This is a genomic window from Nitrosopumilus sp. b3, assembly GCF_014078525.1.
Classification (GTDB): domain Archaea; phylum Thermoproteota; class Nitrososphaeria; order Nitrososphaerales; family Nitrosopumilaceae; genus Nitrosopumilus.
The window spans coordinates 1-115,343 of the sequence record NZ_MU078696.1 but is presented as its reverse complement, the minus strand read 5'-3'; the positions used below and the strand labels follow the sequence as shown (position 1 = coordinate 115,343).

At 30.5% G+C, this 115,343-nt stretch carries 118 protein-coding genes, 4 tRNA genes and 1 other RNA gene (1 of these 123 running past the window's edge); 62 read left to right on the top strand and 61 right to left on the bottom strand.

Annotated elements, in window-relative coordinates:
* The 3 genes in view from C6990_RS06715 to C6990_RS06705 are tightly spaced (at most 59 nt apart) and all read right to left on the bottom strand, a layout consistent with a single transcriptional unit that may run on beyond the window.
* Window positions 1-12 carry the start of a cytochrome c oxidase subunit II gene (locus C6990_RS06715; RefSeq protein WP_182129731.1) on the bottom strand. The gene continues 417 nt to the left of window position 1, outside the view, so the window shows 12 of its 429 coding nt (coding positions 1-12); its start codon is at window positions 10-12; the stop codon falls past the left edge of the window.
* 2 nt (window positions 13-14) lie between these two features.
* A complete protein-coding gene (locus C6990_RS06710; protein ID WP_048118283.1) occupies window positions 15-275 on the bottom strand; it encodes a cytochrome c oxidase subunit II in 261 nt (86 codons plus the stop codon).
* Between the two features lie 59 nt (window positions 276-334).
* A complete protein-coding gene (locus tag C6990_RS06705; RefSeq protein WP_182129729.1) occupies window positions 335-955 on the bottom strand; it encodes a histidine phosphatase family protein in 621 nt (206 codons plus the stop codon).
* Window positions 956-1,007: 52 nt separating this feature from the next.
* Here C6990_RS06705 and npdG point away from each other — a divergent pair, with 52 nt between their 5' ends.
* Genes npdG through C6990_RS06690 form a run of 3 tightly spaced genes read left to right on the top strand, consistent with a single transcriptional unit; the run spans window position 1,008 to window position 2,314 of the window.
* Window positions 1,008-1,679 (top strand): NADPH-dependent F420 reductase, encoded by a 672-nt coding sequence (gene npdG / locus C6990_RS06700; RefSeq protein ID WP_182129726.1) that lies wholly within the window; start codon window positions 1,008-1,010, stop codon window positions 1,677-1,679.
* A 16-nt stretch (window positions 1,680-1,695) separates the two neighbouring features.
* On the top strand, window positions 1,696-1,929 hold the full coding sequence (locus C6990_RS06695) for a hypothetical protein (protein WP_182129724.1): 234 nt from the start codon (window positions 1,696-1,698) through the stop codon (window positions 1,927-1,929).
* Window positions 1,913-2,314: a pyridoxamine 5'-phosphate oxidase family protein gene (locus C6990_RS06690; protein ID WP_182129722.1), complete on the top strand. Its 402-nt coding sequence runs from the start codon at window positions 1,913-1,915 to the stop codon at window positions 2,312-2,314. Before C6990_RS06695 ends, C6990_RS06690 begins: the two co-directional genes overlap by 17 nt.
* On the opposite strand, the gene C6990_RS06685 is transcribed toward C6990_RS06690, so the two are convergent.
* Window positions 2,308-3,483, bottom strand: coding sequence for an aminotransferase class I/II-fold pyridoxal phosphate-dependent enzyme (locus C6990_RS06685; protein ID WP_182129720.1), 1,176 nt, complete (start codon window positions 3,481-3,483; stop codon window positions 2,308-2,310). The two genes, C6990_RS06690 and C6990_RS06685, sit on opposite strands and share 7 nt — an antisense overlap.
* A 44-nt stretch (window positions 3,484-3,527) precedes the next feature.
* Between C6990_RS06685 and C6990_RS06680 the strand changes: the two genes are divergently transcribed.
* Window positions 3,528-3,602, top strand: a tRNA-Arg gene (locus C6990_RS06680).
* A gap of 39 nt (window positions 3,603-3,641) precedes the next feature.
* Window positions 3,642-4,133 (top strand): hypothetical protein, encoded by a 492-nt coding sequence (locus C6990_RS06675; RefSeq protein WP_182129718.1) that lies wholly within the window; start codon window positions 3,642-3,644, stop codon window positions 4,131-4,133.
* Here C6990_RS06675 and C6990_RS06670 read toward each other — a convergent pair.
* The gene (locus tag C6990_RS06670) at window positions 4,097-4,690 is read right to left on the bottom strand and encodes a hypothetical protein (protein WP_182129716.1); all 594 of its coding nucleotides are present in this window, start codon (window positions 4,688-4,690) and stop codon (window positions 4,097-4,099) included. The two genes, C6990_RS06675 and C6990_RS06670, sit on opposite strands and share 37 nt — an antisense overlap.
* A gap of 116 nt (window positions 4,691-4,806) precedes the next feature.
* Here C6990_RS06670 and C6990_RS06665 point away from each other — a divergent pair, with 116 nt between their 5' ends.
* The 3 genes from C6990_RS06665 to C6990_RS06655 all read left to right on the top strand — a co-directional run bounded on the left by C6990_RS06665 (window position 4,807) and on the right by C6990_RS06655 (window position 6,554).
* Window positions 4,807-5,046, top strand: coding sequence for a hypothetical protein (locus C6990_RS06665; protein ID WP_182129714.1), 240 nt, complete (start codon window positions 4,807-4,809; stop codon window positions 5,044-5,046).
* 26 nt (window positions 5,047-5,072) lie between these two features.
* Window positions 5,073-5,720 carry an SDR family NAD(P)-dependent oxidoreductase gene (locus C6990_RS06660; RefSeq protein WP_182129712.1) on the top strand — a complete coding sequence of 216 codons (648 nt, stop codon included), beginning with the start codon at window positions 5,073-5,075 and terminating at the stop codon, window positions 5,718-5,720.
* Between the two features lie 336 nt (window positions 5,721-6,056).
* Window positions 6,057-6,554 carry a hypothetical protein gene (locus C6990_RS06655; protein ID WP_182129710.1) on the top strand — a complete coding sequence of 166 codons (498 nt, stop codon included), beginning with the start codon at window positions 6,057-6,059 and terminating at the stop codon, window positions 6,552-6,554.
* A gap of 215 nt (window positions 6,555-6,769) precedes the next feature.
* Here the strand turns inward: C6990_RS06655 and C6990_RS06650 are convergent, their stop codons facing one another.
* Window positions 6,770-7,408, bottom strand: coding sequence for a PqqD family peptide modification chaperone (locus C6990_RS06650; protein ID WP_182129708.1), 639 nt, complete (start codon window positions 7,406-7,408; stop codon window positions 6,770-6,772).
* A gap of 39 nt (window positions 7,409-7,447) precedes the next feature.
* The gene (gene mtnA / locus C6990_RS06645; RefSeq protein ID WP_182129706.1) at window positions 7,448-8,503 is read right to left on the bottom strand and encodes an S-methyl-5-thioribose-1-phosphate isomerase; all 1,056 of its coding nucleotides are present in this window, start codon (window positions 8,501-8,503) and stop codon (window positions 7,448-7,450) included.
* A gap of 88 nt (window positions 8,504-8,591) precedes the next feature.
* On the opposite strand from mtnA, the gene C6990_RS06640 reads away from it, so the two are divergent.
* From C6990_RS06640 to C6990_RS06630, 3 genes are read left to right on the top strand one after another with little or no spacing between them, the layout of a single operon-like run.
* Entirely contained in the window at window positions 8,592-9,521 is a 930-nt protein-coding gene (locus C6990_RS06640) for an NAD-dependent epimerase/dehydratase family protein (RefSeq protein ID WP_255465295.1), read from the top strand.
* A gap of 49 nt (window positions 9,522-9,570) precedes the next feature.
* Window positions 9,571-10,587, top strand: a complete 1,017-nt coding sequence (locus C6990_RS06635) for an SIS domain-containing protein (RefSeq protein ID WP_255465294.1) — start codon at window positions 9,571-9,573, stop codon at window positions 10,585-10,587.
* Between the two features lie 59 nt (window positions 10,588-10,646).
* Window positions 10,647-11,528 (top strand): glycosyltransferase family 2 protein, encoded by an 882-nt coding sequence (locus tag C6990_RS06630; protein ID WP_182129704.1) that lies wholly within the window; start codon window positions 10,647-10,649, stop codon window positions 11,526-11,528.
* A gap of 45 nt (window positions 11,529-11,573) precedes the next feature.
* Here the strand turns inward: C6990_RS06630 and C6990_RS06625 are convergent, their stop codons facing one another.
* Window positions 11,574-12,518 carry an iron-containing alcohol dehydrogenase gene (locus C6990_RS06625; RefSeq protein WP_182129702.1) on the bottom strand — a complete coding sequence of 315 codons (945 nt, stop codon included), beginning with the start codon at window positions 12,516-12,518 and terminating at the stop codon, window positions 11,574-11,576.
* Window positions 12,519-12,580: 62 nt separating this feature from the next.
* Between C6990_RS06625 and C6990_RS06620 the strand changes: the two genes are divergently transcribed.
* The 4 genes from C6990_RS06620 to C6990_RS06605 are packed head-to-tail and all read left to right on the top strand — an operon-like array spanning window position 12,581 to window position 15,262.
* Window positions 12,581-13,480, top strand: coding sequence for an isocitrate lyase/phosphoenolpyruvate mutase family protein (locus C6990_RS06620; RefSeq protein ID WP_182129700.1), 900 nt, complete (start codon window positions 12,581-12,583; stop codon window positions 13,478-13,480).
* A complete protein-coding gene (locus C6990_RS06615; protein WP_182129698.1) occupies window positions 13,477-13,965 on the top strand; it encodes a thiamine pyrophosphate-binding protein in 489 nt (162 codons plus the stop codon). The genes C6990_RS06620 and C6990_RS06615 overlap by 4 nt, the downstream gene beginning before the upstream one ends.
* Window positions 13,958-14,506, top strand: coding sequence for a thiamine pyrophosphate-dependent enzyme (locus tag C6990_RS06610; protein ID WP_182129696.1), 549 nt, complete (start codon window positions 13,958-13,960; stop codon window positions 14,504-14,506). Before C6990_RS06615 ends, C6990_RS06610 begins: the two co-directional genes overlap by 8 nt.
* Before the next feature lie 6 nt (window positions 14,507-14,512).
* Complete coding sequence (locus C6990_RS06605) at window positions 14,513-15,262, top strand: phosphocholine cytidylyltransferase family protein (RefSeq protein WP_182129694.1); 750 nt, start codon at window positions 14,513-14,515, stop codon at window positions 15,260-15,262.
* Between the two features lies 1 nt (window position 15,263).
* Here the strand turns inward: C6990_RS06605 and C6990_RS06600 are convergent, their stop codons facing one another.
* The 9 genes from C6990_RS06600 to C6990_RS06560 all read right to left on the bottom strand — a co-directional run bounded on the left by C6990_RS06600 (window position 15,264) and on the right by C6990_RS06560 (window position 25,511).
* A complete protein-coding gene (locus tag C6990_RS06600; RefSeq protein ID WP_182129692.1) occupies window positions 15,264-16,379 on the bottom strand; it encodes a sulfatase family protein in 1,116 nt (371 codons plus the stop codon).
* 52 nt (window positions 16,380-16,431) lie between these two features.
* Window positions 16,432-17,796, bottom strand: coding sequence for a sulfatase family protein (locus C6990_RS06595; RefSeq protein ID WP_182129690.1), 1,365 nt, complete (start codon window positions 17,794-17,796; stop codon window positions 16,432-16,434).
* Complete coding sequence (locus C6990_RS06590) at window positions 17,793-20,387, bottom strand: glycosyltransferase family 39 protein (protein WP_182129688.1); 2,595 nt, start codon at window positions 20,385-20,387, stop codon at window positions 17,793-17,795. Before C6990_RS06590 ends, C6990_RS06595 begins: the two co-directional genes overlap by 4 nt.
* A gap of 173 nt (window positions 20,388-20,560) precedes the next feature.
* On the bottom strand, window positions 20,561-21,235 hold the full coding sequence (locus C6990_RS06585) for an SDR family oxidoreductase (protein ID WP_182129686.1): 675 nt from the start codon (window positions 21,233-21,235) through the stop codon (window positions 20,561-20,563).
* A gap of 20 nt (window positions 21,236-21,255) precedes the next feature.
* Window positions 21,256-22,902, bottom strand: coding sequence for a B12-binding domain-containing radical SAM protein (locus C6990_RS06580; RefSeq protein ID WP_182129684.1), 1,647 nt, complete (start codon window positions 22,900-22,902; stop codon window positions 21,256-21,258).
* 41 nt (window positions 22,903-22,943) lie between these two features.
* The gene (locus C6990_RS06575; RefSeq protein WP_182129682.1) at window positions 22,944-24,020 is read right to left on the bottom strand and encodes a 6-hydroxymethylpterin diphosphokinase MptE-like protein; all 1,077 of its coding nucleotides are present in this window, start codon (window positions 24,018-24,020) and stop codon (window positions 22,944-22,946) included.
* Between the two features lie 10 nt (window positions 24,021-24,030).
* Window positions 24,031-24,222, bottom strand: a complete 192-nt coding sequence (locus tag C6990_RS06570) for a hypothetical protein (protein WP_182129680.1) — start codon at window positions 24,220-24,222, stop codon at window positions 24,031-24,033.
* A gap of 47 nt (window positions 24,223-24,269) precedes the next feature.
* Window positions 24,270-24,422, bottom strand: a complete 153-nt coding sequence (locus tag C6990_RS06565; protein ID WP_182129678.1) for a hypothetical protein — start codon at window positions 24,420-24,422, stop codon at window positions 24,270-24,272.
* A gap of 87 nt (window positions 24,423-24,509) precedes the next feature.
* A complete protein-coding gene (locus C6990_RS06560) occupies window positions 24,510-25,511 on the bottom strand; it encodes a Gfo/Idh/MocA family protein (RefSeq protein ID WP_182129676.1) in 1,002 nt (333 codons plus the stop codon).
* Between the two features lie 93 nt (window positions 25,512-25,604).
* On the opposite strand from C6990_RS06560, the gene C6990_RS06555 reads away from it, so the two are divergent.
* The 4 genes from C6990_RS06555 to C6990_RS06540 are packed head-to-tail and all read left to right on the top strand — an operon-like array spanning window position 25,605 to window position 29,197.
* Complete coding sequence (locus C6990_RS06555; RefSeq protein WP_182129674.1) at window positions 25,605-26,654, top strand: N-acetylneuraminate synthase family protein; 1,050 nt, start codon at window positions 25,605-25,607, stop codon at window positions 26,652-26,654.
* On the top strand, window positions 26,651-27,472 hold the full coding sequence (locus tag C6990_RS06550; RefSeq protein ID WP_182129672.1) for a TIM barrel protein: 822 nt from the start codon (window positions 26,651-26,653) through the stop codon (window positions 27,470-27,472). The genes C6990_RS06555 and C6990_RS06550 overlap by 4 nt, the downstream gene beginning before the upstream one ends.
* The gene (locus C6990_RS06545) at window positions 27,469-28,449 is read left to right on the top strand and encodes a GDP-mannose 4,6-dehydratase (protein ID WP_182129670.1); all 981 of its coding nucleotides are present in this window, start codon (window positions 27,469-27,471) and stop codon (window positions 28,447-28,449) included. Before C6990_RS06550 ends, C6990_RS06545 begins: the two co-directional genes overlap by 4 nt.
* A gap of 4 nt (window positions 28,450-28,453) precedes the next feature.
* The gene (locus C6990_RS06540; protein WP_182129668.1) at window positions 28,454-29,197 is read left to right on the top strand and encodes a cytidylyltransferase domain-containing protein; all 744 of its coding nucleotides are present in this window, start codon (window positions 28,454-28,456) and stop codon (window positions 29,195-29,197) included.
* A 1-nt stretch (window position 29,198) separates the two neighbouring features.
* On the opposite strand, the gene C6990_RS06535 is transcribed toward C6990_RS06540, so the two are convergent.
* Both C6990_RS06535 and C6990_RS06530 read right to left on the bottom strand, forming a co-directional pair.
* Window positions 29,199-30,515 (bottom strand): aminotransferase class III-fold pyridoxal phosphate-dependent enzyme, encoded by a 1,317-nt coding sequence (locus C6990_RS06535; RefSeq protein WP_182129666.1) that lies wholly within the window; start codon window positions 30,513-30,515, stop codon window positions 29,199-29,201.
* A 116-nt stretch (window positions 30,516-30,631) separates the two neighbouring features.
* Complete coding sequence (locus tag C6990_RS06530; protein WP_182129664.1) at window positions 30,632-31,933, bottom strand: hypothetical protein; 1,302 nt, start codon at window positions 31,931-31,933, stop codon at window positions 30,632-30,634.
* A 97-nt stretch (window positions 31,934-32,030) separates the two neighbouring features.
* On the opposite strand from C6990_RS06530, the gene C6990_RS06525 reads away from it, so the two are divergent.
* On the top strand, window positions 32,031-33,035 hold the full coding sequence (locus C6990_RS06525) for an SDR family NAD(P)-dependent oxidoreductase (protein ID WP_182129662.1): 1,005 nt from the start codon (window positions 32,031-32,033) through the stop codon (window positions 33,033-33,035).
* Here C6990_RS06525 and C6990_RS06520 read toward each other — a convergent pair.
* Both C6990_RS06520 and C6990_RS06515 read right to left on the bottom strand, forming a co-directional pair.
* Window positions 33,032-34,012 (bottom strand): Gfo/Idh/MocA family protein, encoded by a 981-nt coding sequence (locus C6990_RS06520; protein WP_182129660.1) that lies wholly within the window; start codon window positions 34,010-34,012, stop codon window positions 33,032-33,034. The genes C6990_RS06525 and C6990_RS06520 overlap by 4 nt on opposite strands.
* Window positions 34,013-34,018: 6 nt before the next feature.
* The gene (locus C6990_RS06515; protein WP_220463377.1) at window positions 34,019-34,909 is read right to left on the bottom strand and encodes a hypothetical protein; all 891 of its coding nucleotides are present in this window, start codon (window positions 34,907-34,909) and stop codon (window positions 34,019-34,021) included.
* Window positions 34,910-35,136: 227 nt separating this feature from the next.
* On the opposite strand from C6990_RS06515, the gene C6990_RS06510 reads away from it, so the two are divergent.
* The 3 genes from C6990_RS06510 to C6990_RS06500 are packed head-to-tail and all read left to right on the top strand — an operon-like array spanning window position 35,137 to window position 38,506.
* Window positions 35,137-36,030, top strand: a complete 894-nt coding sequence (locus C6990_RS06510; protein WP_182129656.1) for an SDR family oxidoreductase — start codon at window positions 35,137-35,139, stop codon at window positions 36,028-36,030.
* Complete coding sequence (locus C6990_RS06505) at window positions 36,011-37,060, top strand: N-acetylneuraminate synthase family protein (RefSeq protein ID WP_182129654.1); 1,050 nt, start codon at window positions 36,011-36,013, stop codon at window positions 37,058-37,060. The genes C6990_RS06510 and C6990_RS06505 overlap by 20 nt, the downstream gene beginning before the upstream one ends.
* A gap of 15 nt (window positions 37,061-37,075) precedes the next feature.
* On the top strand, window positions 37,076-38,506 hold the full coding sequence (locus C6990_RS06500; protein WP_182129652.1) for a DUF4910 domain-containing protein: 1,431 nt from the start codon (window positions 37,076-37,078) through the stop codon (window positions 38,504-38,506).
* Between the two features lie 46 nt (window positions 38,507-38,552).
* Here C6990_RS06500 and C6990_RS06495 read toward each other — a convergent pair whose 3' ends face one another.
* Genes C6990_RS06495 through C6990_RS06480 form a run of 4 tightly spaced genes read right to left on the bottom strand, consistent with a single transcriptional unit; the run spans window position 38,553 to window position 42,666 of the window.
* Entirely contained in the window at window positions 38,553-39,317 is a 765-nt protein-coding gene (locus tag C6990_RS06495) for a cytidylyltransferase domain-containing protein (RefSeq protein WP_182129649.1), read from the bottom strand.
* A gap of 48 nt (window positions 39,318-39,365) precedes the next feature.
* On the bottom strand, window positions 39,366-40,241 hold the full coding sequence (locus tag C6990_RS06490) for a class I SAM-dependent methyltransferase (protein WP_182129647.1): 876 nt from the start codon (window positions 40,239-40,241) through the stop codon (window positions 39,366-39,368).
* 56 nt (window positions 40,242-40,297) lie between these two features.
* Window positions 40,298-42,178 (bottom strand): glycosyltransferase family protein, encoded by a 1,881-nt coding sequence (locus C6990_RS06485; RefSeq protein WP_182129645.1) that lies wholly within the window; start codon window positions 42,176-42,178, stop codon window positions 40,298-40,300.
* Window positions 42,179-42,204: 26 nt separating this feature from the next.
* Window positions 42,205-42,666 (bottom strand): WxcM-like domain-containing protein, encoded by a 462-nt coding sequence (locus C6990_RS06480; protein ID WP_182129643.1) that lies wholly within the window; start codon window positions 42,664-42,666, stop codon window positions 42,205-42,207.
* Window positions 42,667-42,762: 96 nt separating this feature from the next.
* On the opposite strand from C6990_RS06480, the gene rfbB reads away from it, so the two are divergent.
* Genes rfbB through C6990_RS06465 form a run of 3 tightly spaced genes read left to right on the top strand, consistent with a single transcriptional unit; the run spans window position 42,763 to window position 45,944 of the window.
* A complete protein-coding gene (gene rfbB, locus C6990_RS06475; RefSeq protein WP_182129641.1) occupies window positions 42,763-43,755 on the top strand; it encodes a dTDP-glucose 4,6-dehydratase in 993 nt (330 codons plus the stop codon).
* A gap of 29 nt (window positions 43,756-43,784) precedes the next feature.
* Window positions 43,785-44,846, top strand: a complete 1,062-nt coding sequence (locus tag C6990_RS06470; protein ID WP_182129639.1) for a glucose-1-phosphate thymidylyltransferase — start codon at window positions 43,785-43,787, stop codon at window positions 44,844-44,846.
* Window positions 44,847-44,897: 51 nt separating this feature from the next.
* Complete coding sequence (locus tag C6990_RS06465; protein ID WP_182129637.1) at window positions 44,898-45,944, top strand: glycosyltransferase family 2 protein; 1,047 nt, start codon at window positions 44,898-44,900, stop codon at window positions 45,942-45,944.
* A gap of 16 nt (window positions 45,945-45,960) precedes the next feature.
* Here C6990_RS06465 and C6990_RS06460 read toward each other — a convergent pair whose 3' ends face one another.
* Entirely contained in the window at window positions 45,961-47,292 is a 1,332-nt protein-coding gene (locus C6990_RS06460; RefSeq protein ID WP_182129635.1) for an MBL fold metallo-hydrolase, read from the bottom strand.
* A gap of 107 nt (window positions 47,293-47,399) precedes the next feature.
* Complete coding sequence (locus C6990_RS06455; RefSeq protein WP_182129633.1) at window positions 47,400-48,335, bottom strand: GDP-mannose 4,6-dehydratase; 936 nt, start codon at window positions 48,333-48,335, stop codon at window positions 47,400-47,402.
* Between the two features lie 108 nt (window positions 48,336-48,443).
* Between C6990_RS06455 and C6990_RS06450 the strand changes: the two genes are divergently transcribed.
* The 5 genes from C6990_RS06450 (at window position 48,444) to C6990_RS06430 (ending at window position 54,153) form a co-directional block, all read left to right on the top strand.
* Window positions 48,444-49,232, top strand: coding sequence for an FkbM family methyltransferase (locus tag C6990_RS06450; protein WP_182129631.1), 789 nt, complete (start codon window positions 48,444-48,446; stop codon window positions 49,230-49,232).
* On the top strand, window positions 49,225-50,115 hold the full coding sequence (locus C6990_RS06445) for an NAD-dependent epimerase/dehydratase family protein (protein ID WP_182129629.1): 891 nt from the start codon (window positions 49,225-49,227) through the stop codon (window positions 50,113-50,115). The genes C6990_RS06450 and C6990_RS06445 overlap by 8 nt, the downstream gene beginning before the upstream one ends.
* A gap of 55 nt (window positions 50,116-50,170) precedes the next feature.
* Window positions 50,171-51,370, top strand: a complete 1,200-nt coding sequence (locus C6990_RS06440) for a glycosyltransferase family 4 protein (protein ID WP_182129626.1) — start codon at window positions 50,171-50,173, stop codon at window positions 51,368-51,370.
* Window positions 51,371-51,381: 11 nt separating this feature from the next.
* A complete protein-coding gene (locus C6990_RS06435; protein ID WP_182129624.1) occupies window positions 51,382-52,542 on the top strand; it encodes a lipopolysaccharide biosynthesis protein in 1,161 nt (386 codons plus the stop codon).
* 723 nt (window positions 52,543-53,265) lie between these two features.
* A complete protein-coding gene (locus C6990_RS06430) occupies window positions 53,266-54,153 on the top strand; it encodes a hypothetical protein (RefSeq protein WP_342752462.1) in 888 nt (295 codons plus the stop codon).
* Between the two features lie 6 nt (window positions 54,154-54,159).
* Here the strand turns inward: C6990_RS06430 and C6990_RS06425 are convergent, their stop codons facing one another.
* The 6 genes from C6990_RS06425 to tes form a co-directional block, all read right to left on the bottom strand.
* A complete protein-coding gene (locus C6990_RS06425; RefSeq protein ID WP_182129620.1) occupies window positions 54,160-55,158 on the bottom strand; it encodes an SDR family NAD(P)-dependent oxidoreductase in 999 nt (332 codons plus the stop codon).
* Window positions 55,159-55,191: 33 nt separating this feature from the next.
* Window positions 55,192-56,349: a DegT/DnrJ/EryC1/StrS family aminotransferase gene (locus tag C6990_RS06420; protein WP_182129618.1), complete on the bottom strand. Its 1,158-nt coding sequence runs from the start codon at window positions 56,347-56,349 to the stop codon at window positions 55,192-55,194.
* Window positions 56,350-56,376: 27 nt separating this feature from the next.
* Window positions 56,377-57,708, bottom strand: coding sequence for a B12-binding domain-containing radical SAM protein (locus C6990_RS06415; RefSeq protein WP_182129616.1), 1,332 nt, complete (start codon window positions 57,706-57,708; stop codon window positions 56,377-56,379).
* A gap of 53 nt (window positions 57,709-57,761) precedes the next feature.
* Window positions 57,762-58,778: a glycosyltransferase family 4 protein gene (locus C6990_RS06410; protein ID WP_182129614.1), complete on the bottom strand. Its 1,017-nt coding sequence runs from the start codon at window positions 58,776-58,778 to the stop codon at window positions 57,762-57,764.
* 60 nt (window positions 58,779-58,838) lie between these two features.
* Window positions 58,839-59,273, bottom strand: a complete 435-nt coding sequence (locus C6990_RS06405; protein WP_182129612.1) for a hypothetical protein — start codon at window positions 59,271-59,273, stop codon at window positions 58,839-58,841.
* Between the two features lie 92 nt (window positions 59,274-59,365).
* A complete protein-coding gene (tes, locus tag C6990_RS06400; protein WP_182129610.1) occupies window positions 59,366-61,030 on the bottom strand; it encodes a tetraether lipid synthase Tes in 1,665 nt (554 codons plus the stop codon).
* 118 nt (window positions 61,031-61,148) lie between these two features.
* Here tes and C6990_RS06395 point away from each other — a divergent pair, with 118 nt between their 5' ends.
* From C6990_RS06395 to C6990_RS06385, 3 genes are read left to right on the top strand one after another with little or no spacing between them, the layout of a single operon-like run.
* On the top strand, window positions 61,149-61,916 hold the full coding sequence (locus C6990_RS06395) for a TrmB family transcriptional regulator (RefSeq protein ID WP_182129607.1): 768 nt from the start codon (window positions 61,149-61,151) through the stop codon (window positions 61,914-61,916).
* A gap of 1 nt (window position 61,917) precedes the next feature.
* Window positions 61,918-62,367 carry a metal-dependent transcriptional regulator gene (locus C6990_RS06390; RefSeq protein ID WP_182129605.1) on the top strand — a complete coding sequence of 150 codons (450 nt, stop codon included), beginning with the start codon at window positions 61,918-61,920 and terminating at the stop codon, window positions 62,365-62,367.
* Between the two features lie 49 nt (window positions 62,368-62,416).
* Window positions 62,417-62,581, top strand: coding sequence for a hypothetical protein (locus tag C6990_RS06385; RefSeq protein ID WP_182129603.1), 165 nt, complete (start codon window positions 62,417-62,419; stop codon window positions 62,579-62,581).
* Here C6990_RS06385 and C6990_RS06380 read toward each other — a convergent pair whose 3' ends face one another.
* Window positions 62,582-63,001 carry a secondary thiamine-phosphate synthase enzyme YjbQ gene (locus C6990_RS06380; protein WP_182129600.1) on the bottom strand — a complete coding sequence of 140 codons (420 nt, stop codon included), beginning with the start codon at window positions 62,999-63,001 and terminating at the stop codon, window positions 62,582-62,584.
* Between the two features lie 170 nt (window positions 63,002-63,171).
* Here C6990_RS06380 and C6990_RS06375 point away from each other — a divergent pair, with 170 nt between their 5' ends.
* Complete coding sequence (locus C6990_RS06375; RefSeq protein WP_182129598.1) at window positions 63,172-63,588, top strand: hypothetical protein; 417 nt, start codon at window positions 63,172-63,174, stop codon at window positions 63,586-63,588.
* A gap of 32 nt (window positions 63,589-63,620) precedes the next feature.
* On the top strand, window positions 63,621-64,664 hold the full coding sequence (locus tag C6990_RS06370; protein ID WP_182129596.1) for a pelota family protein: 1,044 nt from the start codon (window positions 63,621-63,623) through the stop codon (window positions 64,662-64,664).
* Here C6990_RS06370 and cutA read toward each other — a convergent pair.
* Entirely contained in the window at window positions 64,661-64,972 is a 312-nt protein-coding gene (cutA, locus tag C6990_RS06365; RefSeq protein WP_182129594.1) for a divalent-cation tolerance protein CutA, read from the bottom strand. The two genes, C6990_RS06370 and cutA, sit on opposite strands and share 4 nt — an antisense overlap.
* An 88-nt stretch (window positions 64,973-65,060) precedes the next feature.
* Here cutA and C6990_RS06360 point away from each other — a divergent pair, with 88 nt between their 5' ends.
* The 4 genes from C6990_RS06360 (at window position 65,061) to C6990_RS06345 (ending at window position 67,880) form a co-directional block, all read left to right on the top strand.
* Window positions 65,061-66,212 (top strand): site-2 protease family protein, encoded by a 1,152-nt coding sequence (locus tag C6990_RS06360; protein ID WP_182130617.1) that lies wholly within the window; start codon window positions 65,061-65,063, stop codon window positions 66,210-66,212.
* 43 nt (window positions 66,213-66,255) lie between these two features.
* On the top strand, window positions 66,256-67,170 hold the full coding sequence (locus C6990_RS06355; protein WP_182129592.1) for a TIGR00269 family protein: 915 nt from the start codon (window positions 66,256-66,258) through the stop codon (window positions 67,168-67,170).
* A 33-nt stretch (window positions 67,171-67,203) separates the two neighbouring features.
* Window positions 67,204-67,517, top strand: an RNA gene (gene ffs / locus C6990_RS06350) — signal recognition particle sRNA.
* Between the two features lie 30 nt (window positions 67,518-67,547).
* Window positions 67,548-67,880 carry a hypothetical protein gene (locus C6990_RS06345; RefSeq protein WP_182129589.1) on the top strand — a complete coding sequence of 111 codons (333 nt, stop codon included), beginning with the start codon at window positions 67,548-67,550 and terminating at the stop codon, window positions 67,878-67,880.
* On the opposite strand, the gene C6990_RS06340 is transcribed toward C6990_RS06345, so the two are convergent.
* Both C6990_RS06340 and C6990_RS06335 read right to left on the bottom strand, forming a co-directional pair.
* Entirely contained in the window at window positions 67,877-68,155 is a 279-nt protein-coding gene (locus tag C6990_RS06340) for an acylphosphatase (RefSeq protein ID WP_182129587.1), read from the bottom strand. The two genes, C6990_RS06345 and C6990_RS06340, sit on opposite strands and share 4 nt — an antisense overlap.
* 49 nt (window positions 68,156-68,204) lie before the next feature.
* Complete coding sequence (locus C6990_RS06335; RefSeq protein ID WP_182129584.1) at window positions 68,205-68,939, bottom strand: 50S ribosomal protein L2; 735 nt, start codon at window positions 68,937-68,939, stop codon at window positions 68,205-68,207.
* Window positions 68,940-69,042: 103 nt separating this feature from the next.
* Between C6990_RS06335 and C6990_RS06330 the strand changes: the two genes are divergently transcribed.
* From C6990_RS06330 to gatE, 4 genes are read left to right on the top strand one after another with little or no spacing between them, the layout of a single operon-like run.
* The gene (locus tag C6990_RS06330; protein ID WP_182129582.1) at window positions 69,043-71,229 is read left to right on the top strand and encodes a CDC48 family AAA ATPase; all 2,187 of its coding nucleotides are present in this window, start codon (window positions 69,043-69,045) and stop codon (window positions 71,227-71,229) included.
* A 60-nt stretch (window positions 71,230-71,289) separates the two neighbouring features.
* A complete protein-coding gene (locus C6990_RS06325) occupies window positions 71,290-72,672 on the top strand; it encodes an MBL fold metallo-hydrolase (RefSeq protein WP_182129580.1) in 1,383 nt (460 codons plus the stop codon).
* A gap of 55 nt (window positions 72,673-72,727) precedes the next feature.
* Window positions 72,728-74,017: a Glu-tRNA(Gln) amidotransferase subunit GatD gene (gatD, locus tag C6990_RS06320; protein ID WP_182129578.1), complete on the top strand. Its 1,290-nt coding sequence runs from the start codon at window positions 72,728-72,730 to the stop codon at window positions 74,015-74,017.
* A gap of 13 nt (window positions 74,018-74,030) precedes the next feature.
* Entirely contained in the window at window positions 74,031-75,938 is a 1,908-nt protein-coding gene (gene gatE / locus C6990_RS06315) for a Glu-tRNA(Gln) amidotransferase subunit GatE (RefSeq protein WP_182129576.1), read from the top strand.
* 5 nt (window positions 75,939-75,943) lie between these two features.
* On the opposite strand, the gene C6990_RS06310 is transcribed toward gatE, so the two are convergent.
* A tRNA-Leu gene (locus C6990_RS06310) sits at window positions 75,944-76,028 on the bottom strand.
* Window positions 76,029-76,105: 77 nt separating this feature from the next.
* On the opposite strand from C6990_RS06310, the gene C6990_RS06305 reads away from it, so the two are divergent.
* On the top strand, window positions 76,106-76,270 hold the full coding sequence (locus C6990_RS06305) for a hypothetical protein (protein WP_182129574.1): 165 nt from the start codon (window positions 76,106-76,108) through the stop codon (window positions 76,268-76,270).
* Here the strand turns inward: C6990_RS06305 and C6990_RS06300 are convergent.
* The 5 genes from C6990_RS06300 to C6990_RS06280 are packed head-to-tail and all read right to left on the bottom strand — an operon-like array spanning window position 76,267 to window position 81,618.
* Window positions 76,267-76,806 carry a 5' nucleotidase, NT5C type gene (locus C6990_RS06300; protein WP_182129572.1) on the bottom strand — a complete coding sequence of 180 codons (540 nt, stop codon included), beginning with the start codon at window positions 76,804-76,806 and terminating at the stop codon, window positions 76,267-76,269. The two genes, C6990_RS06305 and C6990_RS06300, sit on opposite strands and share 4 nt — an antisense overlap.
* A gap of 4 nt (window positions 76,807-76,810) precedes the next feature.
* Window positions 76,811-77,896, bottom strand: a complete 1,086-nt coding sequence (dnaJ, locus tag C6990_RS06295) for a molecular chaperone DnaJ (RefSeq protein ID WP_182129570.1) — start codon at window positions 77,894-77,896, stop codon at window positions 76,811-76,813.
* Window positions 77,897-77,944: 48 nt separating this feature from the next.
* Window positions 77,945-79,879 carry a molecular chaperone DnaK gene (gene dnaK, locus C6990_RS06290; RefSeq protein WP_182129568.1) on the bottom strand — a complete coding sequence of 645 codons (1,935 nt, stop codon included), beginning with the start codon at window positions 79,877-79,879 and terminating at the stop codon, window positions 77,945-77,947.
* A 6-nt stretch (window positions 79,880-79,885) separates the two neighbouring features.
* Entirely contained in the window at window positions 79,886-80,443 is a 558-nt protein-coding gene (locus tag C6990_RS06285; RefSeq protein ID WP_182129566.1) for a nucleotide exchange factor GrpE, read from the bottom strand.
* A gap of 35 nt (window positions 80,444-80,478) precedes the next feature.
* Window positions 80,479-81,618, bottom strand: a complete 1,140-nt coding sequence (locus tag C6990_RS06280) for a hypothetical protein (RefSeq protein WP_182129564.1) — start codon at window positions 81,616-81,618, stop codon at window positions 80,479-80,481.
* A gap of 62 nt (window positions 81,619-81,680) precedes the next feature.
* Between C6990_RS06280 and C6990_RS06275 the strand changes: the two genes are divergently transcribed.
* From C6990_RS06275 to C6990_RS06265, 3 genes are all read left to right on the top strand, one after another.
* Window positions 81,681-82,709 carry a DUF354 domain-containing protein gene (locus C6990_RS06275; RefSeq protein ID WP_182129562.1) on the top strand — a complete coding sequence of 343 codons (1,029 nt, stop codon included), beginning with the start codon at window positions 81,681-81,683 and terminating at the stop codon, window positions 82,707-82,709.
* Between the two features lie 69 nt (window positions 82,710-82,778).
* Window positions 82,779-82,851 (top strand) — tRNA-Gln (locus C6990_RS06270).
* Between the two features lie 67 nt (window positions 82,852-82,918).
* Entirely contained in the window at window positions 82,919-83,656 is a 738-nt protein-coding gene (locus C6990_RS06265) for a nucleotide sugar dehydrogenase (protein WP_182130615.1), read from the top strand.
* 8 nt (window positions 83,657-83,664) lie between these two features.
* Here C6990_RS06265 and C6990_RS06260 read toward each other — a convergent pair whose 3' ends face one another.
* Window positions 83,665-84,426: an ABC transporter permease gene (locus C6990_RS06260; protein WP_182129560.1), complete on the bottom strand. Its 762-nt coding sequence runs from the start codon at window positions 84,424-84,426 to the stop codon at window positions 83,665-83,667.
* Window positions 84,410-85,348: an ABC transporter ATP-binding protein gene (locus C6990_RS06255; protein WP_182129558.1), complete on the bottom strand. Its 939-nt coding sequence runs from the start codon at window positions 85,346-85,348 to the stop codon at window positions 84,410-84,412. The genes C6990_RS06260 and C6990_RS06255 overlap by 17 nt, the downstream gene beginning before the upstream one ends.
* 222 nt (window positions 85,349-85,570) lie before the next feature.
* Between C6990_RS06255 and C6990_RS06250 the strand changes: the two genes are divergently transcribed.
* Window positions 85,571-86,968, top strand: a complete 1,398-nt coding sequence (locus C6990_RS06250; RefSeq protein WP_182129556.1) for a single-stranded DNA-binding protein — start codon at window positions 85,571-85,573, stop codon at window positions 86,966-86,968.
* Here C6990_RS06250 and C6990_RS06245 read toward each other — a convergent pair.
* Window positions 86,965-89,706 (bottom strand): DEAD/DEAH box helicase, encoded by a 2,742-nt coding sequence (locus C6990_RS06245; RefSeq protein ID WP_182129554.1) that lies wholly within the window; start codon window positions 89,704-89,706, stop codon window positions 86,965-86,967. The two genes, C6990_RS06250 and C6990_RS06245, sit on opposite strands and share 4 nt — an antisense overlap.
* A 99-nt stretch (window positions 89,707-89,805) precedes the next feature.
* On the bottom strand, window positions 89,806-90,465 hold the full coding sequence (locus tag C6990_RS06240; RefSeq protein WP_182129552.1) for an ATPase domain-containing protein: 660 nt from the start codon (window positions 90,463-90,465) through the stop codon (window positions 89,806-89,808).
* A 108-nt stretch (window positions 90,466-90,573) separates the two neighbouring features.
* On the opposite strand from C6990_RS06240, the gene C6990_RS06235 reads away from it, so the two are divergent.
* Window positions 90,574-90,819 carry a U6 snRNA-associated Sm-like protein LSm6 gene (locus C6990_RS06235; RefSeq protein ID WP_182129550.1) on the top strand — a complete coding sequence of 82 codons (246 nt, stop codon included), beginning with the start codon at window positions 90,574-90,576 and terminating at the stop codon, window positions 90,817-90,819.
* A gap of 17 nt (window positions 90,820-90,836) precedes the next feature.
* On the top strand, window positions 90,837-92,003 hold the full coding sequence (metK, locus tag C6990_RS06230; protein ID WP_182129548.1) for a methionine adenosyltransferase: 1,167 nt from the start codon (window positions 90,837-90,839) through the stop codon (window positions 92,001-92,003).
* On the opposite strand, the gene C6990_RS06225 is transcribed toward metK, so the two are convergent.
* Window positions 91,980-92,849 carry an SDR family oxidoreductase gene (locus C6990_RS06225; protein ID WP_182129546.1) on the bottom strand — a complete coding sequence of 290 codons (870 nt, stop codon included), beginning with the start codon at window positions 92,847-92,849 and terminating at the stop codon, window positions 91,980-91,982. The genes metK and C6990_RS06225 overlap by 24 nt on opposite strands.
* Before the next feature lie 79 nt (window positions 92,850-92,928).
* On the opposite strand from C6990_RS06225, the gene C6990_RS06220 reads away from it, so the two are divergent.
* From C6990_RS06220 to C6990_RS06205, 4 genes are read left to right on the top strand one after another with little or no spacing between them, the layout of a single operon-like run.
* Window positions 92,929-94,032, top strand: a complete 1,104-nt coding sequence (locus C6990_RS06220) for a cobalt-precorrin-5B (C(1))-methyltransferase (RefSeq protein ID WP_182129544.1) — start codon at window positions 92,929-92,931, stop codon at window positions 94,030-94,032.
* A 31-nt stretch (window positions 94,033-94,063) separates the two neighbouring features.
* Complete coding sequence (locus tag C6990_RS06215; RefSeq protein WP_182129541.1) at window positions 94,064-95,116, top strand: cobalt-precorrin 5A hydrolase; 1,053 nt, start codon at window positions 94,064-94,066, stop codon at window positions 95,114-95,116.
* Window positions 95,113-95,865 carry a sirohydrochlorin chelatase gene (locus C6990_RS06210; RefSeq protein ID WP_182129539.1) on the top strand — a complete coding sequence of 251 codons (753 nt, stop codon included), beginning with the start codon at window positions 95,113-95,115 and terminating at the stop codon, window positions 95,863-95,865. The genes C6990_RS06215 and C6990_RS06210 overlap by 4 nt, the downstream gene beginning before the upstream one ends.
* A complete protein-coding gene (locus tag C6990_RS06205; protein WP_182129537.1) occupies window positions 95,855-96,496 on the top strand; it encodes a precorrin-8X methylmutase in 642 nt (213 codons plus the stop codon). Before C6990_RS06210 ends, C6990_RS06205 begins: the two co-directional genes overlap by 11 nt.
* Here C6990_RS06205 and C6990_RS06200 read toward each other — a convergent pair.
* Entirely contained in the window at window positions 96,485-97,840 is a 1,356-nt protein-coding gene (locus tag C6990_RS06200; protein WP_182130613.1) for a cobyrinate a,c-diamide synthase, read from the bottom strand. The two genes, C6990_RS06205 and C6990_RS06200, sit on opposite strands and share 12 nt — an antisense overlap.
* A gap of 86 nt (window positions 97,841-97,926) precedes the next feature.
* Here C6990_RS06200 and cobO point away from each other — a divergent pair, with 86 nt between their 5' ends.
* From cobO to C6990_RS06185, 3 genes are read left to right on the top strand one after another with little or no spacing between them, the layout of a single operon-like run.
* On the top strand, window positions 97,927-98,460 hold the full coding sequence (cobO, locus tag C6990_RS06195; RefSeq protein ID WP_182129534.1) for a cob(I)yrinic acid a,c-diamide adenosyltransferase: 534 nt from the start codon (window positions 97,927-97,929) through the stop codon (window positions 98,458-98,460).
* 40 nt (window positions 98,461-98,500) lie between these two features.
* Window positions 98,501-99,298: a translation initiation factor IF-2 subunit alpha gene (locus C6990_RS06190; RefSeq protein WP_182129532.1), complete on the top strand. Its 798-nt coding sequence runs from the start codon at window positions 98,501-98,503 to the stop codon at window positions 99,296-99,298.
* Window position 99,299: 1 nt separating this feature from the next.
* Window positions 99,300-99,455 carry an RNA-protein complex protein Nop10 gene (locus C6990_RS06185; protein WP_182129530.1) on the top strand — a complete coding sequence of 52 codons (156 nt, stop codon included), beginning with the start codon at window positions 99,300-99,302 and terminating at the stop codon, window positions 99,453-99,455.
* A gap of 5 nt (window positions 99,456-99,460) precedes the next feature.
* On the opposite strand, the gene C6990_RS06180 is transcribed toward C6990_RS06185, so the two are convergent.
* The 5 genes from C6990_RS06180 to C6990_RS06160 form a co-directional block, all read right to left on the bottom strand.
* Window positions 99,461-101,596, bottom strand: a complete 2,136-nt coding sequence (locus C6990_RS06180) for an STT3 domain-containing protein (protein ID WP_182129528.1) — start codon at window positions 101,594-101,596, stop codon at window positions 99,461-99,463.
* 71 nt (window positions 101,597-101,667) lie between these two features.
* Entirely contained in the window at window positions 101,668-102,114 is a 447-nt protein-coding gene (locus tag C6990_RS06175) for a YbhB/YbcL family Raf kinase inhibitor-like protein (RefSeq protein WP_182129526.1), read from the bottom strand.
* 41 nt (window positions 102,115-102,155) lie between these two features.
* A complete protein-coding gene (locus C6990_RS06170; protein WP_182129524.1) occupies window positions 102,156-102,524 on the bottom strand; it encodes a PIN domain-containing protein in 369 nt (122 codons plus the stop codon).
* Window positions 102,517-103,779 carry a translation initiation factor IF-2 subunit gamma gene (locus C6990_RS06165; protein WP_182129522.1) on the bottom strand — a complete coding sequence of 421 codons (1,263 nt, stop codon included), beginning with the start codon at window positions 103,777-103,779 and terminating at the stop codon, window positions 102,517-102,519. Before C6990_RS06165 ends, C6990_RS06170 begins: the two co-directional genes overlap by 8 nt.
* Before the next feature lie 31 nt (window positions 103,780-103,810).
* Entirely contained in the window at window positions 103,811-104,212 is a 402-nt protein-coding gene (locus C6990_RS06160) for a 30S ribosomal protein S6e (RefSeq protein ID WP_182129520.1), read from the bottom strand.
* Window positions 104,213-104,286: 74 nt separating this feature from the next.
* On the opposite strand from C6990_RS06160, the gene C6990_RS11035 reads away from it, so the two are divergent.
* Window positions 104,287-104,409, top strand: coding sequence for a hypothetical protein (locus tag C6990_RS11035; protein ID WP_255465279.1), 123 nt, complete (start codon window positions 104,287-104,289; stop codon window positions 104,407-104,409).
* Here C6990_RS11035 and C6990_RS06155 read toward each other — a convergent pair whose 3' ends face one another.
* Complete coding sequence (locus tag C6990_RS06155) at window positions 104,410-104,583, bottom strand: zinc-domain-containing protein (RefSeq protein WP_182129517.1); 174 nt, start codon at window positions 104,581-104,583, stop codon at window positions 104,410-104,412.
* A gap of 52 nt (window positions 104,584-104,635) precedes the next feature.
* Here C6990_RS06155 and C6990_RS06150 point away from each other — a divergent pair.
* Window positions 104,636-104,709 (top strand) — tRNA-Gly (locus C6990_RS06150).
* Here the strand turns inward: C6990_RS06150 and C6990_RS06145 are convergent.
* The 5 genes from C6990_RS06145 to C6990_RS06125 are packed head-to-tail and all read right to left on the bottom strand — an operon-like array spanning window position 104,710 to window position 111,299.
* Window positions 104,710-105,672: a tetratricopeptide repeat protein gene (locus C6990_RS06145; RefSeq protein ID WP_182129515.1), complete on the bottom strand. Its 963-nt coding sequence runs from the start codon at window positions 105,670-105,672 to the stop codon at window positions 104,710-104,712.
* Between the two features lie 34 nt (window positions 105,673-105,706).
* Entirely contained in the window at window positions 105,707-106,249 is a 543-nt protein-coding gene (locus C6990_RS06140; protein WP_182129513.1) for a type 1 glutamine amidotransferase, read from the bottom strand.
* Window positions 106,250-109,105 carry a UPF0182 family protein gene (locus tag C6990_RS06135; protein WP_182129511.1) on the bottom strand — a complete coding sequence of 952 codons (2,856 nt, stop codon included), beginning with the start codon at window positions 109,103-109,105 and terminating at the stop codon, window positions 106,250-106,252.
* Between the two features lie 47 nt (window positions 109,106-109,152).
* A complete protein-coding gene (locus C6990_RS06130; RefSeq protein ID WP_182129508.1) occupies window positions 109,153-110,274 on the bottom strand; it encodes a DNA primase small subunit domain-containing protein in 1,122 nt (373 codons plus the stop codon).
* Complete coding sequence (locus C6990_RS06125; RefSeq protein WP_182129506.1) at window positions 110,274-111,299, bottom strand: DNA primase; 1,026 nt, start codon at window positions 111,297-111,299, stop codon at window positions 110,274-110,276. The genes C6990_RS06130 and C6990_RS06125 overlap by 1 nt, the downstream gene beginning before the upstream one ends.
* 78 nt (window positions 111,300-111,377) lie before the next feature.
* Here C6990_RS06125 and C6990_RS06120 point away from each other — a divergent pair, with 78 nt between their 5' ends.
* Both C6990_RS06120 and glyS read left to right on the top strand, forming a co-directional pair.
* Window positions 111,378-112,217, top strand: a complete 840-nt coding sequence (locus C6990_RS06120) for a deoxyribonuclease IV (protein ID WP_182129504.1) — start codon at window positions 111,378-111,380, stop codon at window positions 112,215-112,217.
* A 31-nt stretch (window positions 112,218-112,248) separates the two neighbouring features.
* Window positions 112,249-113,706, top strand: coding sequence for a glycine--tRNA ligase (gene glyS, locus C6990_RS06115; RefSeq protein ID WP_182129502.1), 1,458 nt, complete (start codon window positions 112,249-112,251; stop codon window positions 113,704-113,706).
* Here glyS and C6990_RS06110 read toward each other — a convergent pair.
* Window positions 113,703-115,343, bottom strand: a 1,641-nt coding sequence (locus C6990_RS06110; protein ID WP_182129494.1) for a fibro-slime domain-containing protein, incomplete at its 5' end; no start/stop codon positions are given. The genes glyS and C6990_RS06110 overlap by 4 nt on opposite strands.

Sequence of the window (115,343 nt, the reverse complement as noted above, 5' to 3'; positions counted from 1 at the left end):
GTGTCCACCCATTTCTACCAGTCAGTCCCCTCATATGGAGTTGGTTTTGCTTTTGGATGAGATTCTCTAAATCTCCAAACTTGCCAGATCATTGTTCCTGCCACTACGGCTCCAACTGTAAATGCAACTGTCATCATTCTAAAGAATAAATTCCAAATAACAACTCTACGATCAAGATATTCTCCAGGTTCATCACCTGCAGCAAATGCTGACTCTATAGCTGGAATAACTACTATAACTGCCAATACTAAGAATAATCCGACCAATTTCTTCATTAGCGATTGAATGACGTGGCCAATAATTTCTATTTAAGGGTTTTCAAGATTATTAGATGCTATCGGAGATCGAATCTTGATGGATGCATTACATTAAGTCCAGAAAGAGAAAACTTTCGATCTTTTTCTCGAAAGAGATTCAGAGATGCATTCTCAATAATTAGCTCAAATAGATTAGTAGGAGATAGATCAACTATAGTAGAAAGCATTGCTTTGATTGGATCCATGTGTGTAACAAGAACAACATTTTCATCTGGATGTTTTTCAATAACATGATCAACTATTCCTAACACCCGTTTTTTGACTTCTGAGAAGGTTTCCACTCCATTGTGTGCAATTTCCAATTCTCCATTGTAAAATTTCATAAAGACATTTCCATGACTGGTAAATATTTCATCATATGGAACTCCAGTAAATTTTCCCATATCAAGCTCAATTAGACGATCATCAATAGTTACATCAAGAGAGTTGTGGTTTCCAACAATTTCTGCAGTATGTTTTGCCCGTTGAATTGGACTTGAATAGATTGCAGAGACATTCATGTGTTTTAGTAGTTCAGCAGTATGTTCTGCTTGCTTTATTCCAACATCAGTTAGCGGAACTCCTTCTGTTCTACCGGCTAAAATTCGCTCAGTGTTATTTTTTGCCTGACCATGTCTTAGAAAAATAATATGCCCCAACTTGATCGGAAATTCAAATAAAGATAATAATAAGATTATCAGATGATTTATCATGAAAGTAGGAATTATTGGCGGAACTGGTGGCATGGGCAAAGGTTTTGCTCTAAGATGGTCACAAAATCATGATGTAATAGTTGGCTCTAGAGATGCTGCAAGAGCATCAGAATCTGCAGTTGAATATACAAATCTTGCAAAAGAAGCATTTGGGGAGATTAAAGGGACAATTTCTGGAAATGACAATGTTTCAGTTGCAAAAGAGAGTGATGTTTTGATTTTATCAATTCCTTATGAAAATATTGATTCAGTATGTTCTGGAATATTACCTGAAGTCAAAGACAGTTGCGTTGTAGTATCTCCTATTGTTCCAATGACAAAAACTGATGTGGGCTTTGAGTGCATATCAATTAAAGAAAATAAACCATTTTCATACAAACTTGTACTAAACCATATGAAAAATAAATCAAAATTGGTTTCAGCATTTCATGTGATTTCTGAGAAAAAACTAGTGAATCCTACATTAGAACTTGATTACGACATATTTGTTTGCGGAGATGACAATGATTCAGTTCAAGTAGTTAATACTTTGATTGATGAAATCAAAGGACTGAGATCAATTTACTTGGGTCCAATAGAACTATCATATTTGGCAGAAATGTCTACGCCATTGCTACTTAATGCGATGATAAAAAACAAGATAAAAAATCCAGGTATCAAAATTATCTAAGTCTATTTCATTTATCATGAGTCACGAATACTATAGACGTGGTAGAAATTGGTTTACCGCAATTGGGGTTTTATTTTGTGTAATGGGTGGAATTGTTCTAATTCAGCAGTTATTGATCTGGGGAATAGAATTTGTAGAGGAATTTTTGGTGAATGCAGAATTTACCAATGAGAAAGTATCTGTTGCAATGTTAGGATTTGGGATTTTTATGATAGTATTGGGATTTAGAAAGCATGAGCAAAAGAGATGAATTTCTAAAATCTCAAAAAATATTGCGTTTATCTACAGTTGGTAAAAATAAAACACCACATATTGTTCCTGTTTGGTATAGATATAGTGGGAAAAAATTCTACATTGGAACAAACACTAAAACTGTAAAGGCAAAAAATGCAAAAAGAAACCCACAAGTTGCATTTTGCATAGATGTAGGTATCAAGTCTCCTGACATTTATGGAGTGATGGGGCAAGGGAAAGCCAATCTAATTTTAGATAAAACCAAAGTCAAAACAATTGCAAAAAAGATTCTCTTGCGATACTTTGATACAATGGAGAATAGATCTGCAAAAGAATTGCTAGATGATACTGACTGTATTATAGAGATTATTCCAAAAAAGATTTCAGTTTGGAGTTACTGACTAACAAAATCTTGAATTTTGTTCATTGCAGAGTCTAGGATTTCAAGACTTGGAAGATAGACCAGCCTGAAATGACCACTACCATATTGCTCTCCAAATCCTGAACCGTGAACAGTAAGGACGCCTTTAGTTTCCAATAATTTGGTTACAAATTCTTTGTCGGTTCCAAATTTATTGTCTTCAATCTTTGGAAATGCATAAAATGCACCTCTTGGAGTGGGGCAAGAAAGACCAGGCATTTCGTTTAGTCGTTTTACAACCAAGTCTCGTCGTTTTTTAATTTCAGAGACAAATTCACTAATGTAGTTTTGAGGACCACGAAGTGACTCCAAAGCTGCATGTTGTACTGGAAGACTAGTAGCAATTCTTACTCTAGCTAATTTTGGAAGATGCTCCCGTAATGATTCTAGTTGAGGAGATTGATTAAATGCAATGTATCCAATTCTCCATCCAGACATTAGGTGGACTTTGGAGAATCCATTAAGAACAATCACAGGAGAATCTCCTGCAACCTTGCCAATTCCAACGAATTTTTCATCAAAAATTATTTGATCATAAATTTCATCACATATGATGTATAGATTATTTTGATTTGCAATGTTTACAAGTTCTTTGAGGGATTTTTCATTGAATACAACACCAGTTGGATTATTAGGACTGATTAAACAAATTGCTACAGTTTTTGGAGTAATTTTGGATTTTATATCTTCAATGTCTGGTGTAGAGTTTTCCAAGTCTACTGCAAATTCTATCGGGATTCCACCATGAAGTCTAACATATGAGGCATAAGGTGGATAATATGGTCCAGGCAATAACACTTCATCGCCTTCTTCTACAATTGAAGAAATCACCATGTCTAATCCTTCAGATACTCCATTTGTAACTAGAATGTCATCAGCACCAATTGAGAGTCCCTTTGCGTTTTCTTTTTTTGCTATTTCTTCTCTTAATTCCAAGAGACCTTCTGATGTAGAGTAATAATTTTCACCCTTGTTAATTGCATCAATCAAAGCTTGTTTTACATTGTCAGGTGGCTGAAATCCAAACTGTACAGGATCACCTATGTTGAGATAATCAACTTGCATTCCTTTCTGCTGTACTTTGCGTGCAGCAACTACAATATCTCTAATTGCATATTCAACACCTATGACTTTTTTTGATACCTTCAAAGTATCTAGACAGATATTTAGGCCTGTTAAATTCTTACTTGTTTGGACTCGTTGCACAGCCTGGATAGTGCGAGCGGCTTCGAACCGCTAGGTCGAGGGATCGAAGCCCTCCGAGCCCTTTAGATTATCTTATTAGGCTAATAATTTGGCAAGAATGTATGAAGGTGTCACCATTCAAACTGGGATTGGGATTAGTGATAATAGGAATGATTTGGATTTCATTTATCTTTGTAGAAACTGAAAAAACTAGTGATTCGTTAATTCTAAAGCAATCAAACTCTTTTGAATTAAAGTCAGAGTTTACGGGAGTAGGAATTGGATTTTACAAATTTTACATGCCAGAATTTTCAGGTGAAGAAATTTTTGTGCAGATATTAGATACTCAAGATAATGTAATTCAAGAAGAAAAAATACAAACAAAACTGTCAGTAGGGTATTTTGACTTTTTTGAAGATGGCATCCATACAATCAAAGTGACAAATATTTCAGAAACTCCAATTGAGTTACAGATAGAGTTAGGAGATACAAGTTCTCATGAAATGATTCCTGCAGGCATTTTAGTTCTTGTAGGAGCTGTTGCAATGATTATTATTTCATATTTTAAAATTAAAAACTACAAAATTGAGCATCCAGAAGAGAATATTTCATAGACTGGAATACATTGAATTGTATGCCCAAAAATTAGTACCAAATTAAAGAATAGCCAAGTTGTAAAAAACAAGAAAGTTACAATTGAGAATGGAAGAAATGCCTTGAGTTTTGTATGCTCCCTATTCTTTAGGATCAATATTCCACCTAATGATGCAAGAACTAGACCCAATTCCAGAGGTTGGTGAGACCAGGATATCAATCCATCAATGCCAAAAATATCATGAGATAAAGAATCACCAAATCCCGAAACAATTTGTAATATAGATCCAACAATTACCAGTTTAATTCCAGTTTTGAGAGAGCCATGAACTGATTTTCTAAATATTAGCATGCAGCCCATTATTGCAGAACATGTAGTCATTGATACTCCAAAGTATACTATCATATGAGAAGGACTCCAAAAAAATTCTGGTTCTTTTTGGAGGTGGGATATTGCATCCCAAAATCCTGCTGAAACTATAACAACAGGACCAATTACTGCAAGAATTGATACTAGAGAAACTAGAGTAGAAGATTTGGCTAGTCTAGAATTAGATAATCTTTGAATTAATCTCATTTTATTCATTCAAAGTATTTGGGTTATTTGTAATATTGTAAGAATATTAGAAAAATTCAACATTATGGCTAATTTTGTGAATTAACTATATTAGATGAAACAATGAAAGGAATTCTATGAGTCCTGGAATTGGGTTAATGAAAAGACGATTAGAGAAAGAAAAGGATGCAATTGCTTTGGCAGTATCTGGTATTGCAAAAAAATATGATGTAAAACCAGAAAATATTGAAACTTTGGAGACAAAATATCATGATGATGCAGGAGATTGGTATGTTGCATTAGGATGGGATGAGAAAAAGGCAGTTATCCAAATGGATTCAGTGTTAGGCACAATTACTGAAATTAAAGAAATTTAATTATCCACAAAGATTTTGAGAGTATTATGGCAAGTGCTATTGTTCTTGGAGGTTCCAGAGGAATAGGAAAAGCAATTGCAGATTCTCTAAAATCAATAGGAATTGATGTATTTGCTGCTTCTAAAAAAGATATAGATACTTCAGATTTAGACAGTGTAAAACAATTTCTTGAAAAACACAATCAAACAGACATTTTAGTACTAAATACAGGAGGTCCGGCTTCAAAACCATTTTCTGAAATATCACAAGAGGATTGGAAACTATACCACAATCAATTATTTTTAGGATTTTGTACAATTTTGCAAAATATCAAAATTAGTGATGGAGGATATATCTTTTTGATTAGTTCAAATGTGATCAAAGAACCAAATATGAAATTGATAATTTCTTCGGCCTATCGTGCAGCGTTTAGTGAGGTTTTCAAAGTATTGAGTAAAGAATATGCTCAAAGAAACATTAGTTGTATCAATATTGCGCCAGGTCCCATCAATACAGATAGAACGAAAGAATTAGTAGAAAATGTTGAAGAGTACAAAAAATCATTACTCATGAAAAGACTAGGTGAGCCTGAAGAGATTGGAAGCTTTGTCAAAGCAATAATTGAAAACAAAATAAAGTATCTGTCAGGTGTTACAATAAACTTTGATGGTGCAAATTCAAACTATATCTTTTAGAAAACTATGCAGAACTATGCAGTTTTTGGATAAATTTATCTAGATTTTTTATCTGTTTGTTACTAAAATGTGACTTTAGTCAAAGTGATGGTTTTATCCATAGATAAATTACTTTCACTTTTGAGCTTATAATTTTGAACTTGTTGGATCAACTCGATCAAATTACTCCATAAGATCGTTGAATGTTCCTAGATTTTGCAGTTTGGAATAAATTAAAATAATTGAATGTGGCATAATGAACGATCTAGACTAGACATTATTGATCATATCTAAAAATGAAAAAAGTGAAATATTTTTGCTCAACGAAATTAAATTACAAGAAATTGTATTATTTGGATGAAAAATGGTGGACCTTATACCAAGAAGCAAAGAGAAGAGAGAAGAAACAAAGTTTTCAAACTCCATATCGAACAAGGCAAATCAGCTGTAGCAATAAGTAAGATCTTAGATGTAAATCGAAATACAATAAATGAAGACATACAATTTTGGAATGATCAGCTTGATGAAAATTATTTAAAATATGATTATACCAGTTGGATTGCAAAGCAATTTCAGCGGTTAGAATCACAAAGAGGCAGATTATTCGATCATCTAAACGAAGATGATGAAAATTATCTAGCAATAGAAGATAGAATTTATCGACTAGATACAAAGATTCTTGAATACGCGGAAAAGAATATGAAGGATAAAACCAAAGTAAATACAATCATAAAAGACATAGATGAGGGTCTAGTCAAACGTGTAATTAGATTTATTTTGTTAAAAAATTTTAGTGAAGGATCAGCCATTTCTGAAGAAGAGATAAAAAAAAGAGACAATAGTACTAAGATGTGATTCAGAGAAATCTACGATGATATTATTTAAGATGCGCAAATTGGGATTGAGTCTTTTTAAGACAAAAAGCCAACTCGGTGAATTGTATAGTGATAAATACAATCTATGGGAGTTTGCATTAACAAAAGGTTACGTAAATGGGACGGAATTTGAAAAAACGCATAAACTACACACATATGAATAACAGATTTAGAAAATTTCAAAATGATTTAAGATTATTTTTTAAATTCAACATTTGGCGTGTCTGGCTGGCCTGCAATTGCAATCAATCCGCCCTCACGTAACTGTTGCAGTAACTGCATGACTTCTTTTTCTACTTGGTTTCTTTGCAGTCCTGTCTGTTGGGCAAACACTTCTACTAGTTCTGTTACTTTGCGTTGCCCGTTACATGATTTCCAAAAGTCAACAATTGCTTGATTAACCATAAATCCTTGATCATGCTCGTTTGCCAATACCATGGAACCATCCTCTTGTTGCACTAGTTTTCCAACTCCTTGGGGCAATGCAGTTTCATAGTTTATTGGTGCAGGAGTGTTCATTGCAGCACCCATACTTTTTAATTTCATTTTTCCTTCTTCAGTCATCTTATCCATTGACCATGCAGGCTCCCATACGATGTCAATTTTGACATTGTTCACTCCTGGAACCTTTTTGGCATATCTTGTTGCATCTTGGACTAGTGTTTCGTGTAGTGGACAGCCTTGAGTGGTCATCGTCATTTTGATATTGACATCATTGTTTTCAGCAACATCAATTCCATAGATTAATCCCATCTCTACAATGTTTAGAGGGACTTCGGGATCCATGCATTGTTTTAAAGAGTCCTCAATTGCTTGTGCAGAGACAGTACTCATATTGTATGGTGCAGCTTGAAAAACAATAAAAACTTTCTATTAATTAGCTTGAAATAATTTTGGGATTGATTTCTCGTATGGAGCTCTTGCCACACCTTTTTCGGTAATTATTCCTGAAATTAGTTCAGGCGGCGTCATATCAAATGCCGGATTTATCACGTTGATATCATCAGGAGCAGTCTTTTTGTATCCAATTCCTGTGACTTCGCTTCCTTTACGCATCTCAATAATTACATCTTCTGCTTTGGTTTCAAGATCAATGGTGGATAGTGGGGCTGCTACGTAAAATGGAATTCCGTGTTGCTTTGCCATGGTTGCCACCTGATAGGTTCCAATTTTGTTAAAGACATGACCTGTCTTTACAATTCTGTCTGCACCAACTACAACTTTGTTTACCAATCCATTAGCCATTGAGTATCCTACAGCGGTATCTGGAATTAGACTGACATCAAATCCGTCATGCTTTAGTTCAAAGACAGTGAGTCTTGAGCCCTGCTGGATCGGTCTTGTCTCAGTAGCTATTACTTTGATGTTCTTTCCAGATTCTCTTGTTGCTCTAATTACACCTAGTGCCGTTCCATATGCTACTGTAGCTAGAGCACCTGCATTACAGTGAGTCATTATAGTGTCATTATCATCAAAAAGAGCAGAGCCGTTCTTTCCCATGGCTTTGTTAATTTCAATGTCTTCCTCTGCCATTTTTTTTGCAGTTTCAATAACTAGTTTTTTAATTTGTTCAACTGTATCTCCTGATTTTGCAACATTCATGATTTTTTCCAATCCCCAACCCAGATTCACTGCAGTTGGTCTAGTTGCAAAAAGGATTTTTCTAGCATTTTCTAAATCAGACAGTAAATCGTCTTTGGTTGTTGCCTTACTTTGTAATGCAGTTAATGCTAACCCAAATGCACCTGATACTCCAATTGCAGGTGCGCCTCTAACCACCAAAGTTTTGATGGCATCTGCAACCTGGGTGAAATCATCATATTCTACAAAAACAAGCTCGTTTGGAAGCTTGGTCTGGTCAATCATTATTACTTTGTTATCTTTCCATTCAACTGTTCTCAAAGATGAATCAATAATAGTATCAACCATACAGAGTATCAAAATTTAACATTTTAAAAATCAACTGATAGTGTAAATTTAGGTACAAAATATAACCCTATTTTGTTTTATTATTTTTATGAAAATTCTAGTCACTGGTGGAGCTGGTTTTATTGGAAAGCATCTAGTAAAATCACTTTTAGAAAAGGACCAACTAGTTACAATTTTTGATAATTTTTCCAACTCTACTAAAGATTCTGTATCACATCTTATAGATATAGGTGCCAAAGTTATAGAAGGAGACATCACAAAACCTCTAGACATACTAAATGCTGTAAAAGATCAAGAAATAGTAATTCATCTTGCTGCTAAGATTTCAGTATCAGAATCAATCAACAATCCTACAGAAACATTCAGAGTTAATGTGGATGGAACAAATAATGTATTAATTGCTTGTGAAAAAAATAATGTAAAGAAACTAATCGTATCTTCATCAGCTGCTGTGTATGGAGATAGTATTCAGGGTGTTAAATTAACTGAAGAATCATCAATGAATCCCATTTCCCCATATGGTGAAAGTAAGGTGAAAATGGAACAAAAGATCAAAGGATTTGTATCAAAACATAGCATACATTGTATTATTCTAAGATTTTTCAACATATATGGTATTGGTCAATCATCAGAATATGCAGGAGTAATTACTAAATTCATTGAAAAAATTAAAGAAAATAAACCATTAGAAATATTCGGAAACGGTTTACAAACAAGGGATTTCGTTGCAATATGTGATGTGGTTAATGCAATTAACAGTACTTTATTGTATAATAAAAGTGGAACATTCAACATTGCCAGTGGAAAAACAATTACTGTTAAAGATCTTGCAGAACAGATGATTTTATGGTCTGGAAAAAAACTAGGAATACAATATTTGCCTGAAAAGAATGAAGATATTAAATATAGTCAAGCTGACATAACGATGGCAAAAAACCACCTTACATATTCTCCAAAATTTGAATTAAAAGAAGGAGTCCAAGAATTAATAAATAATTACCAACATAGTGAGAAATAGTAGATATACCAGTAGATATTTTATTGTGATTGATTTCTGATTTAACATATTGTTAGATCTTTCCATTCTAGAAAAATATGATTCACAACAAATGCACAAAGTGTATGATATGTGGCCAGAAATTGCAAGAAAATCTTATGAGCAAAATTTTGTTAAAGCTGATTTTGATGGTATTGAACATATTATTTTCGCAGGAATGGGAGGTTCAGGTGCACTTGGAGATATTTTTGCATCCATTTTATCTAAAACAAAAATTCACGTTGATGTAGTAAAAGGATATTTACTTCCAGAAACTGTTGATTCTAATACCTTAGTAATCGTAGTAAGTATTTCAGGTAACACAGAAGAGACATTAAATGTTCTAAAGTTAGCTTCAAAATTAAATTGTAAATTGATTGCTTTTTCATCAGGAGGTAAAATGAAAAGATATTGTACTAAATACAATATTGAATTCAGAGAAATTAAACAAATTCATTCACCACGTGTTTCATTTACTAATTTTTTATATTCAATGTTAAAAATCTTAGAGTCAGTAATACCAGTAAAACATGAAGATATTTTAGAATCACTAACAGAATTAGAATCTCTCAGAGATAAAATTTCATCGAATAATTTAACACAAGAAAATCCATCTCTTAATCTTGCCATGTGGATTTCTGGAACTCCTTTAATTTACTATCCACATGGATTACAAGCTGCAGCCATAAGATTTAAAAATTCTCTTCAAGAAAATGGAAAAATCCACACAATATCTGAAGATGTAATTGAAGCTTGTCATAATGGTATTGTACCGTGGGAAAAACACAGTAATGTTCAACCTATTCTTTTAGAAGGTAATAATGACTATGTAAAAACGAAAGAAAGATGGGAAATTTTGAAAAAATATTTCAACATTAATAAAATTGATTATTATGAAATCCATTCTGTAAAAGGCAGTATACTTTCTAAATTAATTAATCTGATTTATCTTTTAGATTATTCCTCTATTTTTTATGCAGTTATATCAAAAACTGATCCGTCTCCAGTAAAATCAATCGATTTTATTAAAAAAAGTATTTCGGAATAAACTGCAAAAAATAGCATTATGCAAAATCTTCTTAAAGTCAAAAATTAATGAAAGTAGTAATGAAAATAGCTATAGGTCTGCCTGCATATAATGAAGAACAAAATATTGGAAAAATTATTACGCAATTAAAACAGTACACAGATACGATCATAGTTTGTAATGATGGTTCAAATGATTCAACTGCATTGATTGCTGAAAAATTAGGAGCAGCTGTCATAAACCATCCCAAAAATTTAGGTTATGGTGCAAGCATTCGTAGCCTGTTCATTAAAGGAAAAGAGATCGAGTGTGATATTTTAGTAACATTTGATGCTGATGGTCAACATAATGTAAAGGACATAGAATCGGTAATACAGCCAATTCTTGATCAAGATGCAGACATAGTCATAGGTTCAAGATTTCTCGATAAAGATAGTTCCATTCCAAAATATAGAAAAATGGGAATCAAAGTCATAACAAAAATTACCAACACATCAATAGGGAAAGACATTACTGACTCACAGAGTGGTTTTCGTGCATATTCAAAAAAAATCCTTAATGCCATAACACCTTCTGATTATGGAATGGGTGTTTCAACAGAGATTTTAATAAAAGCATCAAAAATGAATTTTAAAGTCATTGAAGTTCCAATAATAGTATCGTATGAAGGAAATACTTCTACCCACCATCCTGTATCACATGGTGTCTTAGTAATTGTTAGCACTCTAAAATTTATCTCAATAGAGCACCCTTTGAAATTCTATGGATTGCCAGGAATCTTTTTTTTAACTTTAGGACTATTCTTTATTTTATGGACTATTCAAGGATTTACAGATACACGCCAAGTGATTACAAATTTAGCTTTACTTGGAATAGGCTCTACAATTTTGGGAGCTATGTTAATGATGACATCAATAATGTTATTTTCACTTGTAAGTGTAGTAAGAGAAAAACGTCATTGATTATTTTTTTTTTTTGAATTATTAAAAAACTATAGCATCATATATTTAAAAAGACATTTCGGAATTAATATTATTTAAAAGATTAATTATATCATTTTTTGTTACATTTTTTGGATTATTATCTAAGTGTTTTCTATCTGTTAAAATTAATTCTGCAGCTTCGTCTAAAGACTGATTGAGATTTATTTTTTCAAACTGGAGTTTTTTTACTAATTTCATAAATCTTTCATAAAATGGAGAATTGTTAAATTTATGAGCTGTCATAGTTGTAAAAGCTAAGGCATGACCGTGAGAAACACCCTCATTGGAATATACATAAGAGAGAGCATGTCCTAATGTAGTTGAAGAATTCCCAAATCCAAGACCATCAAATAAAGAACCTATTACAATTTTTTCATAGTTCTTAGTTAAGATACCTTCTTCTAAAAGATCAAATGCTGAATTACAAAGAAATTTTGTATATGGATTTGCAAGTTTACTGTCATAGGCTTCAGTACATTGAGCACAAGCATCAATTACTGAATTTTTAATTATGTTATCATCAGAATATTCAATGAAATGACTATCGATTATGGCAATATCTGCAAAAAGTCCATCATCATGAAAGCTTTTTTTCTTACCATCTACCTTAAGAACTGAAATTCTAGTTACCTCACTGCCACTACCAAAAGTAGTTGGGATCATTATCTTCAATTTATTCATTTTAAATGCACAGTACTTGGCTACATCCATAGAACTTCCACCCCCCATTCCAACAATATAACTAAAATCAGAATTTTGAAATTTAGAAATAATCTTTTCAGTAGTTTCTATTGAGGGATTAGATTCCACATCATCAAAAATTATCGTATTGTTTAGATCAGCATATTCTAACCATCCACGCGATCTTGCTCCCTTGGATGTAATTACTAAGCACTTATCAGGAAATGAAAATTCTTTAACTGAGTTTTTTCCAAAGATAATTTTTGGAGGTTGTTTTATTGTCCACATATAAAGAAACTAAAAGATCTATTATTATATATTAAATTATTTGCTAAACATGTCTGATAAAAATGAGTAATGGAGCCAATCTACTAAAATCAAAATTAAAAGAGAATAAAATTTTGAAAGTTGCAGGTGGGTTTGATGCAATGTCTGCGAAATTAGTAGAATTGAATAATTTTGATGCAGTTTGGGCTGGTAGTTTTGCTATATCTGCAACTCATGCATTACCAGATGCAAGCATTCTCACAATGACTGAATTTCTTTCGGTAACATCTAGAATGGCAGATGCTTGTTCAATTCCCATAATTGCTGATTGTGATACAGGATTTGGAGGACCAAGTAATGTAAGCCACATGGTAAAGAAATATGAGAGCGCAGGAATTGCTGCAGTAAGTATAGAAGACAAGATATTTCCAAAACAAAACAGTCTTCTAGAAAGTGGGAAACAAGAATTATTGCCTGAGAAAGATTTTGTTGCAAAAATACTAGCGGCAAAAAATTCTAAAGTTAATGAAAATTTTATGATTATAGCGAGAATTGAAGCATTAATCGCAGGATTGGGAGTGGATGAAGCAAAAAAAAGAGCAAATGCTTATGAGAATGCAGGTGCTGATGCGATTTTAATTCATTCAAAAAAAAAATTACCAGATGAAATTTTTGAATTTTGTGATACATGGAATGGGAAAATACCCATTATTGCTATTCCTACATCATATCCAAATGTAACGTTGGAGGAACTTCAAAATCATAAGATAAAAATGGTAATTTATGCAAATCAATCACTACGAGCGGCTCATTGGGCAATGACAGAACATCTAAAAGAATTATCTACAGCAAAAAGTCTTGGTGATGTTAAAACAAAAATGACTTCTATGGAAGAGATATTTCATCTGCAAGAAATGTATGACATAAAAAAGCAGGAAATAGACATTGAAGAAAATCTAAAAAAATTAGGATACATAAATTGAATGAAAAGGAACAACGTGAAACATATCATTATCTAAAAAAGAACAAGGTAGAAAATTTTATAGGAGTTCCTGATTCTACATTAAAATATTTTATTGATGAATGCTTAAAAAACAACAACATCATAATTACAACTAGGGAAGAAGAGGCAGTAGGAATTGCCACAGGAATGTCTCTCTCTAAAAGTCCATCATTGGTGTTTATGCAAAATGCAGGATTTGCAAATTCAATAAGCACCATTACATCTCTAGTTCAGCTTTATGAAATTCCAATAATATTTCTTATTGGTTGGAGAGGATTTCTTACAGATGACGCTCCAGAACATCTAAAAATTGGTAAAATTCAACCTGAACTTCTAAAACTGATTGGATTAAAAACGAAAATTATGACTGAAAAAAATTGGAAAGCATGTTGTGATTGGGCACTAAACCAAATAAAAGACAAAAAACCATGTGCGCTTGTAATCAGGAGGATGTTTCATGATTAGAAAAGAGGCAGTAAAAATTGTTGCAAAAAGTGCTGGAAAAAATCCGATTGTTTCAGCTAATGGATTTATGAGCAGAGATTTATTTGAAATGAATGATAAAAAATCAAATTTCTACATGATTGGTTCAATGGGTCTCGCATCATCCATAGGATTGGGAATTGCTTTAAAAAATCCTAAAAAACAAATTTTTGTTTTTGATGGAGATGGCAACATCCTTATGAATTTAGGTTCTCTAGTCACCATAGGAAGTTTAATGCCAAAGAATTTGGTACATGTGGTTTTTGACAACAATAGTCATGAATCAACTGGAGGGCAACCTACTAATTCATCAAAAATAAGTTTGGAAAAAATTGCAAACAGTGTTAATTATAAAATATTTGTAATAAAGTCAAAAACTAGATTGATTTCTGTTTTAGATCAAATAAAAAAACAAGATGGGCCAATATTTCTATTAATCAAAATATCTACTAGTAAAGAAAGGAGTAAAAGGGTTTTATGGAAACCTAAAACTATTAGAGACAGAGTAGTAAATTCACTCTAGAAAAATATGAAAGCTATCATTATTGCTGCAGGATCTGCAAAAAGACTAGGTTCACAAACTAAAGAAATGCCAAAAGGATTATTGGACATCAACGGTAAATCTATTTTAGAACGACAAATAGAAATTTTGAAAAACAACAATATTGAAGAAATTATCATAATTACAGGACCACATAAAGATAAATTCAAATTTAACAAAATTAGATATTTGGAAGACACAGAATATGAAAAACATGATGTTCTTTTGAGCCTAATGGCTGCAAAAAATGAAATTAGAGGAGATGTCATAACAACATATTCAGATATTTTGTTCGATGAGAAAATCCTACAGCAAATCATACAATCAAAGGTAGATATTGGAATTGCTACAGATCTAAATTGGGAATCAAAATATGAAAATAGAACAGAGCATCCAAAATCTCAAGCAGACAACGTAATAATTGAAAATAACAAAATTATAAAAATTAAAAAAAACATTTCACAAATTGCAAAAAATCAAAAAAATGGAGAGTTTATTGGAATAATGAAATTTTCTGAAAAAGGATCAAAAATTTTTGTGGATGAATTTACCAGAGTGGAAAAAAATAATCCAGCTCCATTTCGTGATGCTAAAACCTTTAAAAAATCTTATCTAACAGATATGATTCAAGAGATAATTGAACAAAATATCTTAGTTGAACCAATAATTGTAAATGGTGAATGGTGTGAGATTGATACACCGCAAGACCTAGAAAATGCTAAAAAAAAATATATCTAAATTACAGATAATTTTGAATTTCTTTCCAAAGAATGTTTTCTATTTCTAAATTCTTTCCAATAAGATTGCTTTCTTCAGATGGATCAGACTCTAGATCATAAAGTTCCTTAGAACCATCATATTCGTTAAAAATAAATTTCCATTTTGATGAACGTATAGATTTAGTATTAGGATTTTCTGGAGGCCGATTGTCCTTAAGTGGATTTCCTGTTTCTGAAAATGCTAGTTTTTCTTCTATTGAATTACCATTAATCAAAGAAAGTAGTGATTCACCATCAATCTTCTCAAATTTTTCAGAAAGTGGTATATTTAGATAATCTAAAATTGTAGGCATAAAATCTATGGTTCGTACTTGTTGTTTGATCTCAATAGGTTTTATTTCAGGATATACAAAATAAGTAAATGTTCGTAAAGTGTAATCATAACAAAATGCACCATATGCTCTTTCTCCAATTTTTTCTCCCACACTAATTCCATGATCAGACATTATCAAAATTAATGAATTTTTATCTAATTCAAGAGTTTTAATGTGTTGAAGAATTGTTTCTAAATAAATTTCTGCATCTGCAAATAATTTATCATAACGTTGTTCATTTTTTTCTTTATTAGAAAAATATTCGTCGCTAAAATTATCATATACCTTAAGAACTTCATTCATAATACCAGTGTGAATATTGCTGTATTGTTGATACAAGAAGAAATTTTTTCCTTCGGAATTCATCTTACTCATTTCTTCAAGGTAATTACAATGACGTGAAGTAAGATCATCTTTTAGTTCATCATGAATAAGAAATTTATCAAATCCTTGTTTAGGTATAACTAATTCATTAACCACATCAGCTAAAGTGTAGTATTCTAAATCATGAAGGTATTCAGTTAATGTTTTAAATTTATCTTTTTTAAATTTGAATGTAGACCAATAGCTATCAGTTCCAGTCCTATTTCCATATGTACCACTGAAAACTGCATGCATAGCAGCTATAGTATGAGGTCCATAAGTTACAGATTGAGAGAAAAAGGCAGAATTATTTTTAAGTCTGTTAAAAACAGTTGAGGATAAAGCACGATCTAACCTTCCACCATCAATCATTAAAATTATAACATTTTTTCTATTCATATTTTTAAAAAAACGAATTTAAATAAAAACAGTTCTAAACTAAAAAGTGATTTTAGATGTATCCAAGTTTTTTTAATTCTTCTTCAACTTTTTTTCTTTCTACATCATCTAATTTTTTGGAATCAGGTTTAATTTCTTGTTTAAGATAATTTTGCAAAATATTCTCCATTTTAGTCACAATTTCAGGAAAATCATGTGAAACATCATGTTGTTCTAGAGGATCACGAATTAGATCAAAAAGCTCAAAATTTTCATGATTATTAGCATCTCTAACATATTTGAAGTCACTTGTTCTAATCCCTACATAGTTTTTATGATTTTCAGTGACATATGGCATGCTTTGAATAAAAATAGGTTTTTCATCAAGATGCTGATTTGTAAAAAGAGGAATCAAGCTAGTTCCATCAATATTTGAATTCAAATTTTCTAAGCCTATTAATGCAACAATTGTGGGAAAAACATCTACTAAACCTACTTGTTGTGAAATTATTTTACTAGATTTGATATTAAGCCCTGCAAAAATTAAGGGCACTTTTAATACATCATCATAGACATGACTACCTTGACTCATTCGTGATGTTGTAAGTACTCGTTCTTCATATTTTGACAACGACAAATTTTTGATTTGTTTTTCTCTTCTAGAATTTCTAATTTTGTGCAGATACAATGAAAGTTTTTTTTTTGGTCCATATAATACAGAAGGAATCTTGTTACCAATTTGCCAAAGAGTTTTTTCTCCCATTCCAGACTCAAGATTTATTATTTGATCATTGATTTTTAATGAGCGAATATATTCTCCATGATCTGCTGTAATAACAATCAAAGTATTTTCTAGATTAATTTTTTTCAAAAGTTCACCAATCCATGAATCAATTGCAGAGACCATTCTTTCATATGAGGTTTCACCATATTTTGGATGATCAAAGCTTTCAGGCACTACAATTGGTTGATGTAAGTCGTTAATGTGAATATAAAAAAACCATGGCTCGTTTAAAATAGAACCTATCTTTGCAAGAATTTTTTTTCCCAATCCCTTAAACAAACCATAGTAATTATTATGAGTTGAAGATTCTAGTTTAAGATCAAAATCTTCTGTTATCCCTAAAAATGAATTTACTTCAGACGTTGTTGCAAAAGTAGTATAACCATGCTTTTTGAGATGCTCTACGTATGTAGGTACATCAGCATTCAATTTTTCATATGTATCATTACTCATTCCAGTTTTAAAAGGAAAAAGTCCAGTAAACATACTTCCCATTGAAGGTGAAGTGGAAGCAATGGAGCTTATTGCCTGAGAAAAATAAATTCCTTGTTTGATTAATGAGTCAATATTTGGAGTAATTGACGTTTTAGTTGTATCATAGCATTTATCAGAACGTAACGAATCAATTACTAAAAATAAAACGTTATACTTCATTTACTAATTATTCTAGTTCGTTGTTTATTATTTTTTGGTTCTAACTTCAAACGGTTTTCTATTTCAGTTATTTTATTTTGAATTTCATCAGTTTGTTCAGAAGGGACCACTCTAAGTAAGAAATTATAATCTCGTATCGCTTCAGGTAATTTACCTAATTTTTCTAAGGTTTCTGCTTTTCCATACCAACCTTCTTGACTAAATTTATCAAGTTCAAAAAATTCTTCATATGCATCAAGTAGTTTACGATCACTAGATTCATTTTGCCAGTAATGTATCTCAGAACGAATAGTTTCCAGATATTTTGTTTGGAAAGTTTCAATTGGTGAATCAAAAGGACTTTTTGTATTTATTTTTTCTTGATATAACAAATAAATTTCATCAAAAATTTTGTTTACTTGAGTTTTATCATCAAGATTCTGATAAACACGAATTTTACCTTCTAATGCTTTAAAATCAAACTTGTTAGTTTCTAAAAGTTTATCATATATAGATAATGCATCATAATACTGATTAGATTGTTCATGGATTTTTGCATTTTCTAAAGATTGTTTATTTTTTTCTTGTCTTAATTGTATGATAGGATTAATCTGATCAAATGTGGATTCAATGAATGATATTGATAATTTATTAACATCTTCATCAGTAAAGTTGAGTCTTAATTGGATTTCTCCATCTTCATTTGGTTTTGGATCCCATCCGAAGTCATCATAAAGAAACTTTTTGATTTTCAGGACATCATAATTGTAAACCTCCAAAAATTCTTTAGCAGCAAGTTCAATGTAATTCTCTTGATTTGGATTATATTTTAAAATCATACAGTCTTGATTGCAAGTAACAACAGGAGTAAAAGATGAAAGTTTTGCACGTATTATATCCGTAGGAATAGGATTTAGAAGTAAAATATATTCTACATTATAATGTTCAATGTATCTTTTTGTTTCAAATGAGTTAGAATAAAATTCATTTGGGATTGGAACTGTAGGATTTCCAGTATTAAGATAAGTATTTGCAGGATAAGTAGTCATAATTACAGATTCATTGTTTATATTTTCATTAAACCAATTATAAAAATCTGGAAAATTTTCATTAGTTCTCCAATCAAATTCATGAATTGTGATAATCCAAGAAATACTTTGATCTAAAATAAAAGAAATTGAAATGATAAGAATAATTCCAATAACAACATATGGTAAAAATTTTTTCAGTTTAGTGTCATCAAAAATAAAAAATCCTATAAATTTTTTTAATCCTAGTATTCCTAATGGAAGAGTTAAAAATAAAGCTGGGTAAAATGGTGGAAAATAAACACCTCCTGCTCTAATAGTTACAATATACATTGCAAAAATTGAAAAAATCATAATGAAAGGGATTATTGAATGAAATCTTGTGAGATCTTTATCAAAAAGATTATTTTTCAAAAAGTATTTTCTTAAAAAATATATCAAAGTAATAATAGGAATAAAAATAATTAGAAATTGTATAACTAAAGTTAATCTATTTATTTCTTGATCAGAATCCATTGTTGATTCTTCAGAATAAAATTGATTGTTCAAAGTTTCATAAATTAAAGTAATTCCATTAAGAATTAAAATATCAAAAATACCTAAAAATAATATTAAAATAAGAGAAAGTGTTAATATCAAAAATATTTTTTGTTTTATCTTTGATATGAAAAAGCATTTTTGTAATTTAGTTGACAAAAAGAAAGAAAATCCTACAAATATGAAAAAAAATACTAAAAGATCAGTTTTAGGTAAATTATAAGGTAAATGTGAATTGAAAAAAAGTTGTTGTAGATATGCAGAAGCAGAGATTAATTCATTTTCCAATCCTAAAATCGGAGAGGATTCAATGGATTCAGCAATAAAAAATGATGAAATTGTGTTGGAAAAAGGTATTCCAACTCCTATGCCAAAATCTCCAAATATTTGAAATTGTCTAATCATCCAAGGGAATAAAATAATAAACCAAGTACCTAAAACTATTAAAGATCCTTTGATCTCATATTTAAAAATCAAAAATGTAATGTAACTGAATAATGGTATAACTGCTAATTCATGTGTTAAAATTCCAAGAGAAATAAACAATCCAAATAAAAAATAATGTTTAATTTTTTTTTCTAGGAAAAAAAATGCCAGTACAATGAAAAGATAAGTCAATGTATGTGCCATTCCATGTGTTATTTCCGTTAAAAAGAAAAATGACGTGAAAACAACTAATGTAGAAGATACTGCAATAAAGGGTTCAAAGTATTTTCTGATCAAGAGATAAAATAAAACTATGAAAAATGATGAAATTATTGCAGTAAAAACAGATGTAATGAAAACCCAATTCGATTCGTTTGCATTTGTAATTTCAAAAAATGCCCCTTCCAAAATAAAAAATACAGGTGGCTTACTATATTCAGAATTAATATTAGGATTTGTTTTAATTAGATTTGAAATATCATTACCATGTATACCAGCATAATCATAATTCGATGGGATATAAGATGATGTTAATCCCTTACCATCAAACAGATTATTACTTACACCAATGAAGAAAGTGGAATCAGAAATAAATGAGGGGTTAATACTATCATGAATCACGATAAAAATAAAAAATGTAGAAATTAATAATATAAAAATAAAAACAAGGTCAAAAAAAAGCGAATTTTTTAAAAACAGAATATTAAACTGCACATGTTAACTAACAATCATCATGGTTATATTTTATAATCTTTTTAAAGAATTTCTCACTGTAATAATATATGTATCAATACCTACCATGCAGTATATCCACCATCAGCTATAATTGTAGAACCAGTAACATAACTAGATTTTTTTGAACATAAATAATCCACTAATCCATTTAATTCTGATTTTTTCATCATTCTATTCATCGGAGTTAATTTCGAGTAGTTTTTTATAAAATTTTTATTTTGATTTAATTGTATTCCTCCTGGAACAATTGAATTGACTCTAATTTTGGGGGCCAAATGTGCAGCCAAATATTTTGTTAAATTCAATACTCCTGCTTTTGAAACTCCATATCCAATATCTTTATGAAATCCATCATATAAAGCTGGATTTGGAGAAACTAATCCATATGTAGAAGAAAAATTAACAATCGCTCCAAATTTGTTATTTCGCGCAAATTCTCTACATACAGAAAATAAAGATATCAAATTTGTTTGCAAGTACTTTGAAAAAGATTCTAAAGTAAAATCATACAGAGTGTAATGTTTTCCTTTAGGATTAATATGATCATTTAATGCAAAACAATTTATAAGATAATCAGATTTATTTTTTTTAAACCAAGTTTTTACAAATGACTCATCTAAAAGATCATGTCCAAGTTTAATGTCAAGTTTTTTAACGTGATCAGTATTTTTAAAATATTTGCATATTTCCGAACCTATTAATCCTTCAGAACCAGTTACAGTAATTTTTCTCATTTTTCTTTTTTATTGTCTTCTCAAATTTGCATTGTCATGTATTCTGATAGTGTTTCTTTTGCTTTACATATACCGCAATAATCATTCCATTTGTTATCATGATTCCATTGTTCTAATCCTGTTTGATCATATCGTTGATGCGCCATTTCCAACATTCTTCCTGTTTCATGTTTATACATGAATCTCTTTAATGCGATAAGCTCTGGAATAGTGAAGTATTTACTCACAGTTCCAGTGTATAGAGTTGCATCTCCACATTCTGTCATAAATTTATCAAGTGCATCTAATTCCCATTTTTTGATTACAGATTTATCAATATCTAATTTATCAGCGTGTTTTAGTTTTTCATCATATTGTGCCAATAGGAATCTTTTATTATTATAGTAAATAGGACTGCCAACGTAAGGGGTACATATGAAAGGATCAATTTCAATATTATTTTTAATCCAAAAATCTACTGTTTCCATCAAATCATTAATATTTTCATGTTCATTTCCAATCATGAAAGTAGTTAATGGCCTCATTTGAACTTCTCTAATAGCATCAATAGTGATTTGAAGATGTTTTCGTGTTTGTCCTTTTTGAATATCTTCCTTGAGTACTTTATCAGATGCGGACTCAAATCCAAATGAAATGTAAGTACAACCTGCATCTTTCATTGTTTGTAAAAGATGTGACTGAGTTGCAACACTGGGTGCATCACCTAAAGTTCCCCATTTTACTAATTCATTTAATCCTTCATCGATATACAAATTACAAAATTCCTCTGTCCATTTTTTATTACTTGTCATGTTTTCATCTAAAATTGAAACAAAATCGACATTATATTTTTCATGTAATAATTTGATATTATTCACTGCATATTGAGCAGTAGGCCATCTTGCTGGTAATTGAAACGTATTATTTTCCTTATCAGATATTCTAACTAGTTGTTCTCCTTTTTTTCTATCCCCTTCACCATAAATATTTTGCAAGTCTATACGAGACATTCCATTGTGAGAACAAAATGTACAACCTCTAGGACAACCTCGTTCCCATACTGCGGTGGCTCTTCTTTTTGCATTAAATGCTTCAACGGAATATGGATATGATGAATATCTAAAATACACATCTAATTCATACAAATCATATGCAGGGTACGGCACTGTATCTAAATTAGGAATTAATGCTCGTGGCTCCGTATATGTTGGAATTCCGTTTTTATTAATACATAATCCTTTAATTTTCTCAAAATCATTATTCCCATTATTGATCGTGTCATATATCTCAGAAAATGTTTCTTCACCTTCTCCAATACATATCAAATCAATTTGAGGAATTAATTGCAATATTTCATCAGGATTATAGGTTGCAAATCCTCCACCAGCTATCAAAATTGAATTAGGACATAATTTTTTAATTGTAGGAACTAATTCTTTAATTCTTCGATACATGGTAGTTAATCCACTGATTCCTATGAGATCCCATTTTTCAGATGCAATATCTTTTCTTATCTGTTCTAATGGAACATAGTCTCCACCATAATTCATTCTGATTGCATTTAGATCTAATATAGCAACTTGACCCCGTTTTTGTTCAACGATTGAAGCAAAAATACCTGCCCAGAATGGAAAATCAAATGGTTTATCATCTAATCTAACTTCGGGCTGTATCAAAAGAACTTTCAATTTTCATTATTAGTAATTTGAATTATGTTATAAACTTACATTTAAAATTTTGATAAAAATTCGATGAATTTAATACATGTAATTCTGTCACCAAATAAAGAACCTCCCTCTGTAGAATTGACAGTGGTTACTTCTTCTGGAGACCTAATGATAAATTCTTTGAATGTTGTACTATAGTATTGAAAAATTGGATCTAATATACAATATGTTTGAAAATAGGGATTAAAAATTTTGGGAAACATTCTTTGAAAACTTTCATCATCTAATGAAAGTTGTGAAATGTCTCCTGCAGCACCATGAGATAAAATTAAATCTTGTGGATCATCTTCTTCCCATCCATGATTCATTCCAATTAGACAGATAGTTTTACATTTTAATATTTTCCAAGCGAGAAACCAACCTGATGTTCCAACATTGCCACCTGTTTGAATTGCAGGTAATTTATGATCAGGTTTTTTTGATCTAATCATCAAAGCAGAAATATGATTAAATGATTTTTTACCTTCGTCATAATCAAATAATGAATGTATCCAATGAATTTTGATTCCAGCATTTCTTACTCTTTTCATGACATTGGGAGAAGTAAGTACAGAAAAAATTCCTTTAATTAAAGGACCAAATTTGTTAACAATTTCATCATCATAATAGTTTGTAATTTTTTCATATGCATCAATTGTAATTACAAAAAAAGAAGGAAATCTTTCCGGTGTTACTCCTGCTTTCAATGTAGGTATTAATGAACGATCTGTGCAAATAATTGTTCCACAATAATTGCTTTTTGCTAATTGTTCTAAATGTTTATTTTTTTTTAATGAAGGTCCAGCACCGATAACTATTGCAAAGTCATTTTTGTTATCATCATGAAAAATATTTTTTGCTGAGGATTCATTTTGAATATCATTTAAATTTAATGCAAAATTTTTTATCCATTGTTCAAAGTCATTGTTATAAAAAAAATCATCTATAATTTTATCATTTGATGATTTCTCCCCTTCGTTGGAAAAAACATGTAAAAACCATTCATCCCAAGTTTTTTCCTCAAATCCAGATTCTTTCTTTGTTTTTAATAGTTTAAGTAAAGTATTTTCTGATAAAATAAACTCATTATCCGCAGACATTATTCATTTATTAAATCTCATCAATGCCTAATTCATCTTGTTTTTTCTTAAAATTTCTAAATACCATAAATGATCCTGCAGCACCTGTTTTTTTAATATAATTTTCAAATTCCTCATCATTGATCACTTTGTTCTCAACATGTGACAATTCTTCATTATTATTTTGTTCTTCATCCTTTTTGATCTTAAAGTTTGCTTTCATGTTTTCATCACATTACATTTCTATTTAAAGTACATGTGAAATAGTTTCTATTTAATATTTAATCCAGATTTAGATCTATATGTCCAAACATTCATTCCTTTTTTTATAAATTCCTCATTAGTGATCTCTTTCTCTTTTGATGACAATTCTTCATTATTATTTTGTTCTTCATCCTTTTTGATCTTAAAGTTTGCTTTCATGTTTTCATCACATTACATTTCTATTTAAAGTACATATTATATAATTTAATTACTACAAAGTATTCGGAGTTGATTTTTATATTATTTTTATAGATTTATTTTTCTAGATCTTTTATCACTTAGTTCAATAGCATCCAAAATCTTTAAAATTTTTAATTCATCATTAAAGGTATATCGAGGTTGTTTTTTCTGTTTAATTGCAACCATAAATTGGTTCATTTCATCAACATATAATGATTCTGACGGAGTATTTCCTTTGTATCCCTTTGCAACTTCACCAGATTTGATTTGAATTGTTTTCCATTTAGAAGATTTTCCTATCTTAATTGTTCCTTCATTATGATCACAAAGGATAACTCCTTTTTGACCAATAATTTTTGTTTGGCTAAATGCAGGATCAGAAATTACATCAATTACCATAATACATTGAATGCCATTTGAAAACTCAATTATTATTTGGTAAAGATCATTAATGTTAGTTTTAAGATTAGAAACTTTGTGAATACTTCCATAAACAGATTTGATTTTAGAAAACAAATATGTTAACCAAACTAATTCAAAGGGAATTATTTCTCTTGCTGCGCCTGTTTTTTTCTTAGATGCATAAAATTCTCTATAATCTTCCCATGGATGCCAGTTAGGTAAATAATGTCCAAAATGATGATATACCGTTAAAGTATTTCCAATTTGATTTTGTTTCAAAAGTATTTTTAATTTTTTAATTAGCGGGTGATGTAGAAGTGTATTTGAGGGTAATCCAATAATAGATTTTTTATTTAATTGTACAATAATTTTTTTAACATCATATGATGAAAGATTTACTTCTGTAAAAAAATGAATGTTGTTTTTTATTGCAATTGATGCATACTTGTAATGAGAATCAGGCGGAGTCGAAATAATCATACAATAAAGTTTTTTTTGAATAGCCTCTTTTATTGTTGAAACGGTGGATATTTTATATAATTTTTCTGATTCACTACGCCTGTCAGATCTAGGATCAAATCCAATAATATTTTTAAAACCAAGTTTCATCAAGCTTCTAATTCTTCGTTTACCCATTGAGCCTAAACCAACAACCAAAATTTGCATGAACATTCATCATTTTTGAGGGTATTAAATATCCCTTTTGAAAAATTGAAACTAAAATCACGTTAAAATACTCTAAAATTTTTCTAGTAACAAATGACAGAAATTCATAATGAAATCAATATTGGAGATGAGATTATTGGTTCACAATACCCATCTTACATAATTGCGGAAATCGGAATAAATCATAATGGCAATATTGAAACTGCAAAAAAGCTTATCGATGAAGCATGTGATGCAGGAGTGAACGCAGTAAAATTTCAAAAAAGATCCTTAAAGGATCTTTATAGAGAAGATGTTTTAAAAAATCCTAATATTGAGAGTCAGGGTTTAGAGATTCTAATAGATGTTCTTAAAGAAGTAGAATTCAAAGATGAAGATTATAAGCAATTAGTTCAATATTGTAAGCAAAAAAACATTACATTTCTATGTACTCCATGGGATATACCTAGTGTAGACTTCCTCGAACAATTTAATCTTCCAGCATACAAAATTGCCTCGGCAGATTTGACAAATTTTCCTTTATTACTTTACATAATTAAAACAGGTAAGCCATTAATTGTTTCCACAGGAATGTCAAATATGGAAGAAATAGAAAGAACCGTATATTTTTTAGAAAAAAACAATGCTCAGTTCGTTTTACTTCATTGTAATAGCACATATCCAGCTCCCGTTGAAACACTAAATTTAGAACTCATACCTGTATTAAAAAATAAATTTCAAGTTCCTATAGGATACAGTGGACATGAATCAGGAATTGTTAGTACGCTAGCAGCAACAGTATTAGGAGCAGTGATGATTGAAAGGCACATTACATTAGATAAAACGATGGAGGGTTTAGATCAAGCTGCATCACTAGAACCCAATGAATTTAAAGAATTGGTAAAAAATATCAGAGAAGCAGAAAAAGCAAAAGGAAAACCCATAAAAAAAATGACTAGAGGGGAAATTCTACAAAAAGAAGTTTTAGGAAAAAGCATAGTTGTAAAAATTGATGTAAATAAAGGAGATGTCTTTTCAGAAGATAATCTTGAGGTCAAAGGACCTGCAAAAGGACTTTCACCTCAATTTTTTTATGATATATTGGGCAAAAAATCAAAACGGGGAATAAAAAAAGGCAATTACATTCAAGATGATGATTTATGATTTTAGGAATGAAAGTAAGAAAACAAGACTTAGATGACATGTTGTTATTTAAACCAAAAATTTTAGAATTCCATTTTTCAGATAGTGATTTAAATTTAGAATTAGAGCAAAAATTTGAACAGAGATTAATTGTTCATTGTTATGAATATTTTGAAAGAAAGTTATTAGATATAGTCAGTTTAGGAGAAACAAATCAAATACATTCTCAAGAAAAAACAATAGAATTGATTCAAAAAGCAATAGATAAAACAGTTAAGTTAAGTGAACAATTCCAAGGAAGACCATCAATAATTGTACATCCTGGTGGTTATTCACTAACAGAAATAAGCAGAGAAAATAAAGAGAAGGTTAAAACCAGCATTACAAAGGCTGTTGAAAAATTAGATATCAGCAAAGTAAATTTTTTGATGGAAAATATGCCGCCTTATGCATGGTTTTTTGGTGGTAGATGGAATTCGAATGTTTTTCTTGATGCAAATGACATGAATCAATATTGTAAAGAACTGAATCTCAAAGTATGTTATGATTTGTGTCATGCCCAACTTTATTGTAACACAAAACAGATTTCATTAATTGATCAACTTAATATTATTCAAAATAATGTGGATCATTTTCATATTTCAGATGCAGATGGTATTGATGGAGAAGGATTGCAATATGGAGAAGGCAGTATGGAATTTGAAAAGATTATACCAATTTTAAATAGGCATCAAGATAAAGGATTTGCAATAGAAGTTTGGAAAGGGCATGAAAATGGTGGAAAGGGTTTTAGGGAATTCCTACAGAAAATAACTGAGGCAGGATTGATACTAAATTGAAAAATGCATTAATCTTTGGATTAACCGGTCAAGATGGTACTTATTTAGCAAAATTTTTGTTAGATAAAGGATACAATGTTTCTGGAACTTTTAGGCGTACTAGTCACAAATGTTTTGAGAGATTAGAAGAAATTAGCATTTTTGATAAAGTAACAACAATCAAAGCTGATTTAGCAGATTATGGTTCAATTCAATCTGCCATAAAAAAATCCATGCCTGATGAAATTTACAATTTGGCTGCTCAGTCATTTGTAGGAGCTTCATTTCAACAACCAATTCTAACTTCGGATATTACAGGGTTAGGTGTTTTGAGAATATTAGAAGCTGTAAAAGAAAATACTCCAGACGCAAAATTTTATCAAGCATCATCAAGTGAAATGTATGGGAATTATATTGGAATAAAAAATGAAGAATCACCATTTATTCCAAGAAGTCCTTATGGAGTAGCAAAAGTTTTTGCACATAATATATCAAATCATTATAGAGAAGCATACAATATTTTTGCATGTTGTGGAATTTTATTTAATCACGAATCACCATTGCGAGGTCTTGAATTTGTAACAAGAAAAATTTCTTGGACACTTGCAGAAATTAAATTGGGAAAACAAAAAAAACTTAAACTCGGAAACATTTACGCAAAAAGAGACTGGGGATTTGCAGGTGATTATGTAGAAGCTATGTGGATGATGTTACAGCAAAAAAACCCTGATGATTATGTAATTGCAACAGGAGAATCCCACTCGGTTGAAGAATTTCTGACCCTGGCAACAGATTATGCAGGATTAGGAGACTGGCACGATTTCGTAGAAATTGATCAATCAGTAATGAGACCAACGGACATAGAAGATTTAGTGGGAGATGCCTCAAAAGCAAAAGAAAAGATTGGATGGAAATCTAAAACAAGTTTTAAAGAATTAGTGAAAAAGATGGTTGAACATGATATAGAATACCACAAATCACATTCATTGAGTTTTTGAAGAAATGAGTGATGCTGCCATAGTCACTGTGAGAAATTCATCTACACGTTTGCGTAATAAAGCAATAATGAACGTCAAAGGAGAATTAAAAACAATAGAGGTCGTAATTAAGAGAGCAAAAAAAACAGGATTTACAGTAATTTTAGCAACATCAAAGTCAAAAGACGATGATATATTTGAAGAAATAGCAAAAAAAAATAATGTGAAAATTTTTCGAGGATCATTATTAAATAAAATTAAAAGATGGTTTGATTGTTTTAATAAATTTGATATTGAAAATGCACTTTTAGTTGATGGGGATGATTTATCATATAATTATGAAATAGGTAAAAGAGCCATATCAGAATTAAAAGCGAAATCAGTAGATTTGATTACACACCCCAAAGAAATCATTACAGGGTTTTTTACATATGCAATTAATAAAAAAGGAATTGAAAAACTATATTCTATAGCTAATCTAGAAGAAACCAACACAGATGTAATAACTAGATTTATTGAAAAAGCTAATCTCACCAGTGATTTAGTTATATTAAAAGAATTTGAAAAAAATGAAAATGTAAGATTTACTTTAGATTATGAAGAAGATCTAGAATTTTTTAGAAGATTATATAAAGAAATAGAAATAGAATCCAGTGGAGAAGAAATTTTAGAATATTTAAAACATAACAAAGAGATAATTGAAATAAATTTTTATAGACAAAAAGAGTTTCTTGAAAATCAAGCTAAATTCAATGCAAGTATAAAATGAATTAAAAATTCTTTTTTGTCGGAAATATTTTCATGGACCAAATTGATTTTGGCATTAATCCTTCTAAAAAATCTCCGTAATTTTCATTTTTAACATTTTTAGTTACAAATTCACATGCACTTTCCAAAGCAGTTAGGGTATTTTCAATATCTTTTTCAGAATGAGAAAAACAAATGAAAGTACCTCCTAACACAGACATAAAAATGCCTTTTTTTATCATTTCCTGTAATATGAGAGATTTCATTGAAAGGGATTCCTTCTTAGTTGAATCAAAGCATTGCATGTGCATTCGTATCGGATAGCCATACATCTTTGCATCTAAACCAAATTTTTCGACAGTTTTATTCCATCCGTAAAATAATTTTTTTCCAATATCCCAACAATGAGATATTGTGTTCTTTTCTTCCATTTCTTTAATAACCGCATAAGTTCCTGCAAGAGAAAGATTTTCACTGTTATTTGTGGAAGAAACCCATAATTCATCAAAAGTTTTCATAAATTCAGATGGGCCAGTAATGCAAGAAATTGGAAGGCCGTTTCCCATCCCCTTACCAAAGCAAACCAGATCACCTTTAATGTTGAAATATTTTTGTGCACCCGCAATATCAAATCTGAATCCAGTTACAATTTCATCTAAAACTAAAAGAGAGTCATTCTGAGTTGCTATTTTTCTAACTTTATCAAGGAAATCATTTTGTGGTTGCTCATACATGGTTGGTTCTAAAACTACAGCGGCAATCTCATTTTTATTATCTTCAAAAATTTGTTCTAGACCATCTACATCATTATAATCAAAGATTTTTATCAATTCAGAATTAAATTTTGGAACTCCACCATCTCTACTGACCATTGCAGCTTGCCAGTCATGCCATACACCGCCAGAACCACAATAAGCAATTTTATCTCTTTTAGTAAAAGCTCGAGCCGCACGAACTGCTGCAGTTACTGCATTTGAACCAGATTTTTCAAATTTTGCCATGTCTGCATATGGGATTACTTCACAAATTTTTTCAGATAATTTTACCTCTATAGGATGTGGGAGAGAAAATAGAATCCCCTCTTTTAACTGTGAAATTATAGCTTGGTTAACGGGTTCATAGTTATAACCAAGTGTTATTGGACCCAAAGCCATCAAATAATCAATGTATTCATTTCCATCCACATCAATAAAATGAGAACCTTTTGCAGATTGAGCATATACAGGGAAAACTCCTTCAACATATGATGGGGCAGCTCTACTAAAAGTTCCAGTAAGATGAGGAACTACTTTTTTTGCTCTATTCTTAAGATTGTTAGAATTTGTTAATGATCTGTCCACAGTATTGTTTAATTTTTGAATCTATTAATCCTTTTTAAAATATAGTATTTTAAATAAAGCATTAAAGTGATTCAATGTCTTTTGAATCAGAGTCAAAATGATCATTAAAATTAAATTTATTTTTTTTCTGGTAAATTTTGATTAATTATTTTAATTAATTCTTCACTAACTCGTAATCCTGATTTTCCATCAAATTTATAGAGAAAATTTTTAGTTGAGTTAAACGATTTGTTTGAAATGTTGGCATTATTTGTAAAATCAATAATCATGTCATTTAAATGAGATATATCAGTGCATTTCATAACATTCCCAAATTCTAATCCTTCTTTAACAAAAGGAAATAAAGGAAAATTGAAATTGAAATCTAGTAAAATCATCTTTGCCCCTACCAATGAAAGTTCAGAATGAATTGTTGAAAATCCAAATGTTATAACTAGATCATATTGTCCTAAAATATCCCAAATATTTTCATTTTGATAAATTTTTGAATCATTTCTTAATTTTTGAAATAGATTATGATATTTTGTTTTGTTTTCAGATGCAGGATGTATCTTAAATGAAAATGAAAATTCCGATTTTTTTGACAATTCATTTATTAAGTTGGTGATAAATGATGTAAATTTATTTTTATTCCATATACCATGTTCCAATAATGCGTCAGTGATTATCAAGATTGAAATTTTCTTGGAAACAGTTTGTTTTGGAACATAATTTTTTGAATTTCTATATAACTGATCCCAATAAGGACTGCCAGTAACACATAATTTTTCTTGTGGAATACCGATTTTTTTAAGAGGTTCTATCCATGATGGATCTGGAAGTAAATGCAAAACTGGAAATTTAGTTATAGGAAGTTCTTTACGTAAGAAGTAATTATAAAAAGATGAAAAGTATTTTTGTATAAAATTATGTTTATAACCAGCAGACTTTTTGGTTCTATTAAGAAATCTTATTTTATAGATGATAAAGGTCAGCCTTCTTAAAAAAAATTTTTGGTCATCAGAATCAGTAGGAAGTGAATTTGAAAAAATGTTTCTCAAATAAAAAATAATTTTGGCATATCTAGTCATGGAATCAGATTGTTCATATCCATATCCAAAATAATAAAATGATACTAATGGAATCTTTAATTTTTTACAAGCTAAGCTGAATGCATACTGTATAGGTTCATAATTAGGACCAATCATGACACAGTCAGGTTGTATTTTGTCCAAACAGTCTATTGCGTCAGTAAAATCATGAATATCTAAAATATTAAAATCTGGAAAATTAAAAGAATTGAGTTTATCAGGTTGATATACAAATAAGTAAAAATCTAAATTTGTTAGTTTCTTGAGATCTTTTATTATTTCAGAAACATATGTAATTCTTACACTTTTATTATTTGGAGAAACAGGTGAGGGAACTAAAATTTTCATTAGAAATCTGTAAATTAATTAATGTGATGATCTATAAATAATTAGAATCCAAATTTTTATGAATAAGGTTATTTATGGTACTTTAGAAAAATATTGAGTGTTTGAAGGGAAAAAAATTCTTATCACAGGTGGAACCGGTTCTTTAGGTAATGCACTTACAAAGCGTCTTTTAGAATACGATATTGACACAATTAGAATTTTTAGTCGTAATGAAGATAAACAAGTAAAAATGCGTTCTGAATTCAAAGATGAAGATCGTTTAAGGTTTCTCATAGGAGATATAAGAGATCTTTCTAGGTTAAACAGAGCATTTGAAGATATAGATATTGTTTTTCATGCTGCTGCGTTAAAGCATGTTCCAGTGGTTGCATACAACCCATTTGAAGCTGTGAAAACAAATGTGATTGGGAGTCAAAATATAATAGATGCATCGTTACATGAAAATGTTGAACTAGCAATAGCTATTGGTACAGATAAAGCAGTATCTCCTTTGAATACCTATGGTGCAACAAAGCTTTTGATGGAGAAACTCTTTGTTACTGCAAATAATTACATTAACCCTGCAAAACATAAAACAAAATTTGTTGCATTAAGGTACGGTAACGTATTGGGAAGTAGTGGGTCTGTTGTTCCATTATTTATCAATCAAATAAAAAATAACCAGAAGATAACCATCACTGATCCTGAAATGACAAGATTCAGTATTACAATGAATGATGCACTTGATTTTATTTTAGAGTCGTGTAAAGAGGTAAAAGGTTCCGAAGTTTTCATTCCTAATTTACACGCATATACAATTAAAGATATCAAAAATGCATTGACTGAATTATTAAATGACCCAGGTGAAGAAATAATTGGAATCAGAGAGGGTGAAAAAATGCATGAAATATTGATTAATCATGATGAAATGCGTTATACATGGAAATTCAATAACAAATATGTAATATTGAATGAAAATAGGAAAACAAAAGAGGTTGAAAATAATTATAAAGATATTTCAAGAGTGAAAGCATCATCAGAATACGATTCTAATACTACTAAAAAAATATCTAAAGAAGAATTAAAAAAGATTATTTTAAATTCAGGTCTAATAGAAAATTAAATATTAATACGTTTACCAATTTTACCACTTTTTATAATTAAATCAGAAAATTTGTGTGAATTTATTCCATTATCTAAACCTATAATATTTGAAGGCTTTTTTTGTTTAATACAATGTAAAACATGTTTTATTTCTTGTATATACATGTCATTTGTATTCTCTTTGATTGGATAAATGATCCATTTGTTATTTTTTGAATTAAATACTTTGATTTTATTTTCTTTTAATGACCAAAAAACTATTCCATTTTCACATAATATTTCAACCGAGCGTCTGTATTCTCGACGAATAAAATCGAGGTGGATTGTACCAAGAAGATTATTCTTAAATTTCAAAATAATTTCTGCAATTCCTTCAACATCGGTTTTTATAATATCAGTTGTTACATAACTAGATTGAATTTCTTTTGGGTTTCCAAATAACCAAATCAGATAATCGATTTCATGAGAGCTGTCATGAATAATTCCACCACCTAATCGCTTTACTGCAGAATAATTTTTTTTATAATTTTGTTTTGGTCTCCAGTCAGGAAGATATTGACCAAAATAAGCAGATACAGAAAGAGGTTTTCCTAATTGCTTTTTTTGAAGAATTTTTTTTATATTATTTAAACCAGAATTAAATCTAAAAGTATAACCAACAAAAACTAAAAGATTCTTTTTTTTAGATAATTTTTGTAATGATAATATTCCTTTTGAATTTGAGGATAGGGGTTTTTCAATAAATACATGACATCCATGTTTTAAAGCATTTATGGCCAATGTAATATGAGTGGATGGCGGGGTACAGATAAACAAGCAATCATAACCGTCGTAAATCAATTGATCAGTAGAATTAATTTTAAATTTTTTTGATACAAAATCAAGTTGATTTTTTTCTACATCATATAGATAGATACAATTCCTAGGAATTATTTCAACAAGATTTGCAATGTGACGTTGACCAATAGATCCACCACCCAAAACTAATATCTTCAAAATAGATCAGTTTTTTATAAATTTCAATATGTAATTAATTGTATCATCAAGATCAATAGAGTCACGACCGATTTTAGGAATATTTTGCAGAAATTGGGATGAAATATGTAATTGTTTTATGTCTTCAAAGGAAACTCTGGAATTAATTCCTCTATTGATTAATTCGTTAGATATGGCCATTTGTTCAGGATGGCTATCATCTGCCAGATAAAAAAATGGAGTTCCATTACTTAAACACTCAGAAATTAAACCATATCCACATTTACAAATAACTAAATCTGCAATTGAAACTAAGTTTTGACCTTCAACAGTATCAGAAAGATCATGTGTTGTTATTGAATCTTCAAACTTTGTGTTTAAAGATATGATTTGGACATTATCATCATATGAAAATGAAATTTTATTTTTCGAACCACCTAAAGCGAATAGGACACATGGTAATGATTTTTTAATATGATATAGTTTTCTGATCTCATCTAAATTTTCAGTTAGATTTCTTGCAATCAATTTAATTTTATATTTTTTTTTAAAATGATTCATCTCGGTTCCCAACGGTAGTTGAAGACAAAAATCAGCCAAGTCATAATATTCCTTAAATTTTAATCTAATATTTTCTGGAAGGAATGTTAAAACATCATACCAAGAAAAATTTGAGATGACAACTGATGGAATATTTATTGAGTTTGCTGCAATTAATGGCATTGGCGATACATCAGATATGATGAGATCGGGGTTTTCATACTTTAGAAATTCTACTTCTTGGCTAGAAATGCTATTAATATTATTTATCCAATTAGAAATTTTCTCAATTGATTCGTTATGATTGATAGATATTCCATCAGAATTTAAAACAGGTCCAATGTCAGTAACACCTTTTTTAATCTCAATTCCAGGCAAGGATTTTTGGAGAAAATCTATAACATTAGAATTTCTGATTATTATCTTGATTCCATAGGTTTGTAATTTTCTAATAAGAGCAACTGAACGTGTAGCATGTCCCCTTCCATGATCGGTTATATAATAAATCAATTTTTTCAATTTATAAAATAGTTGTGAATCTGTTTTGATAAATGGGTTTCTAGGTTAAGAATAAAACTAATAGTCACGCCAATTTGATATTGCTTGTGGATAAAACTGTCATTATAGGATGTGGGTTTTTAGGATCTAAAATTTTTACTAATTTAAAAAATAACAACAAAAAAGTTATTGGAACAAATTTTCAAAATACATCAAATGAATTTAAGAAATTAGATATAACAAATTTTGATTTTGTAAATAGTTTTTTAAATAAAGAAAAACCAGATTTAGTAATTAATTGTGCAGCAAATACAGATATTGACTATTTAGAAAAAAATGAAAAATTTGCAAATATGGTAAACGGTATTGGAGTAAAAAACATTGCAAAGACATGTAAACAAATCTCTTCAAAATTAATTCATATTTCCACAGATTCAGTGTTTGACGGAACTCTGGGATTATACACAGAAGAAGACGATGTAAAGCCCATCAATGTTTATGGAAAATCAAAATTATTAGGAGAGGAATTACTTCAAGAAAATTTAGATGATTTTATAATTATTAGAACAAATTTATTTGGATACCATCATCAAGGAAAATTTTTATTCAATTGGATATTAAGAAATTTAAAAGAGAATAAAGAATTCACAGGATTTGAAGATATTATTTTTAATCCTTTAGAAATATCATTTTTGAGTGATTTAATATTAAAATTTGGAAATATGGAATATTCAGGTATTATTCATCTTGGTTCTGATGAAATTATAAATAAATATAATTTTGGATGTGAGATTGCGGATACTTTTGGTTTCAATAAAAAACTTATAAAAAAAGGATCTATTGAACATTCAAGTTTGATTGCAAAAAGACCAAAAAATACATCGTTATCAAATTTAAAGGCAAAAAAAATACTGAAAATGAATTTTCCTTCATTAAAAGAACAAATATTAAAAATTAGAGAGGAGATTAAGATAAACTATAATGACAAACAAAGCCATTAAAATTGGAAAGAGGAAAATAGGTGAAAAGCGTCCTTGTTATATCATAGCAGAAATAGGTTCAAATTTTGATGGAAGTTTTTTAAAGGCAAAAAAAATGATCAAACTTGCAAAAAATGCAGGAGCAGACGCAGCAAAATTTCAAAGTTTTACTACTGAGCAAATTTTATCAAAAAAAGGATTTGAGAAAAAAACAACTTTTCAGTCTAAATGGAAAAAACCAATTTGGGAGGTTTATAAAAATGCAGAATTTCCTTTATCATGGCATAAAAAACTAAATGAATATGCAAAGAAAATTGGAATTGATTTTTTATCAACACCTTATAATTATGATGCAGTGAAATTATTAAAAAAAATCAACATTTCAGCAATAAAGATAGGTTCTGGAGACATAACAGATACAGAATTTTTGAAAGTGGTTGCTAAGACAAAGAAACCAATTTTTCTTGCTACTGGAGCAAGCACGATGAAAGAAGTAAAAGAAGCAGTTAATGCAATCAAATCATCTGGCAATAATAAAATAATTTTAATGCAGTCAATTACTCAATATCCTTCTCCAATAGAGGAAGCAAACTTAGGAGTTTTAAACACCTTTAAAGATAAATTTAAGCTCAATGTTGGATATTCTGATCATTCTCCAGGTTCATTGATAATTTTGGCAAGTGTGGCATTAGGTGCATGTGTAATTGAAAAACATTTTACAGACAATGTAAAATTAAATGGGCCAGACCATCCTCATTCTATGAATCCTAAGGAATTTGCAAAGATGGTAAAAGAGATCAGATTAATTGAAAGTGCAAAAGGAAATGGAATAAAAAAAGTGGAAAAAAGTGAAAAAGAGACAAGAATCATACAGAGAAGATCAGTATTTACAATTAAAAAAATTAGAAAAAATGAAAAATTTACCAGAGACAACATTATGACATTAAGACCATTCGTAGGACTTCCAGCCTCAGAATTTGGTAAAATTTTGAACAAAAAGGCAAAAAGAGATCTTGATGAGTACGTAGCTATATCTTTAAAAGATGTTTGAATTGAATGTGAAAAAATGGAAACAATTAATGAATTTTCAATAGATGAAATAGAAATAACAAAAAATGTTGAGAAATTATTTAAAGAATTATTTCCAATTTGTAGAAGTATTACAGGTAATGGAGTGAGAAAATCATTAAAAATTTTAAATCATGTAACAGAATTTACCGTAAAAGAAATACCATCTAAAACTCAATGCTATGACTGGATAATTCCAGATGAATGGAATATAACAGATGCATATATAGAAGATGAAGAAGGAAAAAGAATAATTGATTTTCAAAAAAATAATTTGCATGTAATGAATTACAGCATTCCAATTGACAAATGGATGTCATATGAAGAATTGAAAAAACATTTACACACTCTACAAAATTTACCAGATGCAATACCATATAGAACTACATATTATAAAAGAGATTGGGGATTTTGTTTAGCATTTAATGATTTTTGTAAATTAGACAAACAAAAAAAATATCATGCAGTAATAAATTCTTCACTTGAATTAGGTTCTCTAACATATGGGGAGTATAATATAATGGGGAATTCAGGAAAAGAATTTATTTTTTCGTCATATTGTTGTCATCCGTCACTTGCAAATGATAATATGTCAGGAATGATACTATGGATAATATTATTAAAAATTCTAAAATCTTTAAAATTAAAACATTCATACAGATTTGCATTAGTCCCAGAAACAATTGGTGCAATAGCATATCTTGCAAAAAATGAAGAAATGATGAGTAAAGTGGATGGAGGATTTGTATTAACTTGTGTAGGAGGACCAAGTAAATTTAGCTATAAAGAGACATTTTTAGAAAATTGTTTCATAGATAAAATTGTAGATGAGTCATTTAAAGAATCAAATGTAGATTACATAAGATATCCATTTGATATCAATGGAAGTGATGAATCACATTTTTCTGCACCATATTTTAGAATTCCAATAGGAACAATTTGTAAAGACAAATATTATGAATTTGATTATTATCACACATCTCTTGATAATCTAAATTTTATAAAATCAAAAAGTATAGTAGATACATTAAAAATTTATCTAAAAATCATTTCAAAATTAGAGAAAATTGAAATTATTAAAAATAAAGATAATTTTAAAATCAAAAAAGCCAAAAATAAAACATTGACTTCTTTAAACCCATTTTGTGAACCAATGTTAAGTAAAAGAAATTTGTATCCGTCTACAGGAGGACAGATTGCTCAAAAGGCAGTTAATTTTTCAAAAAATCATCATTCAAGAGAGTATGAAGTAGATGAAAACAACAGACATTCAGGACTCATGATTGATGCACTAAGTTGGCTAATGTTTTATGCAGATGGAATTAACACTATAGAAGATATTTCTAAAAGATCTGGATTGAAAAAAGAATTGTTATATAAAGCAACTAAAATTTTGGTAGATCATAAATTAGTTTTAATAAATGAATAATTGTAAAAATTAAAAAGTGAAATTTAGTGCGTGAAAAAATTAAATTTTAACGAATTTGTTTATCATATTGTAACGATTTTTTATATCCAGCATCACGCTCAAGATCTCTATTAATTAAAAAAAAATTGGGATCATTTGAAATAATTTTTATAATGTCATTAAGTGAGAAAATAAGTTTTGGTCGAAATTTTTTATAAATTTTACGTATTAATTTTAGATCTAATGGTTCATCAACAGTTAATCGTATATTAGAAAAATTTTTTTTATTTTCATAATTAAAAATTTTAAAGATTTTAGAATTCTTTTTAATATAAGGAGTAACATGTTCAATTTCAGATTTCCATTTTGCAGAGTGAAATGCTTGCTCTAATGCTTGAAATGAAAAAATTTCGACATCAAGACCATCAGGAAATGTAGGTTTTATTGTATTGGATAAATAATCATAGTCATGATTCAAATAAACATGTAACATTTGTTGGATTAATTTTGGATCTATTAATGGACAGTCAGACGTTATTCGAATAATTATATCAGCATTAAATTTTTTGGCACATTGAAAAAATCTATCTAAGACATTATGTGTTTTTCCCTGAAAATATTGTATATCATTATTTTTTGCAATGTTTACAAGTACTAAATCTTCTTTCTTTTTTGTAGTTGCCAACACAATAACATCAATTTTAGGAATTTGTTTTACTCTGTTAATTACATGCCAAATCATAGATTTTTTTTGAATTAATTTTAAAACTTTTTCTGGGAATCGAGTGGAGCCAGTTCTTGCCTGAATTATTAAAACTATTTTTTTAGTCATGTTAATTAAAAATTATTAGTTTTTCTAACTATAGAATCTTTAAAAATCTTAACTGTTTTTTGTGGCTTCAACAACAAATGCAGATGCCATCAAATATCCTCTCCAATCATTAGGCTGCTCTTGTTTTAAACTTAATTTTTCAAATAATTTTGGGTATTTTTTATGGAAAATAGTTGGAAATGAATGATAATGATAAAAATGTAGTTTATTCACAGTAAAATTATTGGGTTCAAAAAGATCTTCTTTAATGGATAATGGATTATGAAATTTAGCATAAATGTCTGTATAAGATAGTTTTTTTGTATTTTTTGTTTTAGATTTTTGTACATCAAATTTATTCATCAAATATGATTTAACTTCTTTTCCGATTGATCCTGATAAAGATTTTTTATTCAAGAGTTGATTTAAGAAAAAATCTAATGAATATTGATTGAATGTAAAAATAGAAAAAAGATCATTTCGAAATTCTATGAAAACTTTACCATTTTTGTTTAGGTATTTTTGAAGTTTCATCAAAACTTTAGATTCATTTACAATATGTGGAAAAACGCCTGAAGCAATGATTGCATCAAATTTTTTTTTAGGAAGAGTGGAAGGATTTTCTAAATCTCCAAAAAAGATTAAATCAGGACTAAATCCAGCTTTGATAAGTTCATTTTTGCCTTCTTTTATCATCTCTTTAGAAAAATCAAATCCTTGTACCATATAACCTTCTTGTAAAAATTTTATCATCGGACCACAGGTACCACATCCTACATCTAAAATCGTTTTAATTTTATTTTTTTTTAATCGATCCAATATGATATTCATTCTAAGATAATTTGATGGATATGAAGAATAATTTTTCTTATACATTTTTGTGTAATCTTTAACCTCTTGATCATAATACTTTTGTACTTTCTTTGAAATGGCACTAGATGTCATACTTATGTAAGCAAATTCATACACATATAGAATTTTCGGAAAAACTAGAAATAGATTTAATCAAAATAATTTTGGTTAATAGTATTAGCAAGAAATTTTGATGCAGTACCCTTATTTACTAAATATTGTTCTACAAATTTTTTTCCTTTAGAAATAATTTCTTCACAATATTCCTTGTTATGTAATATATCATCAAGGGCTTTTTTAAATTCATCTAAGTTTTTTACTAATACCGTTGCACCACTTTGAATAATGTCTTCCTCTTCAAATCCCTTAGGGTCTGAAGGAAAAGTGATGGTTGGAATACCCAAAATCATCGCTTCTAATAATACAGTAGACCAATCTGTTGAAATTAAGACCTCAGAGTCGAGAATGTAATCAAAAATATCTCCCGTTTTATGAATAGGAATTGAAGAATTCACATTAGAAATTATTTCTTCAATATTATCAATTGGTGATTTAGCAGGATGTAATTTTATAATTAATTTTTTTTCAGGTATGTTATTAACAATTTTACAAATTTCTTTTATATTATTTTGATAATTGGTATGAACTAATATATCAAATCCATTATAATCCCAACCAACTATAACATTTGTTGCAAGTAATATTTTATTAGAAGGTTTTTTCTGAAAAAATTGGAAATAACCATCGTGCCTTAAACTACCAGATAAAATGAGATGATTTTCTGGAACATTCATTTCTAACAAATAATTTTTAATTTTTTCTCCCCATACAGATTCTTTTAAGTTAAGATGAGGGATTATGCCTGCAATTGGAATAAATTGTTTGATATATTCATTTTGTGGATAAATTCCATGTTGTAATAAAATTCCAGGAATTTTCAAATTATGAGCCACAGCAAGTATAGCACGTTCTTCAAAACCCATATCATACATTGTAACAAGCAATTTAATTTTCTTGGTTTTAAAAAATTCTTTAGATAATTCAATTCGTTTTAATGCTTCTTGAAATCTTTTTGTACAATTAGAAATAAAGTGACTTTTCATTGATGGCCAAAAAGTTTTTCCATTTAAAGAAAAGATAGTTTCTAATAACTTATCATTCGAAAACATTATTTTTAATTGATTTATGAGTTCTTTGTGTTTTTCTAAAATTTTTTGATGAATATTAGAAGGAATGTTATCTAAATGAAGAATTTTACAATTAAATTTTTTTACAATTTTTAAACTTTGAAAATTCCAAACTGCAGGCTTTCGTTCATTTAATAAAATAATATTTATTCCTAAAGATGAAAGTTCTTGTAAAAAACTCTCATAAAAAATATTATTAAATTCCATCAAAAGAATAGAATTGGATTTATCATCAGATTGATCGTTATATTTCAAATCAAAAATAAAATTTGTAAATGATTCAGCAATTCTTTTTATCTTAAGAGCAGAATCTCTAGATGTATGTAATGTCAGATGTTTATTGCCCACACTGATAGGTATCTCAACACGATCAGAATAGAAATTAGATTCCTCTTTATTTGGATATGAAAATATATCAATTGATTCAGAAGAACATATTGATTTAATCATTAATGAAAGATTTTCAGAGGTGTAAATTTTGGACGGTTTTTCTTTTTCTAAAATTCTCATAACACCAATAAAATATCTTATGATTTGAAACAAATATTGATAAAATTCTTGTTCGATCAACCAACCTAAATTTATATTGTCAATATCAAGAAATTCTAAAATGCCTTTTTGTTTATGCCAACCTAGTGTTTTCTCGAGCGCAGATTTTTCAATTAATCTTTTATCAGAGTCATTGATGTAAGTTTCAACAATTTTATGATCGATGTTTGATTTTGAAAGGAAAAGATGATCTTGTACTTCAAAACAAATTATTTTTGAATCTTCAGATTTTGATTTTTTTATTAATTCATCAATATTTGAGTATTTATCTATCAACAATAAAGTATCAGCCAAATATCATTACCTAATCATTTTTATTTTCAATTGGAACTTGAATTTTTCCATTTTTTCCAGTCATAGTTTTCAAAAACCACATTATCCATTTCATCATCATTTGGTTTCCAGGCAATATCTGCTAATGTAAGTACTCTGGATACATCATCAGAAATATTGACATGGGCAGATGCAACACCATGTGGAACATGGATGATGACGGGTTTTTCAGAGTCGGATTCTATTTCTTTGTATGAACCTGTTTTATCCTGAATTATGAACATAACTTTTCCATGTATGCAAGTAAAGTAGCTATGTCGTTTTTTGTGAAGATGTGGTCCCTTGATCTCGCCAGGATTTACAGAACTTACATAAACCATTCTAGGTGTATTTTTAATAATTTTATCCCAATCGCGCCAGATTACAGTCAGATTACCGTTAATATGGCCATCATGAACATCTTTGGTTGAATGAGTTTCAAGATTTGTATGGAACAACTCATCATCCATGTGTTTGAGACTAAATTCTATCATTAAAAGGATACTTTTTTACGACATCAAACAATAATAGGGAAGATATTTTACTTTATAAAAAAATGCATCTGTATGAAGTTATTAGTAACAGGTGGACTTGGTTTTATAGGAAGTAATTTTATTTTAAGAGCACTTGAAACATCGGAAGATTATGAGATAATCAACATCGATGATGAAATGTACGGTTCAAACCACAAAAATTTATCAGCGTTGGATAATTCAAAAAAGTACAAATTTGTTAAAGGCAATATCAATAATTTGGAATTAATTGATAATATGGTATCAAAATGTGATGCAGTAATAAATTTTGCAGCAGAATCACATGTAGATAGAAGTATTTCAAATGCAAAACCGTTTATTGATTCTAATATTGTTGGGGTTTTTTCAATTTTAGAAGCAATAAAGAAAAATAAAAAAAGACTAATTCATATTTCAACAGATGAAGTTTTTGGAAGTTTAGAGAAAGGAACTGCAGATGAAAAATTTAATTTTAATCCATCAAGCCCGTATGCAGCATCAAAAGCTTCTGCAGAATTATTGGTAAAGTCATATGTGAAAACATATGACTGTGATTGTGTCATTACTCGTTGTACAAACAACTATGGTCCCAGACAGTTTCCAGAAAAATTAATTCCCAAAGTAATAATTTTAGCAAAACAAAATAAGCAGATTCCCATATACGGTTCCGGGAAAAACATCAGAGACTGGATTTATGTTGATGATCATTGTGATGTAATATTAAAAGTATTAAAAGAAGGTAAAAAAGGCGAATCATACAATATTTCAGCCAACAACGAGATTGATAATTTGGCAATCATTAAAAAAATTCTTGCACTAATTGGAAAGTCTACAGATATGATGACTTTTGTTGATGATCGTCCAGGTCATGATTTTAGATACAGTTTGGATTCTACAAAAATTAGAAAAGAATTCGGATGGAAAGAAAAAGTAAATTTCGAAGAGGGGATGAATAAAACGATGAATTGGTATCTGGAAAATAAAGAATGGTGGGAAACAATTCCTGAGAAAGAATGGAAAGAAACCCCCTGGAAAAAATCTAATTAACTTATTAATACACAAAAAAATATTTTCACATGAAAGGAATAATTTTACACGGAGGGCATGGGACCAGATTAAGACCATTAACTCATACAGGTCCAAAACAACTTCTCCCAATTGCAAACAAACCAATGTCTCAATACTGTGTAGAATCAATAAAGAATGCAGGAATCAAGGAAATTGCAATAATCATTGGAGGCGTTGGTGCAGATAAAGTGAAGGAGTATTACGGAACTGGAGAAGATTTTGGTGTAAAGTTTACCTATATTTCTCAAGATTATCCAAAAGGCATTGCTCATGCAATACAACTTTGTGAAGATTTTGTGAATAATGAAAAGTTTCTTGTTTTTCTGGGAGATAATATCATTCAAAAAAGTATTGATGATATAAGGAAAAATTTTGAAAAATCTGATGCTGATGCATCTATATTATTATGTGAAGTTGATAATCCTTCTAGATTTGGCATAGCAGATGTAAAAGATGAACAGATAATAAAAATAATGGAAAAACCCAAAGAACCACCTACTAATCTGGCAGTGACTGGAATTTATTTTTTGACTCCTAAAATTTTTGAGATTATTAAAAGATTGAAACCGTCATGGAGAAATGAATTAGAAATTACTGATGCACTTCAAATGCTTTTAGAAGAAGGAAATAAAATTATTTATGATACCATAACAGACTATTGGAAAGATACTGGAACACCAGAGGACATTATCAATGCAAATAAAGAAATTTTAAAAAATATGAATTCTTACTTTAAAGGCAAAAAAGAGGAAAATGTATCAATAGTTGGAAATGTAATTGTTGGATCCGGGACAATCATAAAAAAAAATTGTCAAGTAATTGGCCCTGTAATAATTGGAGAAAATTGTATTATAGAAGAAAACACATTGATTGGACCTAATACAAGTATTGGAAACAATACAAAAATTTCAAAATCCAATATTGAAGATTCTATTATTATGGAAAACTGTGAAATAATGACTAGTGTAAAAATCAGAAATAGCATAATCTCATCTAATTCAAAAATTTCTCAAGCAGAAAATGACGAGAAAATACTCCTTCTAGGTGAAGGAACAAATATCAAAATTTGAAGGAATTTCAATAGTAATTGTTAATATTAATAAATCAAGGATTTAGAAGAAATGATAGAAAAAGAGCCATTAATCAGCATAATTATTTTAAACTATAATGCAGGCAGCCTACTTTTAGAATGCGTAGAATCAATTTTTAATTCAAATTACAAGAATTTAGAAGTAATTGTTGTAGATAATGTTTCAAAAGATAATAGTCACAAGATTTGCAAAGAAAAATTTGCAAACATAATATTGATTGAAAATAAGGAAAATTTAGGATATTGTGGAGGAAATAACGTTGGAATTGAGCATGCAAACGGAGAATTTTTAGTAATTTTAAATCCAGATGTAATTGTTGATCCAGATTGGCTAAATCAGTTATTATCTGCTTTTAGAAAATATGGTGACGGGTTGTATCAGCCAAAGATTTTAGCAACCACAGATCATTCAACTATCATCAGTGCTGGAAACATGATCCAGTTATTTGGATTTGGCTTTTCAAGAGGAAAGGGAGAAAAAGATATCGGTCAATATGAAAAAGATGAAGAAGTAGGATATGCTTCTGGAACATGTTTATTTTCATCATTAGAAATTTTTAGAAAAATTGGAAATTTTGATTCATACTTGTTTGCATATCATGACGATTTAGATTTATGTTGGAGAGGCAGATTAAAAGGAATAAAGTCTTTTTACGTTCATAATTCAATAATTTATCATCCTCTTGAAGGATATAGTTTCAAATGGAATTCATTTAAATTTTTTTTAATGGAACGTAACAGATTGTATTGTTTACAAAAAAATTTTAGCAGAAAAACAATTTTAAAAATGCTTCCATCCCTGATATTAGTTGATATTGCTGTTACATTGTTTTATTTAAAAAAAGGATTTGTATCGGCAAAAATTAAAGCAAATTTAGATATCCTAAGAAATTTAAGTACAATTTCTAAAAATCATAATTTAATTCAAAAAAATAGAACAGTCAGCGATGATGAATTAATTAAGAAATTTACAAATAAAATGGAAGTTCCTCAATGGGTGATAGAAAAAGAAAACAATAATTTTTTAAATAAAATATTTGAAAAATTAAGTTGGTTTTCCCGTTTATGGTTTAAATAAAATTGTTAATTTTTAATTATTCAAAATCATACTTGCCTAATATCGCTTCTACAAAAAGGGATTTCCACATACTTCTTTCTCGCAGCAAAAATCCAATAATCCCAAGTGGAAACGTTCTACCATTATTATTTAGAGTTCCAATCATAAATTGCCTAAAAAAGTTCATGGTTCTGCCTCCAGATTTACGAAACCTTGCGTTAGCTAATAGAGTATCAGCTCCGTAATCAAATTTAAATGCAAATTCAAGGCTGTTAGAATCCATGATTATATCAGCATCTTTTTTTGAAAAACTTGATTCGTTAACTCCATGAACAAGATCAAAGGTGACTGAAAGTTCTAAGTCTTTAAGATATATTTTTGCAGTTTTTAAAAATGATATAGAATGGGCTAATTTAATAAGTGTCCAGTTATTTCTGCTACGAATGTTTTTTATGTACTCATTTGAAGCAGAACGAAGATCTTCTAATGGGATTTTAGTGGAGTTTCTATGTGGCTCATGTTCTTTTGCAAAATCATTTTCATAAAGTTCAATTGCTTTGCTGTTATCATGTTCTTGACCTAAAATCCAGTGATCGCCTGGATAAAGAATTATTGGAATGGATTTTGTTTCTTTTCTAATAAATTCTTCAACATTTCGGATTTTATTTACTTCGTCATTCATGTAAAAATTATCTTCATGAGAGAACCAAACGAAACTTGCAAAAGGTATAACGTGTTTGGCATTAAACACTTGTGATTGAATTTTAATTCTTGTTAATTTTTCTTTTGAAGTTTGCCTTCTTAACTCTACATCTTCAGGATCTCCTATGTGAGCAGCATAACCAAATTGAGTCAAAAGCAAGTCAACATTACCAGTAATTTTATGAATGTACTCTGCTTGTCGAATACTGTCCACACCACAGTCATTGAGATTTAAAATTTTTTTATCGCCTATTTCCAAATATAACAAGGAATCATAGAGAAGATAAGGCCGGCATTTGACTTGAAATTCATCATCAAGTTTATAGAATTTGTTATGCTTCATCTCAATTACTGAAAATCCTAATTCTTTGCATTTTTTAGTGACCCTGTGATCTAGTGTATCTTGAAAAAGAACTGTAATTTTCTTGCGAATTTCTTCAGGAATTGAGTGTAAAACACGTGGGTAAAAATGATCTGGGTGTTCATGCGAAAACCAGATATGGGAAATATCTTTGAAATCTTCTACGTGCATTTTTGATTCAGAGATTAAATCCCAACTATCATTAAATGCACTACCAAAAAGCCAGGGATCTGTAATCAATTTAATTTTTTTAAATGAAAAAACTACAGAAGCATGATTAACAAATGTAATTTCAGGTAGAGTCAATGAAAAAAAGATATTTAGATTTTATTTAATATTTGTGCATATTTTCATTTCAAAAACTCTGTTCAGTCTATATATACTAAAATTATGAGTAATTTGCTAAGCAAGAATTAATTTTGAGAATTGAAATAATCCAAAGTTTTTTTGATTCCTTGTTCAACAGAAACTTTTGGTGTCCATCCTAATTTTCTTAATTTGGAATTATCAACAATAAAATTTCCCACATCAACTTTTTTAGTATATTTTGGTGAAGAAGCATAATGTACATTTGTTGTTGTAAGTTTTTTGAGTAAAGCCCCAATTTCATAAAACCATGTCTTTCGTCCAGATGAAATCCAATAAAGATTTCCAGATTTTCCTTTTTTCAAAATAGTTTTTATTCCTGAAATAACATCCGAAACATAAATCAGATCTCTAAAAAAGTTGCCTTTGTTGTATATACTAATGTCATCTCCTTTGAATGCCTGAAAAATCAAATAATTTATTGCGTTTTTTGTAGGTATGACTTGTTCTCGTGGCCCAAATGAATTAGTGATTCTAAATACTATTGTTTCAATTCCATACACATCATGATATATTTTACAATAATATTCACTAGTTAATCTATGAACACCATAAAGTGTAGTAGGATTACATTCTGTGGTTTCAGTTACAGGGAGTTTTTTTGGTTTCCCAATTACAATAAATGTACTACCTAAGATAAATTTACAAGATATATTTGATGTTCTAATTATTTCCAAAAAATTTAGTGTGGATTTTGCATTAGAGTCAATATCAAGAAAGGGATTTTCAAACGATTTTGAATGCGAGGTATTACCTGCTAAATGTACTATTACATCAGGTTTGTACTTGAGAATAATTTTTTTCAGAGATTTGAAATTCGTTACATCTACTTTCTCAAGAGTAAGTTTATCCAAAAAATTTGAAATATTGCTTTTTTTTGAAACATTTTTTGTTAAAATTACAATTTTATGTTTTGATTTCAAGAGATCCTCCGCTAAATGGCTACCAATAAATCCCAATCCACCTGAAATCATAATTTTCATAATCAATTTTAAAAATATGTAACTTTTAACTTTAGTTAATTAATCAAAATTGTACAAAATACGAAATTGAAAATATAAGATTAATTGTAGAGAAATTAATAAAAAATGATGAAAAGTGGAAAAAAATCAAAATTTAAAATTTTTGTAAATTTAACAAAAATCATTAAGAACTGGTATATTATTCCATTAATTTACTATGGATTAATCAAGAATGAATTTTCGATACTTGAATTAAAAAATGGGATCAAGATAAAAATTAGAACTAAATCAACAGACTTACAAGCTTTGGTAAATGTATTTGTAATTGAAGAATATCAGTTTCCCGGTTTTGAAATTAAAGAAAATGATATAATTATTGACATTGGTGGACATATCGGACTATTTGCTCTTTATGCAACAAAAAATTGTAAAAAAGGAAAAATTTTCTGTTATGAACCAGTTAAAAAAAATTATCATTTACTAAAAGACAATATAGAAATGAATAACATTTCAAATGTCAATCATTTTAATTTAGCTGTTTCAAATGATCAAAAAGAGATTAAAATTTTCCTGAGTGAAGACGATGCAGGGCACAGTATAATTCAATCAGAAAAAAAATTTGAAATCGTTAATTCCACAACACTAAAAAAAATTATGGATGTAAATAATATTGAAAAATGCAATTTTTTAAAAATGGATTGTGAGGGTGCTGAATTCAAAATTTTAGAGTCATTACCAGATGAATATTTTATTAAAATTAAAAAAATTGTAATGGAGTATCATCTTTTTAATAATAATTATAACTCATATGAAAAAATGAAGGAAAGATTACAAGACTTAAATTTTGATATTTCAGTTAAAGAGTATTCAAAGAATTTAGGATTACTATATGCAATACAAAGAGATGAAAATGAATAAGAAGAATAGAATTTTAATTATTGGTGCGGGAGGCGCGCTAGGAAGAACTTTAATGGATTTGTTAAATAATCGTGGTGAGTGTTACCTTCCTCTAGTTAAGCATAGTCATAAAGATATTAAGAATTCCATAAAATGCGACATTAGAGATTTTAATTCCGTGAATAAGATTATTTACAAATTCAAACCAACTCATGTGATTCATTTAGCAGGAATTACTGGCAATTATGAATGTGAAGAAAATTCCAAGGAGGCATTTCAAACTAATGTGTTTGGAACATTTAATGTATTGAAGAGTTGTTTAGAAATTAAACCGAAGATAATTTTTTCTTCAAGTAGAGAAGTTTATGGGAATTCAAGATCAAAAGTTAATGAAAAATCTAAATTAAATCCAATTAATGTCAATGGAATAACTAAAATGATGAGTGAAGATTTAATTTTAAACTATAATAAATTATATAAAATCCCATATTGTATTATACGGTTCACAAATTTTTACGGAGAGAATTTTTCAAAAAGAGGGATATCAAAAATGATTAAAATTGCGTTACAAAACAAAAAAATCACAGTTTTTGGCGGAAAACAAGAGATTGATCTAATTCATTTTAATGATGCAGCAAAAGGATTGTTAAATGTTATCGATTCAAAAAAGGCAGGAATTTATAATATAGGCAGTGGTGAATCTAAAACAATATTAGAATTAATTCACGAAATTGAAAAATTTTCTAAAAAGAAAATAAAATTCAACAGGAAAAAAAACAGAACATTTGAAGTAAGAAATTTTAAAATGGATATTTCTAAGGCAAAAAAAGATTTAGGATTCAAGCCATCAATTAAGTTCCAAGATGTTTTAAATCAGATACCAGATAAATCGATGTCAAAATGAATAGATTTTACCAATGTTGTTATTAACTAAAATAAGTAGAAAACAAGCATAATTAATGAAAATTGCGATTGTATGTCCAGCATTTTTACCTGCCACACAATTTGGAGGCATACTCTTTCTTGCATTAGATATAGCCAAGGAAGTATCAAAAAAGCAGTTCCAAGTTACTGTATATACTACAGATCTAGATTTTTCAAATAATTCCAAAGTATTTAACAAAAGATTACCTAGAATTGAGTCAATAGATGATTTTAAAGTCAGAAGATCTCATGTGTATTTCAATATAGAATTATTTTTTATAAATTTTGGAATGTATAAACAAATTATCAATGACCAACCAGAAATTATTCATACTATAGGTATTCGTAGTTTTCAGAGTTTTTTAGCAGCAATTATATCAAAAATTAAGAAAATCCCATTGATAACAAGTGATCAAGGAGGTCTGTTCACCCATCCAGACTTTCAAAATAGAGGGAAAAAAAGAATTCTGTATAAAATTCAGGAGCCCATGATAAAATTCATCATCAAACAATCAAAAAAAATCATAGTTGCAAACGAATATGAACAAGAAATTTTTTCAAAATACTGTGATTCAAAAAAATTAGTAATTATTAGGAATGGGGTTGACTTGAATTCATTTCAAAAAATTCCATTTGATTTTAAAAAAAAACATAACATGAAAGAAAGAATGATTTTATTTTTAGGTAGATTTGCAGAAGTTAAAGGGATAGATGTCTTATTAGAAGCGTTCTCAGAATTGATTCAAGAAAAAGAATTTGATAATGTAAAATTAGTAATTATGGGAACAGATTTTGGTTATTCAAAAAAAATGTTTAAGAAAATTAAAGAAAAAAAATTAAATGAAAGAGTTTTGACAGTTATAAAACCAGATAGAGAAGAAGTAATTTCAGCTTATCATGCATGTGAATTTTTGGTATTACCATCACGATGGGAAATGTCTCCATTAACACCTTTAGAAGGATTTGCTTGTAAAAAAACAACCATCGGCTCAAGAATTCACGGAATTCCCTATGTTATAAAAGATAACGAAAATGGGTTGCTTTTTGAAAATGAAAATTTTGTAGATTTGAAAGAAAAGATGAAACAGTTATTGCTAAATCCTGAAAAATGTCAAAAATTAGGTGTTGAAGGATATAAAATGGTGGAAAAAAGTTTCAATAACAAAGTTATGTGTGAAGAAATTTTCAAGTTATATAATTTGACATTAAATTTAAAAAATAATAATTATGATTAAGGAAAAACATTATGAGTAGATTTTTTAGTAAAATTAAAAATTTTGGTGGATTAAAAGATTTAACTTCGATAGGAATTGCAAACATTGTAAGTAGTGGAATTTCAGGCTTATTTTGGTTCTATTTAGCAGCTTTAATTGGAACAGAAGGTTATGGTGAACTAAGCTATTTACTTGCAATTGCAGGAATTGCTTCAACAGTTGCATCCATAGGTTCAGGATATACTACTATTGTATACACTGCAAAAAATATCAATATTATCCCTGCAACTTTTATTGCTACAATAATTGGAAGCTCTGTTGCTGCAATTGCAATTTTCTTTGGATTAAATAATCCAGCATTATCAGCATATGTTTTATTGTATGTTGTATTCAATTTAGGTACAGCCACATTAATGGGTTTAAAACAATTTAAAAAATATGCAATTTTTTTGATTTCACAAAAAATCCTCATGGTGGCATTGATTCTTTCATTGTTTCAATTTTATCAAAATACGGGAGTTATTCTAGGTTATGCATTATCTTTTCTAATTTTTATTCCTGTAATATACAAGGAAATCAAACTGAAAGGAATTCAGTTTTCAGTAATAAAACCAAGACTAGGATTTATGTTGAACAGTTATGGGACTGATCTGGTAAAAGCACTTAGTGGACATACTGATAAATTGATTATTGGACCATTGTTTGGTTTAAGTTTACTAGGAAATTATCATTTAGGAATGCAATTTTTAGTTATTGCAACATTATTGCCAAATATTATAATGCAATATACGTTACCTAGAGATTCTAGTGGACAAAATAATGACAAAATTAAAAAAATTATCATAGTTTTTTCCATATTTATTGCAATAACTGGAATATTCATAGGACCAAATCTGATAAATTGGTTGTTTCCACAATATATCGAAACTATTGGAATAATTCAAATTATGATAATAGCGATCATTCCAAGAACCATAAGTTTAATGTTCATATCAAAATTTCTAGGAATGGAAAAAAGTAAATTTGTAATTATTGCATCAGTAATATTTCTTGGAATTCAAATTCCAACTATAATTTTACTTGGGGAATCCCTAGGGGCCATTGGAATTGCTATTTCATTAGTATTAGCAGAAACCATGCAAGCGATATTTTATATTTTATCAAACAAGATGTTCGTGGTAAGCATCAAATGAAGAGTCTGATCATGTTTATTGAAAAATGAGGTAAAAATAATGACAAAAAATGTTAAGACTCAGAATACACAATTTGAAGAAACAATTTCAAGAAAAAAAATATTAGTGATATTAACCGCTATTGTCCTAAGTTCTTTTATCATAAGAATTTACTTTATGAATTTTGAAATACCACTTACTAATGATGCATTGAATTATTTTTTTTATGCTTTAGATATTAAAATCAATAATCAATTACCCGTGAATTATTCATTAGCTAATCCAGGATGGGGAATTTTTCTTTCTGCATTCTTTTCGAGTTTCGAATTGCAAAATGTTATAGATTATATGAATTTACAAAAGATTTTATCAATTTCTATTTCCTCATTGACGGTTTTACCAACATATTTTCTATGTAAAAAATTTTTTAACAAATCCCATTGTTTAATTGGTGCATTAATTATAGGATTTGAACCTCATTTAATTCAAAATTCCTTATTTGGTATTAGTGATTCATTATACATTTTTTTGATTGTAATTAGTTTTCTTTTATATTTTAATGAAAATAAAAAAATCACATATATCTCATTTTTGATTATTGGGTTCGGTACGATTGTAAGATCTGAGGGTATTTTTGTTTTAATGGTATTTTTGATCATGATTATTTTTAGAAGTGATAATATCAAGAGAAAAATAACAGATATCACAATATCAGGATTAATTTTTTCTGTGATTTTTTTACCTATGGCTTTAATTCAATTTGAAATATATGATAGCGACATGGCATTTGGACGAGCTATTAACAGCATAGAAACGCATATTGTAGATCCTAAAAAATCCACAGATATTACAGGAATAAACTTTATTGTTAATGGATTGGTGAATTTTCCAAAATATCTTGGTTGGAATTTAATTCCGATTTTTCTGCCCTTCTTACCATTAGGATTTATTTTGATGTTTAAGAATTGGAATTATAAAATAAAGACAATTTTTGCAGGTTTAGTTTTGATGTCAATGCCTGCATTTTATGCATATGCAATTTCTATTCAAGATGGAAGATATTTTTTCTTCTTATATCCCATTTTTGTAATTTTGTCAATGCTAACAATAGAAAAAATAGGTAAAAGATTTAATAAAAAAATTGCTTTTACTGTGATAATTATCTTTGTTGTAATTTCATCATGTGTATATTCAGCATTAAAAATTGACAATAATCAAAATGATGAATACTTGATAATTGCACAAAAAATCTCAGAATCACCAAAAACAATTAATGATTATAACAATAGTCAATATTTGGAGCCTCTAAATTATCCTAAAGAATTTAATGAATTCAAAAAATTTTATGATTTAGACAGAGTGGATAAAAAATCAATTAGATTTAGTGTTCCCCAACAAATTTCAGTTATAACCATGCCAAATCATCAAGAAATTGATGATTTTATTGCTTCAAATAAAAATAATCTTACCCATATTATAGTTGAAAATGATAAAGAGTCCAGATTATATGATGTTTTTATAAATGATGAAAAATATCCCTATCTTGAAAAAGAGTTTGATTCTTCTAATTCTCAATATTCTACAAAAATTTTCAAAATAAATTATGATAAATTTTTAAAAAATAATTCATGATGTAAATTAATAAATTTGGTTGAGTATTGATTTAATTTCTTTTTTTGTAAGAGGTTTTATATTTTCAAAATAATTTAAAAGATTTTTTGGTTTTTTGGAATTTGGGTAAGTTATTTTTGTGGAATAATTAAAGGATGATGGTAAAATGAAAAATTCTTTAGTTTCTAAGGCTTGGCTCATTTCAAAATTTGTCAATAAATATTCTGTTAGTTTTTCTCCAGGCCTTGTTCCTGTAAGTTTGGTTTTTATTTTTTTTGGATCATAACCATATTTTGGTGCTAAAATTTCTTTCATGACTTCAAAAAGATCTTCCAAACGTAATAATGGCATTTTAAGAATAAAAGTTTCTCCACCTTTTGCAAGATTAGTAGCATGAATGATTAATTTTACTGCTTCATCTTTTGTCATGAAAAATCGCTTCATATTTTTGTCAGTAAGAGTGATTGGACCGCCATTTTTGATTTGTTGTTCAATTCTAGGTAAAATTGAACCTCTAGTTTGAAAGACATTTCCAAATCTTACTGATGCAAATATAGTTTTTGATTTACGGGATGCTTCAGCAGAGATTAATTTTTCACCTAATAACTTTGTTGCACCCATAACACCAATTGGATTAACAGCTTTATCAGTACTGATTAAAATCATCCTCTTTACATTTTCTTTTTGTGCAGCCTTTGCAATATTTTTTGTTCCTATAATATTGACGTTGATTGTTTCTAGTGGATTTAATTCACATCTGTCTACATGTTTTAGAGCAGCCGCATGAAAAACAATATCAATCCCTTTTACAAGTTCCGATACTCTTTCTTCGTTTTGGATATCACCTATAACATATTCAATGTTTTGAGTTCCATATTCAGATTCCATTTCATATAAACCATTTTCATCGTTACTAAAAACTCGAATTAGTTTTGCTTTATCATGAATTGCTTTTTTGACTAGTGCAGTACCAATTGAACCAGTTCCCCCCGTTACAAGAATGGATCTTTTAGTTAAAATAGACATATCACATTATGAAAATAACATCATTTTAATAAATTAACTACTAAGTTGTTTGCTGGTTCTATGTAAAATTTTTAATTCTTCATCAATTTCACTCTTTGTTCTCCATCTATGAATATCTAAGAAAAAGCTGTTTTGGATAAAATCTTCAGCATTTTGTAATTTTTTCTTTGGTCGATATTTTCTATAAAGAGGGACATCATATTGAGTTGTTTTGTAGCCAGAGCTAATTATTTTTCCAGGTCTAAAATTCAAGCCTTTGATATCAGATACTTGTTCATTTTTTAGGAATTTTTTTCTGTTTTTTGTTAGTTTTTCTAGAAATTTTTCCCTTGAAACTATAGATTTTTTTTTATCATATTTACAACCTAAAATCAAAAATGAATGATCTATGTTCTTGGGAATCATAGGGGGAATGATAACTTCAGGAAGATTTTTTATTATATAATTAGCATTTTTGCGGAAACTTTTCAAGATAGATGGTAACCGTTTTAGCTGAACAAGACCAAATGCTGTTTGAGTATCAGTCAATCGAAAATTAAATCCTATATCATCATCATCTTTATAATATTCACCGTGATTTCTAATACGCCTACATTTTTCTGCAAATTCTTCATTATTTGTCACAATAATTCCACCTTCACCCAGTGTAGTGATATGTTTTGTTTCTTGAAAACTAAAAATCCCACAATCCCCCATACTTCCAACTGATTTATTTTTGTATTTTGCACCCATTGCTTGTGCACAATCTTCAATTACAAAAATTCCAGTTTCTTTCATTTTTTTTATCATTTCAAATTTACACGGATGTCCTAGCAAATGTACTGGAATTGCAAACTTTACTTTCTTTTTAAAATCAAAATCCATACAATAGGATTCAGAATCTATATCTGTAAAAACAGGTATTCCACCACAAGCAACAACTTGAGATATGGTAGAAGTAAACGTAATTGATGGGACAGCAACTTTGGTGTTATTTTTTACTCCTGCTGCAAGTTGTGATACAAATAATGCACTAGTTCCAGAATTTACTGAAATTCCATATTTGCAGTTATGGAATCGCGCAAAGTCTTTTTCAAATTTTTGTAGTGTTTCTCCTCCTAAGAACTTATTTGTATATCCTGATAAAAGAGATGCATTTTTTATGGATTGAATTACAGAGGCAATTTCTTCTTGGCCAAAACGATCAATCATTTTTTAATCCTTCAAATTAGATAATAATCACATTGCACCCATTATGGAGTCTAGTGTTTGAGAACCACCCATTCCTAATTTTTGCTTTTTTCTAATTATTGGTGCAAGTTTATCAGAGTATTTTTCAATTAATCGTGCTTGTTCGGTGCGTAATTCTTCATTAGTAAGATTACTTGAACTCCATGTGGTGTTAGAAAATTCATCAATTTGTGACCAATCTAGTTTATCATATTCAGGCTTCCAATATGCCGTACCAGGATATGGTGCAAGAATTGAAAATCCAATTATTTCAGGATCAACATAATCAATTAGTTCTTCAGTTTGTTTAATTGTTTCATAAGATTCCAAAGGAGTTCCAAGTAATGCATAAGTCCTTCGTTTTATTCCATATTTTTTGGAAACATCAAATGCTCTTTTGATCATCTCAACAGTTGTGCCTTTGTTAATATCGCGATGAATTTCAGGAGAACCAGATTCCAATCCCATCCAAAACTCTTCACAGTTAGCTTTAACTGCTAATTCACACATTTCATCATCTACTTTATCACATCTCATATTACATCCCCATGGAACATTTACTTCTTGTTTGATCATTTCCTTACACAGTTTAACGAAATGAGGTTTGGAAGGATTGGTTTCAGCATCGTTCATTTTAAAAAAAGTAATGTTAAATCGATCTCTAACTTCTAACATTTCTTGTACAACTAATTTTGCACTTCTTTGTCGTAATCTAACAGCTCTTTCATATTCCAGTTTTTTATTGCTAAGATCAGCTTTTCTCCATATGGTTCCAAACTCACCTTCTGCACAGAATGTACATCCAAATGCACAGCCTCTTTCAGTCATAATGGAGGTTACTCGTCTCCCTTCATCTTTTTCAGCAATTGCAATGTACCTGTTCAAATCAATAGAGTCTCTATCAGGATTAGGAATTGTATCAACATCAATTATAGGTTGATTACTAACTAATTTTTCTGTAGCAGTACCATTAAGTACATCCAACATTGATTGTTCTCCTTCACCTACTATCAAATGATCAATTGTAGGATCATTTAGGAAAAGAAATGGTTGTAAAGAAGGCCCATATCCACCAGCAACTGTCTTCATAGAAGGATATTCTTTCTTAACTAGTTTACTTAATTTTTTAATATGTGGAACTTGTGGTGTTGTTCCACTAAAACCTACATAATCAGAACCTGAAATTTGATTTAGAATTTTTTCATCAGAATCAAAAAAGCCATCAAGAATTTGTACCTCAAGATTACCTTGGTATCTATCTTTAATGAAAGATGAAACATACATCAAATTTGTTGGTTCCCAAACACTTGGATATCTGGCTCGAATTAGACTCACTTTCATTGTTTTCATCTTATAACCTTCAAATTTAATATAAAAACATATGAATCAAAAAACTAGACAGCATTATAGACATCTAAGTATTTTTGTCCAACATGTTCCCAGTCATAATTAGTAATAATCTCAAAAGCATTTTCTGTTAGAATTTTTCGTTTTTCAGGATTATCTAATAAATCATTTATTGCATCATAGATCTGATCAGGATGATTTGGTGTAACAACATATGCAGTTTTCATATGAATTACTGTTTCTTTATTTCCACCAACGGATGTAGCAATAATTGGGATTTTGCATGCCATTGCTTCTAAAAGAGTAGAACTTGTTCCACCTTCCATTATAGAAGGCTGGATAAGTATGTCAGAACCTCGAATTAATTTTATTGTATTTTCTTTTGATTGATAACCCAGAAAATGAATGTTAGATTTATTTTTTATTTTTTCTTTTATTTTTGATTCTTCAGGACCAGATCCAATAATAATCAGATGTATGTCATTAGAGATTTTTTCTGAAATTTGTAGCAAGTCCAAAATTCCTTTTTCTTCAGATAATCTTCCAGCATAGATTAGTTGTTTTTCATATCTTCTATCTTTATCTTTTGGAAATGATGAGATATCAATTGCATTTGGAACATAATAAACTTTGTAACCATTTTTTGTGAATTCTTCATACATTTCTTTGGAAGGAACAGTAATTACATCAGCCCATTGCAGTGCATTTTTTTCTAACTTTTCAGATAAAGTTCCGGCAGTGTTCCCATGTAGTAATAAAATTTGTTCAGAATAATTTCCTTGTAATGAAAGGATTTTTTTTCCTTTTACATTTTTCATTGCTAAAGCAGATATAGGATTTTGGGCGTGAATGATATCAAAATTTTTTTTAAATTTTGATTTAAAAAAAGATGAAATCATAAAGCTTGGATTTTTAAGTTTTTTAATGGGTATTGTAAGAGTATTTTCTGAAGAAATTATTTCAACTTCATTTCCTTTATTTTCCAAGAATTTTTTTAACCCTTGAACATGCTGAGATATTCCTCCTATTCCAGAGCTTGTAGGTGAAATCATTAAAATTCTCATTGAAATTTGAAATCATTATTTCTATTAAAGGTCTTATGATTCAACTTCACTCAATTTTTTTCAGATTATCCTTAGATCTGTGAATCCTGGTTCTTCCAAATTGTTTTTATCTCTATATTTTTTTGCCTCAGAAGCTAACCATGTTAGAAAATACCCATATTGAGTACTTGCGGGATCTTTCTTTTTTCTTTCATCTTGTTCTCTTTGAATATCATTTTCTATAGCTATCCAAACTCTGCGGATTGTGTCTGAATATAATGAAAACAATTTATCTTTTATACCAAATTCTTCAACAAGAAATCCAATCTCATCAAAATCACCATTTAGTTTCTCAATAAAATATCTAGTTTCTTTGTTTAGTGATTTTATCTTTGATTTTTTATCAATATGTGCTTCATAGATTTTTTTTCGAGCAGTAATATTTTTTTCATCTCTTAAAATTCTTAAAACTTCAATTAATACAATAGTTTGAGATGTAGATAATTCGTCTTTCATTAAAACAAATCTATTTCTTTTATTGAAAAACTTTTTTCAACAATATAAAATCAAATTAATGAAATTAATGTTTCAAGATAAGAAAACACCATCTACATTGTAGCTTGTGCTGCATCATGGAACATTTGACTTTTTGCACAGCCAGCAGCAAGTTCATCACCTGCTCCACGTCTCATAAGACCTCTGTAAAGACCATCTTCAAGTTTTACACCTTCTCTTTCTTCCCATTCTTCTACAGTGATAGAATATTTCTTTTGGATTCTGTCTCTATACCATTCTGGAATTACATTGAATGCACAAAATGGAACTATTCGGAGGTCTGGAGTAAGATAGTGAATATCACATCTTTGTAGTCTCTCAAGGTCTTCATTGTATTTGTCTTGAAAGTGCATCATACCAAGGAACAATCCCTTGACGTGCCATGAACCAACTGAATCAAATGATCTCTTCATGAGAATATTACCAAACATCTTTGCTAAATCTAATCCGGCTGGTTGTTTCTTTGTATCAACAAAACCTTTGAGTTTTCTTACAACTTCAAGCATTGTAAAGTATTTGTTTTTACCAGAGCGAATCTCTTCTGCTTTGTCTTCAAAGAGTTCTAACATTCCCTGAATATCACAAAATTTTGTTAATGGAACAAACTTCTTTGTATCTGCATCCTCAAAAATGTAAGTTCCGGCACCACAAGCAAAGTGTATTGATAATTCATATTTTGGTTTGCTTGAGAATGCTTCAATTACGTTTGTTAGTGGCATACAACTTGGGACTGGGAACCAGTCATCAACTGTTACTTCGCCATTTGTTTGTTCTTCAATTCTTTGAACACAATCAGGAACTGTGATTCTATATTTTTCACGTTCAGATTTACCCATTCTTCCTGTTAGTGATACTGGTTGGAAGTTTACAGCATGAACTACATCCATGTTCTTTTGTGCATACCTGATAATTCCACCTAATTCATGGTCATTAATTGATTTGATTACTGTTGGAACAAATACTACAGTTGTACCTGTCTTTCTGCAACTATCAAGTGCATATGGAATTTCCCAATGGTTCTTTGGGTTTGTTCTAGCAGTTACACCATCAAAGGAAAGATACAAGTTGTTACATCCAGCAAGTCTTACTTCACGTGCTGCTTCTGGATCCATTGCGTGTCTAATACCATTTGTATTCATTTGAATATGGTCAACACCTTCCTCTTTCATTATTTTAATAACATCAGCAATATCTTCTCTAAGCATTGGTTCACCACCAGTAATCTGCATAGAGTTTCCTGGAATTGGTCTTTCAGATCTTAGTGTCTTCATCATTGCTCTTACTTGAGTATGATCTGGCTCGTACATGTAAGCGCCTTCAAGACCTTTCTTTACATAAAAGAAGCAATACCAGCATGTTAAATCACATCTATTAGTTACAATCATGTTTGCAAGGCCACTGTGTGATAGGTGGTTTGAGCACAATCCACAGTTATTAGGACATGAACATTTGTCAATCATTACATTTGGAGAATGAGCACCTTTTCCATCCATCCAGTATGTACTAAATTTTTTGTACATTTCATAAGAACCAAAGTATAATTCCTCACATTCACCGTGAGTAGGGCAAACTTTTGACATGAAGACTTTGTTATCTCTCTCAAATACTTCAGCATCCAGAATCATATTACAGTCTGGACAGATACTTTGAGTGAATCTAATTGTAGATTTTTTACCTAAATTTTTTGTTGATTGATTGGATATCTGAATTAATGCCATACCTGTAATCGAAATTCTTCTGAAATACTATATAATCCATTTCACACTCACCCCCGTGTGGAATTTAGTAATTAGGCATACCTGATTTAAATACCAAAACTGATCGACTAGATCGCATATGAGCATATCTGACAAAACAAGAAAGGCATTAGAAAAAATTGGACTCACCAGTTATGAAATTAGAACATTCTCTGCATTACTCAAATCTGGGGAATTAACAGCATCAGACCTTAGTCAAAAATCAGGAGTACCATATTCAAAAATTTATGAAGTGTTAGGAACTTTAGAGGATAAAGGATGGATAGGATCAGATGATTCAAGACCAACAAAGTATTTTGCAAAATCACCATCTACAGGACTAGAAACTACAAAACAGAAAATAGAAAGTGATTTTTCTCAAAATCAAAGTGTGATACTAAATGAATTAGTTCCACTATATGAAAAAAGTGGAACTAGTGAAAGACCAGATATTTGGGTACTTTCAGGTGCAATTAACATTGCTGCTAAAATTTTAGAGATGGTAGATACATGTAGAAATGAAGTAATGATTGCATTACCTGAAGCTGGAGTAGATTTAGTAAAACAAGCATTGCCAAAATTAAGATCACTTCATGATAAGGGAGTAGACATTACAATACTCACATCAGATAAAATGGACAAAGAATCTATCAAGGCAATCAAACGAGTTTCAACTGTAAAGATAAAGAAAGGATTGTTTGGAGGAGGCATAATTTCTGATAAAAGATATGTTGTAATTTTATTAGGTCCAGAAATAGGAGGTGCTAATACTTCAGATGTTGTTGCAATTTGGGCAGATCATGCAGGATTAGCAGGATTTGCTCGTCAATATTTTGAATATTTATTAAAAGATTCAAAGGTGGTATAGTATGGATGAAATTGATGAAGAGACTCTCTTTGTAGGAACTGCAGAAGCTGAACATGTAGAGATGTATCTAAAGGCAATATGGCACATAAAAGAAAGAGGGGAAGATGTCAAGATCAGTACCATTGCAAAAATGCTCAACGTCAGACAACCAAGTGTTGTTCAAATGCTCAAGAAATTAAATTCTAAAAATCTTGTAAATTACAACAAAGCAGGTGTAAAACTTACAGAGGATGGTGAGCGAATAGGTGCAAGCATGATGAGAAATAGTAGATTACTTGAAGTTCTCATGGATAGTGCGTTAAAAGTAGAAATTGATGAGGAAATGGTATGTGGAATTGAGCATCACATGAATAAACAATTTACAAATGCACTTTGTGTAATGTTAAATCATCCAAGAAAATGTCCACATGATCATGAAATTCCAATGGGCGAATGTTGTAAATCAGCATAACGAAAATTACATCCCAAAAGATATATCATCTTAAAAACTAAATTGATTCATGGCATGCTTCTGTGGCTGTGAAACTTATGAGAAAAATGAAGATGGATTCAAAATTGCATGTGTAAAATGTGGTCATGGACCTCAAAATCACGATGAAGAATTCAGAGCCGCTGCAAGAAAGAATGAATCACAAAGTCAAAAGCGTGATGCAGACTTTGGATGATTAGTCACCAATAATTTTAACCAAAACTCTTTTTGGTCGTTTACCATCAAATTCACCATAGAAAATTTCTTCCCATGGTCCAAAATCTAATTTTCCATTAGTTATTGCAACAACAACCTCTCTTCCCATAACTTGTCTTTTAAGATGAGCATCTGCATTATCTTCACCAGTTTTGTTATGTTCATATTGAGTGGTTGGTTCGTGAGGGGCCAATCCTTCTAACCATTTCTCATAATCATGAAGCAGTCCTCCCTCATTATCATTGATGAAAACACTTGCAGTAATATGCATAGCATTTACAAGACAAAGTCCTTCCTTGACTTTACTTTTTGTTACAAGATTGCTTACATCATTTGTAATATTGACAAATGCTCTTCGTGTTTTAACTTCAAATGTAAGATATTCTGTAAGGGATTTCATATTTTTTAACACAAATTAATCATTAAAAACCTAAGGCAGGCTCAGAACTCAAGATCCTCATCATCATATCAAAGGGATAGGTTCATCACTGCCTGCATGCATAATTCAGTCAGATTCCTATTGAGTCTTTCAAGAAGCTTGATAAATGGCGAATAGTTCAATCTTTCAAAATGGTTGCAATTGACACTCCCGCCTCATTGGAAAGTTTTAGAAGATTTATCATTTCAAGTACTTGTAAATCCTACGCCCCAAGGAGTTATTTGGAAGATTCAGAGGTGTTTGCAGAAAGAGAAGATAATCTTGGTGCAATTTACGTAGAAGCAGCTGATAAAGTAACTTTGAAAAAAATAAGAGATATTACATTTGTAAATGCAAGAGATATTCTAGGGATTATATATAATTCAAAAAGTGGGAACACATCTTTGAAATGGCGTCAATTAAGACGAAATAATGGTAAAGTTTCTGGTGAAGCTTCTGCAAACTCTCTTACAAATCTAGCTGAATCAGGTGTTCTTACTTTAGATTGGGTTGAAAATTATCTAAAGAAAAAAACAGAAGAAACAAAGACAAACGAAGTCACAGGCTAAACTCTTTTCTTTTTGTAGATTAAACCATTATTATGATTACAAAAATTATTGATGATAATTCAATTTCAGTAATAGCAGAAGATTCAGATGATCTTTTGAATTTACGTCGGATTATTAAAAAAGATGACAGAGTTATTGGGGATACAACAAGAGTACTAAAACAAGATAAAGATTATTCAAGACCAGACAAAGGAGAAAGAATCAAAGTGAGAATTGCATTAACAGTGGAAAAAATTTCACTTGATGATGTTCTTGACAGGTTGAGGGTTGGTGGCACTATTTATGAATCAAGTAATGAATCAGTACCTCATGGATCACACCATTCATTTATTCTAAAAATTAATGATGGAATTACAATTTCAAAGAAAAAATGGTCACCAATTGAGAAGAAACTTTTAGAATCAAACAATAATCAAATAGCTTTTGTACTTGTAGCCATAGATACTTCTGACTGTGGAATTGCAAGATTGAGAGGAACACATTTAGAATTTATGCCAAATATTTATTCAGGTTCTGGAGGTAAACGATACAAAACCAATTTTAATATTGAAAAATTCTTTGATCAAGTGCAACAAGCAATATCATCTATTGTTAAAAAAGAAGATTCCATAATAATTTTTGGACCAGGTGAAACTAAAAAAAGATTAGCAAATTTCATTCAAAAATCACAAAAATTCAAAATTCAGATAGTGGAAGGAATTGATTCGGGTGGTGAAGATGGGATATACACATTCACAAAATCTCAAGCAATGCAGGAAATAATGTCTGATAGTAACTTAGCCAAGGCTTCATCTATTATTGATGAAGTAATGGTTCTTGCAAATAAAAAAAGTAAAAAGTTTACGATGGGATTTGATGAAACTTTTCATGCAAATCAAATGGGCGCTGTTGAATCTCTTGTTTTCTCAGATAAAGCAATACAAGATAATGATGAACAAAAAATTATGGATTTTCTCAATGATACAGAAAATAAAGGAGTTAAAATTTACAGTGTTGATGCATCAACAGATATTGGTCTTAGAGTTTCAGGTTTAGGAGGAATAGTTTCCTTGTTGCGATATGCAATTGAATCTTAATTTGAAGAATCAATTAACCAATTAAGATATGACTTGTTAATTGAAGTAATTCCAACTTCAACTATTTCTGGAACATCATAAGGATGAGATTCCAAAATTTTCTTTTTTAACAATTTTTTATTTTTTGTCATAGTTTTAAAAATAGCAAGATATTCTGATGCATTTTCAATTTTTCCATTCCAAGAATAAATTGAAGAAATTTTTGAAATATTAACACATGCTACAATCTTATTTTTTACAAGTTCATTTGCAATTTTAGAAACTGATTTTTTGTTGGGATATGTTGAGATGATTATTGTAGGTTTCATAGTAACCGATAAATGTACGTACCTTAAAAAATTAACAATTAGTTTGGAACTTGATTTTATTACACAGAATTCGATAATTTATGTCTTAATTGCTTGGGTCATAATAGTCATAATTGCAAAAGGGCTAAAATTAGAAAAACATGGTTTTGAAATAAAGGCTTACAGTTTAGTATACAAAAACAGAGGGGTCGACTCAGTTCTAAATAAAATTCTCACTCGAACAAAAAGAGGAATTAGAGTTTTTGCAGACACAAGTGTAATTGCAGGTTTTATTATGATGGGTTTTGCATTTTGGTTTTTGCTTAACAATGTATCAAACTTTTTTGTTGCACAGTCTGAATTCTCAGAATTAACTGTTCTTATTCCAGGAGTGACATTAACATCCGCATCATCAATTACATACTTTTTACTATCAATTCCAATTGTTCTTGTAATTCATGAAGGAGCACATGGGATAGTTGCTGCTTTGGAAAAAATAAAGATCAAGACAGGAGGCTTTGCAATATTTATCGCAATGTTCGCAGGATTTGTTGAACCAGATGAAGAAGAATTTGATAAGGCAAAAAAGATTTCAAAGTTAAGAGTAATTGGTGCAGGAGCAACATCAAATGTAATTTTTGCATTTGTATTAGGAATAATATTACTGACAAACCCATTTTTTGCGATGGTATTACCTGAGCCACTTCTCAGTACGTTTTATGAATTACCAGACGGAGTTTTGATTTTATCAATTATAGAAAACTCAGGAGCTGAACAAGCAGGATTACTTGCAAATGATATCATTACATCAATTAATGGAATACCGATCTTAAGCCCAATTGATTTTCCCAGTTTGAATCCGGGTGAAACAGCAACTGTAAGTGTGTTAAGGGATAGTCAAACACTAGAATTTGGGGTTGAGATTATTCCTTCCCCAGAAGATCCTGAGAGAGGGTTAATTGGAATTATGAGGGACAATACATTTGCATACAAACCAATAATGAATTTCATCACATGGAATGATCCAAATGTTTCAATGTTTTTGTTATGGTTATGGATGATTTCATTTTTCATAGGAATAATCAATATGCTCCCTTTACCAATATTAGATGGAGGGAAATTCATTCATACAATTATTGACAAAAAAATCTCGGATAAATCAGTTAATGTGGTCATGTGGGGAATTTATGCATTCACGTTTACCCTATTTGGACTTAATATTGCATTATCATATTTAAAATCTGGTTGGTTTACAATATAGAATTCACCTAAAGAATCATTAATGAAAAAATCTCAAGAAATTCATGATATGTGATAGTTGCCAAAATCCAGCTGTCTATACAAGAAAATATTCAGGTCAAAAATTATGCTCACCATGTTTCTCAAATTCTATTGTTAGAAAAACTGCTAAGACTATTTCAAAATATAACATGATTAAATATAATGAATTAGTTGCTGTTGCTGTTTCTGGTGGAAAAGATTCCTTAGCATTACTAAAAATTATTCATGAAATGGCATCTACGCATCAGTTTAGAATAATAGTAATTACCATTGATGAAGGAATTCCAGGTTATAGAAATGAGGCTTTGGAAATTGTTGAAAAATTTTGTTCCGAACTTAATGTAGAGCATAAAGTATATCCATACAAAGACCTTTTTGAATTGACATTAGATGAAGCCCTAGATTTACGAGAAAATGAAAAAACTTCATCATGTTCAATATGTGGGACATTTAGGAGAAGAGCAATAGATTATGCTGCAAAGGATGTAGGTGCAGATGTGATAGCAACTGGTCACAATCTAGATGATACACTACAAACATTTGTCATAAACATGCTATCAGGTGATACAACAAAGATTGGGTGGATGGATCCTGATACATCCTCAAATTCTTTAAGAAAAATAAAGCCATTTTGTGAAATTTATGAATCTGAAATAGTGTTTTATGCATTTACAAACAACATTCCATTTCAATCAGAACCTTGTCCACACATGAATGAAGGTATTAGAACAGAAATTCGTGAATTTCTAAATTCTCTTGAAACTCAGCATAGTGGAATTAAAAATAATTTGTATCGATCAATTCTCAAAGTTTCTCAAATTGTAAAGACTTCAAATGCAAAAGAAAAAACGACTTGTAAAAAATGTGGGACTGAATGTACTGGAAACATATGCTCAGTTTGCAATATAGTTTTAAAACTTAAAGAAAATCAAACCTAATGCAAATATAACATACTTTTTTTAGAATTAATGGTAGTAGGTAGGATTAGGGTGCCAGCCGTGCCCTGTTCTGAAACCGGCTATATGCAGAGATCAGCAACTGTTGGGTAAATCTCTAGATGGGTAATTCCCGCTTGGTGTGCGGAAATGAAATCACGCCGAGGCGGGTGGTTGCAGGACTAGAAATATCCGAAGGGATAACTTCTAAGACCGAACCATCGAAAGGGATGAGGTCCGGGAGGGAGCAATCCTAAGGTGGAGCATCCACGCTTCCTCGTCAACGTGGCGGATCTTGTATGCCTTGAAATGGGGCTATTCGTCTAGACTGGAACCAGCAGATCTACTACCTTTATAATTTCAATCATAACAGGAGATTCATGGAAGGAATAATCTCATTTGGAAATAAAAGAGATTATGAAGACTTTAAGAGACAAATTCCTAGTTTAGTATTACCTCTTTTTGATTCCATTAGAGAATTTTGTTTCTCTTTAGGAGAAAATGTAGTTGAAGATATTAGGATGCATAGAGTTGTTTTTTGTAAATCAATTACTTTTAGATGGTTTGCAGATGTAGAACCTCAAAGGGAAGGAGTAATTATTAAAATTCAAAAAAGTAGAAAAGAACCCATAAGGATTATTGAGATTAGAAAAGAACAAAATATTTTAGAATTTGGAAATATGATTAAAGAAGCATTTGAAAAAATTCACTAATACGCTACATCAAATTTTGAAAATTCTCCACTGAATTTTTCATTTCGTATTTCTATATCTTCAACAATTGCATTGGCAGGTCCACCATGAGCCCATTCAATTAATCGAGTAACATTTTCTGTGTCTCCTTCTAAAACAGCTTCAACACGACCATCCTTCAAATTTTTGACCCAGCCGTAAACATTGTTTTGTTTTGCTTTTGCTTTTAATGTCTGACGGAAAAAAACTCCTTGTACTCTACCTGTTACAAAAATTCTAATTCGTTGTTTTGACATTAGAGATAGATTTCAAAGAGTCATTAATCAATTTTAGGTTAAAGAAAAACTATTTCCTTTCTTTAATTCTAGCTCTACCAGTTTTTCTAGCAGCAATACTTCCTACCTTTGCACCAGGAGGAGCATCTCTTGAAACAGTTGAACTTTGTCCGACGTGTTGATGACGACCACCACCATGTGGGTGAACATAAGCTGCTTGAGCAACACCTCTAACAATTGGATATTTCTTTCCTTTAGCCTTAAAACTACGCCATTTGTTACCTGCACTCATAAAATGTCGTTCACTTGCTCCACCACCAGCTAGAGTACCAATCATTGCTCTATTCTTTGGATTTAGAGTAGTAAATCTTCCAGATGGTAGTTTAACAGTAACTCCCTCATCACCATGAGAGAAAATAGTTGCATTAGTACCTGCAGATTTAACAATAGCACCACCATCTCCAAAATTCTTTTCAATATTACAGACAATTGTACCATCAGGGATATTTTGTACACTAATTACATTGCCTTTCTGAATTTCTGATTTTAATCCAAATTGTAAAATTTCACCTACTTTAGCTCCCAAAATTGCTGGAACATAAGAAACTGAACCATCTTCAAATCTAATCTTGGCTAATGGTGCTTCTCGTCCACGTTCGTGAACCAAATCGATAATTTCTCCTTCATGTTGTTCTGCAAGTGGAAAACGAGGATAATTTGCTTTGGAGCCTACTTTACCAGTAGATGTAGATCTAAACTGCATTCCTCCACGGCCACGTCTTCGAACTAATGGTCTCTTACCCATGTTGATCGTTTCCTACGTAAAGAGGATTTTAAGCTTGTGATGTCTATTGTAAGTTAAGAAAATTACCACAAAGGTATAAAAATTAGACAGAGGGCATTTCTGTATGAGCCAAAGCGGTCTTTCTCTCAAAGTTCTTGAAGCATATACCAGAGATGTTGGGAGAGGAGTAGCCAGAATAGATTATGATTCTATGGATACTCTAAATGCCTCTACAGGCGATGTTATCGAAATTAAAGGTAAAAGAAGAACAGTTGCAAAATGCCTTCCTTTGTATCCATCTGATGAAGGAAAGGGAATTATTAGAATCGATGGGCTTGGAAGAAATAATTCAGGAATTGCCATTGGAGATACAATTTCTGTTAGAAAAATAAAAGCAGTTGCTGCAGAAAAAGTAGTAGTTGCTCCATTAGAAGCAATTCCTCCAATTGATGAAAGATATCTTGCAGATGCCCTAGAAAGTGTTCCTTTGATTAAAGGTGATAATGTAATGGTACCATATTTTGGTGGTCGTTTAACTTTTCAAGTTATTGGAGTTACTCCCGCAGCAGATGCTGTTTTAGTGACTCAAAAAACTGTTTTTCATATTGCAGAAAAAGGAGAAACATTACGTGGAGTTCCACAAGTAACCTATGAAGACATTGGTGGTTTAACAGATGAGATTAAGAAAGTCAGAGAGATGATTGAGCTTCCATTAAGACATCCAGAGATTTTTGAAAAGTTGGGAATAGAAGCACCAAAAGGTGTCTTATTGTATGGCCCTCCTGGAACAGGTAAGACATTACTTGCAAAAGCAGTAGCCAATGAAAGTAATGCACATTTTATCAGTATCTCTGGTCCTGAAATTATGAGTAAGTTTTACGGAGAAAGTGAAGCTAGACTAAGAGAAATTTTCAAAGAGGCAAGAGAAAAAGCTCCATCAATTATCTTTGTGGATGAAATAGATTCCATTGCTCCAAAAAGAGAAGAAGTTACTGGAGAAGTTGAAAGAAGAGTTGTTTCTCAGATGTTGTCATTAATGGATGGTCTAGAAGCTAGAGGTAAAGTAATTGTTATTTCTGCAACAAACAGACCAAATGCAATTGATCCTGCACTTAGAAGACCAGGTAGATTTGATAGGGAAATTGAGATTAAAGTTCCAGATAAAAAAGGAAGAAAAGACATTCTTGCAATTCATAGTAGAAACATGCCTCTATCTGATGATGTAAATATTGATAAAATTTCAGCGGTCAGTCACGGTTATGTTGGAGCAGACTTGGAATATCTCTGTAAAGAAGCTGCAATGAAATGCTTGAGAAGATTGCTACCTATTCTTAATTTAGAAGAAGAGAAAATTCCACCTGAAACTTTAGATAAATTAATCGTTAACAATGATGATTTCCTCAAAGCTTTGATTGAAGTAACGCCATCTGGAATGAGAGAAGTTTTCATAGAAAATCCGGATGTAAAATGGGATGATGTTGGAGGATTAGAAGATGTTAAACGTGAACTTCAAGAGGCTGTTGAATGGCCTATGAAATATCCGGGACTTTATGATAAATTAGGGCATAACATGCCAAGAGGAATTTTGCTTCATGGACCAAGTGGAACAGGTAAGACATTACTTGCAAAAGCAGTAGCCACACAAAGTGAAGCAAATTTTGTTTCTGTTAGAGGTCCCGAACTTTTATCAAAATGGGTAGGTGAATCAGAAAGAGGAATCAGAGAGATTTTCAAAAGAGCACGTCAGTCTGCCCCATGTGTTGTCTTCTTTGATGAGATAGATTCTATTGCACCAATCAGAGGTGCAGGTGGAGAAACAGCTGTTACTGAAAGAGTTGTCAGTCAATTACTTACAGAATTAGATGGAATGGAAAACATGCACGGTGTTATTGTTTTGGCTGCTACAAATAGGGCAGATATGATAGATCCTGCATTATTAAGACCAGGTAGATTTGATAAAATTATTCAAATTCCACTTCCAGATAAAGAAAGTAGAAAGAGCATATTAAAAATTAATGCAGCAAAAATTCCAATAATTGATGATGCAAGTGATCCTCAACATGTAGACATTGAGAAGATTGCTGATCTAACTGATGGACTAAGTGGTGCAGATACAGCATCAATTGCAAATACAGCAGTATCTCTGGTAATCCACGAATTTTTGGATTCACATCCAGATACAAAAGATATTGAAAAAACTACAATTGATGCCAAAGTAACAATGAAGCACTTTGAAGAAGCAGTCAAAAAAGTCAGAGAACAAAAAGATCTAAAGTTAGGCGAAAAACTAGTTGCCTCATATTACAGATAGTATTAGAAGAAAATAGATACTTTTTCAAAGATGAGATATCTTCCTAATTTATAATATAAAATGAAGATTACTGCATTAAATTCAGCATCTGTTTTAATTGAGGATAACACTATTCAAGGAGATGTAAAGATCTTGTGTGATCCATGGTTAGTGGGTGAAGAATATTTTGGTTCGTGGGGAATGTATCCACCATATCAATTTAGACCAGAAAAGTTTGAAGATGTAGATTTTATTTATATCAGTCACATACATCCAGATCATTGTAGTGTAAAAACACTTGAAAAAATAAATAAAAAAATTCCAGTACTAATACATAATTTTCCTGAAAAATCACTAAAATTCACTATACAAAAATTAGGATTCAAAGTTATTGAAATTGAACATAATCTTAGAGTAAAATTAAAAAATAAAGTATTCATAAATATTTTAGCTGCAGATAATTGTGATCCAAATGTTTGTGGAAAATTAATGGGTTGTGGATTACAAGAAACAAAATTTGGCACTACACAAATAGATACAATGTCAATAATTGATAATGGAGAAGAAGTCATAGTAAATACAAATGATTGTCCATTTCAAATTGCAAAAAACACAGCAAAATTAGTGAAATTGATGTATCCAAAAATTGATTTATTATTAGTTGGATATGTAAAAGCTTCATCTTATCCTCAAACTTTTGAATTAGAGAAAAAAGAAAAAATTGCAGAATCTAAAATAAAACAAGAACAGAAGCTAGAAACCACAAAAGAATTTATAAATTTATTTGAACCACGATTCTATATTCCATTTGCAGGTAGATACACTTTATCAGGAAAACTAATTGATCTTAATAAATTTAGAGGTGAACCAGAATTAGAATATGCTTTTGAATGGTTAAAAAATAAAGTAGTACAAGAAAAACATAGAGGAGTTATTTTAAATCATGATGAATATTTTGATATTATTAAAGAAAAATCATCTAAAGAATATCAACCAATAGAAGATTTTGAAAAGCAAGAGTACATTAAAAATATTTTATCACATAAGAAATTTGATTATGAAAAAGAATCATTTCCAGATATATCAGAATTATTAAAATTAATTCCAAAGGCATATGAAAACTTTGAAAAAACAAGGAAATTTATTGGGTGGAGTTCAGAGACTGTGATTATTTTACATTGGAATACCAAAAACAATGGAGCAGAAGAACCATTTGGAGTTGCAATTTCTTGTAATGGTGATGGGTTTAAGATTTTAAAGAATGAAAATGAAATTGCTGAAAATGAGAAATATTTGTTGATGTCACTTGATTTGAGATTGCTGAAATGGTTGTTACAAGGTCCAAGTAAAGCACATTGGAGTTTAGTGGACATAGGTTGTCATATTAAGTACAAAAGAATCCCAAATACATATGAAAGAGCTTTATACTATTGCTGGAACAGGTTTTTTGTATCTAATTCCTAAGGAAAAGAATCTATTTTCGCTAGTTTTAATTAAATAACAAAACTAGTCATCATAAATGTCAGAATATAGAGGGTATACAGGAAATTCACTAGAATTCTTAAAGGCAAATCATATTGTGGTAGGTGATTCTGTAAAGATCACTGCAGAAATTACATATTCAGGTATAATCATGCCAAGATATGAACACAGTGATGACAAACATGTTGTTTTAAAATTAAAAAATGGTTATAATATTGGTTTAGAAATTAGTGAAATTGAAAAAATTGAAAAAAATCAAGTTACTGAAAAAATAATTGAAAAAAGTGAAAGTATTGAAAAAATTGAAGGATTACCAAAAATTTTACTGTTATCAACTGGAGGAACAATAGCAAGTAAGGTTGATTATAGAACAGGTTCAGTAACACCTGTATTAACAGCTGAAGAACTTAATGCATCTGTTCCAGAGCTTGCTAAAATTGCTAATATTGATGCAGAAGTAATATTTTCAGAGTATTCTGAAAACATACAACCTAAACAATGGTTACAAATTGCTGAGAAAATTAACGAGTATTCAAAATCAGATTATGTTGGAATAATTATTGCACATGGTACAGATACTATGCACTATACATCATCATTTCTTTCATTCGCATTAGCAGGATTTTCAATACCTATTGTACTTGTAGGTTCTCAAAGATCTTCAGATCGTGCTTCATCAGATGCAGCATTAAATTTAATTGGTGCAGTAAAATTTATCACTACAAGTAATACTAAAGGAGTTTACATTGCAATGCATCACGATGAAAATGATGAAACAATTGCATGTCATATAGGAACTAGAGTAAGAAAAAATCATACTAGTAAAAGAGGAGCGTTTGAAACAATTGGAGATGATCCTGCATTCATAATTGCAGAAGATCAAATTCAAAAAAACATTAAAGAGGATTTTTTTAAAACAAAAGAGTTTCTTCCAAAAATTAATCTAGACACTAATGTTGCATTAGTAAAATATCATCCTGGATACAATCCAGATTTATTGGAAAAAATTTTTGAGATGGGTTATAAAGGAATAATTTTTGAAGGTACAGGACTAGGTCATATTGGAAAAACAATGTATGAAAGTGTAAAAAAGGCTAATGAAAAAGGAATTTTTCTAGGCATGACTTCTCAATGTATTGACGGAAGAGTTAGAATGACAGTATATGAAAGTGGTCGTGATTTGCTTAATTTAGGAATAATTCCATTAGAAAATATGATTCCCGAAGTAGCATTAGTTAAGGCAATGTGGGCAATAGGAAATATACAAAATATGGAAGAAGTGAAAAAAATTATGCTTCAAAATATTGCTTCAGAAATATCAAATTGAGAGAGTGAAAAATATGTCAGAATTATCTATTAGTGAAATTGGATTAAAAGTAGGACTAGAAATTCATCAACAACTAGCAACAAATAAAAAATTATTTTGTAATTGTAAACCAATTGAATCAGAAGAATATTCTATTAAATTTCAAAGAAAATTGCGTGCAGTTAAAAGTGAATTGGGAGAATATGATCCAGCTGCATTATTTGAAAAGTCAAAATCTAAAACAATAGTCTACTATGCAAATAAAGAAAGCAGTTGTTTAGTTGAACAAGATGAAGAACCACCACATAACTTAGATAATGACGCAAAAAAACTTGCACTTGTAATTGCAAAATCATTAAATTCAAAAATTTTTAATGAAATTTATCCAATGAGAAAAACAGTAATTGATGGTTCAAACACTACTGGTTTTCAGCGAACTATGCTAATTTCACAAGGGGGTTATATTGAAGTTGAGGGAGATAAAGTAGGAGTGCAAGCAATTTGTCTTGAAGAAGACGCAGCAAAACTTCTTGGAGATAAAGGAAACATTAGAGAATACAGTTTAGATAGACTAGGTGTTCCTCTTTTAGAGATTGCATTAGATCCTGTAAAAGGCGATTCTAAAAAAATTAAAAAAATAGCATTATCTTTAGGTAGGCTATTACGAAGTACTAAAAAAGTAACTAGGGGAATAGGATCAATTAGACAAGATGTTAATGTTTCAGTTAGAGATGGAGGGGCAGTTGTAGAAGTAAAAGGAGTTCAACAATTAGATCAATTAGAAAAAGTAGTAGAATTTGAGGCTAAAAGGCAGTTTGGATTAGTAAAAATTGCTGAGAAATTGAGGAATTCGGGGTTTAAAGGGATTTCAAAAAAAGAAAATATTTTTGATATCACTGCAAATTGGAAAGATTGTAAATCTAAAATAATTCAAAAAGCATTAAAAGAAAATTCAATTATCAAAGCAATAAAAATTGAAAATTTTTTAGGAATGTTCGGATATACGCCATTTGAAGGAATCAGATTAGGAAAAGAAATAGGACAATTAGTAAAGTATTATGGCATTGGCGGTGTTTTTCATTCCGATGAATTACCAAATTATGGGATTGAAGATAAAGATATCACGATTGTTAAAAATATTTTAAAAGTAAATCAAAACGATGCATTTTTGATAATTGCTGCCCCTTCTTCAAAAATAGATTTTGCAATTAATTCAATTATTAACAGATTAGAAGAGGCAAAGAAAGGTGTTCCTGCAGAGACAAGATTGGCCACACAAACTGGTGAAACTGTTTTCTTAAGACCACGTCCAGGTGCATCAAGAATGTATCCTGAGACAGACATTCCACCAATCTCAGTTTCAAATCAAGAATTAGAAAATGCTAGTAAAAATATTCCAAAATCATGGGACGAATCACTTTTAGAATTACAAAAAAAATATGAATTGAATCCTCAGCTTTCTGAGCAGATTTTTGATTCACGATATATTGAATTATTTGAAAAAATTGTTGAAAAAATTAAAGTCAATCCCACTTTTGTAGCATCAATTTTATGTTCAACAATTACTAATTTAGAGAGAAATGGTCTTAATTCTAAACTATTATCAGAAGAAAATATTGCAAAATCATTTCAATTATTAGAAGAAGGAAAAATTGCAAAAGAATCAATTGAGATAATCTATGAAAATATCATGTCTGGCAAGTCTCAGTCTATTGATGAGGCTTTGAAAAATGCATCGATTGAGGCTATTGATGAAGTAAAAGTAGAAGAAATAATCATTGAGATAATTGAAAATAATCAAGAAATTGTAAAAAATCAAAAAGAACGTTCAGTAGGTCCATTGATGGGTATAGTCATGAAGGAATTAAGAGGAAAAGTTTCAGGTGAAATAGTTAACAATCTTCTTTTAAAAAATATTAAGAAAAAATTAGAGAGTATTTGATGAAATGCGGGAAGTGGGATTTGAACCCACGAACTCCTAGAAGATAAGGATCTGAACCTTACACCGTTGACCAGGCTGGGTGACTCCCGCAATGTGAATTTTTGAAATCTAGAATAAGTTTCTTTATTATACTATGAAAAAAGTATTCAAATCAATCAAGTGAAAAAATGGAATTTAATGAAGTATATTGTTCAAATTGTAAAAGAGTTCTAGGACAATATAATGTAAAATTCTACAATGATGAAAAAGTAAAAGAGTTATTGAATACAACTCATTCTTCTCATATTAGAAATGGGCATCAAGTAAATATTAGAAAACTTGTAAAAGACTAAACAGATTTAATTTTTTCTACAGCTTCTTCAAGAATTGAAATTCTATGTATTTTATTATCAGAAATATGTTGATTCCAAGGTTGTGAGTACAGTATTACTGTTTTTTTATTTTTAAGGAATTTTTTTGTATTTAATGGTGAATCATCAATAAAAATATCATAATCTAAATCAGCTTTCATAGGACCGTCTATTACAGACACATAATTGTCAAAAAATATTTTATGATGATTTAACCAATTTTTTACAAAAGAATCAGTTGAACGTTCTCTTGCAGTAACAATATCCACGTGGCCAAGTTTCAAAAGATTTTTTGTAACGGAAGATAAGCTCTCTTGAGTTGGAGGTATTGAATTCCAATTTTTCCAGCATGAACTTAATTCTGTGTAGAAATCATATTGATTGATTTGATGTTTCTTCCAAAAATCCCAATCTGTAATATCATTTTTTGAGATTTTAGGCCTAATTTTATTACTAAAATTTAACCAAGGTACTATTACATCAGCAAGTACACCATCAACATCTAAAGCAATTTTCATTTATCTAGTCACTATCTTTTTCAAATTCCTCTAGAAGCTTCTTTTGGTGCTTACTGAGTTTTTTTGGAATATTTACAACAATTCTAACATACTGATCTCCCTTACCTCTAGAATTAATGTGCGTGACTCCTTTTCCCTTTAATTTGATTATAGTATTTGGTTGACTACCAGAATCTACTTTAATTTTTTCATTTCCATGTAAAGTTGGAACGATAATATCACATCCTAATGTAGCTTCAATCATTGAAACATCCTGATCATAAAAAATATCTTTTCCGTCCCTTTTGAATTTTAAGTGAGGTTGAACTCTAACTCTTACTATTAAATCACCATTTGATCCTTCTGGTACCTCATTTCCTTCATTGGGAACTGTGTAATCTCCTGAATCAATTCCAGGTGGAATTTCAAAAGTTATTTTTTTATTACCTTTTCTCTTCCCTTGACCATTACATTCATTGCATGGGGTCTCAATAATAGAACCTTGACCATTACATGTAGAACAAGGTGCAGCAGTTACGAAAGATGCAAAACCCATGTTCCTAGTTTGTCTAACTTGTCCTTGACCATTACATGTAGAACAAGTTTTCTTATTAGTTCCAGGTTTACATCCACTTCCTTTACAATTATCACATTGGACTTGTTTTTGTAAATCAATTTCCATTTTTTTTCCATGTAAAACATCCTCTAATGTTACTGAAGTTTCATAAAGAATATCAGAACCTCTTTGTTGATTAAAACTAAATCCACCTCCACCGCGACCGAATATTGATTCAAAAATAGAATCAAATCCGCCTCCACCGCGACCAAATATATCACTGAAATCTCCACGTGCCCCTTGAAAAATATCTTCACTGGAATATCTTCCATCTACACCTTCATGACCATGCTGATCATAGAGTTGTTTCTTTTCTGGATCGGATAGCACTGCATATGCTTCAGAAATTTCTTTAAAATGTTCGCTGGCGTCAGAGGATTTGTTACGATCAGGATGGAATTTTAGAGCTAGTTTTCGATATTGTTTTTTTATTTCATCTGTAGAAGATGTTTTTGAAACTCCTAAAACCTCATAATAATCACGTTTTGCTGCCATGAATCATACCTGTACAATTATTACCGTATAAATGATTGAATTCGAAAATTAGTTAGTTTTAGTTTCATCGTTTGAAGATGATTCGTTAGTTTGATTGTCAGCACTTTGTTGTCCTTCAGCACCAGCACTTTGTTGTCCTTCAGCACCAGCACTTTGTTGTCCTTCAGCACCAGCACTTTGTTGTCCTTCAGCACCAGCACTTTGTTGTCCTTCAGCACCAGGAGGAGGTGAAGCATTTTTGTATAGTTCTGTAGTTACTTCATTGACCAAAGTTTGCAATACTTCAAGTTTAGGTTTTAGTTCATTTGGTTCTTTATCTAAGACTTCTTTCACTTCTTTAACAGCATCAGTAATTTTAATTCCTTGTTCTTGAGAGATTTTATCTTTTAAATCATGATTGACTAATTTTTCTGTAGTGTAAATGTAACTTTCTGCCTCATTTCTAAGATCAATTTTTTCTTTTTTCTTTTTATCTTCATCAGAGAATTTTTCTGCATCTTCTTTTAATTTTTCAATTTCTTCTTTTGATAATTTCGATGTAGATTCAATGGTAATTTTTGCTTCTTTCTGAGTTCCAAGATCTTTAGCAGTTACATTGATAATTCCGTTTGCATCAATATCAAATTTTACTTCGATTTGAGGAATTCCTCTTGGAGCAGGAGGTAAATCAGTTAGATTAAAGCTTCCTAAGGAAACATTATCAGTTGCCATTGGACGTTCACCTTGAACAACATGAATTGTAACAGCAGTTTGATTATCAGCTGCTGTAGTAAAGACTTTACTTTTAGAAGTTGGAATAGTTGTATTTCTTTCAATCAGTGGTTCCCTTACACCACCTAAAGTTTCAATTCCTAATGTTAGTGGAGTTACATCAAGTAGAACTATATCACTAGTAACATCTCCGGCAATAATTCCTGCCTGAATTGCTGCTCCCATTGCTACAGCTTCCATTGGATCAACTCCTGATTCAGTTTCTTTACCAATAATATCACTTACAAATTTTTTAACTAACGGAATTCTTGTTGGTCCTCCAACCATGACAATTTTATTTATATCAGAGTTGGAAAGTTTTGCATCTTCTAGTGCTTTCAATATTGAAGGCTTACATCGTTCAACGATTGGCCCAATTAACTCATCTAATTTAGCTCTTGTTAATCTAAATTCAAGATTTTTTGCACCTGATGAAGGATCATGTGCAATAAATGGTAAATTGATATCAGTCTCCATAACTGTCGATAACTCAATTTTTGCTTTTTCAGAAGCTTCTCTTATTCTTGTCATTGCAGTTGTATCTTGTGATAAATCCACACCTTCTTTCTTTTTGAATTCATCAACAATGAAATCAATGAGAACTTTATCCATGTCTGTTCCACCCAACTGAGTATCACCGGATGTACTCATTACTTCAAATACACCTCCACCCATTTCCATAATTGTAACATCTAATGTACCACCACCAAAATCAAAAACGAGAATTTTCATGTCTTCTTTTGCTTTATCTAATCCAAATGCGAGAGATGCCGCAGTCGGTTCGTTGATAATTCTGACTACATCAAGACCAGCAATTGTTCCTGCGTCTTTAGTTGCTTGACGTTGATTATCATCAAAATATGCAGGTACTGTGATAACTGCTTTTTCTACTGGTTCACCAATAAAAGCCTCAGCATCTTTTTTGATTTTTTGAAGAATGAATGATGAAATTTGTTGAGGCTTGTATTCTTTGTCTAAAATTTTAAAAGTGTAATCGGTTCCCATTTTTCTTTTGGCAGCAACAATAGTACTATCAGGATTTGTAACTGCTTGTCTTCTTGCAGGCTCACCCACCAAACGTTCTCCATTTTTAGAAAATGCTACGACTGATGGAAATGCTTTTCCACCCACGGTAGAACCTTCAGCGGCAGGAATGATGGTTGGTTTTCCACCCATTACCACTGCAGCAGCAGAGTTACTTGTTCCTAAATCAATACCAATTATTTTTGCCATCTTTTATCATCCTTTTTTTGAAATTTCTACTAGTGTCGGTCTTATAACTCTCTCATGAGAAATATATCCTTTCCTGATCTCCTTTGTAATTGTATTATCATCCAAGTCAGGATCAGTAATAATAGAAATTGCTTCATGGTAATTTGGATTAAAAATTTCTCCTAGAGATTCAATAGGAATTACATGATATTTTTTTAATAGTGAATCCATGTTTTTTAAAATGGACTCTAATCCATCGGAATTTATTTTATTGTCAGACAACACTTCCTTTGCGCGAATAAAATCATCATATATTTTTAGAAAATCCAGTATGAATTCATCCACTTTTGTATTAACACCTTTTTCTATATCAGATTGTATTTTTTTGTTTTGATTTTGAAAGTCTGCCAATATGTGTTTTAATTTTTCTTCATATTCAGATACTTTTGTTTTTTCTTCATCTAGTAATTTTGTTAGTTCTTCAACAGTTTTTGTATTTGATTCTTCTGATGAATTTTCAGAATCTGATTGTTTTTCAGATATTACGTTTATTGGTATTTCATCAGAATTATTTTCACTTGACAATTCAAACAAAATAATTTTTTAGCTAATTTATACTATTATTGAATTGTTTCGCATAAGGGATTAGCTTTGACAATTATTAATTCAGAGCCTTGTTTGGTTTTTTCAATAATATCATAATCATTTTTTGAGCAAGCTACAACAATTGTGGTTTTATCACTATGAAATAAATCAAAATTAGGATCTTCATAGGCTTCAACATCACCAATATAATCACGCAGTCTAGATGTCAAATTTTGAAGCATTTCGATTTTATCACCGCGCATTGCATGTTGATCAAGAGTCCATGACAATGCAATTTTTGTTCTGCTTGCTTTGAGATCATTTTTCTTTAATGTAGACCTGATTTCATCAATTAATCGTTTGATATAGCCATCAATACCCTTTACACTTCCATTAATTAGATACATCAGGGAATTTGCACCTTCAAATGAAGAACCCAAGGATTTCAGATCAAAAAGACCGCTGACCATATTATCAAGGAATATCTCCTGAAAATCATCTGAAGAAAGATCATTTTTAGTTACATCGTCTTGAGCATATTTACAAACTTCCAAAACACTACACAAACTAGAAAATCTAGATAGGATATTGATAGCATGAAAATGTTCTGAAGATGAAATAGCCACAAATTTTTTCTCTTTTTTGCCTAGAGTAAGTAAATCATGAAGTATAGGATCTTTCTTTCCATTAAATGAACCAATGATTTTTGGTTGTTGGTTTAGATCTTCTAACGGATAATAAAAGTAAGAAATATGTTTTCCAGCCTCAAGACCGGTAACATGTTCAAGTAATGAGATATTTTCATTATTACCACCAAATCCTGTTGGAAGTGTAAAAACAACGGAGCTGTTTTTCTTTAGTGAAGTAACTGCATCCTTGAATTTTGAATGGATTTCAGTTTTGATATCTTGTCCAGTTTTTCTAATTCTTGGTGTAAAGAAAAGATATTGAGCTTTAGAAATGGCTACATCAATTGGCTCCATGGCCAAAAGAGGTTCATCTTCTTTTAGAGAAGATACGTTAGGGTATGTTTTAGCTATTTCTGCTTTGAGAGAAATTGCTGATGGAGTGGATTCATCTATTATGTAAACATCTGCACCTTTGATTGCCATTTGTGATGCAATTGCATAACCTTCCGTACTGAGACCATAAACTACAACTTTTGCTCCCCCCATACATTTACACTAATAATGGACTAAGAAAAACTTATTGAACTAACTAGAATTATGAAAATAACTTGAAAATATGGATAGATATTCTAACTCCTAAACAATTATTGTTTTCTGAACCAATAATTGAAAAATTAGGAAAAAAACATAAAATTTTGTGTACATCAAGAGACTATAATGAAGTCTCAAAATTAGCAAAAATACGTGATTTTGACCTAATTTTTGTTGGAAAACATGGTGGGGGGGATAAAAAAAGCAAGCTTCAAGCCAGTATTATCAGAATGGAGAAACTATCCAAAATAATTGAGAAATTTTCGCCAGAAATGGCAATTAGTTTTTGTTCTCCGGAAGCTGCCAGAATTTCATTTGGATTGGGAATTAGGCACATAGCATTTTGTGATTCACCACAAGCTTCTGCTGTAATGCGATTAACATTACCATTAATTCAAAAATTATTGATTCCGAATGTAATACCAAAAAATGAATTTTCAAAATATGGAATTGACAAAAAAAATATAATTCCATACAATGCTATAGATGCATTTGTAACTATCAAAAGAAAAATTAATCAAAAAAAATCATTACCATTTAAGAAAAATAATAGGAAAAATATTTTGATTAGAATAGAAGAAGAAGAAGCATCATATGCTTCAAAATCAAGTAAAATAATTCCAATTATCAAACGAATTGTAAATGAGCATAACAATGAGAATGTTGTAATTTTGGGCAGATATACAAAACAAATAAAAAATATTCAAAATGTAATTGGTAAAAAGGCTAAAGTTGTAAAAATGACATTTGATGGAAAACACCTCCTAAAAAATACGGATATTTTTATAGGTTCAGGGGGAACCATGACAGCTGAATCAGCATTAATGGGAATTCCAACAATATCATATAATGCAGTTCCAAATATAATCGAAGATTTTTTGGTGAAGAAATATTTGATTAAAAGAGAAACAAATCCAATTAAAATTTCTAGATATATTAACAATATTTTTCAATCATCTCACAGTAAAAATCAAAAAAGAGCAAAAAAAATAGTTGAGCAAATGGAAAATCCCATTGAAAAACTAATTAAAATTATCAATCAATAATTTGAGTCAATTTTAAGTCTCAAATTCAGATAAAAAGTTCATTAAGGGAATGAGAGTGCTCGATTTAGCAGCCCGGTAGTGTAGCGGTCAAGCATAGAGGCCTTTGAAGCCTTTGACCCCAGTTCGAGTCTGGGCCGGGCTACTTTTTTTGTAAAATATGATTTCGTAACAAGAATATATCACAGATAGTTTTTTTGGAATTAGGCTTAATGACTGACATAATTTTAGGAATGGGTGAAGTAGGAGAAACATTATTTCACCTTCTAGAAGAAAAAAATTTTGATAGTGTAGGTATTGATTTAGATATTTCAAAATGTAAGAATTATTCAGATAGTAAACAAATTGAAAATCCTGAATATCTTCATATTTGCTTGCCAGGAGAATTACCAGAATTTGTAGATATTACAGTAAATTGGATCAATAAGATTGATGGAATTAAAGCTGTTCTAGTACATTCAACTGTGAAACCTGGAACCACAAAAATCATTCAGAAGAAATCTCAAGTCTTAGTTTTATATTCACCAGTTCGTGGGGTACATCGAAGATTTTTAGACGATATTAAAAAATATACAAAATTTGTTTCTTCAGATGAAAAAAATATAGATCCTAAAATTAAAAACGATTTAGTAAATAGATTTGAAAAAATTGATTGGATGTCTACAACAAAAACTGCAGAATTAGCAAAGATTTTGGTGGATACAACATACTATGGATGGTTGATCAATTATGCACAAATAACAAAAATGATTTGTGAAAAAGAAGGTGTTGATTTTGATGAGATGTGGAAATTTGCAGATGAAATTCATCAAAATTTAGGTAATAGACCTAAAATGTATCCGGGGATCATTGGAGGGCACTGTGTAATCCCCAATCTAAATTTAATAGACTATGAAAATTTAGATATGATTAAAAAAATTAATGAAATGTATGAACAATTTAAAAAATAATTTAAATTCTAAAAATCTAATTTAGTTAAGAGTCTAGATGCAATTACAAATAATACTGAAGCAATCGCAACAAGAACTATCATTTCAATTATTACAAATTCAGTAACAGTCCCAAATATTCCTGCTCTGATTACATCAACAAGATACGTTAATGGGTTTAGATAAAATGCTGTTCGTAATGGTTCAGGGGCACCACCTGCTGGATAAAATGCTGTACTAACAAAGGCAAAGAAAAGAAAAACAGTGTTAATTATTACATTAAATCCTTCACTTGATCGTAATCTAGTAGAAATAATTGAGGCTAACGAACCAAAAAGTACTGAGCCTGTAATTGCTCCAAAAACGATTATTGGGATTGTTACTAGAGAAAATTCTACGGATTCAAAAAATACAGGATATCCAACTACTGCTATTAATGATGCACTAACTAATCCAATAATTCCTATTGTACAAATATTGCTAAGAATATAATGACTTCTAGTAAATGGGCCGGACATAATTTGCTCAAACATTCCATGTTTTCTATCATTCCAAATTATGATACCAGAAATTAGTGTACTATTCATAATATTAAATCCAATCATTCCTGAAGCTAAAAATGCAGGATAGTCAAGATCTTTGTTTCCAAACGGAACTGCGCTGATTAATGGTGCATAAGCAAATCCTGCTACAAAAATATAGATTAACGGGAAAATAACCTGCCAAATTAAAAATCCAGGATTAAGAGAAATTGTTAGATTTCTATTAACTAATCTAATTATCGGATGCATTTTCTCTCACCATGTTTAAAAAGATCTCTTCAAGATTTGTTGGTACTGCAGATAGATCTTCTATCTCAATTTTATTTTCATTAAGTATTTTCAAAACTTGCAGTAGGACTAATTCTGATTGTTCTGAGCGAATAACAATATTGGTTCCAGTTTCAAAATCAATTTTACAATCTGAGATTTTAGATAAAAGAGAAGGGATGTCTGATTGTTTTTCTAACAAATGAATTTTAATGGTTTTTTCCTTTCCAAATCTATTTTTTAAGGCATCAGGAGAATCTACGGTTACAATCTTACCTTTATCAATAATAGCGATTTGGTCACAAAGGTATTCTGCCTCAGATAAAATATGGGTAGTATAAAAAATTGTTAATCCTGTTTTAACTTTATTTTTTAAATAATCTAACAATTTTCTTCTTGCACTAGGATCTAACCCAACAGTAGGTTCATCTAAAAACAATAATTCCATATCATGCATGAATTCTCGTGCAACTTGTACTCTTCTTCTTTGACCTATAGAAAGATCCTCATTTCTTTTTTTACGAATTTCAACAAGATCAAAGTCTTTCAATAGTTGCTCCATTCTTTTTTTGCACTCAGTTTTTGGAACATTCCACATCATGCCATATTTATCAAGAGATTTTTCAACGGATAGTGTAGGCTCATAGCTTGGTTGCTGTAAAACAACTCCTATTTTATGACGAATTTTAAGGGGATAAGCTACAGCATCAATACCTAAAATTGATAGAGTTCCACTTGAAGGGGGAATTAGAGTGGTAAGAAGTTTGATCGTAGTGGATTTTCCAGCACCGTTAGGACCTAAAAATCCAAATACTTGCCCTGATTTTACAGATAATTCAAGATCATGCACAGCATCAATTGAACCATATGATTTAGACAAATGCTTTACATCAATGCAAGACATAGCAAAACTGCGATCTTCCTATTAATTTAGTTAATGAGATTAATCATGATCTTTCTTAAGAAAACTGAATTATCTAAGAAAAATCATGAAGAATTTTGATTAAAAGAAGTTTTTTAGAATTTCATCATTAAAAAAAGAAGTTAAAAGCGATCATTCTTCTCATCTAAAAAAATTAGAAACTAATGAAATTTTTATTAATACATCCAGTTTACAGAAAATGAATTGTCAGAGATAGAAAATTTGATGAATAAATTACTTGAGCAGAAACCTGAACTAACAAAAGAAGACATAGAGGAACAAATTAAAATTAAAAAAGAAAAAATTGGTGCCGGATATCTTACAGATCAAGGCGCAATGTTTTTGATTGCTTCTGATTATGGTGTTACATTATCTGAGCCACTAAAAGTTGAAATGGGTTTAAAAGATCTTTATGCAGGGGCAAAAGAAATTTCTTTAGAAACTAGAGTTTTGAATCTTTCACCAGCAAAACAGTTTTCAAGAAAAGATGGTTCGCCATTTTATCTTAGAACAATGACAGTATACGATGAAAACTCTACTGCTAGTGTAAAATTATGGGATGAAAAAGCAAATTTACCAGGAATAGAAAATCTAAAACCCGGAGATTTAATTAAAATCATTAAAGCATATGTAAAATCAGATCTTGATGGTTCACCAACAATAAACATTGGATCTGGTTCAAATATTGAAACTGCAGATAGACAAAGTGAAATTCCAACTATCGATACTATTACAAAAGATATTAGCGGGTTACAAGAGGGTCAAAAAGATCTTGTAATTTCAGGAATGATTGATGGTGTTATTAGTGGAATGGAATTTACTAACTCTCGAGGTATGCCTGGAAAAGCACTTAGAATGAGACTCAAAGATAAAGACGGAAATGGAATCAGAGTAGTACTATGGGGTAAAGATGAATCATCTATTCCTAACATGATATCACAATCTGCAAAAGTTAGATTGCTAGGAGTCAGAGTCAAATCTGGAAATCAAGGATTAGAAATTCATGGAAATGATGCAACAATTATTGAAATTGAAGGAGGGAAAGAAGCAGAACCTGTTATTGCAAGAGTTCTTTCTATATCACCAACAGAGAAAGGAAATAATATGATTTTAGCAGTAGATAACAAGAAGAACCTGTACAATATTAGTGATTTTTCAAATTCAACCAGTATTTGTGTGGAAGGTGATGTAATTGAGTGCATGCCATCAAAAGTATATGGAAATTCAATTACACTTGATGATAATTCATTTGTAAGAAAAATAGATAATGATGAATCTATTCCATCATTATCTCAAATTAGAACAAAAATCAATGATGTCAAAGTAGATGGAAGTTATTGTATTGAAGCAATTATCTTAAAAGTTCCTGAAAGACGTGAAGTACAAACAAAATCTGGCGAATCAATATCACTTTCAGAAATGTTTGTAGAAGATGATACAGGTCAAATTTGGGTTAAAGGATGGAGAAATCAAGCAAGACTAATCGACAAATGTGAATTAGGTGAAATTGTTTCAATAACGGGATTAAATGCAAAGGCAGGATTAGAAGGTAGAATTGAATTGTTTATTTCTGCATTTTCTAAAATTACTAAGAAAAATTAAGAATCCCAAAATCCTCTGGTTACAACATATTGTCTTTCTGCCTCATAGATTTGTTTTAATAGATGTTCTTCATCAACCATGTTTCGTAAAATTCGTGCTGCAGTGTCAGCACCAACACCATATCCAGACATTACAATGATGGCTGTTTTACCAAAATTCTCCACCAAGGATGATACTTTCCAGGCACGATCAAACTTGTGTTTTTCATCAGCTGATAGCTTTTTTCCTTCATGTTTCTTTCTGATAATTTTTGGGAGATCATAATCAGAATGATAGGTAGCAGTAATTTGTCTTCCCTTACAATAAGGGCAGATTAAGATATTTTTAACTTCGTGAGTTTCAACTAATCGTTCCCATTTGCCACATCTAGCACAAATTAGACGATGTTTTGTTTTCTGAAGTCGAGCTTTGACAAGATCAAGAATTCCTTTATCAAGATTGGCAGGAGATGAGTAATATTTTGTCGTATGATCTAAAATAGGTTCTGCTAATTTTGAAAATTGATCTACTTCCAACCATTTTATATGGATTTGATCCTCACGGATTTTTTTCAATATGCTATCAGAATTTTTAAGATCATATTTGTCATGAAATAATTCACGAAGTGCTTCACGTACAAGTGCAGTTTTGGAGTATCGTTCATACAAAAACCTAGCTGATTTTCTTTCGTAAATAGCTCCACGCCCAACAATTCCAAATTTTTTAGCAACACACCATGTTCTCCAATTTACATTATGGGTTCCTGTTAGTGAAGCACTAATAATTGAATGTAGATCATAGTTATCTTTAATGACTTCAGTGAAAAGTTTTTCTGAAATACGTGATCTAGAAGATAAAACAATTCTATAACCATCAGAACGTGAATCAACTACTGAACCTAGTAGTGATGAAAGAAATGAAGAAAGTAATGTGGAAATTGTAGAATTAATTTTAGTTCCAAAACACGAATGAATTACAATTGAACCTTGAGATCTATTTGATTCAATTATGATATTTTTTTCATCAGGTATTATATCAAAATTTAATTTTTCAATTAGTTTATTGTTCAAAATTAGTGAACCATGCTTTACTCTACTACGAAAGTTTCCTACTTTTCTTGCAGTTTTATAGTCAATGGGAATACTTTCACCCTCCCAATAAGGGACAGTAATTCCACCTCCTCTAAATGGCTCAACATTTACAGTGAAAGATTTTTCATCGACATTTAATATTCGCCATTGTGAACCTTTTAGTACAAAAATATTTCCAGAATCCCCAAAATCGCCTACAAATCTTTGATCTAGTGAACCAATAATTTTTTTACCTACACTATCAAAAACTTTGAATTTCAGAATATCTGGAATTGTTGAAAGATTCTCAAAATAATATTTGAATGAACGGCCTTTCTTCCAAAAAGTCATTTTTGTTCTATCAAAGAATATTAGGTAATTAGAATCCAGTAAATCTAGGACATCTACAAGATCTTTGACTTGTAAATTCCTAAACGGGTATGCTTTAGTAACCAAATCAAAAGCTTGCTCAACTGAAATTTCACCACTTTGCATTGCAAATCCAACCAAATGATGCGCCAAGACATCTAAAGAACCATCATGAATTTTTTGTTCTTCAATTGAGCCCTCCTGAATACGATCAAGTATTGCTTGAGCTTCAAATTCATCATCAGGATTATTTGTTATAATTAACCCCTTAGCTGATGCATCACGATTATGTCTACTTCTTCCTATTCTTTGTACAAATTTTGATACTTGTCTAGGTGAACCATAATGAATTACTAATTCAATAGAGCCAATATCTAAGCCTAATTCCAATGATGAGGTGCATACAACAATACCTCGTCTTCCATCACGTAAAGATGATTCAGTTTCTTCCCTTACTTCCTTTGAGAGGGAACCATGATGTAATTCAATAGGAATGGATGATTTATCTTTCAAAATTGAGGCTAGAAATTCTGCTTCTCCTCTCGTATTAGTAAATAGAAGTACAGGAGAATCTAATTTTAATTCTAAAACATAATCGATTATTTTTTCAGCAACATCAGAAATTGTGCCTTGCACAAATTTTATTTCTACATCATATTTTCTTACTGATGTATCTCTGATTATCTCACATTTTCTTTTAGTCCCAACAACGAATTTTCCTGCCTCTTCAAAATTTCCTACTGTAGCAGACAATCCTATTTTGGTGAGTGGAAATTTGGAATTGAATTCTAATCTTTCAATACTTAATGAGAGTTGAGAACCTCTTTCACTAGAGAGTAATTCATGAACTTCATCAATTATTATCCATTCTAAATCAGATAATGCATTAAGCATTTTAATTTGTGTCAAAAGTATAACTAGAGTTTCAGGGGTTGTAATTAGAATATCTGGAGGATTTTCATTAATTTTTTTCCTATCTTTTTGAGTTGTATCTCCATGTCTGATTTCAATTGATAATTCATTTTGTTGGGCGTATTTTGTGATTCTTCTAAATACATCACGGTTTAATGCACGTAGAGGAGTTATGTAGAGAGCTTTGATTTTTCCCTGTTTTTTAGATTTTTTCATAATTGAAAAAATGGGAATCACAGAACACTCTGTTTTTCCTGAACCCGTTGGAGCTATTACTAAACAATCTTTTTTTTGTAAAATAAATGGTGACGCTTTTTTCTGAATTTCAGTTAGTTTAGAAAATCCAAATTTTTTAAATAAAGATTCAAGAATCTGATTCGTCTGTTGTGTTTCTTTGTGATCTCGCATAAACAATAACACCAATCAATCCAAGTGTAAATAATACAACAGTGATTATTGGAATTGAATCAAAAATTCCTGCCATTGATAAAATATTATGATTGACCGTTAAATATCTTCAGAATTATGTGATAAACCCATTTTATTGATTGTGTAAGAAAAAGATTGTTTATCAAATGCCCAATAAATTTGGCCTTGAAATTTTGATGAGTTTTTAGATAGATGTATTTTGATATGTGTAAAAGGATCAATTGCACTTTTCATATTTTCTACTTCTTTATCTTCAAGGATTCTAATCATATTAGTAATTATAATTGGAATTTTGTTGGTAATTGCAAATTTTGACAACTGATTCAAATATTTCATAAATAATGAATTTTTTTCAAATATGGTTTCATCGTTTTTGTATTCATATGAAAATAAATCAGTAATATTATCAATTACTATTAATGAGAAATGATTTTTTCCAAAATTGTTAATTGATTTAATTTGTTCTGAAGTATTTCTAATTCTAGATACAGTGATTTTTTCAAGATAATCAAATTCGATTCCAAAGTGTTTTTGAATTTCTAAAATTCTTTCAGGTCTAAATCCACCAGTTGTATCCAAATACAAAACATTTCCACCACTTTTAATTGAATTCATACATAATTGTAAAAGAAGTTGAGTTTTTCCAGTTCCATTCCCACCAAAAATATCAACAATCACGCCATCAGGAATTCCCCCAGACAAGAATTCATCTAATTTTTGTAAACCAGTAGGGATCATTTGTATAATTATTAGAAAAAGAAGAAAAAATTTAAGGAATTTCAATTTTTACAAACGAGGTAAGGCTTTTATTCAAGAGAAAAAAGTTTCAAAACAAGTGAACAATTAGTGTCCCAAACAAATAGTGCAAAAAGACCTCTAACAACTCTTCAAAAAAGTACAAAGAAGAAAGTTACAGTGAGACTAAAAAACGAAGTAGAGTATAAAGGAAAAATGGACAATGTTGATTCATACATGAATTTGATTATGACTGATGCTGAAGAGCTTCATGATGGTAAAACAATTGCAAATTATGGAAGAGTTATCGTAAGAGGCAATAACGTCTTATTTATCAAACTAGAAAATGAACTCTAGTTAACAGGGGCGATTTAATGACTAACAGCTTTCTATTCACATCTGAATCAGTAACAGAAGGACATCCTGATAAAATATGTGATAATATCTCAGATGCATTCTTAGATGAATTCCTCAAACAAGATCCAGATTCAAGAGTAGCTGTTGAAACAATGGTAACTACAGACTTTGTAGCAGTTGCAGGCGAGGTAACATCTAAAGCAAATTTTGATAAAAAATCTCAAGAAGAATTAGTTAGAAAAACAATTAGAGATATCGGATATGATAACAAAGATTTGATGTTTGATACAGAAACTTGTGAGATAACACTACGTTTGCATTCTCAAAGCCCAGATATCAGTCAGGGGGTTACAGCTACTGAAGAAAAAGAGCAGGGTGCGGGGGATCAAGGATTAATGTTTGGCTATGCAACAAATGAAACAGCAGAGCTTATGCCAATGCCAATTCTACTATCACAGAAACTTGCACAGAAATTATCTGAAGTTAGAAAAAATCATGTACTTCCTTGGGCAAGACCTGATGGGAAAACCCAAGTTTCTGTCAGATATGAAGACAACAAACCAGTAAAAATTGAAACTGTCGTAGTTTCAACACAACATGCACCAGAAATTTCTCAAGAACAAATAACAAATGAAATAATAGATAAAGTAATCAAGCCGGTTTTAGGAAATCTTTGGAATGATGAAATAAAAATTCACATCAATCCAACTGGTAAATTTGTAATTGGTGGTCCGCATGGTGATGCAGGTTTAACTGGAAGAAAAATTATTGTTGATACTTATGGAGGATTTGGAAGACATGGAGGTGGAGCTTTTTCAGGAAAGGATCCCTCCAAAGTTGATAGATCAGCATGTTACATGTGTAGATATATAGCCAAGAATCTTGTAGCAGCAGAACTAGCCGATAGGTGCGAGGTCCAATTAGCATATGCAATTGGGGTTGCAGAACCAGTGTCACTTTACGTAAATACATTTGGAACAAACAAAATTCCAGAAAATCAAATCGAAGACTTGGTTAGAAAGAATTTTGATATGAAGCCTTCAGGCATTATTTCTCAATTAGATTTGAAAAGACCAATTTATAAAAAAACTGCGTCATACGGTCATTTTGGAAGAAACGAGCCTGAATTTAGTTGGGAAAAAACAGACAAGGCTGCAGTATTAAAGCAATCTGCCGGACTCTAATAGTTTTATCACAGATTCAAATTTCATACCAGTTAGTTTTTTTAATTTGGTATAATTACCTTGGAAATTACCAATTAGAATATTGAGATCATCAATTCCAAAATCGGATTTTGGATTAGTAATTGCATCATGATATGAATTTTCCAAATTAATTTTTTTAATATTCGTGTTAGTTCCTTTAGAAAATAATTTTACATATTTTTCAAAAGTAATAGTCTCAGAACCTACAAGATCAATAATTTTATTCTTAAATTTTTCTTCAGAAAATGATTTGAAAATAATTTTTACAACATCATTGATATGAATTGGTTGAATTGAATACTTTCCAGAGCCTGGAATTTTGATTTCACCTTTTTTAACTTGTTTTTTTAGATATTTTGTAAAATAATCATCTTTTCCAATAATATATGATGGTCTAAAGATGGTGAAATTTAATCCAGAATTAATGATTTGTTGTTCAGCATTATACTTGGAAATAAAATAACCTAATGAGGTATTTGAAGAAACGCCTAATCCACTCAAATAAACAATTTTTTTAATCTTAGCTTTTTTACTCAAGTTAACCATATGGTTTGTTAATCCAGTATTCACTATATGATAATCAGTGTTAACAGATTGTTTACCTATTCCTACAAGATGGATTAATGCATCTGAATTTTTAATTTTTTTAAGTAAATTTTTTTCATTATAATAGTTTGAGATAATTTTAGATTCACATTTGAAATTTTTGAAATCATTTCTGGATATTGAGATTAATTCGATGTTATTTGCAGATAGATGTTTTCTAAGATTTTTTGCAATGAATCCACTTGCTCCAGTTACAACAATCTTCTGATAATTAACCATAATTGAACCAAGTTTGATTTAATTTTAAATCTATTTAGTTGATTCTCAAAAATTTTGAAATAAGAGTTAATACCATAAAATGAAATTAACATATGTGGAAGAAGAAAGGGTAAAACTAAAGACAGGGTATACTACTGGAAGTTCAGCAACTGCAGCAGCTAAAGCAGCATTATTGGCAATAATAAATCAAAAGGAAATAGAAAATGTCGATATTCTATTACCAAAACGATCTTTCATTCAGATTCCTGTGCATTCCTGTGAATATGAAATGAATAATGCAAAATGCTCTGTGATTAAAAATGGTGGGGATGATCCGGATGTAACCCATGGGGCAGAGATAATTGTTGAATTATCAATAACTAACAAAATAAACGAAATTGAAATTGATGGTGGAGAAGGAGTAGGAATTGTAACCAAACCAGGATTAGGTTTAGAAATTAATAAACCTGCAATAAATCCTGTTCCGAAAAAAATGATTACAGAAAATTTAAGAGAAACTGGGAAAGAAATTCTTTTGAAAAATGGAATTAGAGTTGTAATTTCGGTTCCTAAAGGTAAAGAGTTAGGACCTAAAACAGATAATCCTAGATTAGGAATAATTAACGGAATTTCAATTTTAGGAACTAGTGGTATAGTAATTCCATTTTCAACTGCATCTTATGCAGCATCAATTAGGCAAAATCTAGATGTTGCAATTGCAATGGGGAATGATACTGTTGTACTTACAACTGGGGGTAGAAGTGAAGATTTTGCAAAAAAGATAGTAGATTTACCTGAGCATTGTTTTGTTCAGATGGGGGATTTTTCGGGATATACTATTCAGCAATGCAGTAAAAAAAATATCAAAAAAGCATATGTAGTTGGCTTTATCGGAAAACTTGCAAAAATGGCGGCAGGGGTAAAACAAACGCATGTGAAAGGATCAAAAGTCGATATGAGTTTTCTATCTGAATTAGCAAAAAGGTGTAACGCAAATGAAAATGTTATTCAAAAAATCAAAAAAGCTAATACAGCAAGACATGTCTCGGAGATAATTCTAGAAAATAAGATAGAAGGTTTTTTTGATTTAATTTGTGGTGAGACGCATAAACATATGAGAAAGCATTCAGAAGGAAAGGTTCCAATTGAAGTAATACTTTTTGATTTTAATGGGAATATTTTAGCTAGAAAATCTGAAGAGTAAGGTATTTTATTAAAGCTGGAAGATTTTGAATATGGAAAAAACTTCGGTACTTGCTATTACTAAAAATGGAGTAAAAATTGGTGAAAATCTAAAGGAGTTATTTCCACACTGGAAAATTTTTGCACCATCAAAACTATCAAATGAGAATAATGAAATAATATGGTATTCTGAGCCTACATCTGAGAAAATTGTTGAACTTTTCAAGAGGAATAATGCATTAATTTGTCTTTTTTCATTAGGTGCAGTCATTAGATTAATTGCACCACATTTGAAAGATAAAAAAACGGATCCTGCTGTAATTGTAATTGATGATAAAATGAATTTTGTTATTAGTGTTTTATCTGGACATATTGGAGGTGCTAATGAACTTACAGAAGAAATTGCAGAAAAACTTGGGGCAATATCAGTAATTACCACTGCAGCAGATGTAAACAAAACAATATCTGTTGATTTGGTTGGAAAAGAATTTGGTTGGAAAATTGATGATGATTCTACTGTAACAAAAATTAGTGCACATATGGTAAATGAAGAGTCCATAGGTGTTCTTCAAGATACAGGGAATAAAGATTGGTATAAAAAATTACCAAAGAATGTTGTAATTTATGAAAATATTGAAGATTTAAAAAAATCAAATTCAAAAGCATGTTTGATAATTTCTGACAAAATAATAGATGATGATATAATAAAAGAATCTGTGGTTTATCGTCCTCCAAGTTTAGTAATCGGAATCGGATTACATTGGGATACTACAAAAGAAACTATTAGAGAAGGAATTGAAACTTGTTTGGAAAAATTCAAACTTAGTTCAAAATCTATTGCAAAATTAGTATCAATAAAAAAACCACAAGATGTACAAGGATTAATTGATCTTGGTAAAGAAATGGGAATTCCAGTAGAATATGTAGATAGAGAAAACTTGGCAGAGATTTCTGCACCAAACCCTTCTGAAACAGTAAAAGCATTTGAGGGAACTGCAAGTGTTTCTGAAGCTGCTGCAATCAAGGTTTCTGGAGGAGAATTAATTGTAGAAAAACAGAAATTCCCACCAAATTTGACAATAGCAATAGCGAGGATTATGAATTGAAAAAAGGGTTATTATTGATTGATAGAGGAAGTAGAGAAAGAGAAGCTTCTGAAGAATTAGAAGTAATTTGTAAAGGAATCAAGGCTAAAGGTGACTATGTTTTTACTGATTTTTGTTTTCTTGAGGTAGAGCCTCCATACATTGAAGATAGAATTCCTAAATGTCTAAAACAAGATATAGATTCCTTAACTATAGTTCCATACTTTTTGTATCCTGGTAAAAAAGTAAAAAATGCGGTAACTGATGTAATGAAATTTCAAAAAGACACCAAAGTAAAATTTCTAGTCACAAAACAAATGAGCATGCATAAAACTTTGGTAGATGTTGTTGAAAACAGAATATCTACAACTCTGCAAGAAAATGAAGTTATACTTCCAAATAAGGAAGTGGATGTAATGATAATTGGGCACGGTAGTAAAGATCCTAATGCACAGAGATCATTAGATTACATTGTAAATGAATTGACAGATTCCTACAGGAATGTTAGCAGGTGTTGGCTGGAAATAGAACAGCCTGATATTTTTGAAGGAATCAAAAAATGTGAAAAAGACAATCCCAAAGTGTTGATAATTGTTTTTTATTTTCTTCATGAAGGTGCACATGTTAAAACTGATATTAATAATGATTTGATTCCAGCACTTGAAAAATCTACAATAAAGAAGGCATACATTACAAAACATATAGGAACAGATCAAAAAATGATAGATTTGATATTAGAGAGAGCAAAAGAGGTTGAAGATGCAAACTAAGAAAGGCCAATCAATTGAAGATGCAAGTATGCAAATGATTGAAGATGAGATAGGCCCTCATGAATTCAATGAAAAAGAATGGCCTATTGTGAGAAGAATTATTCATTCAACAGCTGATTTTGATTTTGCAGATAAAAATAAGTTGATTTTTCACAAAGATGCAATTCAAAGTGGAATGAATGCTTTAAAAAATGGCTGTAGTATAGTAGTTGATGTAAATGGAGTAATTGGAGGAATGAATAAACAAAATCCTAAAGATTTTGGAAATAACATAGTTTGCAATATTTCAAAACCAGAAATTATGGAATTAGCAAAAAAAGAAGGTAAAACTCGCTCACAAGTATCAATGAGAGAAGCAATATCAGATATTGATGGAGGAGTTGTTGCGATAGGAAATGCTCCTACAGCACTTTTAGAAGTAATTCAAATGGTCAAAGAAGGCATAGTAAAACCTGCTTTAATTATTGGAATTCCAGTAGGATTTATCTGTGCTGCTGAATCAAAAGCAGAACTAGCAAAGTTGGAAGAAGTTCCATTTATCACAAATATGGGTAGAAAAGGAGGAAGTTCGTCAGTATCTGCCACAATTAATGCTATTTTCAAACTTATTAGAGCGGAATCATCGCTTTGAATATTTTATACAGTTTTTAACAAAAATTTCTGCATAATTTGAGCTATCAAAATAGAGATGACCATAGGATGCTAAAGTATTATCTTGAATTAATCCATCCTGATGATTTTTAATTCCTTCACCTATTTCTAAAGAATAAGCATATTTTGAGTCAGATGAAACAGAATCTAAATGAGAGTAGTGAAATTCATGTCCTTGAAAATTATGGAGTTTTTCAGATATTGAATTTTTTGAAATAATCTTACCTTTTGTATAATTTAGTGTCATTTTCTTTGTCATTTTGGTTTCAGCATCAAATAGGCCAATCATTTTGTATTTTTTATTTTCAGATAATATGGATTTTGTCAAATACATTAATCCACCACATTCAGCATAAATAGGAAGACTGTCTTCAGATAATTTTTTTATTGATTTTTTCATGATTTGGTTTTTTTCAAGAGAATTACCTAGAACTTCAGGAAAACCACCACCAATGTAAAGACCATCACATTTTGGGATTTTTTTATCTTTAACAGGACTAAAGAATTTTATTTTTGCACCTTCACGACGTAATGCTTCTAAATTATCTTGATAGTAGAAATTAAATGAAGTGTCAAGAGCAACAGCGATAGTAGTTTTTGCTTTTTTGTGTGTTAGTTTAGATTTTTTATTTAGATCAGATGAATTTTTTGTAATTTTTATTATTTGATTTATATCAATGTTTTTTAAAATAATTTTAGATGTTTTTTGAATTTGTTGTTTGAGAATTTTACTCTCTAATGTTGAAATTAATCCAAGATGTCGAGATGGGATTTGCAATAAAGGATTTTTTGGAATTACACCAATTATTGGGATTTTAGTTTTTTCTAGAGCACTTCTACACAAAAGTTCATGTTTTTTACTGCCTATTTTGTTAAGAATAATCCCAGATATACGAGAATTTTTATGAAATTTCAAAAATCCAAGTGCAGTAGCAGCAATGGAACGGGAAGTTTTGCTTGCATCTAAAACCAATATGACAGGGGATTTTGTTAAAGATGCTACATGATGAGTGCTTGCATAGTTTGAATTACCGCTAAATCCATCATAATATCCCATGACACCTTCTATAACGGAAATATTAGATTTTGAGTTTGAAAGAAAGCTATTCAAAAGTTGATTTTCACCCATTAACCAAGCATCCAAGTTGTATGTTTCACGGTTAGAAATACTTGAAAGATAACCTGGATCGATATAATCAGGTCCAACCTTAAATGGTTGAACAGTAAAACTTTTTTTTTGTAAACCATAGATGATTGAGCAAGTAATTGATGTCTTTCCTACCCCACTTGTAGCACCTGCAACAACAATTCTAGGGATTCTCAATTGCATTACTACAACCAATTTTTATTTAAATTGATAGATTTTTGATAATCCTCAATGTTTTTAGTAAGAATCATCAGATGTAGTTTATGGAAGAAGATGGATTAACCATTGTTTATACTGGAAAAGGTAAAGGTAAAACAACTGCAGCCTTAGGAATTGCATTACGTGCAACAGGATACAAAAAGAAAACTTGTATGATTCAATTTATCAAAGGTTCATGGCACTATGGTGAAATGGATTCATCTAAAAAACTTGAACCAGAATTTGAGATGGTTGCAATTGGGAAAGGATTTGTCGGCATAATTGATGATAAAAGTCCAAAAGAAGATCATCAACAAATTGCAAAAGAGGCAATAAGAATTAGTAATGAAAAAATTCAGTCAGGAAATTACGACATAGTTATTTTAGATGAGATAAATTATGCAGTTAATCTTAATTTGATTTCAGTTGATGATGTTTTAAACATTATAAAATCAAAACCAAGAGGCGTAGATTTGGTATTAACTGGCAATTATGCTAAAGATGAAATCATTGAAATTGCGGATTTGGTTACGGAGATGAGAGAGATAAAACATCCATTTCAGAAGGGCATAAAGGCAAAGAAAGGTATTGATTTCTAGCCAGCAACATTAATTTACGCATTGAGGAGTTTTAGAAGAAATGTCTACTGAAATCCAAGAAATGCCTGAACAGGGAGAGATAATACTTGCTACAGTTACCAAAGTAATGGATCATGGGGCATATGTAACCCTTGATGAATATGATGATATCCAAGGATTTTTGCATATTTCAGAGATTGCACCGGGTTGGATAAGATCAGTTAGCAGGTTTGTCAAAGACGGGGAGAAAAAAGTACTACTAGTAAAAAAAGTTAATTCTAAAAGAGGGGATATAGATCTATCATTAAAACAAGTATCAAAGGATCAGAAAAAACAAAAACTAAAAGAAGTTAAAAAATTTGAAAAAGGTAAAACGCTATTACAAAATGTTCAGGAAAAGGCAAAACTTTCAGATGAAGAAATTGAAAAATTGGAAGATAATATTTATTCAAAATTTGATTCTGTATATGATGCATTCATAGAGATTGCAAGAAATGGTATAGAATCTGTCAAAGATCTTAAACTGGCAAAAAAAACTGCAACGGTAATTGGAGAGATATGTTCTAAAATTAAACTACCATCAGTGGAAATTAGAGGAATTATGGAGATTACAAGTAACAAATCAGATGGAGTAGAAATAATTAAAAAAGAATTACTAGCTGTTTTGAAAAAAGATCCAACAATAGATATTACTTATTTGGGTGCACCAAAATATCGATTATCAATTACTTCAGAGAATTTCAAATCTGCGGAAAAATCCCTAAAACCAATAATTGAAGAAATTCAAACTAACATAGAAAAAAAGAAAGGCTCATTCAAATTTACTAGAGAAGAATCAAAGAAAACAAGAGAAAATTAAAATGAAATTTCAATTAAGAAAATGTATTAAATGTAATCAGTATACTTTAAAAGAAAAATGTATTAAATGTAATGAAAAAACAATATCTGCACATCCAGCTAAATTTTCACCTGATGATAAATATATGAGATATAGATTAGCCGAGAGATATAATTAAAAAAACTAATTTAATGCAACATAATCTTTGTTAATTTCATAAACAAATACCCCAATAACTGTTCCACCTTTTTCAATATCAAAACTTGGTGAGTAATAGACTAATCTTAGTGGTTCATTTTCATCTTCACTAAATTTGATATCTTTTGTATATATTCCAGTGAATCCTGGTTGATATGTCTGAGATTGTTGATTAGTTCCCATATTTACATAACCTAAAAGAGTAAATGGAATCATTTTACCCAATAATGTTTCATTCCAAAAATAATCTGTTCCACTAATTCCATCAGAATGAAGATATTTAGCTAGTGGTTCATTTGCTATTCTCATGAACCACTGTTTTTTTGATTCATCGGCACCACCACCAAGAACATAAAGTGGTTGATCGCCATTATCAATATCTAATCTTTTTCCAGTCACAAAAATAACTACATAATCAGATTCCATTTCAAGTAAGATATTTCTTGCATCATCAGGTGGACTTAGAAAAGCAGATGCTATTTTTTTAATTATATGATCAATTAAAGTGGAATTATCTGCAAGAGAGGCTCGTTCAGCTTTTGTTTGAATCCAGTATCCATAATCCCACCAAGTAGCAATGACTGCATCCTTTTCAGTGTTATTTTTGATCCAATCCATAGCATCAATCCAATCAGTAGTACTGACTTTATACGTGGTTCCTCCATTAAGAATTGTTGGTGGATTATTAGTAGTAGAAAAAACATTTCCGTTGATAGGAAAAATCAATGGTACCGTAAGTAGTAAAACTATCCCGAAAATAAAAGAAGATTTTAGAATAAGATTTTTAGATTTTTTAATTTCTATTTTATTCGTAAAGAATTCTCTTGATAATACTGACAGCCCTATAGAAGATAAAATGATTATGGATAATGATGCAAATACTTCCAGTCTTACAAATGCAGAACTAACATAAACTCCAATTAATCCTAGGATTAACGCAAAAGAAATCATGTCATTTTTTATCAAGTTAGGTCTATTGGAATTTTTAAGTAAAATCCAAATTCCTAGTCCAGCAAATAGCATCAATATTGAATGGAATAGAAAAGATTGTGCAATAGTAGTTGTTGCATGCTCAGCGACGGAATCAACAAGGGGATCAGTTGTGGTTAAAAATGGGTTTATTGCATTTAGATATCTATGACTAGGTAGAGGAATAAATTCTGAATCAGCATTTAGGATTAGAACACTTGAACCAATAATGAGAATGGCTATAAGAAATAGCAAGCCATTTCGTCGTTTATTGTTCTTACTACTTTTATGTTGTATAGCAATACATGCTACTAAGAAAATTGTTGGAACAATTAATGACAATCCTCCCAGTCCCATAATAAAGTGAATTCCTAATCGTTCAAATGCTAATGATGTGAGAATTGATGTTATTGTAAAAATAGGTATTATTAAAATTAAAAATTTATGATCAGCCCGTAAAAATGGTAATGTTAAAAAGAAAATCCCTAAAGGCAAAATGAAAAATTGATTACCTCCCCATGCAGATAAACCAAAAATAATAAAAATTCCCGAAGCAATCATTTTTGGAATAGAAATTTTATAATTTTGTGATTTTATGGCACTTAAAAAAAGGTATACAGCTAAAACACTAAAAAACAATCCTAATGGTTCTGACTTAAACCAACCAATTTGACCACGAACTATAATTGGTAAAGAAACTGAGAAAAGTAATGCTGCAAATAATCCAGCTGTTGTACCTCCTATTACTCTAACTAAGGCAAAAATTACAATAACTGTTAAAGAACCAAAAATTACAGGGAATAAAATAGTAAAATCATAAAGACTTCCTCCACCACCAAAAATCCAATATGTTGTCGCAGCTGTAAGATGCAACATTACTTGAGAGCTCTGAGAAACATTTCTTCCATGAGGATACCAACTTAAATCATCATTCCATTCAAAATAAGAGTCAATTCCATTGTCAACAAGATATTGTGTTGCTCTATAATTAAAAAAAGGATCAAATTCATTTAATTCCCATCCAAAGTTAGCAGGCTGTGATCTAATCAAAAAAGACATTGAGAAAGAAATGGATAATATTGCAATAATTAAAAGATAGTTTAATTTAAAATCAAAACTTCCTATTGAAAATAATTTAGTCTGTGAATTCAATATTTTGAATCATAGATGTGTGTTTATTACTCTTTTTAAAAAATTAAAGATTTTTTCAAAAATTAAGTAAATTATGGGGCATATTTTCCTTCTAATTTTGCTTCCATAAGAATATGATTTTTCATGGATTCTTCAAGTTCTGTTTTTGTGGAATTTTTTTCTAAATTTAGTTCTGTGTCCAACGCATAAAGTTTGAAAATATAGTGATGTTCCTTATCTGGTGGTGCAGGTCCACCATAACCAATTTCATCAAAATCTGTTTTTCCCTCAATTGAGTTTTTTGGAATAGAATTTTCAGGTATTTCTTGAGTGTTTGGAGAAATATTCCATAAAACCCAATGGACCCAAACTTTGCCAACTGCACCCATTGCATCTGGATCATCCATTATCAAAACTAGGGATTTAGTTTCCTCAGGAACTTCACGAATTATCAATGGAGGGCTTGAATTCCCATTTTTATATCCAAATTTTCTTGGAATTGTGCTACCATTTTCAAAAGCTGGACTTTCTAAAATCATTTAAATCATCAATTATAGTTATTTCTTCAAGTTAAATTTTTCTAAGATTCTAAGATAATTTTATCATTTGATAGAGAAACTATGGAACCTCCAGCTTGTTTGATTTGTTTTTTTAATACTTTATCCATTGTTCCAATTATAGAGTTATGATTTTTTACATATTCTACTAATACCTGATCAGCGAAATTTCCAGAAATAGGGATTTTTTTTAAATTTTTTATAAAATTCATAGTCATAGAAATTTCTTGTTTTTTTTCAGGTATTTTTTCAAGTTTTTCCAATTCTGTAATTACAACATCAGGAACAACAAATGAAATTAAACCTATTTCAACATCAAGGTTATCAATATTTTTAACACGTTTTGTTGCTAAATGGATTAAAAAGTTTGTATCACAGATAACTTCAACCAATTATTCCTGCACCAATTAATCTCCATCTTTCATCAATTCTTCTACTTATTGCAACATTTCCATCTTTAAAGATGCATGCTGGTCGTCTAAGTTCAACCTCAATATTTTTTGATTTTATCTTAGTTACTTTACCTAAAATTGGTGCAGTTCCAATATTAAGTCTAAGTAATTCGCCAGATTGAATTGGTTTGACTTTAATATCTTCAGTTATTCCTACTGCAACATCAAATAGATTCACTTCAAGTTTTAGATCTGTAGAATTTTCTGGAAGAGTTCCTGGTTTTCCAATAACTGAACCAATAAAAGAATCACTTCTAGTCATGGAAGGATCTAATTTTGTCCCAATAGCAACAAGTCCACCAGGTTTCACTGATTCAACTATTCCTGCAGCAGTTCCTAAAGATGTTATTTCTGTTAGTAAGGGTTCGTATGACTTTTTTTTCTCATTCATGATTCCAGGCTTTATCTCAATTTCATCTCCAATTTTAAAAACACCTTGTGTTAAACTACCACCAATTACACCACCTTTGATATCTTTTAATTTTATTCCAGGTTTATTTACATCAAAAGAACGTAAAACATGCATTACAGTATCTTTCTTTTCATCTCTTTCTGGAGTTTTGATTGTTGATTCTATTGAGCCAATTAATGCATCAATGTTCAATCCAGATTGAGCAGAAATAGGAATTATTGGTGATTTTGCAGCAAAAGTTCCTTTAACGAATTTTGTAATATCTTGATAGTTTGCCATCACTTCCTTGTAAGGAAGTAAATCAACTTTATTTTGAACTATTACTATTTGTTGTATACCAAGAGTTTGAAGGGCTAAAAGATGCTCTTTTGTTTGTGGTTTTGGAACTTTTTCATTTGCAGCAACTAACAACAAAGCTCCATCCATCAATGCAGATCCTGAAAGCATATTTGCCATCAAACTTTCGTGTCCGGGACTATCTACAAAACTTACAACTCTAGATAATTCACTTTCTTTTCCACAATTATTACATTTTGGAGTTGTAGAGAAACCTAAAGGCTCCTCACAGCTTTTACATTTGTAAAATGCTGCATCAGAATAACCTACACGAATTGTAATTCCTCGTTTTAATTCTTGACTGTGAACACTTGTCCAAGAGCCAGTTAATGCTTGAATAAGAGTAGTTTTTCCATGATCTACATGACCTGCAGTCCCAATGTTAACACATGGTTGATAACCATATTTTTTGATGTACCAATCAGGAAGTGTTTCTCTCCAATGCATGACTCAAAATGTAGAATCGGTATATGTTAAGTTATTCTTTTTTTTCTTCAGCTTTTTCTTCTGTAGTTTCTTCTGCTGGAGCTTCAACGGGTAATTCTCCATTAAATTTACAATTTACTTGGTAGATTTCTTCAGATACAGTATTTCCACGCATTAATTTTCTTTTTCTTTGTCCGGTCTCTGCATCTTGTAGCCCTACCCCTTTAGAAAGTAGAATTTTTTTTCTTGCAGAACCATGAACGTCATTTCTCATAGGAACTCCAGATTTATCACTTCCTCCAGTGAGTTTTAATTTACCAGATAATCCAACAATGGATGCATCAGTTTCATTTCCAAGCTGTAATCCTAACAAAGGATTAGCATCACTGTCTTTGAGTTCCTTTGAAACAGATTTTCCTTTAATATCTGAAATTGTAAGTTTAAAGTTTGGCAATTATTTCAAAAAAAAGTTGAACGACTAATTAACCTTTGGACATTATTTTTAAATCAAGATTGACTATGATGAGTATGGCTGAGGAAATTAAATGCCCAAGGTGTGATAAAATAATGGTCGACATGCAAGCATGTCATATGTTTTGTCCTAATTGTGGGGCACATTTAGATTGTTCTGATAAAGGGAATTATTGGTAATTACATTCCAGGTCGATCCGGAATATAGTCTGATGCCATATTGATTGCTTGATCTTTCATGATTTCAAGATAGGAATCGTAATCTGTTTCAAAGTTGCAATGAGGGCATCTTACATGGGCAATATCATCGTCTAAGATTGCAACTTTTTCACATTCAGGACATTTTGCATCCATGTATTAGTTTTGAAATTAAGATATTTAATCATAATCAATTAATTGTTTTTAAGCGGAGTTAGTTTAGTCTGGTATGACGTCAGCTTCCCAAGCTGAAGGCCGCGGGTTCAAATCCCGCACTCCGCATTATATCTCTCTAATTGCCTGCTCAATTATTCCTCTATCAGAAGCCTTTGGATTATATTTTAAATAATTTTTAAGATCTTCTTTTGCTTCAGGATTTTTGTTTTGTTTTTCTCTAAGATATGCTCTATTTTTATAAATTTTAGCAGATCTTTTTGGATTGATTTCAATAGCTTTTGTATAATATTTTTCTGCTTTTTCAAATTGATTTGTTTTAAGATAATAATTTCCAAGACCGTTGCAAGTCAAATATGATCTTTTATTTAATTCCAAACATTTTTCATAAAATTTTACACAATCAGGGGAACTTTGTTGATTCATTAAAGATCCTAATTGTTGTAAAGCAGTAGAATTTTCTGGAGAAATTTCTAATGATTGTTTTAATGATTTAATTGCATCAGAAGAATTTTTTAGAATATTTTGTCGTTCAGAAATGAGACATAGCCGATTTGATTTATCAGTAGAGTCATTTTCTAGTTTTAATGAAGATAAAATATCAATTGGTGCTATCAATATCAATAATCTTCCATCTTCCGACCATTCCTTGTCAAAAATGTCTTCTGGTATTGCCCCTTCCTGTTGTTCTCCTTCAAAATTACCTTTCTGAATATAATGCAGAATGGTTTTTTCTTCATCATCATAACCAGTAATGATGGAGGCATGTTGAGTAATTTCTGGAATCCCTGGCAGAATGACAATTGGAGGTATTCCAGTATCAATTATTTTTTTTAGTTCTGATAAGGATGAATTTATTATCTTACATGCTAGACCATTTCTTTCAGCTAATTCTATTCCTTCAATGATTATACTACCATTAAATCCCGAATATTTTTTGGCAGCCTCAATAGCTTCTTCCATCGGTAATTCTACATTCCAATATTTTGATACGACGTTAATTGGTAATGGAAGGCAAATATTTTCTTCTTCAACTAGAGGTAAAAGTAATTCATGATCTTCTTGGTCCATAAATTAAAGAAATTTTAAGAGTTATTAAAATCAATCAAAGAAAACAGAATTTTTCAATTAAATCATTACCGTCATTTGTCATTTCGGGATGAAATTGGGTTCCAAAAATTGGTTTTTTATCATATTGAATAATTTCATATTTACAATTATTTGATTCTGCAAGAGGAATTAAAATAGTAGGTAGTCGTGATATCTCAAATCCATGACTCTCAAAAACATTAAGGGAACCATTACAAACTAAATTCTCTTTTGATATACTGATTAATTCATTTCCTTTTTGAAGTGATTTAGTTTTTCGAATTGTTCCACCTAATGTAAGGGCCAAAATTTCTGCACCATAGCATATTCCAAGTAATTTGATATCGTTTTTAATAGAAAAATTAATAATTTTGGAATTTATTTCGTTTATTTTTTTTTCATTTTTTCTTCTTCCAGATAGGATAAAACCGTCATAATTCGAAAGAGATTGAAGATTTAGAAGGTGAGGAGTTTGTTTTTTAAATGAAATATTTTTTTGAGTTAGAAATTCAGTTAAATTTTTTGTATAAATTGAACCATTATCAACAACTAAGAGCAATTAGTTGCCAACCTCAATTGAGACATAATGTATCTCAGATATTCCATCCTTGACAAATATTGTTCCAATGTTGAGATTATTTTCTTCTTGCCACATGAATACTCTATCACTACGTGGTTTAACAAAATCATCAATGAATTCATTGAGGAATTCTTCAGTATTTTTACGATCACTTTCAGTAAAGAAGAAGATCTCACCTTCGTTAAATGATAATGGTATCTGGATTGATGTTGGTTCAGATACAGTAATGTTACTTTCTTCAAATACCGATTTTATTATTTCAATCCTATCATCTCTAACTAATTCAACATAATTGTCATCTGCTGTAGTTACAGTTGGTGCTACTCCAGAAACTTTTTTGAGATAAGCTTCAAAGGCTTTTTCCTGAGTTTCACCCAATCCAACAAAGTATTCTCCATTAAATGCTGCACCTACTGCTGCAATTGTACCTAATTGTGCAACTACACCACCAGCTCCTGCAGTATATACTGGAATAAAGTAGATATCATGATCACCTACACGATATAAAATATTATCACCAATTCTTGGATTTCTCAAGAGTGTCTTTAGCTGAGCAAATTCTGGATCTCTATCAAGTGCCTCTCTAACTGCAGTAGGACCAATCAATTTGGTTGTAGAGTTTAATGGAACTTCATAGAATTGTAAATTTCCTAGATTAGTTAGATCATTTTCAACTACCATATATCCTGCAAGATTTCTTCCTTGAGAACCTCTTAATTCCAATGAAAGTAATCCCAAGAATTCAGTTTGTACAAATCCTGGAGGTTTTGCCTCAACATAATAAGTATCTAGTCCACGAGGTATTTCATAGAATTCATTAGCTTGAATAAATGTCTCAACATTTGTTACATGGTAAATATTATACATCTCTGTTTTCCAATTAAATAATTCTACTGGATATCTGATTTGTTCTTCTAGCCAAGTAGGCATTGGTTTGAACTGATCAGAATATTGACTGGCAAACATATCTGAAAAGAAATCATCTCCAGTCTTTAGTAATTGGATATCACCATTGTAAGTGTCTACTAGTGCATATCCAACTAATCGTAAGTATGGATTACCAACAGACCATGGAACATCATTGGTATCAAATCCAATAATTAATGGAATTAACCAGTAAGAGTTTGCTCCATCAGTGACAGGAAGTGAATCTAGTTCTTTTCCAAATAAATCATATAGGAAGTAAGGATATAATATTTCCATTCTATCGTGCACATCTTTGTATCTCATAATGTGAACTGATTCAGCAGGAAAAGAAAGTAAAAAGTTTGGTTCAAATATCCAACTTAGAGGTGGTGAAACATCTAATCCACCTAAACCAGAATAAGATACTCCTCCTAATTCAGCACTAGTAGAACCTCTTGAATTTGGATATCCAGACCAAGTTTGCTCAAATAATCCACCTTCTCCATAGTAAATCTCTCTTTGTTTGAAAAATTCACCACTATCAACAATTTGACCATCAGTTGCTTCAAGAGTTAAGAATCCATTAGGAACGTGAGTGTAAACTAGATGCTCGTTATACCATCTATTTTCAAGACTAACTGATGTTGGTAGAATTGGTTTCATTGAGGCAGTCCAATAAAGTGTATTGTTAAATCTTAGAATATCATTGTCTTCAAAATCTACATATGGAATAAGACCAATCTCAGGCTTTAATTTGGCAAAAGCTGCTTCCCAATCCCAAACTCGAATGACATCAAGGACGTCACTGTGTTGATTTACATAATTTTTGATATTATTTGCAGAAACAGATGTTAGTTTAACATCATGAGTATTTTCTTGAATGTTATTTAATTCTCCAAGATATCGATTTACTCCTATTTGTTGAGCTGTATATGGACCCAAAAATTCTATCTTTTTTGCATCAGCTATACTATTGTTTACAGATACAACTCCTGCAACAATTATTGCAATTGCAATAATAGTTAGAATTCTAATGTAAACATCTCTCTTAAACATATGAGTTAGAACACGTGCTCTAATTCTATCAACTACTGAAAATGCAATTAGTGCAAAGCCTATGAGAAGTGTTCCACCAATTACATATCGTGTATTATAATCAATTTGATCAGTAAAGAAGAGATTAAATCCTGCCCATATTATTCCAATTCCAATTATTCCTTCAATTGTAGAAACATAATTTAGATATCTTGGCTTTCCATCATTAGAGTCTTGTAAAAATGAAGTAATTACATCGATTATTCTATGAATTCCTACATACAAAACTAGACGTAATCCAATTGCTGCAAGTAGTGGTGGAATCAAAATTACTAAAGCTGGGATCATTGGAACAACATTTTCAGCTGCAAAGTTTGGATTATTTTCAGGAGTTACAAATGGTAAAGAGAATAACTTTGGTAGATTTTCAATTCCCAAATAATTACCGTCGATAAATGATACTGCTGCAAATCCAAACATGATATTTGCAAAGAATGCTCCAAAAAGCAAAATTTTGGTTATTTGCCAAATTACAAATTGTGGAGTGGAGAGTTTGTATTCTTTGAAACTTGATATATTATTTGAGATTGGTTGCTGTCCACCACTTCCAATAAATCCAATTGCTGTTCTAATAATATACCAGAAAATTGACGATCTTCCAGAAATATTTACACGTACTAGAGCAATCGCAGATAGAATAATTGTAGAGACTAGTGTATAATACAGAGGTTTCGTGAACTGATCGCCAAATTCTGTAAAATTCATCGATAAAATTACTGCCTGATTTCCAACCATGGCAAAAATTACAATTCCAATAATGGCTACAATTCCTAATCTGATGAATTTTCCCGCATCAGGAGGCGGAGCTTGCTTATCAGTAGAGGCGCTATACAAAGTTAAATTTTGTTAAGATTTGGTAAATTAATGTCTTATTAGTAAAATTAAGCAGTTTTTGCTAGTTTTTTGCAAATCATATAGACTGCTACAAATGTTGGAACTGTTACTTTTTCATTATTGTATGGTCCAAATTTTTTGTTTTTTAGCTTAAACTCTATGGGGGAATTTGCTAAAACTTCTATCGTCTCATCACTAAGAAAAGATGCTTCAGAATAAGGATCAAATTTTGTTAAATCTGTACAAAGAATTTTTGTAAGACCACTCTTGCTGTTAATGGATCCTGGCAATCTAAAGATTCTATGTATATCCATAGTTACGTTTGGATCAATTTTTACTCCAATGTTTTTGGATACATCATCTAAAGTTTTTTGGAAGGAAGAATAACCATTTGCAAGAAGTTCTGTAATTATTTTTGAGCGTTTTGATTTTGAACCAAATACATATTTTGAGAACCTTCCCTTCCATCCTTTTTCATTAAAATCAGGAAAAGCTGCACGATCTTGTTTGAATTTCCTCATTCCAAATGTTTCAGGGATGGCTCCACGTAGTGAGATATAATCTGTCAATTCAGATCTCTCTCTTGAACCAATTTCTTGGAATTGTGAATTATACACATAAACATGAAATCCTTCGTTTCCTGAAAAATATACATGAATATTTTCTTTATCTATTGCAAAATCATTAGTTAGAATTTCAGATAATCTTTCTACTTGTATTTTTGATTGATCAATACAATTTTTACATGGCAATGATTTTTTTTCTAATTTTGTTGAATTACATTTTCTGCATTGATTTGAATCCTTTGAGATTTCATTGCATTCATAACATATTGAAACTGTATGATTTGCTCGACATGTTAAATTGAGATCTTTTGCATCAATATCAAAAATGAGATCTGCCTCTTTCCAGTCTTTTTCATTCATTGGTAAATTAGGAAACGAATAGTAAGCATTTGAGCAATAAACATCAGAGGGAACATTTTGCATAAATAATAAATGCAATTCCTTATCGTCCTTGATTTGGATATGTCTAGTCATTCCTGAATTGAATTTCTGGAAACCGAATTCTCTTTCAGATGTTCGCTCTGGTACATGAATTAGATCAAAGTGCTCAAAATAATATTTTTTGAACGAATCTTCTAGAAATTTTATATCAGTATCTTGCATTATTTTCTCTTCTTTCCAAATTGTAAAGGGTTGATAATATTATCGCATTCAGATGTTGCAAAACAGAGACTTTGTGTTTTTAGTTTCTCACATGAGGGACAAGAATATTGGGTTCCACTTCCAGAAGTTCCAGCTAGATGATTAAGTTGGTAAAGAGTCACACGAGGATTGTAATCAGGAGCATTTTTGAAAAGCGGTGCTATTTGTTGAACTGTTTGACCCTTTGAGAGAAGAAAAGTTGCCAACATAAATCGCCCAGAATGGGGTAGGTTTTCACCCTTTTCAAGCACATCAATTGCATGTTTGATGCACGGTGGATACTCTCCGGTAGTCACTGTAAAAGTTGCAAATTTTTTTGATAGCATTGAAAGTTTGTTAACTGAGTCCTCAAAACCAGGAATCATTGTAGGAGTTTTTGCATTAATTATTTTAGAATTGATGTACGTACCCAATTCTTTTCTTATCAGTCTAACTGTTTCATGGGGAGTTAAAAATACTAGTCCATTTTCAACATGCCTGTTAATTAACTTCCATTCTCTTTCATGAAAATTTATGGAGTGTTTTAGATAATCAGATACCGGAATTACAAAGTAATCATCCTGTTTTTCAATCTGAACTGAAAAGAGATCATCAATTACTCTAATTGCTAATTCTTTTTTGGACTCATCTGAAATGTTTGATAGATCTCGTTCCAGATACTTTTCTGCACGTCTAGCCTCTGCTAGTGCAAATCTCTTGATCAGAGTATGCATCCCACATAGTTTTAGCAACACTATTGCTAAAAGAAATGAGAATACTTCCCTTGGAAGTGCTGCTTCTTTTGACACATGATCACCAATTAAATCAGATTTGTAGATTTTCCCATCAGCTGCTACTAGTATTCTATCATAGGCTTTCTGGATTAGTTGTTTTAGATCAGGATCTGTTCCAAATTGTTCTAGTGAGAATCCTTGATCTTTGAGATATTGACCAGCATCTGCCAAAAATGGATATTTTGCAATTTCATCCTGTCCTAATGCAATCATGATAGTGATTCACTTAATTTACTTAAAAATCTGGTTTTTAATGCTGGTTTAAATTATGTTTTAAGAAATTGATGGAATATGCAGATCGGCTGTCATGTCTCAATTTCTGGTTCAATTGACAAAGCAGTTGATAATGCAGTTGAAAGAGAATGTACTGCTTTTCAGATATTTACTAGAAATCCAAGAGGATGGAATGCAAAAGAGCTATCCAAGGAAGATATTGCAAATTTTAAATCAAAACTAAAGGCAAGTAAGATTGATAGATTTGCAACATGTGCACATATGCCATATCTGCCAAATCTTGCATCCCCAAAAGATGATGGATTTGAAAAATCAATTAAAACTTTGATTAATGAAGTTGAGAGATGTGCAGAATTAGGAATTCCATATCTTGTTACACATCTAGGTAGTCATTTGGGAACAGGTGATGAGGCTGGAATTAAAAGGCTCGTTGAAGGACTAACAAGAGCTGGAAAGACAAAAAATGATGTAATGATTTTATTGGAGAATACTGCAGGTCAAAAAAATTCTGTTGGTTCTGACTTTAAGCAGCTTGGTGAAATATTCAAGCAGTTAAAACCTGCAAAGAAATTTGGTGTTTGTTTTGATTCTTGTCATGCATTTGTTTCAGGGTATGACTTGAGAACAGAGGAGAAAGTAAAAAAAGTATTTTCTGAATTTGATAAATTTGTTGGGCTAGAGCATTTGAAAATCTTGCACCTAAATGATGCTAAAGGTGACCTTGGATGTAATCTGGACAGACACTATCACTTAGGGTTGGGGGGAATTGGAGAAAAGGGAATTTCAGCCATTGTAAAGTTTGCAAACAAGAAAAAAATTCCAATAATTTTAGAAACACCAATTGATGATGAAAGAGATGACTTTGAGAATATCAGAGTGGCAAAGGGGTTTGCGTAGAAATTTATTTCATGGATGAGTGGATTTTACAATGAACTATGAAGAAGTAATGAAACTAGCCCTTGAGCGTGGGTTTTACTTTCCTAGCTGTGAAGTATATTCAGATGCACAAGCTGGATTTTGGGAGTATGGGCCTTCTGGTGTTGGATTAAAAAATAAATTTCTAGAATTATGGAGGCGTGAGTTAATCAGACGTGATGGAATGCTTGAGATTGATGGTTCTCAGATAATGTCAAAATCAGTCTTTGAGGCATCAGGACATTTAGGAAATTTTGCGGATCCAATTATCCAATGTACAAAGTGTAATTCAACATTTAGAGCAGATAGAACAATTGCAGAGATTTCACAAATTGAAATTCCTGAGAGTGCTGATTTGGAGGAATTTGATAATGCCATTATTCAAAATAACATAAAATGTCCAAAATGCAAAGGGGATTTTGATAAGACTAGGAAATTTAACATGATGTTTAGAGTTGGTATTGGTCCTCAAGAAGAAGAAGCATACCTTAGACCAGAAACATGTCAGTCTATTTTTATAGATTTTCCACGACTTTTTAAAACAATGAGAGGGAAATTACCTTTGGGAATTGCTCAAGTTGGAAAGAGTTTTAGAAATGAGATCGCTCCAAGGCAGAGTCTGTTACGCTTAAGAGAATTTTATCAGGCAGAAATTGAAGTATTTTGTAATCCATCTAAATTACAAGAAGTGGAAAATTTTTCAGAAATTGAAAATACAGTAATTCGAGTTCAAACAGATGCAGATCCAGTCTCTATGACATGCAAAGAAGCAGTAGACTCTGGTGTTATTCCAAACAAATTTGTCGCATATTACTTGGGCATGTTGATGGAATTTTATGAGAAAACAGGTATTGATGTTACAAAAAGTAGATTCAGAAAACTTGGAGACAAAGAAAAAGCATTCTATGCTGAAGTTGCATTTGATTTTGAAGTAGAAACTACAATTGGATGGCTCGAGCTTGTTGCATGTAATTATAGATCAGACTATGATTTGTCAAGTCATGCTAAAATGAGTAAAGAGAAATTTGAGGTAATGGATAATGATGAGAAAGTCTTGCCTCATGTCTTTGAGATTTCAATGGGAATTGATAGAAGTCTTTACACCATTTTAGAGCACAGTCTAAAAGACGACAAGGAGCATGAAAGAGTAGTGTTATCTCTCAAGCCATATCTATCTCCTGTGCATGTTGGAGTATTGTCCCTAGTCAAAAAGGATGGACTCAAAGAGAAAACAGATGAGATTTATCTTAAAATCAAGCGAAAATGTGATGCATTTTTAGATCATTCAGGAGCTATAGGAAGACGGTACAGAAGACTAGATGAGATTGGAGCTCCATTTGCCGTAACTATTGATCATCAAACAATAGAAGATGAAACTGTAACTATTAGAAAGCGAGACTCTATGGAACAGTCTAGAGTGAAAATCTCAGAATTAGAATCAATTATTATTTCTGATACTAGTTTTCCTTAACTCATTCCCATTGACGTGTCGATTCTGAAATTAGATTGGACTGTTTGTCTTTCTGCAAAGAAGATATCAATATCATAAGTTTCTCCAGTTTGTAATCCATAATCATTTATCAATTGTGTAGAAGTAATTTCAGCTGTAGATTTTGGATGTACTCCACCTAAATCTATCACTAGTTTATCATCAATGAATACCCAAACATCGTCATCACCAGTAAATTTGAACATTTGATCATTTTCAAATTCAATTGTAGAATGGAATTCTATAGTGAAGTGATAGTTATGAGATAATCCTTGATTTCCAAATAATTTTCCATCAATTGGGAAAAACCCTGGTCCAGATTCAAAAGTATATACAGAAGGATCTGATGTTATTGTGTTATCCAAAGTTAAAGTGATATCATCACTTTTGTTAACACCGTTTACATCATTATACCATTGAACAAAGTTTGCTTGTCCATTTGTAGATATTGTATCCTGATTAAATTCAGGTTTCCCATCACCGCCTAAAACAGATTTTACTATTCCAGGTTCAACTGATGAACAAAGTCCACCACTACATCCTTGCTCCATATCATCATGGTTTTTCTTAAAATCTCTAATTATACCAGTTAATTGTTTTTGATCTCCAGTCTCAGTATTTGAATCACCTTTTTCACAATTAATTATAGTATTATCACCTTTGTTACCCTTACAATAATCATAATTATCTCCACCATCAATAAAGTCATCACCATTTCCTCCTCCAATTTTATCATTTCCAGCATCTCCAAATAATCTGTCATCATGATTGTTTCCAGTAATCTTGTCATTTCCATCTCCACCATGAATTTCATCTAATCCATTATTTCCAGTAAGGTTATCATTTCCAGCATCTCCAAATATTATATCATCACCAGCATGTCCTCTAATTTTGTCATCTCCTGATCCTCCATGAATTTCATCCATTCCGTCATGACCATTAATATTGTCTTTGCCATCTCCACCATAGATACAGTCATCACCTTTCTTTGCATTAATTTTGTCATTGCCATCCAATCCCAAGATCAAATCATTTCCGTCAGTTCCTTTTAGTTTGTCATTACCGTTTGTTCCTTCTATGACATTATAGAGACTAACATCATTACCACAAAATGATTGTGTCAAAGTTACAGTTGATTCATTACTCTGAGTAACCCCATCTTCATCTAATATAACATAAGTAAATGAAACAGTTCCAAAGAATAAATCGGATGGAGTAAACACAAAGCTTCCATCACTATTAACTAGTAAACCTGGAGATGGTATTGATGTTTCAATTATAGATACGGTCATCGATATATCATATTGATCATTATCTAATACGCCAGGCGCAGGTATAGATATTCCAGAATCTCCATCTACATCATAGGAGTCATTTACTGCATAGGATTCATCAACATCGTCATCACAGTTGTTATCTATATCATCTCCCCAAATTTCATTTGCATCAGGATTGATGCTTGCATCTACATCATTACAATCAAAACCTAATCCAATTCCACCTACAAATCCATCTGCGTCATCATCATTATCTAGATATGTTGGAATTCCGTCACCGTCAGTGTCATCATCAAACCAATCACCATTACTGTTTAGGTCTTCGTTAAATGTTGGTATACT

Coding starts and splice junctions, on each gene's coding strand:
- C6990_RS06530 (WP_182129664.1), bottom strand. CDS start 31,933: ATGAAAATTTTAGTTCCCTCACCTGTTTCTCCAAATAATAAAAGTGTA.
- C6990_RS06300 (WP_182129572.1), bottom strand. CDS start 76,806: ATGAAAATTGCTTTAGATGTTGATGGTGTACTTGCTGATGTAATAGTA.
- C6990_RS06325 (WP_182129580.1), top strand. CDS start 71,290: ATGAAGATTACTGCATTAAATTCAGCATCTGTTTTAATTGAGGATAAC.
- C6990_RS06125 (WP_182129506.1), bottom strand. CDS start 111,299: ATGATTGCATTAGGACAGGATGAAATTGCAAAATATCCATTTTTGGCA.
- C6990_RS06455 (WP_182129633.1), bottom strand. CDS start 48,335: ATGAAAATTATGATTTCAGGTGGATTGGGATTTATTGGTAGCCATTTA.
- C6990_RS06575 (WP_182129682.1), bottom strand. CDS start 24,020: ATGTCTGCGGATAATGAGTTTATTTTATCAGAAAATACTTTACTTAAA.
- C6990_RS06390 (WP_182129605.1), top strand. CDS start 61,918: ATGGATGAAATTGATGAAGAGACTCTCTTTGTAGGAACTGCAGAAGCT.
- C6990_RS06600 (WP_182129692.1), bottom strand. CDS start 16,379: ATGAATAGAAAAAATGTTATAATTTTAATGATTGATGGTGGAAGGTTA.
- C6990_RS06665 (WP_182129714.1), top strand. CDS start 4,807: ATGAGTCCTGGAATTGGGTTAATGAAAAGACGATTAGAGAAAGAAAAG.
- C6990_RS06560 (WP_182129676.1), bottom strand. CDS start 25,511: ATGCAAATTTTGGTTGTTGGTTTAGGCTCAATGGGTAAACGAAGAATT.
- C6990_RS06240 (WP_182129552.1), bottom strand. CDS start 90,465: ATGATCCCTACTGGTTTACAAAAATTAGATGAATTCTTGTCTGGGGGA.
- cobO (WP_182129534.1), top strand. CDS start 97,927: ATGGAAGAAGATGGATTAACCATTGTTTATACTGGAAAAGGTAAAGGT.
- C6990_RS06625 (WP_182129702.1), bottom strand. CDS start 12,518: ATGTGGACAATAAAACAACCTCCAAAAATTATCTTTGGAAAAAACTCA.
- gatE (WP_182129576.1), top strand. CDS start 74,031: ATGTCAGAATTATCTATTAGTGAAATTGGATTAAAAGTAGGACTAGAA.
- C6990_RS06265 (WP_182130615.1), top strand. CDS start 82,919: ATGACTGACATAATTTTAGGAATGGGTGAAGTAGGAGAAACATTATTT.
- C6990_RS06435 (WP_182129624.1), top strand. CDS start 51,382: ATGAGTAGATTTTTTAGTAAAATTAAAAATTTTGGTGGATTAAAAGAT.
- C6990_RS06335 (WP_182129584.1), bottom strand. CDS start 68,939: ATGGGTAAGAGACCATTAGTTCGAAGACGTGGCCGTGGAGGAATGCAG.
- C6990_RS06410 (WP_182129614.1), bottom strand. CDS start 58,778: ATGAGAATTTTAATGATTTCACCTACAAGCTCTGGAATAGGAGGAATA.
- C6990_RS06280 (WP_182129564.1), bottom strand. CDS start 81,618: ATGGGGGGAGCAAAAGTTGTAGTTTATGGTCTCAGTACGGAAGGTTAT.
- dnaK (WP_182129568.1), bottom strand. CDS start 79,879: ATGGCAAAAATAATTGGTATTGATTTAGGAACAAGTAACTCTGCTGCT.
- C6990_RS06670 (WP_182129716.1), bottom strand. CDS start 4,690: ATGAGATTAATTCAAAGATTATCTAATTCTAGACTAGCCAAATCTTCT.
- C6990_RS06565 (WP_182129678.1), bottom strand. CDS start 24,422: ATGAAAGCAAACTTTAAGATCAAAAAGGATGAAGAACAAAATAATAAT.
- C6990_RS06605 (WP_182129694.1), top strand. CDS start 14,513: ATGAAAGCTATCATTATTGCTGCAGGATCTGCAAAAAGACTAGGTTCA.
- C6990_RS06215 (WP_182129541.1), top strand. CDS start 94,064: ATGGAAAAAACTTCGGTACTTGCTATTACTAAAAATGGAGTAAAAATT.
- C6990_RS06480 (WP_182129643.1), bottom strand. CDS start 42,666: ATGGATGATGAGTTGTTCCATACAAATCTTGAAACTCATTCAACCAAA.
- C6990_RS06425 (WP_182129620.1), bottom strand. CDS start 55,158: ATGTCTATTTTAACTAAAAGATCCATTCTTGTAACGGGGGGAACTGGT.
- C6990_RS06660 (WP_182129712.1), top strand. CDS start 5,073: ATGGCAAGTGCTATTGTTCTTGGAGGTTCCAGAGGAATAGGAAAAGCA.
- C6990_RS06555 (WP_182129674.1), top strand. CDS start 25,605: ATGACAGAAATTCATAATGAAATCAATATTGGAGATGAGATTATTGGT.
- C6990_RS06260 (WP_182129560.1), bottom strand. CDS start 84,426: ATGCATCCGATAATTAGATTAGTTAATAGAAATCTAACAATTTCTCTT.
- C6990_RS06500 (WP_182129652.1), top strand. CDS start 37,076: ATGGAAACAATTAATGAATTTTCAATAGATGAAATAGAAATAACAAAA.
- C6990_RS06420 (WP_182129618.1), bottom strand. CDS start 56,349: ATGATTGATCGTTTTGGCCAAGAAGAAATTGCCTCTGTAATTCAATCC.
- C6990_RS06445 (WP_182129629.1), top strand. CDS start 49,225: ATGAATAAGAAGAATAGAATTTTAATTATTGGTGCGGGAGGCGCGCTA.
- npdG (WP_182129726.1), top strand. CDS start 1,008: ATGAAAGTAGGAATTATTGGCGGAACTGGTGGCATGGGCAAAGGTTTT.
- C6990_RS06465 (WP_182129637.1), top strand. CDS start 44,898: ATGATAGAAAAAGAGCCATTAATCAGCATAATTATTTTAAACTATAAT.
- C6990_RS06130 (WP_182129508.1), bottom strand. CDS start 110,274: ATGCAAGATACTGATATAAAATTTCTAGAAGATTCGTTCAAAAAATAT.
- C6990_RS06340 (WP_182129587.1), bottom strand. CDS start 68,155: ATGTCAAAACAACGAATTAGAATTTTTGTAACAGGTAGAGTACAAGGA.
- C6990_RS06220 (WP_182129544.1), top strand. CDS start 92,929: ATGAAATTAACATATGTGGAAGAAGAAAGGGTAAAACTAAAGACAGGG.
- dnaJ (WP_182129570.1), bottom strand. CDS start 77,896: ATGGCAGCAAAACGTGATTATTATGAGGTTTTAGGAGTTTCAAAAACA.
- C6990_RS06185 (WP_182129530.1), top strand. CDS start 99,300: ATGAAATTTCAATTAAGAAAATGTATTAAATGTAATCAGTATACTTTA.
- C6990_RS06120 (WP_182129504.1), top strand. CDS start 111,378: ATGCAGATCGGCTGTCATGTCTCAATTTCTGGTTCAATTGACAAAGCA.
- metK (WP_182129548.1), top strand. CDS start 90,837: ATGACTAACAGCTTTCTATTCACATCTGAATCAGTAACAGAAGGACAT.
- C6990_RS06695 (WP_182129724.1), top strand. CDS start 1,696: ATGAGTCACGAATACTATAGACGTGGTAGAAATTGGTTTACCGCAATT.
- C6990_RS06405 (WP_182129612.1), bottom strand. CDS start 59,273: ATGAAAGACGAATTATCTACATCTCAAACTATTGTATTAATTGAAGTT.
- C6990_RS06305 (WP_182129574.1), top strand. CDS start 76,106: ATGGAATTTAATGAAGTATATTGTTCAAATTGTAAAAGAGTTCTAGGA.
- C6990_RS06570 (WP_182129680.1), bottom strand. CDS start 24,222: ATGAAAGCAAACTTTAAGATCAAAAAGGATGAAGAACAAAATAATAAT.
- gatD (WP_182129578.1), top strand. CDS start 72,728: ATGTCAGAATATAGAGGGTATACAGGAAATTCACTAGAATTCTTAAAG.
- mtnA (WP_182129706.1), bottom strand. CDS start 8,503: ATGGTTGATACTATTATTGATTCATCTTTGAGAACAGTTGAATGGAAA.
- C6990_RS06345 (WP_182129589.1), top strand. CDS start 67,548: ATGGAAGGAATAATCTCATTTGGAAATAAAAGAGATTATGAAGACTTT.
- C6990_RS06395 (WP_182129607.1), top strand. CDS start 61,149: ATGAGCATATCTGACAAAACAAGAAAGGCATTAGAAAAAATTGGACTC.
- C6990_RS06145 (WP_182129515.1), bottom strand. CDS start 105,672: ATGGACCAAGAAGATCATGAATTACTTTTACCTCTAGTTGAAGAAGAA.
- C6990_RS06640 (WP_255465295.1), top strand. CDS start 8,592: ATGAAAATTCTAGTCACTGGTGGAGCTGGTTTTATTGGAAAGCATCTA.
- C6990_RS06550 (WP_182129672.1), top strand. CDS start 26,651: ATGATTTTAGGAATGAAAGTAAGAAAACAAGACTTAGATGACATGTTG.
- C6990_RS06710 (WP_048118283.1), bottom strand. CDS start 275: ATGAAGAAATTGGTCGGATTATTCTTAGTATTGGCAGTTATAGTAGTT.
- C6990_RS06540 (WP_182129668.1), top strand. CDS start 28,454: ATGAGTGATGCTGCCATAGTCACTGTGAGAAATTCATCTACACGTTTG.
- C6990_RS06415 (WP_182129616.1), bottom strand. CDS start 57,708: ATGAAAGTGAGTCTAATTCGAGCCAGATATCCAAGTGTTTGGGAACCA.
- C6990_RS06610 (WP_182129696.1), top strand. CDS start 13,958: ATGATTAGAAAAGAGGCAGTAAAAATTGTTGCAAAAAGTGCTGGAAAA.
- C6990_RS06505 (WP_182129654.1), top strand. CDS start 36,011: ATGACAAACAAAGCCATTAAAATTGGAAAGAGGAAAATAGGTGAAAAG.
- C6990_RS06245 (WP_182129554.1), bottom strand. CDS start 89,706: ATGCGAGATCACAAAGAAACACAACAGACGAATCAGATTCTTGAATCT.
- C6990_RS06330 (WP_182129582.1), top strand. CDS start 69,043: ATGAGCCAAAGCGGTCTTTCTCTCAAAGTTCTTGAAGCATATACCAGA.
- C6990_RS06205 (WP_182129537.1), top strand. CDS start 95,855: ATGCAAACTAAGAAAGGCCAATCAATTGAAGATGCAAGTATGCAAATG.
- C6990_RS06650 (WP_182129708.1), bottom strand. CDS start 7,408: ATGAGTACTGTCTCTGCACAAGCAATTGAGGACTCTTTAAAACAATGC.
- C6990_RS06620 (WP_182129700.1), top strand. CDS start 12,581: ATGAGTAATGGAGCCAATCTACTAAAATCAAAATTAAAAGAGAATAAA.
- C6990_RS06440 (WP_182129626.1), top strand. CDS start 50,171: ATGAAAATTGCGATTGTATGTCCAGCATTTTTACCTGCCACACAATTT.
- cutA (WP_182129594.1), bottom strand. CDS start 64,972: ATGAAACCTACAATAATCATCTCAACATATCCCAACAAAAAATCAGTT.
- C6990_RS06630 (WP_182129704.1), top strand. CDS start 10,647: ATGAAAATAGCTATAGGTCTGCCTGCATATAATGAAGAACAAAATATT.
- C6990_RS06165 (WP_182129522.1), bottom strand. CDS start 103,779: ATGCATTGGAGAGAAACACTTCCTGATTGGTACATCAAAAAATATGGT.
- C6990_RS06355 (WP_182129592.1), top strand. CDS start 66,256: ATGATATGTGATAGTTGCCAAAATCCAGCTGTCTATACAAGAAAATAT.
- C6990_RS06370 (WP_182129596.1), top strand. CDS start 63,621: ATGATTACAAAAATTATTGATGATAATTCAATTTCAGTAATAGCAGAA.
- C6990_RS06655 (WP_182129710.1), top strand. CDS start 6,057: ATGAAAAATGGTGGACCTTATACCAAGAAGCAAAGAGAAGAGAGAAGA.
- C6990_RS11035 (WP_255465279.1), top strand. CDS start 104,287: ATGGCTGAGGAAATTAAATGCCCAAGGTGTGATAAAATAATGGTCGAC.
- C6990_RS06595 (WP_182129690.1), bottom strand. CDS start 17,796: ATGAAGTATAACGTTTTATTTTTAGTAATTGATTCGTTACGTTCTGAT.
- C6990_RS06190 (WP_182129532.1), top strand. CDS start 98,501: ATGTCTACTGAAATCCAAGAAATGCCTGAACAGGGAGAGATAATACTT.
- C6990_RS06175 (WP_182129526.1), bottom strand. CDS start 102,114: ATGATTTTAGAAAGTCCAGCTTTTGAAAATGGTAGCACAATTCCAAGA.
- C6990_RS06375 (WP_182129598.1), top strand. CDS start 63,172: ATGGTTGCAATTGACACTCCCGCCTCATTGGAAAGTTTTAGAAGATTT.
- rfbB (WP_182129641.1), top strand. CDS start 42,763: ATGAAGTTATTAGTAACAGGTGGACTTGGTTTTATAGGAAGTAATTTT.
- C6990_RS06675 (WP_182129718.1), top strand. CDS start 3,642: ATGAAGGTGTCACCATTCAAACTGGGATTGGGATTAGTGATAATAGGA.
- C6990_RS06155 (WP_182129517.1), bottom strand. CDS start 104,583: ATGGATGCAAAATGTCCTGAATGTGAAAAAGTTGCAATCTTAGACGAT.
- C6990_RS06495 (WP_182129649.1), bottom strand. CDS start 39,317: ATGACTAAAAAAATAGTTTTAATAATTCAGGCAAGAACTGGCTCCACT.
- glyS (WP_182129502.1), top strand. CDS start 112,249: ATGAACTATGAAGAAGTAATGAAACTAGCCCTTGAGCGTGGGTTTTAC.
- C6990_RS06450 (WP_182129631.1), top strand. CDS start 48,444: ATGAAAAGTGGAAAAAAATCAAAATTTAAAATTTTTGTAAATTTAACA.
- C6990_RS06380 (WP_182129600.1), bottom strand. CDS start 63,001: ATGAAATCCCTTACAGAATATCTTACATTTGAAGTTAAAACACGAAGA.
- C6990_RS06690 (WP_182129722.1), top strand. CDS start 1,913: ATGAGCAAAAGAGATGAATTTCTAAAATCTCAAAAAATATTGCGTTTA.
- C6990_RS06255 (WP_182129558.1), bottom strand. CDS start 85,348: ATGTCTTGCATTGATGTAAAGCATTTGTCTAAATCATATGGTTCAATT.
- C6990_RS06385 (WP_182129603.1), top strand. CDS start 62,417: ATGGCATGCTTCTGTGGCTGTGAAACTTATGAGAAAAATGAAGATGGA.
- C6990_RS06490 (WP_182129647.1), bottom strand. CDS start 40,241: ATGACATCTAGTGCCATTTCAAAGAAAGTACAAAAGTATTATGATCAA.
- C6990_RS06470 (WP_182129639.1), top strand. CDS start 43,785: ATGAAAGGAATAATTTTACACGGAGGGCATGGGACCAGATTAAGACCA.
- C6990_RS06430 (WP_342752462.1), top strand. CDS start 53,266: ATGGCTTTAATTCAATTTGAAATATATGATAGCGACATGGCATTTGGA.
- tes (WP_182129610.1), bottom strand. CDS start 61,030: ATGGCATTAATTCAGATATCCAATCAATCAACAAAAAATTTAGGTAAA.
- C6990_RS06585 (WP_182129686.1), bottom strand. CDS start 21,235: ATGAGAAAAATTACTGTAACTGGTTCTGAAGGATTAATAGGTTCGGAA.
- C6990_RS06225 (WP_182129546.1), bottom strand. CDS start 92,849: ATGGTTAATTATCAGAAGATTGTTGTAACTGGAGCAAGTGGATTCATT.